Source organism: Borrelia hispanica CRI, assembly GCF_000500065.1.
Classification (GTDB): Bacteria; Spirochaetota; Spirochaetia; order Borreliales; family Borreliaceae; genus Borrelia; species Borrelia hispanica.
Genome location: NZ_AYOU01000163.1, coordinates 173,014 through 288,356, shown reverse-complemented (window position 1 = coordinate 288,356; position 115,343 = coordinate 173,014). Strand labels below are relative to the sequence as shown.

Sequence of the window (115,343 nt, the reverse complement as noted above, 5' to 3'; positions counted from 1 at the left end):
ATAAATTTCAAATCATTTAACAATAAAATTCAAGAATCATTTACATTAATGAAAGAAATTTTAATCAATATAGATTTTCATGACTACAATAGATTAAAAGAAATAGTCTTAGGTCTTAAAAACGACTTTAAATCAATACTCATTCCACAAGGACACATCTTAGCAACAACAAGATCAGAATCAAAATTAAGTCAAAGTAAATATCTACAAGAACTTCAGTTTGGTATTACAGGAAGACAATATTGGCATAAAATAAAAACCGACATAGAATCTTTAAAAGAAATTGCATATAATTTAGAAAACCTTAAAAATAAGATTATTCTTAAAAATAATCTATCATCTTTGCTTATAGGTAATACTAAAGACGTTATTAAAAAATTAGAGACAGAATTCTTTATATTAAAAGAAAATCTAAATGAAAAAATTTACAGCAACAATTTAATTACAATACAACCATCAAGTAATGTATTAAAAGAAATAATGATCATTCCATCAAAGATATCTTTTAATTCTATGAGCTTTGCAAGCTATAGAATAACAGATAAAGATTATCCAACAATAAATTTCTTAACACATATATTAAAAAGCGGAATATTATGGGAAAAAATAAGGGTTACTGGTGGAGCATATGGTGCATTTGCATCTATTACAAATGGAATATTTTCTTTTGCATCATATAGAGATCCAAATTTTATAAAAACATACCAGGCTTTTGAAGCATCATTAGAAGAGTTAGCTAATAACGAAATTAAATATGACGAAATCTATACATATTTAATAGGAGTAATTGGGCTTAATACAAATGTAAAAACAAAATCCACAGAAATACTACAAAGTTATAAAAGAAAAATATTAAATATTAGCGATCATTTAAGACAAAATATAAGAGATAATTATTTTAAAATAACAAACACAGATATAAAAAACATCTCTGAAAAAGTACTATACCAACTAAAACAAAAAAATAGCATCACATCTCTTGTTAGCAATACAATCTATGAAAATGACAAAACAAAGATAGAAACATTTATTGGTAAAAAATATAGGGTAAAAAAAATATATTAAAATATATTAAAAAAACAAAAAATAAAAAAATATTAATTAAGCTTTTTATATTTTTTGTTAAATTTGTCAATTCTACCTGCAGCATCCACAAATTTTTGCTGGCCTGTATAAAAAGGATGTGACTTACTTGAAATCTCAACAGTAATTAATGGATACTCTTTATTATCACTATACTTAATTACTTCTTTTGAAGTTAAAGTTGATCTTGTTAAAAACATGGCACCATTAGCACCATCTTTAAAAACTACTAAATTACTAACAGGATGTATATCTTTTTTCATAAAGCCTCTCTTAATTTAATCAAAGTTTAGTCTAAATTATTAACAAAGTCAATTTTATTAATCTCCATTACTCATAGTTTTTAAAAAAATCTCATTATTTTTACTCTTTTTCATCTTTTCAACTAAAGCTTCAACTCCTTCATAATCATCAACACCACCTAAAATTTTCCTAATAAGCAAAATTTTAGAACGTTCTTCTTCACTTAAAAGTAATTCTTCTTTCCTTGTCCCCGATTTCTTAATATTAATAGCAGGGAAAAGTCTTCTATCTGCCAAACTTCTATCAAGTATTAGCTCCATATTACCAGTACTCTTGAATTCTTCAAAGATAACTTCATCCATCTTACTCCCAGTATCAACTAAAGCTGTAGCTATAATAGTAAGACTACCTCCTTCCTCAATATTTCTAGCAGAACCAAAAAACCTTTTTGGTTTATGTAAAGCATTAGAATCAACACCCCCTGAGAGTATCTTACCAGAAGTTGGCATAGTTTGATTATAAGCTCTAGCAAGCCTTGTAATTGAATCTAAAAGAATCACAACATCTTTTTTATTCTCAACTAATCTTTTTGCCTTTTCAATGACCATCTCTGCAACTTGTACATGTCTACTAGCTTGTTCATCAAAATTAGATGCTATTACCTCACCCTTAACACCACGAATCATATCAGTCACCTCTTCAGGTCTCTCATCAATAAGTAAAATCATTAAAACAATGTCTGGATAATTAGTAGTAATTGCATTAGCTATTTTTTGAAGTAAGGTAGTCTTACCAGCTTTTGGAGGCGACACTATCAAAGCTCTTTGACCCTTTCCAATAGGTGCAAATAAATTAATAAGCCTAGTTGAAATATTACAATTTTCATATTCAAGATCTAATTTTGAACTAGGATATAACGGTGTTAAATTATCAAAAGGTATTCTATTTTGTGCAAATGTAGGATCTTGATCATTAATACTTTTAATCTTAATCATTGCAAAAAATCTTTCACCTTCTCTTGGGGATCTAATTTGTCCATACAAAATATCACCCGTTCTTAAATTAAAAAGCCTAATCTGAGACGGAGAAACATAAACATCATTACCTCCAGATAGATAAGAATTAGATGCTGTACGCAAAAAACCATAACCATCACTTAAAACATCAAGAACACCGGTAAATAAAACATTAATATTATGCTCTGTTAATATTTTAACAAGTAAAAATATCAATTCTGTCTTTTTCATTGTTACCGCAATAGTATGATTAGTACCAAGTCCTTCAACAACTTTTCTAATCTCAGTAATTGGCTTATCATAAAGAGTATCAATGACTATAGAATCCTTACCACCTAAAAAATTAATAATATTGCTTTGTTCAAGAGTCTTAATACTACTCTCCAAATCTGGATCTGATATATCATAATCAAAATCAGAAGAAAGCTCATTAGATTCTCTTAATTTATCAATATTAGAATTTCTAGAAGCACTAGAAACAGATTCTTTTTTAGTAACAACTTTAACTATTTTTTTCTTATTATTATCTTCAATTTTTAATTCTTTAGAAGAATTCAAACGCTTCATTTCATCCTCTAAATCAAATTCCTCACATTTTCTATCCATAATCTCCTCTATGAGATAAATTTTTAAGAAGGGTATTTCTATTTAAAATAACAATTAATCATTAAATGATAAAACATAACATTAATTCACTGCAAAGTATCTTTTAATTGTGAAACTGTAAAAGAAAACAAATCTATGCTCTCATTAGATTTAATCATTTCACATTTACCATCAAAAACTATATCATCATTAATAAATATCTTTTTTGTCTTAACATCACCATATATTTTACAACCACTATTTAAATAAACCTTATTGCTAGCATTAACATTGCCCTTTAAAATTCCCTCAATTATCAATGTATCGCAAATTACTACATCAGTAATAACCTTACTATTTTTACCTATAAAAAGTATTCCTTTTTCTGAAAAAATCTCACCTTCAAAAGAAGAATCAAGATATAAAGCACCCTCAAACTTTAACTTTCCTCTAAAAATTAAACTTGAATCAAGCTTACAATCCCACTTGTAAGAATCCTTAACATTAACAGGCATTAACTATCCTTTAATGCTCCAAACCCGTTCCTTTAAATCTTTTCCTGGACGAAAATAAGCAACATGATGATCATCAACATTCACATATTCACCTGTTTGAGGATTGCGAGCATTCTGGCGACCCTTTCTCTTTCTAAGCTCAAATGTACCAAATGACCTAAACTCTATAACATTATTAACACAAAGACTGTTTTTAAGTTCTTCAAAAAAAGCATCAACTACAAGCCTTATATACTTCTTTTCTAACTTTTCATTATTATTTTTAATGTTTAAAAATATTTGATCAACAATATCTGATTTAGTAACCTTGGATCTCTTTGAACAAGACATAAGCTAGTTCCTTACTGTAATAACAAAATACTCAAATTTGACTTTTTACGTGCGGCTTTATTTATATGTATTATTCGCTTTCTAGCAGCAGTATCTAATTTTTTTGAAACAAATTTAAAAAACTCCAAAGCTTCATCTCTCTTTCCGTCTTTTATAAGTTTTATACAACGCTTCTCTATTGTCTTAAGTTCACTCTTAACACTTACATTTCTCAAATTTCGCTTCAAATTTTGTCGAGCTCGCTTTAATGCTGATGGATTATTGCCCAAATTAAACTCCTTAATGCAGCAAACATGATAATAAATAATATACCAACTAATTATGATATAGTCAATCATACACTAGGAACACTTATTGCAATACTTATCAATATAAGCAAATACTTTTTTCATTGAATAAGACATTCCCTCATCATTAATGTAAACTTTCTTAAAAATACTCTTATAAGGATAGACAAAAGACAAATATCCATCACCAGTTAACTCAGAATTATAAACAAACATCTTATTAAAAAATTCATAATAATATTCTTTTCCAGAAAAAAGCTTTCTCTCATAAATAGAATTTTGCCTAAATTCATAAAAAATCACTAAATTTTTAAGCACCAAAATATCTTTTATTAAAACCTTAATTCCTAAAACCAACACAAGAGAAAACACTATTATACTACCAAAGGAAATATAATAAACACAAATATTAATTAAAACACGAAATAAACACATCAAAATATAAGTACCTGAAACATGATATCTTATTGGCAATTCTTGTATCTTTGTAATAAATAAATCACTTCTTATAAGTTTGAGTTTTTTAAAAAAACTACTCAAATACTCTTTTCTTAAAAAACACATTTTTATCTTTATACCACTATTCAAACCTAAAATTAACATATTATCTAACAATCTTTTTTCAATCCATACGATATCATGAAAATCAAAATTAACTTTAAAATAAAATTTTTTATAAAAAATTTTATTTCCTTTAAAATCAATTTCATAAAAATATCTTAAATAAGAAACCATTACAAAAAAATTTATAAACATTAAAAAAACAATAAAAATACTAAAACTACTCCTATATAACAACATATAATATATAGAAAAGCTTATATTAAGACAAAAAATAAAAAGTAATCTGATTTTATAAAAAAATAATTCATTCATCTTAATTTATTTAAACATTAAATTTAAATAAAATTATATCACCATCTCTTACCAAGTAATCTTTTCCCTCAAGTCTAAGGCGTCCCTTTTCCTTTAAATTATGAACACTTTGAAACTCAATCAAATCATCAAATGAATACACCTCTGCTTTAATAAAACCTCTCTGAAAATCACTATGAATAATACCTGCAGCTTCTGGTGCTCTCATTCCATCCATAAAAGTCCAAGCTCTAACTTCTTGTTCTCCTGCAGTAAAATAAGTTCTTAAACCTAAAGTATAATAAGAAGTACGTATTAAATTATTAAGACCACTCTCTTTGATACCCATAGATTCTAACATTTCTCTTCGCTCGTTTAAGTCTTGAATTTCAGCAAGTTCTGCCTCAATTTTAGCACACAAAATTAAATAACTATTACCCTCACTTAAAGCTATATTTTTAACAACATCAGTATATTTATTACCAGAAAGTGAATCCTCATCAACATTGCAAACATATATAACATTTTTCATAGTCAAAAGATTTAAAGATTTAACAAAATTATAACCAAATTCATCAAATTTAAACTCGACTGCTGGCCTAACATTAATCAAATGTTTTTCAAGATCTCTAAGAAGTGCAACAATTATCTTTGCATTTTCACTAATATTTTTATCAACACTCTTTGCATTTTTTTCATTTCTTAAAATGCTTTTTTGAACCGTTTCAAGATCTGCAAGACATAATTCTGTATTAACTGTATTTATATCCCTTTGGGGATCTATATCCCCATCAACATGAATAATTTCTCTATCTTTAAAGCATCTAACAACATGAACAATAATAGAAACTTCACGAATATTTGCTAAAAATTTATTACCAAGTCCTTCTCCTTTTGAAGCTCCCCTAACAAGGCCCGCAATATCAACAAATTCTATCACAGCAGGAATTATTTTTTTTGAAGATACCAAATTAGCAATTTTCAAAAGCCTCTCATCAGGAACCTCTACTATTCCTATATTAGGATCAATAGTACAAAAAGGATAATTAGCAATCTCTGATTTTGATGCTGTTAAGGATGAAAATAAAGTAGACTTTCCAACATTAGGCAATCCCACTATTCCCACATTAAGTGCCATAAATAAAACTCCATAAAGTAAAATTTAATTAATTAAATATGCAAATTCTCCTCTACCTATTTGTTGATTGAAATTTACTTCGACAGACAAATTATAATATCCATTAGGTTCTTGAGGACCTGGATAATCATATTCAAGCAAATAAGTCCCTGTTTTCTGTTTCATCATTAAATCATAAACTTTTGATACGCCCTCATAAGAAGAAAAAGGAATAATAGCACCACCAGTTTCATTTACTAAATACTGCAACTTAGACTCAATAGGACTATTTCCAAACAATATTAAATAAAATCTAATATCATTATTTTTATAATAGCTTAAAATAGTATCCACAGAATACCTACTAAAAGCAGCATGATTCAAGGATCCATCACTAAAATAAATAACGGCCCTTCTTGCACTCTTTGACATAAGTTCAGAACCGGCAAGTTTAAGACTAACATCTGTCTTTACATCATTTAAATCATAAACACCAAGAGAATTTGTTTTATGAATCATACTTAATAAACTATCAATATTATCTACCAAAGGTAAATTAGTCGCATTTATAAAACTAAACTTTTTATTCTTTCTAGATTTTATAAGAGTATTTACACTCATAATTTGTTCTGACTCGTAATTTTTCATAGAAAAAGACTTATCAAAAACAATTGCAATATTCATATCATTAGAAGTATTAATATCATAAGCAATTTTTGGATTTACAATGTAATATCTCTCATTAGCAACCGCAAAATTTTCACTCTTTAAACCCACAATTGGCAAGCCATTTCTATTGCTAATATTAAGCTCCACATAAATTTTAGAACCTCCTGCCCTAATTACTCTACGAATATCAACATTTAAACTATCATAAACACTAACATCACTTTTATAAATAGCAATATGAGCATTATCAAAATCTGATACAACCATTTGATTATTAACATCAATAATTGAAGATGAAATTTTCGAATCTATCTTATCTGCTTTTAAAAGCTTAACAAAGGTTTTACTTGAAACACTATATTTATAAACGCCATATTTTGAAGATATAATAATACTATTACCTGCAAAATCACTACTAAGACCTTCTATTCCTTCAAAAGAAGTTGCAATAGAATACAAATGATTACCACTAGTATCAAATACTTCAATAGAATTTCTAGGAGCATCAGCAACATAAATATTTCCATTCAAATAAGTAACACCTGTTGGACCTAAAAGCCCTGCATATCCAACCGTTTTCATGCCAAAATTCAAAATAAAACCACCCTTAGCATCAAATTTACTGATCCGCTTATTTCCCCATTCACTAACATAAATATAATCTCTCTCATCAACTGTTATATATTGAGGAGCAAGTAACTCACCATCTTCAGTACCTTTCTTCCCAATTGAACCTTTTTTAATACCAAAAGTCTTATCATATATACCAATCTCATCATTTGAATAAAGTGTCACATATAAAAGCTTATCAAGCTCAATCACATCATAAGGTGACTTTATAGAAGTAATTCCATCCTTAACTAAAACATGAACATTATTATTAGCATCAAAATGTAAAATTTCATTTCCTACAAAATTAACAGCATAATAACCACCATATTGATCGGCCTTTAGAGATGTAATTTGATATCCATTTGGTCGTTTGTAAATGGAATTATCAAGAAGCGCAACTTGAACGAATTTTTCAATATTTTTAAATTCATTATTTAAGGATATACCTCTTCTTTGTTCAATTATAGATATCAACTGCCTAAGATAAGCCGATTTATATCCTTGAGATTGCAAATTTCGCCATTCCATCAAAGCTTCTTCAACATGCCCCAATCTATAATAGACATTTCCTATCCAAAAATGATAATCAAGATTACTTGGATCAAAGCTTAAAACTCTCTTAAAAGACAATAAAGCATCATCATAAAGCCCATTATTATAAGAATTAAGTGCCCATTTAAATTCTTCTTGAGCATCTTTGTTAGTAACAATACCTTGAGCATTTAAAACAAATGCATTTATTAAAAAAATGGCTATATGAAACATTAAAGCTACTTTTTTAATACTGAAACAAGTACTATATAAATTTAATATTTTTACACGAAACATATTGTATATATTATACTATGCAATATTGTATATTAATATCTGTATTATTGAATATATAATATATTTTTATATACAAAAAACAAAACAAAAAAGGAAAAGAATGAAAACAAGATATTTTTCTCTAGCCGCATTTTCTGGATTGCTTACAAGTCTAGCAATCCCAAATGAAATAAATAATATGGGATATTCACACATTGGTTTGATAGCATACATACCACTTTTCATTGCGTTAACTAAAACAAAAGATAAAAAAATCCTTATTACCCTGACAACATTTTATTTTTTAATAGCTAATAGTTTACAAAGTTTTTGGCTTGCATTCTTTTATTCATTCGGTATCATTACTTTTTTAGGAGCAGTACTTGGATATATTCCTTATGCTTTAGTTTTAGGATATTTATTATATTACTCACTCAAAACTTTTAATAATAAAACATTAACCTTAGCTATACTCTTCACATTATACGACTACTCAAAATCAATTGGATTTCCAGCATATCCTTGGGGATTTTCAGCATTTATGGTACATAATTTTAATGATCTAATACAAGTAGCTGATACATTTGGGGTTTTCTTTGTATGTTTTGTAGTCTACTTTTTTAATGCAGGAATTGCAAATTTTTTAACAAATCAAAATAAAACAAATATACTAAGTATGTTATTTTCTATTTTATTAATAAGTACATCTTTTGCTTATGGAAACATAAAAAAAATAGAATTGAATCCAATCTTAAACAAAGAAATAGATACACTCAACATTGCAGCAATTCAAATTAATATTGATTCTTGGTTGCCTGGCAATCGTAAAGAAGGAATTAAGAAATCTATTACAATTACAAAAGAAGCACTAAGAAAACATCCAAATACAGAACTCGTGCTATGGAGTGAAGGAGTTTTAACTTATCCTTTCAATACTTATAAAGATTATGCCTATTATGATCAAGAATTGCTTGAATTATATAATTCAGTAAATGAGCTTATAATAAACAATGAAGCCTACTTTGCAATCGGCTCACCATCAAAAACAGACAAACGATTACTGACACATCAAAATTCTGTTTATGCAATAAATCCCAACCTTGAGATAACTAATATATATTCTAAAATATTTTTGGTTCCATTTTCAGAAAAAATACCATTTTATGAATATAAATTTATAAGACAATTTTTCTATAAAAATTTTGGCCTTTTTGGACAAACTAATGGCAATAGACTTGAAATCTTAAAGCTCAAAAAATTTAATCTAGGTTTTTTAATATGTTATGACGATGCATTTCCGGATCTTGCAAGAAGTTATAAAAAACAAAATGCCAATTTACTACTAAATTTTTCAAATGATTCTTGGTCACATACAAATTCATCAGAATGGCAACATTTCGTAGTGGCAAAATTTAGAAGTATAGAAAACGGAATTAAAACCATTAGAGCTACTAATTCAGGAATAACTGCTATAATAAATGAATATGGCGAGAATGTAAAAAGTTTAGAAACATTTAAAGAAGGATATCTAGTATCAGAAATAAAATTGCCCCCAAGATTCACAACAATCTATGAATACATTGGAGACCTCTTTATATATGTTTTAGCAATAGCAATTGTAATTATGACTCTAAGATATTATTTCACTGAAAAGAGTAGCCATTTATTATCTTGATTTACAAAACATAAAGTTTGAACATCTCTCCAAAATGGAATATTTTTAGTAATATCATTTTTCTTAGATTTAACCTTGACAGTATAAGACGTATCTGTAGTTTTCGTAATATTTAAAGATTTAAGATCATAAAAATCGTCAACCGAAAGATAACCTAAATCATCTCTATTAAAATCACTTGAAGCAAATTCCAAATTGGCAATAAAATCGGCTTTAGGCTCAACTTTACCTAAAACTTTAACATCATCAGCAATAACAGAATCAAGCAAATTTAAATCTTGCAAAAGAAAAGCCCTTACAAATTTATTAAATTGAAATTTAACGGCTTGCTCTTTATGATTTTCTCTTTCTCTACTAGCAACATATTCTATTCTAGGAGCATTTGTAACCTCACTAATTTCAATTTTATTGTGAATTATTCCTGGAATATCATCAAGTTTAACATCATCAAAAGAAAGAAAAGTTGCTTCACCTTCTAACTTCATTTTAGAATCAATATCCTCTACAGCACTTCTCAGATCAACTTCCTCTTTTAGTTTTGGATACATTTCCAAAGCTTTTTTTTGAAAAATTTTCCCCTTTGTCACTTTTCCAACATCAATATACCGTTGTCCAACCTCATAATAAAAAATAGCAAGTTCCTTTTGTCTCTCATCAATTAAGGAATCATTACTTGCAAATAAATTTATAAAAATACAAGAAAAAAATAATAATACCACTTTTTTCATGTTAACCTCCAATGAAATCTAGTCATTCAAAAAAACAAAACCAAACTAATAATTTCAAAAATCATAAACAATTATATTACAAGTTTATCTTTAATAAAAGTAAGTAGATTGCTTTTCTCTCTATCATCAAAAATATCTATTTTATCATAATTAAACATTAATTTGGGAGACAAATCATAATTATCATACCAACTTAAGTATTTATCATTAAGTTTTTCAAGATAATCTTTTGAAATACTCGTCTCACAACTTCTATTTCTTTTCTTAATACGATTCTCAGCCTCAGCAATACTACAATCAAGATATATCATCAATTCAGGTTTTTTAGCATGTTCTAACATATTATCAAGTAAATCAAGATATATCTTATACTCATTATCAGAAATATATCCATTATCATTCAAAAAAGAAGCAAAAACACAATCACTATAAATAGATCTATCGAGTATCCCTTTTCCTTTAGTTTTGAACACACTCTTTATAAGTTTAAATCTTTCATTCAAAAAACTAATTTGCATTGGAAAAGCCCATCTAAATTTATCCTTATAAAACTCATCTAACATAGACAATGTAAATTCATTATTTAACTCACGATAAAAAGGAATTTTAAGATCTAAAGATAAAATATGTCCAAGCGTAGTCTTCCCTACACCTATTAATCCCTCAATTACAATTACCAAATTTGCCTCCAAAATTCACCATCACCAATTAATAGTAATAATGCATAATTGAAACAAATAAAAACATAACTATACATTAATAAAACAGACAATTAATTTTTTTAATAAAAAAATTTAATATAATTAATTTCAAGTTTCTTAAATCATTGACATTAATAATAATAAAAAATAAAATTTCTATAGCATGAAACAATCCTATATATTTCAATGATCAATTCAGAGGAACATTAAATGGATAATCAATCCGAATTAACCAACTTCAATAACAAACTAATATTGCCTAAAACAATAATTAAAATCTTTATCAAAATAACAATTAATAATTATTTAAACACAAAACATAAAAAATATATTACTTTATCTATATCAAATTGCATTAATCTTAAAACAATAAATAATCTCAAAAAGCAATGGTTAATAAACATAAAAATTATATTGAGATCAATCTTAATCATTAAATATAGATATCATATAGTTAAAAGTATTATGAGAGAAAATCAAACGATAATAACAAAACATCATCTCCCCATACAACAACAAAATAGCTTGTTTTCTTATTATTATGTTAGTTACATTACATCAAGCATAATATAAATTATTTAAAAAAGTTAATCTTAAATTAAATTTTATCTACAATAAGGAGGTTAAAGTATGGTTTATACAAGAACTAAAGAATTTATCTCAGAATTTTTAGGAACATTTATTTTACTCTCAATAGGGACAGGTTCTGTAGCTATGACAACATTATTTCCATCAAACCCCACTATAGCTGGAGAAATAATAAATGGTGGATACACAAATATAGTGTTTGGATGGGGTTTAGGTGTAACATTTGGGGTTTACACCGCTGCAAAAATCAGTGGCGCTCATCTAAATCCTGCAATCAGTCTTGGACTGGCAACTATTGGTAAATTTCCAAAATCAAAACTTTGTTACTATATTCCAGCTCAAATACTTGGAGCATTCTCTGGCGCATTAATGACACTTATCGTATTTTATCCCAAATGGATAGAAATAGATCCTAAATTTGAAATCACCCAGGGAATCATGTCAACTTTTCCCGCTATTCCTGGTTTTTGGCCTGGATTTATTGATCAAATATTTGGAACATTTTTATTAATGTTTTTAGTCTTAGTTGTTGGCAAATTTATAAAAGAAGATATTCAAAATCCATTTTTCCCTTTCATCATTGGAGCAATAGTTCTAGCCATTGGAATAAGTTTTGGAGGCATGAATGGTTATGCTATTAACCCAGCAAGAGACTTAGGCCCAAGAATATTATTATTAATAGCTGGATTTAAAAATCATGGTTTTAACGACATTAATGTACTTATAATCCCCATATTGGGACCTATCATTGGTGCTAACATAGGTGCCATAGTTTATAAACTAACATTAAAAGACAAAAAATGATTGTAAATACAAATAATAATATTGACTATCACACAATATCAAAGGAAAAGGAGAAAAATTATTATGAAATATATTTTATCCATAGATCAAGGAACAACTAGCTCAAGAGCAATAATCTTTGACAGAAATGCAAATATAAAAGGATTTGCACAAAAAGATTTTGCACAAATTTATCCTCATCCAAGTTGGGTTGAACACAATCCAAATGAAATATGGAGTTCTCTACTAAAAATAATAGCAGAAGCATTAGCAAATGCACGAACTCATCCCAATGAAATTGCAACAATCGGAATTACAAATCAAAGAGAAACAACTATTATTTGGGATCGCTATACAAGCCAACCAATTTATAATGCAATAGTTTGGCAAGACAGAAGAACAGCAAAAATTTGCGATGAACTTAAAACACAGGGCAAAGACAAAATTTTCTTAGAAAAAACAGGTCTTGTACTAGATCCTTATTTTAGTGGAACAAAAATAAAATGGATACTGGATAACGTTTCACAAGCTAGAGAACGAGCAGAAAAAGGAGAATTATGTTTTGGCACAATAGATACTTGGATAATTTGGAATCTTACCAAAGGCAAAATACATATTACAGATTATTCAAATGCATCAAGAACTTTACTTTTAAATATTAATTCTCTTAATTGGGATGACGATCTATTACAAATCTTAAACATTCCAAAACCAATTTTACCTGAACTTAAACAAAGTTCGGAAATATATGGGAAAATTGACTCTTCCATAATGGGAACAGAAATCAACATTTCAGGAATTGCAGGAGATCAATTTGCAGCAACATTTGGACAATCATGTCTTCAAAAAGGAATGGCAAAAAACACTTATGGCACCGGTTGTTTTACTACAGTTAATATAGGACACAAACCTATAATTAATGAACAAAAAATACTAACATCAATTGCATGGGTAAAAAACAATATAACAACTTATGTTTTTGAGGGAAGTATTTTCATTGGCGGAGCTGTAATTCAATGGCTAAGAGATAATTTAGAACTATTTAAAAAAAGCAGTGATGCAGAAATACTAGCTGCTTCAGTAAATAATAATGGGGGTATTTATTTCGTACCAGCATTTGTAGGCCTTGGAACACCTCATTGGGACCCCTATGCCAGAGGAACAATTATTGGACTTACAAGAAGTTCAACAAAAGAACACATTACAAGAGCCGCTCTTGAAAGCATTGCCTTTCAAAGCTTTGATGTATTAACTGAAATGAAAAACTCAATTAAAGGTTTTGACATTAAAGAATTAAGGGTTGATGGTAAAGCTAGTCAAAATAATTTACTCATGCAATTTCAAGCTGATATTTTACAATGTAATGTTGTAAGACCAAAAATCACAGAAACAACAGCTCTTGGCGCTGCATATTTGGCAGGACTTGCCATAGGATATTGGGAAAACACAGAAGAGATTACAAGTCTTTGGAAATCAGATAAAATATTTGAACCTCTAATGAAACAAAGTAAAAGAGAAGACTTAATTTATAATTGGCACAAAGCCACAAATAGAGCAAAATCTTGGATTGAATAATCAATAATTACTTATAATAACTTTTAAAAGTTAAGTAATATTGATTAAATTATAAATTAAAACATATAGAATTAATATTAAAGAAATGGAATTAATAAATTACAAAAAAATGGAGATGTTAAATTATGAAAAAGATATTTAATTTTCTAAAACCAGCGCCTCACATACAAAGGGTAGAAAAAGAATTAGAAGAATCATTATATAAAAAATTAAGATTACAAATATTTATTTCAATAATTGTTGGATATGCTGGATTCTATTTAACAAGAAAGATTTTTTCATTTGTAATGCCAGAACTTGAAAAAGAAGGTTTAAATAAAAGTCAACTAGGAATCATTTTATCTGGAGTCTCAATTGCATATGGATTTTCTAAATTCATTATGGGAAATGTCTCAGATCGAAGTAATCCTAGATATTTTCTATCACTAGGATTATCCTTAACAGCAGCAATCAGTATTATATTTGGAATATTGCCATGGAGTTCAATTAATACCTCAATTGCTATAGTATTAATGTTCATTTTAATGTTTGCAAATGGATGGATTCAAGGCATGGGATGGCCAGCATGTGGCAGAACAATGGTTCATTGGTGGTCAAAAAAAGAAAGGGGAATAATTGTTGCTACTTGGAATGTATCTCATAATATAGGAGCAGGAATAGCTGGTATAATATCTGCACAAGCTTTATTTTACTTTAATGAATGGCAAGCCGTACTCTATGTACCAGCATTTATAGTAATAATAATTGCAATATTTGTACTAATTACACTAAAAGACACTCCTCAATCCGTAGGATTACCCCCAATTGAAGAATATAAAAACGATTATCCTGACAACCATACAGAAGATGCAGAACAAGAACTTAATGCAAAAGAAATATTTATCAAACATGTACTGAATAATAAGCTACTATGGTATATAGCCATTGCTAATGCATTTGTATATTTTATAAGATATGGAATACTAGATTGGGCACCAACATATCTTGCACAGGTTAGAAACTTTTCTATAAAAAATTCAGGATGGGCATATTCCCTTTATGAATTTTCAGCTATCCCTGGAACACTACTTGCCGGATGGATGTCTGACAAGGTATTTAACGGAAGAAGGTCTGAAACTGGAATAATATTTATGACTGCCACTCTTATTGCAATAATTATATACTGGCAATTACCAGAAAATACTCCAACACTTACAACCGTTTTACTAGCAATAATAGGATTTTTAATCTATGGACCTGTTATGCTTATAGGTCTTCATGCACTTGATCTTGCACCTAAAAAAGCTGCTGGTACTGCTGCAGGATTTACGGGATTATTTGGATATATAGGCGGCTCTGTTACTGCTAGTGCCATTACAGGTTTTGTATTGCAATACTTTAGTTGGGATGTTTACTTTTATTTATTGATGATTTCATGCATATTTGCAATAACATTTATAGCATTAACATTAAAAAAAGAAAAAAATAATGGAAATAAATAATAATAGTTATGTTAACAATGAAAGCTTAAGAAGGAAATATATTATAATATATTCATCAAAATATAAGTTATGAGAGGTTAAATTAATGAAATTCAAATTAATAATGTTTGCAATAAGTACTGTTCTTATCATTTCTTGTACAAAAGAAAATGCAAAAATAAATAAAAAATCAGCATTAATTATAGCTCACAGAGGTGCAAGCGGATATTTACCAGAACATACATTAGAAGCCAAAGCATACGCTCATGCCTTAGGCGCTGATTATATAGAACAAGATATTGTTTTAACAAAAGATGATATCCCTATAGTAATGCACGATCCTGAACTGGACACAACAACAAATGTTGCAAAGCTGTTTCCAGGAAGAGCTAGAGAAAACGGAAAATATTACTCCGTAGATTTCACATTAGCAGAAATCAAATCACTAAGCCTTAGCGAAAGATTTGATCCAGAAACACAACAAACAATATATCCTAATCGTTTTCCTGCAACGGAATATGATTTTAAAATTCCAACTCTAGAAGAAGAAATAAAATTCATACAAGGACTAAACAAAAGCACAGGAAAAAATATTGGTATTTATCCTGAAATCAAAAAACCACTGTGGCATAAACAACAGGGTAAAGACATATCTAAAATAGTAATAGAAATTTTAAATAAATATGGATATAAATCAAAAGAAGATAAAATTTATCTTCAAACATTTGATTTTGACGAAGTAAAAAGAATAAGAGAAGAACTTGGATATCAAGGAAAATTAATAATGCTTATTGGAGAAAATGACTGGGAAGAAGCACCAACAGATTATGAATACATTAAGTCAGAAGAAGGTATGGCTGAAGTTGCAAAATATGCTGATGGAATCGGACCTTGGATACCCCAAATCATAATTAACGGGCAAATCACAGGTCTTACAAGTTTAGCGCATAAATATAACATGCAGGTTCATCCTTACACATTCAGAATTGATGCATTGCCTTCATATGTAACAGATCCAAATGAATTATTAGAATTGCTATTTGTAAAAGCTAAAGTAGATGGTCTATTTACAGACTTTATTGACACATTAATAAAGTTTATGCAATAAAACCATAATTTTAATAAGGAGAATATCTCATTTATGCTAGAACATAAAAAAAAAGTATTAGGGGATATTGATAATCAAGAGTTTGACTTAATAATAATTGGTGGAGGAGCAACAGGCCTTGGCATCAGTGTAGATTCGATTACAAGAGGATACAAAACCCTACTTATAGAAAAAAATGACTATGCAAAAGGCACATCTTCTCGATCAACTAAATTAATACATGGAGGCGTCAGATATTTAGCACAATTTAACTTACCCTTGGTAAAAGAGGCTCTGTATGAACAAGCTTTACTTGAAGTAAATGCCCCTCACTTAGTAAATAAGTGTGCATTTATTACACCCATGTATAATATTTTAAGTATTCCTTATTACTATTTAGGACTCAGTTGGTATCACAACCTTCTTGGCAAACATAAAAAACACAAGTATAAAACAAGATTGTTATCAAAATCAGAAACAATAAAAAAAATACCAAACATTAAAACCAAAGGTCTTAAATGTTCTGTTTTATACTATGATGACTTATTTGATGATGCCAGAATGGCAATTAGCATGCTTAGAACTTTTATTAATAAAGGAGGAAATGCTTTTAATTATACAGAACTTACAAAATTTATCAAAAAAAACGGCAAAATATCTGGTGCTATTATTCGAGACACAATAACTGGCAAACAAATTACTGTTAAGAGTAAATGTATAATAAATGCAACTGGTATCTTTTCAGATAAAATTAGAAAATTAGATGATATTAATGCTCCTAACATCATAAAGCCTTCTCAAGGAACTCATCTGATAATTAAAAAAGAAAAACTAAATACACAATATGCAATGCTAATGCCTAAGACAGATGATAAGAGAATTTTATTCACCGTACCTTGGTATGATATCATTATCTGTGGAAGTACAGATATAGCAATAGATAAAATCGAAGAAGAACCTAAAAGATTAGATAGTGAAATTGAATTTTTATTAAACAACATGAACAATTATTTAAATATTAAAATAAATAGAAATGATATTCTAAGCACATATGCAGGAATTAGACCATTAATAACAGACCCTAAAGGACAACAAAATACCTCTAAAATATCAAGAAATGAGAAAATATTCATATCAAACTCAAATCTCATCACAATTGCCGGGGGCAAATATACTACCTATAGAAAGATGGCTGAAAAAGCTTTAACAAAAGCAATAAACGAAAAATTAATACCTGCAGCAATGCCAATAACAGAAAATTTAAAAATACACGGATATATGAAACGAGAAGAAATCAACAAAATACCAGAACACTTTAGAGTCTATGGAAGTGATTTTCAATATCTAAGTAAAATGAAAGAATTTAAAAATAAAATTCATAAAGAATTACCATTAAATGAAGCTCAAATAATTTTTGCCATTGAATTTGAACAAGCAAAAACCGTTGAAGATGTTTTATCCAGAAGAACAAGATCACTACTCCTCAATGCAAAAGCAACAATCGAAGCTACACCAAAAGTTGCTGAAATTATGATGCATAAACTTGAAAAATCTGAAACTTGGAAAAATGAGCAAATCAAAAACTTTAAAAAAGTAGCAAAAAAATATTTAATCTAATCAAAGGAGGATATAGTCATATCCTCCTTTATTTTTAAATCTATAAATATCATTTCATTATCTTCTAACTTAATATGATAAAAAAATAAAGGATATAAATCCTACAAATATTAATTTAAATATCAAAACAAACTTAAGTCATCTAAATAAATTTACAAGCAATCCTTGAATTTCTTCAAGACTGCTTAGAAGCTTAAATTGAGAAACCTGATTTTGCAAAACAGAATAAGCAAATTTATCAAGCTTTTCATTAATAATTTTAATAATGCGGTATTTAGGTCTCTTAAATTCACCATTACTACCTCCTTTTTGCTCTTTAAGCGAAATAGAATAAGATAAAACAACAGATAAAAATTCACCTATAGTTTTTTTATAAAAAATAACATTCTGACGCGAAGGTTCGCTTAACAACTTTTCGCCAATATCGTTAATTTCAGCTAACATATCTTTAATTAACTCAAAATTAAATTCACCATTTTCAAGAATAATCAAATGTTTATCTTCTTTTACAAGTTCAGATTTAAATATTGCAGAAAAAATATTTGTTTTAGTAGAATTAATCTTCTTCTTAGAAGCCTTATAGTCCTTCAAATCAAGATTCAAAGCACCCGAAACTAAATTATCAATCTTCATCCATCTTTCTCACATCATTAAATAAATATTTATCATTTTCACGAATACAAGTCTCCTTGTTTCGATCTTCGCATTTCATTCCCTTATTAACTTCAATCAAAATATTTTCATCAACTTTATAAGATCCTGTATAAATCAATACATCTTTTTCAGAAAAACTAAGACTTCCTATCCCAATATTCATATATCCATCAATAATTGCACCCTCTTCAACTTCAATTGACCTGCAAGAAATATTACCAATAATGCAACCTGACTGAAAAACTTTAATTTTATTATTAGCATGCACATTACCAAGAACTATCCCAGAAACAACAACCTCATTTGCATTAATATTTGATTTAACTCGCCCTGTATCCCCAATTACAACCCTTTTAGTAGAATTAATAGTACCCAAAAAATCACCATCAACTCGAATAAAATTATTTGAAACCAATTCCCCTTTAAAAAAATCGCCTTTCCCAACAACCGTTTTAACTTCATCACTCAATAAAGAAGATTCAACCTTTCTATCTCTTTTAATAACCAATAAATTTAACATCTATTTAGAAGCCCCCGTAGCCAAATTTAAATACATATCAGGATTTACAACTTGAGATCCTATACGAACCTCATAATGAAGATGTGGACCTGTCGAATATCCTGTTTGCCCCAAAAAACCAATAACTTGACCCTTTCTAACATAAGAACCCTTTGAAATATTTAATCGAGACATATGTGCATAAAGAGTTGAAAGTCCATATTTATGTTTAATTTGGACAAAATTACCATAACCTGTCACTTGATAACTAGCTCTTACAACCTCACCATCAGCAGCTGCAACAATGGCTGTTCCAATTCTAACCCCTGCAATATCTATTCCCTTATGAATATACCACTGTCTAGTAAAAGGCTCAATAGCTGGACCAAAATGCAGAGAAACAATACCATTTCCTTTAATAATAGGCCAAAGCGAAGGAATATCATTCAATAATTTATTTTGAGAATGAAGCAATCTAACTATATTCTTAAGAGGAGAAATTGAACCTTCAATCGTGTTCTTAACATTTTTAAGATCATTTAATTCCTTAAATGAATTGGCTTCTAACATTTGCAAATCAATAAAATCTGCAAGATCTCCATCTAATTTACTCCTATTTAAACCAACATTATTCTCCTTGATTCTTAAAGAAGAACTAAGCTCATCTAAAACTTTAGAAAAATTATTAGAAACAGAATTAATCTCCACAACTGTATTCCTAAAATCCTCAATCTCAGACTCTGCAAGTGCATAATTTTTTTCAGTAGAATTAACAATAGATTTAAGAGTAACATAATTAACAGCAAGAAAAATAAATCCTATAAAAATCACAAAAAAAAATACACAAAACAAAAATAAAGTAAAAAAAGAAATTTTTATATTCTTGACATTCCCTCTAACATGAGGAATAATCATAAAGCTAATATTTTGTTTAAAAAAAGAACAAATATTACTCAAAAATTTAAAAAAAGAACTAAAAATTTTTAAAAAAATCCTATCTATTTTTTTCAAAAATGATAAAATTCTAAAGCTTCTCTTATCTTTCATTACAAACCCTCACCATAACATGAATCAATAAAATTTAAACATAAAAAAACTTATAAGGTTTAACTTAATATTGAACATCAAATGATACCATCAAATTAAAAAATTTACTCTTAATATAATACTCTCTTAATCAAATTATAAATTATTTCTACAAGCGTGACAGAAATATCAAAAATATACATAAATGATTTACTATTATATACAATGAAAACATTATTCTTTGCAACTAGCAATATAAATAAAATAAACGAAGTGAAACAAATCTTAGATATTCCCAAAATAAAAATAGAAATTCCTAAAAATTTTGATATAAAAGAAACAGGAAAAACATTTAAAGAAAATTCACTATTAAAAGCAAAAGCTTTATTTGAAATTTTAGATAAAAAACAACCTGTCTTTAGTGAAGATTCTGGATTATGCATAGAAGCATTAAATATGGAACCTGGTATTTATTCAAAAAGATATGATCAATATAAATTAGGAAAGAAACTGGACAACAATGAAAAAAATCATCTTATTATAGATTTAATGAAAGAACAAAATAATAGAACAGCATATTTTATATGTGTAATCAGTTATATTGCTGTAGATGGAACAATAACTAATTTTGAAGGCATACTTAAAGGAGCAATTACTCTAAATATTGATTATTATCAAAAAAATGGATTTGGATATGATCCAATATTTTTAACTACAAATAATAAAAGACTAAGCGAATTAAATCTTGAAGAGAAAAACAAAATATCTCACAGAGGAATAGCATTTAACAAATTTAAAAAATTTTTAATGCAATTTTTAGATTAAGACCAAAAACCAAATTTTAAAAGCAAGTACAATCTCAAACTTAATTGTAAAATTGTAAGTAAAGATTTAAAATGGTTATTATTCACAATTTATAAAGTTTAAATTTATAAAGCTTTATATGAAACAATGGAGATAATTTAATGATAGAAAGAAGTGAGATCAATGAAAATGACAAATGGGACTTGTCTTCTTTATTTAAAGACAACGAAGAATATAAAACTACTGTTAAACAAATAAGATCAAAACTACAACATTTTAAAAAATACGAAACTTTAGAATTTGACCTAAATACATTTAAAGAAGCAATAAATGATTATTATGAGATTGAAGAAGAAATAGAGAGAACAACATATTACACACACATTCAACTAGAAACCGACGTAAGCAATCAAACTTCAAATGAACTTCGCGCCATGAACATTAATCTAGAAACAGAAGCATCAAATATCACATCATTTTTTATTCCAAAAATTTTAAAAATAGAAACAACAAAAATAAAAGAATGGCTTCAAGACACAGAACTTCAAGATAAAAAAATAGCTGTTGAAAAAATTTTAAGAGAAAAACAACATATCTTAAGCGAAAATGAAGAAAAAATACTTGCCAATTATACATCTCTCTACTCATCATATAGTGATATATTCTCAGCATTAACAAATGCAGACATGGAATTTGGAGACATTAATGGGCAATTATTAAGTAATTCCACTTACAACCTATTTCTTCAAAATGAAAATCAAGAAATACGCAAACAAGCTTTTTTAAAATTCTATCAAGAATATGAAAAACATGAAAATACGCTGGCCAATCTTTTAATTGCTGATATTAATAAAAATAAATTTTTAGCAAAAACAAGAAATTTTCAAGACACTATCTCAATGAAACTTTTTCAAAATAATATCGATAAAACAGTTTATACAAACTTGATAGAAACGGTTAATGAAAATTTATCTGTACTTCATGAATATTATGAATTTAGGAAAAAAATACTTAATCAAGAATATTTAAATCATTATGATGTTTATGTTCCTTTAACAAAAAACATTAAATTTAAGCATTCTTTTCAAGAAGCTTGTGATAAAATTTTAAAATCACTTGAAATATTAGGAAGCGAATATATTGATGTATTAAGAAAAGGGCTTTTAGAAGAACGTTGGGTTGACAAATATGAAAACAAGGGAAAAAGAGCAGGGGCATTTAGCGCAGGATCATATAATGGCAAGCCTTATATATTAATGAACTATAAAGATGAATCTATAAGAGATATGTTCACCTTAGCTCATGAGGCAGGACATTCAATGCACTCATACTTTAGTATCAAACACAATCCATTCCCTCACTATCAATATTCCATTTTTGAAGCAGAAATAGCATCTACAGTAAATGAACAAATCCTTGCAGAATATTTACTTAAAAATGAAAATGACGTTGAAAAAATAAAATATATTAAACTAAATCAAATTGATGATCTACTTGCAACATTTTTTAGACAAACAATGTTTGCAGAATTTGAATATACAATTCATGACATGATTAATAAAAATGAACCAGTAGTAAAAGAAACCATTAAGTCAATTTACTTGAACTTATTAACAAAATATTTTGGTAAAAGTCTTAAGTTTGATCAAAAGAGCTCATTAGAATGTCTTAGAATTCCCCATTTCTACTCTCCATTTTACGTATATCAATATGCAACAGGCATAACAGCTGCTCTTTTAATATATAAAAATATAAAAAATAATAAAAAAGATGCAACGAAGAATTACATCGAATTTTTAAAAACAGGAGGCTCAAAATATCCCCTAGATTCTTTAAAAGTTACCGGTGTTGACTTAAACTTAAAATCAACAATACAAAATACAATTAACATATTTAAAGAACATCTTGATAATGTAAAAAAATTATTTTAGTAAAGGAGTAAGCTTTGATAAAAGTAAATCTTATTTTGGCTTGGTTAGTACATATTTTAACGGCTTCTGGATTAATAGTTGGTTTTTACTCAATAATTGCCATAATAAACACAGATTATAATCTCTTGATAAAACTTACGATTTTGGGACTTTTAATTGATGGAATTGATGGAACACTTGCAAGAAAATTAAAAATCAAAGAAGTAATACCAACAATTAATGGAGAACTCCTTGACAACATCGTAGATTATATAAACTATACATTCATTCCCATAATATTCTTATACTATAGTAATTTTATACAAGAGCAATATAAAATAATAATATGTATTGGAATCTTACTTGCATCAGCATACCAATTTTCACAATTAGATGCAAAAACAAGTGATGATTATTTTAGAGGTTTTCCATCATTATGGAATTTTTTAATAATTTTCAATGTAATCTTTGAAATGAACAAAAATACAAATCTTATAATAACATTATCGTGTATTGCATTGAGTTTTGCACCAATTAAATTCATTTATCCGTCAAAAACAAAAGAACTAAAATATATAACGCTTCCTATAACAATAATAACCTCCTTATTAGTAATACTCATAATATTCATAAAATTACCAGATATATATTTAACAATAGGCAAAACATTGATAATTATTTACTGTTTATATCTCATCTTAGCAAGCATATATTTAACTTGTAAAACAAAACAAAAATAATGAGTCATTTATGTATATAATATTAGAATTTATAGATCTAAATATTGCTTATGCACCAATTGTATTTTTTGGATTACTAATTCTTGCAGGCCTTAACATCCCAATTTCTGAAGATGCAATAGTAATAATGGGTGGCATACTTGCTAGTCGTAAAAACGAATATACAATATTAATATTTCTAGGAATTTTTTGGGGAGCTTATATTGGAGATATAATTTCATTTTATATAGGTAGATTCTTAGCTAATAAATTTCTTAAGCAAAAAACAAAAACAAATAACTTATTAGATAAAATAAATTACTACTATAAACGCTATGGAAGTTTGACTTTACTATTTGGCAGATTTATTCCTTTTGGATTTAGAAATGCAATATTTATATCTGCAGGAATGGGAAACATGCATAGTAGTAACTTTTTTATAATTGACCTTTTTGCAGCAATGATATCAATTACTACCTACTTCACATTAAGTTTTAAAATAGGAGAATCATTTAACACAATATTACCTAAAATAAGATTTATTTTACTAATAATATTTATCATAATAATAATACTGATCTTATTAAGATATATTCTAAAAAAGAAAAAACCTAAAAAAGTTGACAAACTTTTTGAATAGTAAATATAATATGTATGCGCTGTGGTGGTGGAAGTGGTATACACGCTAGCTTGAGGGGCTAGTGGGCGTAAGCCCATGCTGGTTCAAGTCCAGTCCACAGCATCTATTAGGAGCAAATTAAGGGCTACAGAGTTTTAAAATAACAACAAAATTAACAACATAAATGTGCTACGTTAATATTAGCAGAATGTTGCTATGCACTGAGGAATAAATGTCTAAATATGACTTTAAAAAAATAGAAAAAAAATGGCAAAATTACTGGGATAAACACAAAACATATAAAGTAAACGAAGATCCAAATGTTCCTAAAGAAAAAAGAATCTATATTCTTGACATGTTTCCTTATCCTTCAGCTAATGGACTCCATGTCGGACACCCTGAAGGTTATACGGCCACTGACATATTAACAAGATATAAGCTTTTAAATGGATTTAATGTACTTCATCCAATGGGGTTTGACAGTTTTGGATTACCTGCAGAAAATTATGCAATACAAACAGGAAAACATCCTAAAAAAATAACAGAAAAAAATATTGAAAAATTTAAGGAACAAATTAAAGCATTAGGATTTGCATATGATTGGGATCGAGAAATTAAAACTCATGATGTAAATTATTATAAATGGACACAATGGATCTTCCTTCAATTATATAAAAAAGGCTTGGCTTACACAAAAGAAATACCTGTCTGGTATTGTCCTGATCTTGGAACAGTGCTTGCAAACGAAGAAGTAATTCAAACACCCGATGGACCTAGATCAGAACGGGGATTTCATAAAGTAGAAAGAAAACCTTTAAGACAATGGCTACTCAAAATCACAAAATATGCAGAAAGACTTATTAGAGATCTTGAAGAAGTAGATTGGCCTGAATCTGTCAAAGAAATGCAAAAAAATTGGATTGGAAAATCAACAGGAGTTGAAATTGAATTCTTAGTAAAGGAAAGTAAAGAAAAAATAAAGGTATTTACAACAAGACCAGATACAATTTTTGGAGTAACATATTTAGTACTTGCACCAGAACATCCTATGGTAGACAAAATTACGACAGATGAACTTAAACCTATAATATCAAAATATAAAGACAAAGAAATCCTTAAAAGCGATCTTGAGAGGACTTCTCTTGAAAAAGACAAAACAGGGATGTTTACAGGAGCATATGCTATTAACCCAATAACTAAAGAAGAAATACCAATTTGGATAGGAAGTTATATACTTGGCACTTATGGAACTGGAGCTGTAATGAGTGTTCCTGCACATGATGAACGAGATTTTGAATTTGCAAAAAAATATAATTTGCCCATCAAACAAGTGGTCTCTCAAACTGGCACTAATGAAGTATTAATAAAACCACTTACCGAAAATGGTATTTCAATTAATACACCTATGGAATTTAACAATCTCACAACTATCGAAGTAAAAACAAAAGTAATAAAATGGCTTATAGAAAATAAAATGGGCCAAGAAAAAATTAATTATAAACTTAGAGATTGGATTTTCTCAAGACAGCGATACTGGGGAGAACCTATTCCTATTTTGTTTGACGACAACCTAAATGAAATACCATTAAACGATGATGAATTACCATTAACACTTCCAGATATAGAAAATTACAAACCATCTGGCACAGGAGAATCGCCTCTCTCAAAAATTAAAGACTGGGTAAATGTTAAACGTAACGGCAAAATATATAAAAGAGAAACAAACACAATGCCCCAATGGGCAGGCTCATGTTGGTACTATATACGATACCTTGATCCTCATAACGAAAAAGAATTTGCAAATAAAGAAAAAATTAATTATTGGATGCCAGTTGATCTTTATATTGGAGGTGCTGAACATTCAGTACTACACTTATTATACGCAAGATTTTGGCATAAAGTTCTTTATGATTTAGGATATGTTAATACAAAAGAACCTTTTAGAAAACTTATAAATCAAGGAATGATAACATCATTTGCATATCAAGACGAAAATGGTATTTTAATTCCCAATGATGAAGTAGAAAAAAAAGACAATAAATTCTTTTCAAAAAAAAATAATAAAGAATTAAAACAAATAATAGCAAAAATGTCCAAATCACTTAAAAACATAATAAATCCAGATGACATCATTAAAGAATACGGTGCAGATTCAATGAGAATATATGAAATGTTTATGGGACCTTTAACCGATTCAAAACCATGGAATACACAAGGACTCATTGGAATTTTTAGATTTTTAAACAAAATATGGCTTATCAAGAACAAAGAACTTACTAACGAAACACCTCCAAAAGAAATAATATCTGAACTGCATAAAACAATAAAAAAAGTCACAGAAGATATAGAAACTTTAAATTTTAATACCGCAATTTCAACATTAATGATATTCATAAATGAACTTCTAAAACATGAAAAGAATTATTTACAAATATTTAAACCTATAATCATTATCTTATCACCATTTGCACCACATTTAGGAGAAGAATTATGGGAATTTATGGGCGAACAATCCAGTATATTTAAAAATGCAAAATGGCCAAAATACGATTTAAATTCAATTATTGATGATACAAGAGAAGTTGTACTACAGGTTAATGGTAAAATAAAAGACAAGATTATGATAAAAAAAGACACTGATGAGGACACTCTTGAAAAAATTGCTCTTAATAATCAAAAAATTATACAAAATATACACAATAAACAAATAATAAAAATCATTACGGTTAAAGACAAACTTGTAAATATAGTAGCAAAATAACGAGGCAAAAATGGATCTAGCGACTCTAAGTATTAAACATAAAGTTTTCATATTAATAACATTCACACTAATAACAATTGTTTTAGGATTTTTCTTAAAAGATATAAAATTTGACTCCAACATATTAAAACTCATACCAAAAAATGCACAAATTGAACAAACTCTAGATATAGACAAAAGTAGTTCTCTATTATCAACAATAGTAATGTTTAAAGACAAAAAAAATATTTTCAATAAAGAAACTTTTAGAAAAATTAATGAAGTAGCAAATGATATAGTCAATATCTTAAAAGTAACACCCAACTCCGTTACGAGCATATTTACTTACTTCCCACAATTAAAAAAAGATGTATATACAGATGAAGATATAATCAATATAAAAAACAAAATTAATGCAACACCATTTATTAAAAAGCTATTTCTAAATGATGATGAAACTTTAATATACTTTATAATAATATCAACAACAGATACTAAGACAAATTTTAGCCGAAGCTTAAAAAATGAACTTGAAGCAATGGAAGCCACAATTAAAAGACATGAAACTGATACTCTAAAACTTTACTTAACAGGAGATCTTGTAGTAAGAGAAAAAATACTCAATTATATGGCTGATGACTTCAAATTGTTAGGACCATTTGCTGCAATCGTAGTCATTGTATCACTCTATTTTATTGTAAAAAATATACTAGGAGCCATAATTCCCGTACTCATTGCAATATGTGCTTTAATTTGGACTTTTGGAATTAAAAGCCTTTTTATGTCTCCAATTACTGTTCCAGAAACAACAATGATAGTCCTACTGATTTCAATTGGATGTGCTAATGCTGTACATATAATAAATGGAGTATTAAAACAAATTAATAAAAATAAACCCTTAACCGAAACAGCCATCATAACTACAATTCAAACACTAAAAACACCAATAATTTTAACTTCTCTCACAACAGCCTTTGGCTTTTTATCTCTAATCAGTTCGTCTATTCAAGCATATAGAACAATGGGAATTTTTATGTCACTAGGTGTCATCATTGCAATGTTTATGTCTTTATTAGTACTACCTGGAATACTAGTTAAAACACCATTTAAACATAATAACAAAAAAAATACGCATACTTTTCTTGAAAAACTTTCGCTAATAAACCAAATAATTACAAAATGGATACTAAATAACAAATACATTTCATTCATTGTAACCGTAATAATTTTATTAAGCTCAATTATAGGACTTTTTAAAATAGAAATTAATTTCGATGAAAAAGATTATTTTAAAGAAAATACAAGTGTCAAACAAACACTTAACTTCATGCAAAAAGAAATAGGAGGAACATCAGTAATTAAAATTGAAATTAATGGCACCCCAGGTGAATTTAAGAATGAACAAAAAATGAAAAATCTGGATTTAATCACAGATAATATTGATAAATTCAGTTATAAAACACAATCTAATTCAATAAATGGCATTATAAGACTTATGAATTTTAAATTTAAAAAAGAAAATCCCAAAGAATACAGATTACCTGAAAATCAAGCTGTATTAAACAAGTTAATACTATTAATTAGCAGAAGCAATTCCATTAAAAATATGACTAATATGTATATCAATAATGATTGGTCGCAAATATCAATCATTATAAGAACTGATCAAAATTCAACTGAAGAAATTAAACAATTTGCAGACTATGCAAGCAATGTGATTGACAAATATATGCCAGGACATGAATACCACTTTTCAGGAGCTTATGACAAAATACCCATATCACAAACTATGGTAAAAGAACAAATCACAAATATTATTACAACACTTAGTGCAATAGCAATATTGCTCATAATATTCTTTAAATCCATAAAAACTGGGATTATCATTGCAATTCCAGTAGCATGGTCGGTATTTTTAAATTTTGCAGTAATGAAACTTTTTGGAATAACACTAAATCCTGCAACAGCAACAATTGCCTCTGTTAGTATGGGCATAGGTGTAGATTATTCTATTCACTTCTTTAATGCATTTATATTAAACTATCAAATAACTAAAGACTATAAAAATGCTTTACTTGAATCAATACCTAACGTATTTAATGGAATATTTGCAAACTCAATATCAGTAGGAATAGGATTTTTAACACTCATATTTTCAACTTATAAAATAATTGCAACACTTGGAGCAATAATAGCTTTTACTATGTTAACAACATCTATTGCATCATTAACGCTACTTCCATTATTAATTTATATATTTAAACCAACTGTTAAAACAATAAGTACAACAAAAGTGTAAAGATTATAAATAATATATCCCAAAAATATCAAAACACAAAATTAAACTTAAAACTTTATAAAATTAAAATAACAATTTAATTACTTCTTTCATACTATCTACAAGATGAAAATTTATACCATTTTTAATATTAATAGGAATATCATCAAGATCTACTTTATTTGCTTTAGGAATAATAATGTGCTCAACACCATTCCTCTTAGCAGCAATTATTTTGGCTTTCAATCCACCAATAGCCATTACATTACCTGTTAATGATAACTCTCCTGTCATAGCCAAATTGGGTCTTACAGTTTTATTAAGAGCCAGAGATATAAAAGCACTAGCAATAGTAATTCCAGCAGAAGGCCCATCTTTTGGAGTAGCACCTTCTGGAATATGCAAATGTATCATGTATTTTTCAAAAAAGGACTTATGCAATTTAAGTTCATTACTAATACTATTGACATAAGTAAATGCAATATTTGCAGATTCTTTCATAACATCTCCAAGCCTACCTGTCAACTTAATACCAGGGGATTTGGATTCGGTTTTTACAGTCTCAATAATCAAAGTCGAACCACCATAATTGGTCCATGCAAGACCCATCACCATACCTGGAGACATAACTTTATCCAAAAATTTTTCTTTTCTAAATACAGGAATGCCAATATACTCTTCCAAATTTTCCTTTGAAATCTGATATGCTTTTACAGATTTATCTTCAACAAGCTTTCTTGCAATTTTTCTAACAATTTGTTTTAAATATTTCTCAAAATTTCTAAGTCCATTATCCCTAGCATATTCCCTAGCTATCTGAACAAGAGATGAACTTTGAAACTTCAAGGAATCTTTATCAACACCATTTTCCTTTAAGACCTTTGGTATTAAATATTTTCTTGCTATCTCTATTTTCTCATCATCAACATATCCTGAGAGTTGAATTACCTCCATCCTATTTAATAAAGGTGTAGGTATTGTCTCAAGAGAATTGGCTGTTAAAATAAAAAATACATTAGAAATATCAAAAGGCAAATCAAGATAATGATCTCTAAAATTAACATTTTGTTCGGGATCTAAAACTTCAAGAAGAACTGAGAACGGATCTCCATAATGAGACGACGACACTTTATCAATTTCATCTATTAAAAAAACAGGCGAATTTGTTTTTGTAATTCTGAGTCCTTGAATAATTTTTCCAGGCAATGCTCCTACATAAGTTCTTCTATGTCCTTTAATTTCTGATTCATCTCTTATACCACCTACAGAAAATCTAAAAAACTTCGTCTTAAGAACTTCAGCAATAGCTGCTCCTATTGAAGTTTTACCAACTCCAGGTGGACCAACTAAAAGCATAATAGCCCCTTTTTGAGATTTTCTTAACTTAAGGACAGAAATATATTCAATAATTCTATCTTTAACCTCTCTCATACCATAATGAGTTTTATCTAAAATTTTTTCTGCTCTTTGTAAATTAAATTTGTCAAAATCAACTTTAGTATCTCCCCAAGGAAGATTTGTAATAAGTTCAAGATAATTCCTAACCACAATATACTCAGACGAATGTCTCTCAAGAAATGAAAACTTCTCAAGCTCCCTTCCAACCGCATCTAAAGCCTCTCCTTTTAAAGCTAAAGCATCTATTTTAGATTTCATTTTTAAAAATTCACTATTCTTCTCATCTCCAACACCAAGTTCAGTCTTAATAGCTTTAAGTTGTTCCTTTAAAAAGAACTCTTTTTGTTGTTTTTCTAATTTTTCTTGAATACCTTTAGCAATTTTATTTTGAATCTCAATCAAGTTTAATTCTTCATAAAGCAATTCTAAAACCTTTTTAAGCCTATCCTTAACACTTAATGTTTCAAGTACCTCTTGATGAGATTCCTTTGAAGATGCTATCATTCCTGCAACAACATCACACAATCTACCCTTATCTTCAATATTCACCATATTTAACTGAAATTCGGGCATTTTCCTATGTGAGAATATTTCTTTAGTTCTAAGTAAAATACTGCTATAAATTGCTTTTAAATTAACATCATACTTTTTAATTGGAATTTGTTTTAAATAATCAACTTCAATTATTGGAAAATCTTCATTAAGAACAACTTTAACAAATTTAACTCTATCAATAGTGGAAACAAAAATATTATATCCACCATCAGGAAGATTAATTTTTTTTACAATTTTAGCGGTAACACCAACAGAATAAATATCCTTTTGATAATTAATCGTTAATTTACCATCCTTACTATTTCCTGATTTTTCTAAAAATTTATCACGCAAAACAAATAAAGAAATAATTCCATTACCTTTAATAACATAATCAACAGCCTTCATATCAATATCAGAAACTATAACAATTGGAATAAACATACTTGGAAATACAGGATGTGATGGCACAGCAATTAAAGGTACTCTTACAGGTTTATCAAAATGTGGCAAAATGCCTCCAGAGTTCTTTGAACGCTTCTTTTCCTTAGCAACAGTATCTTTTATTTCTTCCATAAAGTATTCAATCTCCCTAGATTTCATTATAACAAAAGAAAATTTTTATGAGAATTCATTTAATAATGAATTTTTTTATTATACAATAATGTATAATGCTGTTTAACAAAATCAATGCTATAATAACAAATCTATATCATAAAAAAAATTATTCATTATTAAACCTATTTCATTCAAAAGGAATCATTCATACAATAATTCATGATTACACCATAGAAAAGTTTAAATTAAATATCAATAACTTAGTAAAAGCCAATTTTGAAATAGTAAGAGAAAACAACTTATGCAAAATAATAGAAGTTAATGATGAAGAATTTATCATTCAAGACTTAACATATGAAAAACTAACAATTATTAAACTATGGATCAAGCTTATTAATTTAAGTTTTGATGAAGGAGAATGTTTCAAACTATTTAACGAAGCTACAGAAATGCTAAATAATTCAAGCTTAGGAAAAGCACAATTAATTGACTTGCAATATAAAATAAGATTTTTAATAATCAAAGGACTTTTATACTTATCAAACTCATGTTTTAAATGTAATAAGCAAATAAAAGAAAATTATTATTACGATACACACATTCATGGTTTTAACTGCATTAAATGTTCCAATAATAAAAATCAGTACATTAATACAGAAAGTTTTAAATACTTAGAAAACACAACTCAAACAAATATGAACACAACTTTAAATGCAAAATTAACTAATAAAACAAAAGAATTTATAACACTTATGATTAAAAACAAACTAAACAGAGAATTTGAGCAAATACTACTCTAAAGAAAGCAAATTGGAACAAGAAATGAAAATTTGGGAAAAAAAAGAACTTGATATTTCACAAGAAAATATCCTTAACATCAAAAAAAAATATAATATCAGTCTTTTTGAAGCAACACTACTACTTAACAGAGAAATCAAAGAAGAAGATTTCTTATTTTTCTTAGAGAATAGTGTCAATTTAATGCACAACCCATTTTTTTTAAAAAACATAAACAAATTCATTTATAGAATAAATGAAGCCATTTTAGAAAAAGAAAACGTATTAATCTTTGGAGACAAAGATGCTGATGGAATCACAGCAACAATAATAATGTATGAAACTCTTAAAGATTTTGGCATTAATGTAACTTATAAAATACCATCTAATGGAGAATTTTATGGGCTTACAAAAGAGGTCATTGATAAGGCATTTAAAGACAAAATAACACTAATAATCACTGTTGATTGTGGAATTTCTAACATTGAAGAAATAAATTATGCAAGATCAAAAAATATAGAAGTAATAATTACAGATCATCACCTTCCAAACAAAGAAATCGACACAGAAAATATTATCATAGATCCTCATTTAAAAGGTGATTTTTCTCCATTTAAAGAAATAGCTGGATGTTATGTAAGTTTCAAAACATGTCTTGCACTATATCTATCTACTACCAATCTTTATAACAAAGACTTAATATTTATGTTTTTAGAAAAATTAGAAAATAATATAAAACTTCATGCAATAGAAATTAACAATTACATTCTAAAAAAACATATAACTCTAGACAATAATAACGATTTACAAATTAATATTAACCAAATAGAAGCATTTTCAGAAAATAAATACATAATTGTATTTAATAAAATTGAACAAGCTCAACTTTTAAATGAATTTTTTAAACAAAGAATAGATATAGAAATAATTGATATTAATGAAAATTTTATAAAAAAATATCCCAAACATGCAAACAAAACACTAAAAGAACTTATGCAAATTACTAAATATTTCAAATATAGAGAAATTAATATTTATGAAAAACTGTATTATATATTCTATAATATAATATTTGAAACAAACAAAAATTTACTGCAAAATTGCCTTAAAAGACTTAAATTTGTTGCAATAGGAACCATAGCTGATAATATGCCAATTATTGATGAAAATCGAATAGCTGTAAAAGAGGGACTTAAAGAAATAGCATTAAGAGAAAATATATCTATAAATTATCTATTAAAAGAAGTCAATATGTTAACAAAACCAATAATCACTTCAACAGATATTGCATTTAAAATTGCACCAATATTAAATTCAACAGGAAGACTTGAAAGAGCAGATATTACAATTCGATTTCTATTAAGTCAAGATACTAATAAAATAGAAAATAAATTTAAGGAAATCAAAAATATAAACACTTTAAGAAAATATAAAGAAGATATATCTTGGAATACGCATAATGAAAATACCATTTTTAAGAATGATAAATTCATAGTATGCTATGACAAAAATACTCCAAAGGGAATTAGTTCTAGAATGGCAACAAGACTCTCATCTTATTATAAAAAGGTTGCTGTCTTTCTTACTAAACAATCAGATATAATTAAAGGATCTATTAGATCAAATAATAAAATAAATTCAAAAGAACTAATTTCAATGATACCAAAACATCTAATAATAAATTCTGGAGGACACAAAGCAGCTGCTGGATTTACATTGTATGAAAATGTACTAAACGAATTTATAAGAGAACTTGAAAATGCTCTTGCAAAGATAGAATATAAAGAATTACAAGAAGATTCAATACTAATTGATGCTATAATACCTCAAGATTTAAGTAAAACAGAACTTATAAAAACAATAGATTTATTTGAACCATATGGACATGATTTTAGAGAATTTATTTTAATGATGGAAAATGTATGCATTCAGGACATCAGAACAATTGATAAAAATGGAACTTCAAAACACATAAGCATGAAAATCATCAATAATATAGATTATTATAAAGCCATTTATTTTAATGGCACTCAAACTATTCAAGAACTTGGCATCAGAGATGGTCAAAATATAGACATAATATTCACAATTAGTGAAGATATTTACAATCAAAATGATAAAATTTTAAAAATTATTGATATCAAAAAGAGAAACAATTAGTGCACAACGTCAAAAAACTTTTACTTGTATTTACCCTTACATCTATATTTATAATAGGATTATTTAAAGTTAATGCAAAAAATAATGATATTACAAAAATATACTATAAAAAAGAGGCCTTCCAAGGAGGCAACATCTATTTTATAAGCAATAAAAACTTTAAAAAATTATCTCTCTTATCAACAAATCAAAAACCCATTTTAAGTGCATTGCCTTTTAAGTGTAATATAAGTAATAGAGACTACTATATAGCTTTAATCGGAATCACACCAATGATCAAAGAAGGAAAAAGAAAAATTCAAATAGAGTTTGAAAATAAACAATACATAAAGGAAATTGAAATCAAAAAATTCATATTCAAAAAAACAACTGTCAAACTTAATAAAAGCAAATCTAAACTTATCAAAAGTCAACAATCACCTAAAGCAAAAAAACAAGCTCTAACATTATGGAATATCATTGGAACTGTAGGTGATACAACAATTTATCATTACGATACGTTTGTCCATCCAATAAAAGATAAATATCAAATAACTAGTCCTTATGGGGATCAAAGAATTTATATGCAAGACAACCAAAAAATATCAAGCCAAAAAATACATAACGGAAAAGATTATGCGCCATTTAAAAAAGAAAAAACACCTATTTTCGCAGCTGGTAGAGGAAAAGTAGTATTTGCAAGAGACAGAGAAATTACTGGGAAAACCGTTATCATTCAACATTTACCAGGAGTATTTACAATTTATCTACACCTATCAAAATTTGGAGTTAAAGAAAATACAATAGTAAATACAGGAGAATATATAGGTAACGTCGGGAATACGGGAATATCAACAGGTCCTCATCTACACTTTGAAATTAGAATTAATGGAATTGCAGTAAATCCAGATTTTTTCTTAGAAGAAATGCTTATTGACAAAAATCAAATAATCAATAACACTAAAAAGATAGAGTAAAAAAAGGGGGTGATTTTTTGGTAACTGTCAATGTTGACAAAAATGAAGGATTAGAAAAAGCACTGAAACGTTTTAAAAGAATGATTGAAAAAGAAGCAATCATCAGAGAATGGAAAAGAAGAGAATATTATGAAAAACCATCTACTATTCGTGTCAAAAAAGAAAAAGCATTCAAAAGAAAACAAGCAAAAAAAGTAAGAAAACTAAAACAAAAAATTGGTAAATAATAAAATCAGGATATTCATGGTGAATGTCCTTTTTTTGCATTGAAACTATTTAAATAAAAACATCCCGTGGTTTTGAACCATTCACAGGACCTATATATCCCATCTCTTCCATCAGTTCAATAATTCGTGCAGCTCTATTATATCCTATTTTTAAACGCCTCTGAAGATAAGATGCAGATGCTTTTTTAGTAGAGCGAACAATTTCAAGAGCTTCTTCAAACATAGGTTCATCTGAAGAATTTATCACCAAAGTATTAGATTCAACAACACTATCAATAAATATTTCATCATCAATATAATTTGGTGTTCCAAATTTTTTAACCTCTTCAACCAACTTATAAACTTCCTTTTCAGTTAAAAAACCACCTTGAATTCGTTGTGGAAAAGGTGTGATAGGACTAACATAAAGCATATCACCTTTTCCTAAAAGTTTTTCAGCACCTGATGTTCCAAGAATTATTCTTGAATCCATAGAACTCGCAACCATAAAAGAAATTCTTGAAGGAAAATTGGCTTTTATTACCCCAGTAATAACATCAACAGATGGTCTTTGAGTAGCAAGAACTAAATGCATTCCAACAGCCCTCGCCATAGCTGCAAGCCTAGAAATCAAATTTTCCAAATCCTTTCTTGCAGAGAGAATTAAATCTGCAAATTCATCAATAATGATTACCAAATAAGGCAAAGGCACTTCATTTAATCCTTCTTCCAGTATTTTCTTATTATAAGAATTAATATCCCTAACAAAAAAATTATCAAGAATAACATACCTTCTCTCCATCTCATCAAGACACCAACGCAAAGCTTCCAAAGCTCTATTTACATTAGTAATAACTGGGGTTAATAAATGAGGAATATTATTAAAAAGTTTAAGCTCAACTACTTTAGGATCTATTAAAACAAGCCTAACATCATCTGGAGATTTTGAAAAAATAATTGAAGCAATAAGCGAATTTACACAAACTGATTTTCCAGCACCAGTAGCACCTGCTATTAAAAGATGGGGAGCAGTCACAAGATCAAAAACAACATTATTTCCACTAATTTCTTTACCAAGTGCAAAAGGCACTTTAAAATCATTTTGAAATTCTTGACTATTTATTATTTCTGATATCAAAATGAATTTTCGTCTCTTATTAGGTATTTCAATCCCAACAGCTTCTTTGCCAGGTATTGGCGCAATAATTCTAACTCTAACTGCTGCAAGACGTAATGCAATATTATCAGATATAGAAGTTATTTTGGAAAGCTTAATGCCTTTATCAGGACGAACAGCATACATCGTAACAACAGGACCTTTAATAATATCAATAAGCTTGGCATTAATATTAAACTCTCTAAAAGTTTCTTGCAAAAGCATCGCTTGTTTTTGAATTTCTCTCTCATATTCAACATCTTCAGTTTCACTCTCAGGCTCTCTCTGAGCAAAAACAGAAATATCTATCGAATAATTTTCATCACTTTTAACTTTAAATAAAGTTTCATTCTCATATTCATCTCTAACAATATTATTTATTATTCCATTATGCCTTATATCACTAGCCCTAATTTTTCCACTAACTACTAACCTACTATCTTCACATTCACTTCTCAAAATTTTATATTGACAATGATTTTCAGTATTTAAATCACATTGAACTTCCTGCAAAGATTCATCTTTTAATAATTTATCATCCGTTACCTCAGATTTAGAAAAAATAGTTTTATCTAAATCAACATCTAAAGATTTATTAGAATTTCGTAAAAACGCCTTAAAAGACCATAAAGCCTGATACTCTTCATCATTAATAATATTATCTTCCTTACTAGAAATACTATCTGAACTTACATTATTCTCACAATCTTTATAAACCTTAATATTTTTCTTAATCTTTAAAGTACTCAAAAAAGGCAAATAAGAAAACATGTTCTCAAACAAAATTTTCAATTTAAATGTTATAAAATGAAAGGTATTTAAAATAAAACTAGCATCTTTAAAAAAGACATAATTTAAATAAACCCAAACAATAAGTTCTAAAATAAAAATAAGACAAACAAATAAATTCCCAACTATAATTCCAAAATTACTTAGAAACCAATTAACAAAATTAGAACCCTCAAAATCAGAATTAATTCTTAACCAAAAGGTTAAAGTAAAAAATAAAATAACCGTATAATTCCAATTAAATATAAATTTTTTGTTAAGCATATTATTGCAATAAACATACCAGTTTACAAGCGGATAAAGTATTAAATAAAACGACAAAAATGAAAAAGTATTAAGGAGCATCTGCCCTATAAGATTAAATACAAAAAATATAAATATATTTCCTATAGGAGTTAATGCCACCAAAAGAGAAAATAGTATAACGGCTAACATAAAAAAGAATAAAAACTGAAAATAACGATAAAAATTCTTCATATTCTACTAACATCAAACAAGCAAATAAGTTAAACTCACAATTGCAACTAAATAAATTGAAAAATAATACAGTTTACTATTCTTAAGCATCTTAACAAACAAACTAATTGAAAATAGCCCAAATACAAAAGCAAAAATTGCTCCCAAATTTATCTCAAAAATATTAAAAATCATATCAGACTTAAATAGGTCATTATACTTTAAAAATAAACTCCCAAAAACAATAGGAATTAAAGATAAAAAAGAGATTTCAAGAGATTTTGTCCTACTAAACCCAAGCAAAGTCGACGCAAAAATCGTAATTCCTGAACGAGAAATACCCGGCATAGCTCCAATCCCCTGCATAATCCCAATTAATAATCCTGAAAAAAAAATATTTTTTTTAGAATTAAAAATTCTAATTCTAAATTCAAGCAAAAATAATAAAATACTTGTCACAATAAAATTAAATAAAACTAACTTAAAAGTAAATAATACCTTGAATTTTTCTATCAAAATTCCAATTAATGCCGTAAAAAATGTGATTATTAATATAAGTAATATCAAGCTTAAATTTGAAGTATCTAATTCTGTCATTTTTGGTTTTCTTAAAATAAATTTTATAAAAACCATTACAAGATCTAATATTCGTCTTCGATAATAAATTATTACAACTAAAACTGTTGCAAAATGCAAATAAATATCAAATACAATTGGAAGATCAATGTTCATAAATTTTTTTAAAAGTAACAAATGCCCTGAACTAGATATAGGCAAAAATTCAGAAATTCCTTGAACAAAACCTAAAATAACAACTCTTAAAATATTTTCCATCTAACTTCACAACCTAAAAACGCTTAGAAAATTTACCCATAATATACTCTATAATAAAATCCATTCCCTTTCTTTCATATAAAGCATCATATAATACAGAATAAACTAATATTTTTTTAATATAATTCCTAGTTTGTCCAAAAGGAATAGCTTCGATAAAAATTTCTTTTGGTAAATGCCCATAATCTTTTTCCCATTTTCTAACATTTCCAATACCACCATTATAAGATGCAAGGGCTTTATACACATCTTCTAACATTTCTATTCTTTTACGTAAATAATGAGTTCCAATAATAACATTATCTTTTGGTTGTTTCAAATCATAAGGATAGTATTTATAATATTTAATTTCTCTAGACACATCAGCTGACGTTGCAGGCATAATTTGCATAAGCCCAATAGCACCAGGTTTAGATACAGCATCTCTTTTAAAACTACTCTCAGCTTTTATTAAAGAAAATACAAGACTCGGCTCAAGTTCCCTTTTCCCTGACCAATATTTAATTAAAGCAGTGTATAAACATGGATAGAGACGCTTATAATCATCTTTATTTAAAGCCGAAAAATCTTGCCTTACAAGGTAATTAATAGCAAGTATGGATTCATAATAATATTCATGTTTCACAAATTCATCGTAAAGATTACGGTAAAAATTAGGAGAAAATCTATAACCATTCTTAAAATCATTGGCAACAAACACACTAACATAAGAATGCAAATTAAATTTTAAAAACCCTTCCAAAAACCTTTCATAATCAGACTGATCATAATTTATATCCAAAGCATTTTCAAAAAAATCATTAATATTTTGATCAAGCAAATACTTACTCATAAACGATGCATAAGATATTTGATCATATTTAATAGCAGAACGCAAAAGCTCTCTATACTCATCTACTGACTGAGATTTAACAAATTTGTGATGTATAAGTCTAGCATTAAGAAAAGCAAGCCTTGCTAAAACAGCATTGTCAATGACATTTTGACCATTATAATATAGTAAATATAAATTATCATAATCTCCAAGTTGCACGGATTCTAAGATATACTCATCTAATACTCTAATAAAACCAAAATTACCCTTATCCTTACTTGTATAAAAATTAGCTATGTTTTTAGAAAAATAATTTCTTGTATTTTTCATAAATATGAAATTTCTAAAAATTTCATTAAGCATTTCTAATCTATAAGGTTCATTTGCAATAGAAGAATCTTCCAAATATTTAAGTATTGTCATAAAACCCACATCTTTCTTTAATTTTAAATTAATGAGCCCCAAATAATAATCTTTATAAACACTATCTAAACTACTAAAAAAAGATAATGCCTTATTAATATAACCTAAACTCACAAAAGCTTTATAAACATCATTTAAAAAAACAAAATTATTATAATACTTCTTAAAACTATCATTTAATATATTAATAGCACCTTTAAAATCACCATTAGCAACCAAAGCTTTAAATTTAACAAGACTTAAAAAACTTGAATTTAAAAGATTATCTTTCCCTTCAAGAACAAAATAATCATGAGCCCTTACATGTAAATATTCTGCCGGCAAATTCTCAAACAATTTTTTGAAATAAATTAATGATGTATTAATATCAGAAATATTAAAATAAAGCACTGCTTTAAATAAAAGATTTTCATTTTCTTGTGCCTGTATGAAATCCATTTTTTCTAGCTTGTTTAAAACTAAAAGGGCTTCATTATTCTTTTTCTGCCAATAAAGACTTTTAAAATATCCCAATATAATTAATTTATTATCATTATATTTGTTATAAAGTTTTCGACCAACAAGTTCTGCCTCATAATATTCCCTTCTAGAATTATAATATTCAAGAAGTTTTACACCAGCAAATTGAGATGCAATATTATTATTACTATTTATTGCTTTGTGCATATATTCCCTAAATTTTTCATCATATCCTATTTTTTTGAAAAGATAAGCAACATACACATAAGAATCTGAATCTATACCAAAATATTTATCAAAATTTTGTCCTACATAGTCAAAATTCCACAACCAATTTAAATGGTTTAAATCAAAATTATTGACATTTTTTTTTAAAATATTGCTACTTAAAGATTCTTTTACAAATGAACAAGATAATAAATTCAATAAAAACAAATAAACAATTTTCTTAAACATTACTTTTTTCACATCTAGTAATTTTTTCTTCTTTATAAAAAGAACAATAAGAAATTGTAAAATTTTTAGGATTTAATATTTTAGAAAAAATCAAAAACAATGAAAAAAATATCAAAAGAAATAAAGAAACAAGACTTAAATAAAGCATAGAAGTTTGAATACGATCTTCTTTTAAATCAAAATCCAATTTAGGCTCTTCAACATCCACAGTAAAATTGTCTTTACCTAAATCCAAAACACCATCATCAAATTCAAAATCATCTAAATTTTTACTAACATCCGCAATAATATCTTCAACACTCAAATCATCAGAATAAGAATTTTGGATAACATAAACATTAAAACTACTAGAATTATCATCTTTATCTTTAACTGATTTTACATCATTATCAGAACTATCAAAAACATCATCCCTCTCATTAACATCAATAGAAAACTTATCCAAATCAGAAACACCTTGATTTACAGAATATTGATCAATGTCATCAAGTACATGTGCAACTTCTGTTTCTTCACTAGGATTATTTTCCACTTTATCCCTTGTAAGGACGAAATCCAAATTTTCTAAATCTAAATTAGACCCAGAATCTAACTCTTTACTTTCTTCACTTAACAATACATGTTCATTAATATCATTAGTTAAATTTAAAGAATCCACTACTAAATCCAAATCATTCTCTTTACTAAGAAGATCTTTATTTAAAGGCAAATCCTTAGAATTAGATAAATCATTAACATCATTTAAATTAAAATCTAAAGACTCATCTTGCTTTTCTTCAACAATACTGTCAAAACTCTCCTTTAGATTTGTATCTTTAAAATCAATAGGCAAATCATCCACTTTACCACTATTTAAAGAATCACCATTAACTTCATTTGACTTAATAGAAAGACTCATTAAACTTAAATCAAACTTGGTTTTATTAGTAATTCCATCACACTCGCCATAAACATAAAGCATCGTAGAATCTATTTTGAAATAAATATTTACATTCAAACTATCTTTCTTAAGATTATCTAAGAAAAAAGATCCAATAATAATGGGATTAGAAAAATTTTCATATTCACTAACATAAAAATCCAATTTTATATTGGTCTCATCTGCAAGCTTACCCAATACCATCTTCTTTACAGAAGTATCATCCAAGCTTAAAACTGAAAAATATTCATTACTAGAAAGCCTTATGCCTAAAAAACCTTTCAAAAATTCCAACCTCTTTGTTCTTTTATAAAAAACAAATTTATATATATAATTAACTATAACAATAATATAATATAATTAATATCATATTCAACTTATGTATATGCTTTTATTTAAAAGAAACCATGTTATATTTAAAGCTATAATTACTGTTTATGTAATATTACTAATATATGATTTTAGGAGAAGTTAAAGTGTTGCCATTATTCATAATACTGTCCTCAACAGCAATATCTGTTTTGGTATTTATACTATTCAGAATTGCAGTATTAAATACAAAAATAAGAACAAAAGGTAAACATCACAAAACATTTCGCAAGACGAAAAAATTGATCTCAAAAGCTATAAATATACTAAAAACAAACCCAAATGAAGTAGGGGCTTTACAAACTTTAAATGATTATTATTACGCTAATAAAGATTTTGAAAATGGACTTAAATACGCCAGAAAATTATGTCAACTTATAGAAGAAAATCCTACAAATAAGAATATCGATTCCTTTAAAGTATTCTTAAGTTATGGGTTTTATAATCTTGAGAGAAATTTTAATTTAGAAGCATTAGGACTTCTTAAAAAAGCATATAGCCTAAAAAAAGACGATGTAGATGCAAATTATTATCTTGGAATAGCATTTCTTAAAAATGCACATTATAAAGAAGCACTTCACTATCTTACAAAGATATATCAATTTGATAAAAGCAACAATGATGTTTTAAAATACATAGGGATGACTCTTTTTTATACGGGGAATTATACTAAAGCTGTAGGAATATTTCACAATATAAAAAAACATATACAAAATGATGTAAATGCTCTACTTGCATATGCTCAATCTCTATCCCAATTAAACCAAGATCAACTTGCACTTGATATTGCAAACAAAATCAAAAGCAAAGATGGGATGATATATGAAGCTCTTTTAATTGAATCTGAAATTAATGCAAAAAATCACAACTTGGTAAAATTAGAAGATAATATTAAAGAAATGATAAAAATCAAACCTGATTTACCCACAAAAATATCCCTTAAACTTTTTTACAAACTAGGAGAACTTTACATAGAACATGAAAATTACAAAAAAGCAACCGAAGCATTTACCCAGGTTGAAAGAATTGACCCACACTATCAAAAAATTGCTGAAAAACTAGAATTTAGTAAAAAACTAAATGAAAACTTAGCACTAAGAATATACCTTAAGAGTCCAAAAGAAAAATTTGATAACCTAGCTAGTGCAATCATCCTTAAGTTATATAAAAATAAATTTCAAGTGAGAGACAAAAAGATAAATGAAATAACATCGCAATTTATAGATATAAACTTTCAACTTTCAAACAACCAATGGGAAGAAAATATACTGGTACGATTTGTAAGAACGGATCAAAAAAATTTTGGAGAACTATTCTTAAAAGATCTAATTTCAAAAACCAAAGAAAATAAAATTAAAGGACTATGTATTGCACCAGCAACATTTTCTGAAAAGGCCAAACAAATTATTGAAGGAAGATTAATTGATCTAATAGAAGGAAAAAAACTCACACAAATACTGAGAACATTGGACATATCAAAATACATATAGATTATCTGAGATATTTCATAGGATTACTCGTTTTACCATCTTTGAAAATAGTAAAATGTAAATGATTTCCCGTACTGTATCCAGTACTTCCCATCCGTCCTATCATTTGTCCTCTAGATACTCTATCCCCAACTCTAACTGCAAAAGAACCTAAATGCGCATAAAGAGTTTGAAAACCATTATTATGAGCAATAACAATATATTTCCCATATCCTCCAACACTAAATCCCGCTGTTACAACAATACCTTCCTTTGTAGCAACAACAGGTGTATTAGCAACATTGGCAATATCAATTCCATTATGAAAACTAATAGTTTTAGTAAAAGGATCAGGACGATAACCATAACCTGATGTAATAATCCCCCGTGTTGGAAACAAAAAGGTCTCACCCAAAGCATTTCTAAGTAAATCTTTAGACATCTTGCCACCCGGAACAAACAACTTCTGACCTAAAGATAAAACTTCATTATCAAGATTATTAGCATCAAGAATATCCACTTTGGGTATCTTATATTTTTTTGCGATTGATGAGAGGGAATCATTTTTCCCAACAGTGTAAAGAATTCCCTTCATATTAGGAACATTAATAATAACATTGGGTTTAATATTTCTTACATCTTTAATATCATTATAAGAAATTAAAGTCTCACTAGTAATATTATACCTAGATGCAATATGAGACAGTGTCTCTCCTGGCTTAATTTTATGTTCAACAACCTTTAAAACAAAAGGCTTCCTTATAGTAGTAGCATTATAATTGTTTGCATCTAAACCAAAGAAATAATTATTAATCTGACTTAAATCTTGATCACTATAATATAAAAAAGTATCAATAAAATAATCTTTGGGAAAACTCAATTTGTTTAAAAAAACATACGAACCATAATACGCAAAAATATTTAAATAAAAGATTAATATTAAGATAAAAACTAAAACATTAATTTTAAAAATAAAATTATAAATGACACTATAAGACAAATTCACATCATAAGTATTAACCATTTTAAACGTAACCTTCTTATAAGAAGATCGACACTTATAATTATTAACACTCATAATCTGCCCAAACAAAGTTATAAACAACAATTTAAATACATAAAAAAATTTTGTAAAAATATTAAAAAAACGAAAACATCTTTTCCGTTTTTTTTTATTAAAATTACGAATATTACCAAAATCTCTCAATTCAAAATCACCCTTAAGTGCCCTATTAAACAAAAAATTTTTATTCCTCTTAAATACATTCTGATCTTTTTTTGGTATAATCATATTATGCCCTATTATATACTATACACTAGAAATTTCAATTCGATAAAAACTCAAATGGAAATTTAAGAAATGTTGCAAATTCACAAACAGGTATTAATGCCCGTTGCATTGGCTTTTATATTATTAATAACAATTATCAAAATGTCACTATCTTTTCATTTAGTTAAAGGTTCTTCAATGTTACCAACAATTTTAGATCAAAATTGGATAATAAATCATAAACTAGCCTATGGTATTAGAATAAAAAATAAAGAAACCTATGTTGTACTATGGAGCAAACCTAAAAAAAATGAAACAGTACTTATCAAGGACCCTATAACAAAAAAAATATCTGTTAAAAAAATTTTTGCAATCCCAGGAGAAAAATTCATAAAATTACAGCAAAATATAATATCTATACATAACCTAAACTTCAATATAAATAAAGAACATCTACAAAAATTAGAAAGCATATACATTCCAAAGGATTATTACTTAGTAATAGGAGATAATAAAAAAGTTTCTCTTGATTCTAGAGAATATGGATTTATAAACATTAACGACATTATTGGTAAGATAATATATCAGTTATAAAATAATTAAATTAATTCCTCAATGCAAAATATTTACAATAATTCAATTTTATCTTCTAATATCTCTTTAGCTTTAATATTTCCTGATGAAATCAGAAAACCTTCCTTTTCATTATTATCAAAAGAAGCACTTGTCATTCTTATTTTAATTGACTTAGAAACATTAATATCTAAATCTCTTGCAGCAATACTTAAAATACCACTCTCATCCAACCTGAAAAGTATCTCTATCTTTGGTACACCTTTTAGAGCATTTTGTATATTACTAAAGAAAAACCTACTTATTGAACAATTCAAGGACGCCTTATTATATTCACCTTGCAACACATGAATTTCAATCTCATCTTGATAATCATTAGTTGTTGTAAATATTTGTCTTTCACAAACTGGTAATAAAGTATTTTTCTTAATCAATGTAAAAAATCCATCATTACAAGTTTCAATTCCAAGAGAATAAGGCGTCACATCTTTAAAATCAATAAGAGTATTATTATTTGCAAGACTAAAAGCATGAATAGCAGCACCAGTTGCAACAACCTCATCTTGATTTAACGAATCTAAAACTTCAATCTCAGGAAAAACTTCTTTCAATCTATCTTTAACCAAAGGAATTCTAGTTGAACCTCCTGAGAGCACTATCTTTAAAATATGTTTAAGATCAACACCTGAATCTGCAATACATTCATTTGTAAGACTAATAGTTTTATCTATAAAATCCCAAATCATCAAATTAAATTCATCTCTTGTAAGTTTATAATTTAAATGATTACCATCAGTAAAAGGCAATACAATATTAACTTCATCCATAGTAGATAAATTTTTTTTAGCATCTTCAATTTTTTCTCTTAATTGTTCAATAAGTACAATATCATCCAAATTGATATCAGGATATTCCTCTTTAAAATTCGCTAAAACATGTTTTTCTACAACTTCATTAAAATCATTCCCACCAAGTCTATTTTCACCTTTAATTGCAAGAACAGTATAAGTATCATTTTGCCTCTCTAAAAGAGTAACATCAAAAGTTCCACCACCAAGGTCATATACAAGAAATAACCCTTCTACTTGTTTTTCAAAAGCATAAGACAAAGCAGCTGCTGTTGGTTCATTAAGTATTGCCCTACATTTTAATCCTGCAATATCTGCAGCCCTAACAACACCTCTTCTTTGAATTTCAGAAAAATAAGCAGGAACTGTTATAACAGCATCGTTTACTGGAGTACCCAAAAATTTTTCAGCATTAATCTTAATATTCAATAACAAATAAGAAGCAATATCTTCAGCCTTATATATATTATCACCAACTTGATAAACAACATCGGTCCCCATATTGACTTTAAAATTATAAAAAGTTTTATCTGGATTTACCAATATTTGATGTTTAGCAGCACTACCAACAATAACACCAAAATCTGTAAAAGAAACAATAGAAGGTGTCATTCTCTCACCTCTATCATTCAATATCACTCTAGAATTAACATCAAAATAAGACACTACAGTATTTGTAGTTCCAAGATCTATTCCTATCCACTTTTCCATCAAATACCCCTATGAATTGAAATAATTAATTCAATTTCACCCAAATCTAATTTTAATTTTTTAGAAATAACTTCTAAAGACATTCCCTGTTCATAGAGTGAAATAACTTGTTGACGAATATTATATCCCTCTTTTATTATATTTTTCTCAATAGTAGGTATCGAATAATCTAAATTACTCTTATAAGAACCACTATCACTTTTAATCCCAAAATTATTATTTACCATTGAAATTGAATGGGCATTAAATCCTAATAATCTTTGATCAAGTATTTCTATTCTCTCATCAACCTCTTTAATAATCCTATTTAAACTTTCAATTTTAATTTCAATAATACTGATATTTCTATCAGTAGCTTGATTAATCTCAATAATAGTTTTATCCACTTCACTCTTAAATTTTTTAAGTATGCTATTAGATTTTATTTTTAAACTAATATATACATGAAAATATATAAAAGTAAATATAATCAAAATGAAACAAAAAACAACAAACATATAGAATGTCCTATACCAAACTATCTCTCAATATCAATATTCTTTCCAAGCTTTGGATCATGTAAATTAATATCATATAACTCAGACGAATTTTTATCATCATGCTTAACTTTTGATATTGTAACAGAATTAAAGTTATCATCTTTAAGTTCATCAATAGGAAATATGATATTAATTTCCGAATCATAATGATAACTTTCTTTCTCATTTAAACTCAAATGTTGATCTTCTCTTATCTTTTTTTTTCTCAAAGTCTCATTTGAAACTTCACTAGCTTTAAAAGCACCTTGTGTAATTATCTTTGTAACTTCAGATGAAATATTAATATCCAAAAGCTCCTCCTATAATTTATAAACTATTTAGATTCAAAAGGAACATAAGCTACCATTTTAATAATACCGTCATCCTCTACAAAAGTAATATTATGATAATCCCTTGGAAGCTCATAATAAGCATCTTTAATATACAACTTAACTCCAGCATAAGCTATGTATTCAACAAAAATTTTGCCAGCAATCTTACTATTTTCAAGTGCTCTTTGTAAACTTTCTTGTTTATCTTTTACCATTTTTATTTCTAAAATTAAAATATCTCTCTCATTAATAAGTTCATTACAACTATCAATTTTTAAAGACTTTTCGGCTTTATCAACAGTAATCTGAATATTTTTCTTTAAAGCAGAAATATCTTTTGTTAAAACCTCAAGACGTTTCTCTATTTTGACAAGATACTCATTAAATTTAGATAATAAAGATTTTATTTCAGGATCACAACCAACACAAACAGAAGTCTCAGCATTACCCTCAGATCCAATAGAATACGCTCTAACTTCCTCTCTTGCATGAATATCAGAACCAACTATTTTAGATTTTTTCCCAATACAGAGTACTTTCTTTGTACAAGAAACAAAAGAATTAACAATTCCCCTTACAACTTCAATATTACCTTCACATCGTACATCAACATTTTCTAAAAATTTAGATTTAATAGATTTCTTAGCATAAATCTCCGAACCACCCTTACCATTAGCTCCACTACGAAGAATAATAGAGCCATCTGTACTCAAATTACATCTACCAACAAGTCCATTAACCTCTATTCCACTCTTAGCCATCACATTATATCCATCCAAAATACTTCCCTTAATTAATACCATACCATTATTCACTATATTACCAGTAGCAGGACCAACATCACCATCAATAACATAAACATCATGTACAGCAATAACACCATTCTCAATAAATATATATCCATCACATCCTGCAAGGATTTTATTTCCTTCCCGTAAAGTATTCTCTCCCAAAACCAAATCCAATTCCCTACCACTCTCTGCCTTTAATACTTTTCCAAAAACAGTATATCCATCAATCCCTCTTGACAAAGGGACAATTTCTGCAAGCTCATCTCCCTTATTAACATTCCTAAATTCATTACCTACAGCACCATATTCAGATGAATACTTACTCTTTACAACAAAATTAACATAAGCATCCCTTCCCTTAACAGAATTAACTCCCTTTGCCATCTCAATTGATTCACCATAAAATGGATAGTCCACAAATTCTTTTATTTTATTGTGAAGCAATGCTTTATCTACTACTCCATATTTTTTAAGAATATTACAAATATCTTTTTCTAAAACTTCAGCACCATTAGGTCCAGGAGTAGTAAATTCAATAGTTACTGACATTGCGTCTTCTGATATATGAACCATCATAGTTACACTCTCTGCAAGTTCAGCCTCAAAATCAGAAACACGTTCATATTCACCACTAGCATTTTCAACTATTGTTCTAACAAAATTCTTATCCAAATTTTTAATATTACTATACGATGCAAATTTATCCATTACATCCTTAAAAGTAACAACATTTCCTCCTCCTTGAGCAGGAGTCACTTTTAAAAATACTCCCTTGGCACTTCTTCTTATAAAAAACTTTCCATCCAAAGAAATACTCTCTTCAGATTCGCCTTGTGAACTTAAAACATCAAGAACTCCAAATTTTGAATAAGAATTTTTATAAGCAACTATTCTCCATTTTTTCTCACCATATCCAAATATCCCACTATTTCCACGTACTAAAATTTCATAATCCAAATCTTTATATGGAACTGAAAGTTCCAAAGAAGCATCATTTAAAGCCTCTTCAAGAGTATCCGCTTCTATTTCTATTAAACGAACCTTATTTTCTCTCTCTAAATATCGTCTTATTTTTTCTCTTAAACCAGCAAAATCACCAATATCAGTCATAGTTATTCCTTTTTATTAATCAAAGTCTTAATAGTATCAGCAACAACTTTGGGATCACTTTTCTTAACATATGAAATCTGTTCTGATAATTTACTCTCAAAATCAACATCATTTTGCCTCTCTCTAACAGCCGTATACTTATTCAATTCTTCCGAAAAATCATAATTACTATTATTAACTTTAGCATTCTTACTTGAAAAATCCTTTATCAAAGAAGAATCTATGTTATTAGGTCCAGCTTGAGAATTATCATCTTTATTAAGAACATCTTTATTACTACTCAAATCATTATCTTTAAAGAGTTCATACAAATACTTGTTATATATAAATTCAATTAAAAGTCCTACAGCAAAAAAAATTACAAATTGAAGAAATGCTCTAAATAATACTGTAAAAAAAGACACTCTAGCAAAAATACTAAGAATCATCGCAAGAATAAATGCAAATAAACTAAATAATAAAACATACTTGCTTTTCTTTCCAAATAACATAATTACCTATTCCATGCCAAAAAATTTAGATATAAAACCTATCACACCTCTTCTTTTTTTATTATCAAGAGTAATCTCCTCAAGAGCAGCAACAATAGAATCAAGACAATAACTAGCTTTACTATTAGGATTCAATAAAATAAAAGGTCTCTGCTTAAAAACAGAATTTTTAATATTTTGATCCTCATAAACATAACCTAAATAATCAATATTCAAATTCAAAAACTGACTCGATATATCAATAACTTTCTTAGCCACTATTTTCCCTTCACTAACATTAGCAACTCTATTTACAACCAGTCTTAAATTCTTTAAATTTTCCATCCTATGAGACAAAACCTTAATGATACCATAAGCATCAGTTATGGAGGTAGGTTCTGGCGTTGTTACAATAACCACATCATCGCTAGAGAATAAAAACGAAATAACCTGTCTTGAAATTCCAGCACTGGTATCTATTATCACTATATCATATTCATAAACTTTTAATAATTCTTTTATAAACTGGTTCATTTCGGTTTCTGATAAGTCCAAAAGTTCTGTTGTTCCAGAAGCACCAGCTAAGAGATCAATATTATATTCTGTCTTAGTAATTACGTCTTTAATACATCGACCTTGCACAATCATATGATAAATATTGTACTTTGGAATCACTCCAAGTAAAATATTAATATTAGCCATACCAATATCTGCATCAAAAATCAAAACTTTTTTACCAAGATGTGCATATTTAAGAGCAAGCCCCACAGCAATATTACTTTTCCCAACACCACCTTTACCACTGGTAACAGAAATAAATCTTGTTTTATTATTTTGTATTTTATCATCAATAACAAAGCTAGACTTATTATTTAATCTCATAATATCACGTAAACTTTGAGCCTGATCTTCCATCATATATTATCCTTAATAATAAGATTTACCTTTTAGCTTTCGAATAAATTCAACATCATCACTTATTCTATATCCATTTATTTTCTTAATGAAGGTAAGCGGTTCTGCAATACTAATATTATGAGGAACAATTTGCCCATCAGTAACATAAGAAACTTCCTTTCTCATTTCATGAATTAAACTTATCAAATTACCAACACATGTTGTCTCATCAAGCTTTGTAAAAATCACAGTCTTATAACTAAAAGGAGAAAACTGATGAAATATTTCTTTTATATCTGATGTTTTTGTCGTAGAACTTACAGCCAAATGAAATTCAGCATCACGACCACAAGCATTAAGAAGTTCTTTCATCTCAGCAAGTTTCATAAAATCCTTAGGACTCTTACCAATTGTATCAATAAGAACAAGATCAAAATCTTTTGAATGTGTAATCTCTTCCTTTAAATCTTTAAAAGATTCAATTGCTTTAACAGGAATTCCCATAATATCACCATATGTCTGAATTTGTTTTTTAGCACCTATTCGATAGTTATCAATAGTAATAATCTTAATATTTAAATTCTTATCATCACTATTAATACCATAAATCGCTGCAAGTTTTGCAATGGTAGTAGTCTTCCCAACACCTGTTGGTCCAACTAAAATAAAAATCCTTTTCTTAAGATTATCAATAAGAGAGCCTGAACATTTAATAGTTTTAGCAATATATATTATCACACTGTCTTTAACTTTATCATAATCATCAAGATCAGATAAACTAAATTCCTTTTTAATAAAATTATTAATATCTCTAATATAACTTTCAGAAAAATCATTACTACGTAAAATATCTTCTATTTTTAAAATAGTTGGATGATTAATTTCTTCCTTTTTATGTGCAAGTTCATTTTTAAGAGATTTAACTTCCTTAATTACATCTTCAATTGAAGAACTCTCTTCTTTTTTAATACTTTGAAGAATCTTACGCTTTTCTTCCTCAACATTTATTTGCTGTTGTCCAATGTCATACCTAACATAACCTGAAACCTCAATCCAATCCCTACTAAATAATCCAAATATTCCTCCATGAGATATTGTCTTATAAGTCATAACTCTAGCATTTTTTCCATATTTTCTCTTAACAGTCTCTATAACCTCATTATAAGTAGGACCTCTTTCTGTAAAATACTGAACCATAATATTACTCTTCAACCTCTACTGTTTTAAGTACATTAACTTTAACATTTTTAGGAACCTCTAGAACAGATATAACAACAACATCTGAAAGCTCTCTACTTGTTAAAACCCTTATTACAGGACGTGCAGATTCACTAGATAATATAATAGGATAATACCCTTGCGATTGAACTTCATTTACAAGCTTAAAGAGTTCATAAAGAAATTTGGATTTTAAACTTGGCTCAAGAGAACTTACAAGATCGTTATTGGCCTCAAATCTCGAATCAATTATCTTCTGTTCAAATTCTGGATTAATTGTTATTACATTAAGTTCTAAATTAGAGTCCAGATATACATTAACTATTTGTCTTCCAATTGCTTGCCTACACTTCTCAATTAAAAAAAATGTATCTTTAGTAACATTTGTAAAATCAGCTATTGTTTCAAAAATTGTAACTAAATTACGTATTGAAACTTGCTCTCGCAAAAGACCTTGTAACACTCTTTGAATCTCTCCAACCGAAAAATCCTTTACAACTTCTTCAACAATAGCTCCATAATCTTTTTTAAAGACATCAAGAATATTTTGAACATCTTGACGTGTTAAAATCTCATAAGAATGTCTCTTAATAAGTTCAGTCATATGCGTCGCAATAATTGAAGGTGGATCAACTACAGTATAGCCCAATTTCTCAGCAATTTCTCTAACATCATCATTCACCCAAAGAGATGGAAGACCAAATGACGGATCTTTTGTAAGATCTCCTTCAAGACCAGAATCCAAACCTACATTTATAACTAAAAACTTACCTAACTTAATCTCTCCATGTCCAATCTCCACTCCTCTAAGTTTAAATGAATATTCATTTGGTTCAAGCCGCATATTGTCTACTATTCTAATTTTAGGAACAACTATTCCAAATTCAAGAGCAATCTCACGACGTATTTTTACAATACGATCAAGAAGTTCCGATGTTTTGGAATCATCAACTATTGGAACAAGATTATATCCAATCTCTAAAGCCAATGGATCTAAAGGCACTACTGGCGTAATTTCCTTATCCGCATAACTTAATATTTGCTCTTCAGCCCTCTGCTTTTCATAAAGTTCTTTATCTCTAGACAAATTAGAGAGCGAATAAGCAAAAAATCCTATCAACAAACCCAAAAGAATCAGTATTAATGTAGGAAATCCTGGAAGAAATGCCAAAAACAACAAAAATCCAGATACAATCCAATAAATTCCTGCATAGGAAGTAAATTGTTCAAAAATTTCCCCTCCAAAACTATTTTTTGATATCGATCTAGTAACAATAAGACCTGTTGCTGTTGAAATCAATAAAGCTGGAAGTTGAGAAACAAGCCCATCTCCAACAGTTAAAGACACATAATTATTAATTGCATCATTAAAATTAAGACCTTGAAGGGTTACTCCTACTATAAGCCCTCCAAGAATATTTATAAGAGTTATTAAAAATCCAACTTTCACATTCCCAGAAACAAACTTGGAAGCACCATCCATAGCACCATAAAAATTCACTTCAGATTGCAAATCATTTTTTTGTCTTGTAGCCTCTTCTTCTGTCAAATTACCAGAACTATAAGCAGAATCAATGGCCATTTGTTTACCAGGAAGAGCATCAAGAGCAAAACGAGCAGCAACCTCAGCAACTCTAGTAGCACCTTTTGTTATAACAATAAACTGAACAGCAATGATAATAAGAAATATTATAAATCCTACAACAAGACCTTGCGTCCCAGAACTTCCAACAACAAATGTTCCAAAAGTCCTTATCATTTGCCCATCAAAATTTATTCCTTTAATCAAAATTAATCTAGTAGAAGAAATATTTAAAACAAGACCAAAAATAGTCATAACAAGTAAAAGTGTTGGAAAAACCGAAAAATCAAGCGGACGCTTAGAATAAAGAACAATAAGAATAATTAAAAGGCTCATCATTAAATTAATCGCAATCAAAGCATCTAAAATAAATGCAGGAAGAGGTAAAATAAAGCCAGCAACAATAAGTATTAAACCAACTGAAACTATTAAATCAGCTTTATTATTAAGCCCCAAATACCCTAATACAGAATTTTTCTCTAAGTCCAATAACTTAACCTCTAATTAAATTTTTTAGCAATAGAATATACCTTCACAAGAATTTTAGAAACAATTTCCCAATATTCCCTTGGAATCTCTTCATTAATATCAACATTAGCATAAAGCTCCCTTGCAAGTGGCTTATTTTCCACTATAGAAACATTGTTTTCTCTTGCAATTTGTTTAATTACAAATGCAATTTCATCTTGCCCCTTTGCAAGTACTTTAGGTGCTAACATAGTATTGCTATCCCATTTAATAGCAACAGCAAAATGCTCTGGATTTGTAATTACCACATCTGCTTGAGGAACTGCTACCCTCAAATTAACATTTAAAATTTCTCGCATTCGCTCCCGCATTCTAGAACGAAGCAGAGGATCTCCTTCCATTTCCTTTCGCTCTTGCTTGATTTCTTCTTTTGTCATTTTCAAATTCTCAATATAACGAGCTCTTTGAAAAAGATAATCTAGTACACTAAGACCCATCAATACCATCACTGAAAAAAAACATATTCTATAAGCAAGACTTAATATTACAGAAATACCGCCTTCAAGGCTATACTCAGGCATTTTTGAAATTTTACCTATATTGCTTTTCAGCATAATATAATATATAAAAGATATTATAGCAATTTTCAATAAACTTTTAAACAAATTAAAAAAGGCATCAACTGAACCAAAAGAATTTTTCATCCATTTTGAAAAATTTGGGTTGATTCTATCCCATTTAGGCGCTATAGGCTTAAGAGTTATGACAAAGCCAACTTGCATAATATTAACTAAAAATCCAACTATAAAAGACACTATAAAAAATATACTTACATATCTAAACATAGGCCTAATATACGCAAAACTTAATGAATAAATACTAATTGACATTACTTCTGGTAACTTACTAGCCTGCCATTTAAAAATATCCATTAATTCTTGAGCAAAATAAGATAACATAAAAAAAAATACAGCAAACAATATAAAAAGAGAAATAGATGAATTAATTTCTATTGATTTTAACACTTGACCTTCTCTTCTTGCTTTTTGTTTTCTTTGCTCAGTAGGAACTTCAGTTCTGCCCTCATCCTCTGATGCAAAAAAATTAAGAGGTATATACCAACTTTTATTTAAAAATTCATCTCTAGTATTCATCTTAAAGTCTCAGAAAATAAATTCAATGCATTACGCATAGATTCTAAGCTAAGTTCAATTACTCTTTTAACAGATATTACAAAACTTGGAAAAGTAATATATAAAATAATTAATCCCAATCCCAAAGAAATCGCAAAACTAATCATTAATAAATTAATTTGAGGAGATGTTTTGGAAATTATACCTAAAATTAAATATAAAAGTAAAAGAACTCCTAATATTGGAAGCGACATTATTAAAGATTTTTCAAAAAGAATAGCAAAAGAATAAAATACTAACTTTATAAATTCATAATTCTTTATATTAACCATGTTCTCAACTCTAACATTTAAGACAGAATCATAAACCCCAATAACTAAAAAACGAAATAAAAAATCATTAGATAAAAACACAATCAAAAAAAGATAAGTAAATATTTGAGATATTACCAAATTATCCTCTTCTGCAAAAACATCAAAAATATTTGCATAAGCAAGTCCCATCTGATTTGAGAAAAAAAAACCAAGTAAATGAAACACATTAAAAATAATACTTACAAAAAAAGCTTGAATAAGTCCTAAAATAGCCTCTCCTAGCAATATTAATACAAATGCTGTCAAATTATTCAAAGGATAAACAACATTTACCTTATCTACAATAATAATGGACAAAATCAATGCAAAGAAAAAATTTAAATAACCCATTTTAATAGTTGAAAAAAAAGGCGAAAATCTTAAAAAAACAAAAATCCTAATAAAAATAGGTAAAACCACAAAAGATTTCAAAATCAAAAAATCTATATTCATAAATTAATCCAGAAATTACATATTTTGTATCTGATTAAAAACTAAAAACGTAAATTGCATAAGCTTCTTTAAAATCCAAGGTCCAAATATCACAAGAACTAAGAGTATTATAATAATTTTGGGAATAAAACTAAGTGTTTGATCTTGAATCGAAGTAACAGCCTGAAAAATTGAAACTAAAAGACCAACTATAAGAGCTGTAATTAACATTGGAGCTGAGAGAATAATAATATTTTCAATAGACATTTTAATCAAATAAATAATTTGTCCAGTTGTCACTTATAGCCTCACATAAAACTTTTAATAAGTCCACTAGTAATCAAAGTCCAACCATCCACCATAACAAAAAGTATAAGCTTAAATGGTAATGATATTATTACGGGTGGCAACATTATCATACCCATTGCCATTAAAACTGCGGCTACAATAATATCTATTATTATAAATGGTAAAAAGATCAAAATGCCCATTTTAAAAGCAACTTTTAGTTCATGTAAAATAAAAGATGCAATAAGAACATGTGTTGGAACTTCACTAAAGTTATTAGGTTTAGAATAATTACTAATACTCATAAATAATCTAATCTCTTCATGCCTACTATTAGACATCTGTTTATACATAAAATTTCTAAGTGGAGCAATTCCTCTATCATAAAATTCATTAAAATTTATTTTAGAATCTCTCAAAGGTAAATATGCATCCTTATATATTATGTTAAAAGTTGGCCACATAGTAAAAAGAGTTAAAAATAAAGCCAATCCCATTATTACCTGATTAGGTGGTGATTGCTGAAGTGATAATGCTCTTCTAATAAAATCCAATACTATTGCTATTCTTAAAAAGGAAGTCATTAAAACCAAAAAAGCCGGAGAAAGCGTTATGATGCTTAATATTAATAAAAGTTGCAAAGGAAAAACTATGCCACCACCAAACGAATTTAAAAAATCAACAAATGGAAAATTCAATCCAGTAGTAGGTTGTAAAGACTTGGTTTGAGAAAATGCAAAATTTACAACTCCAAATAACAACAAAAAACTTAATTTTTTATTCAAATTTAACCTCTAAAACTTTTTTAATCTATCCTGTTTACTTTTCAAAGAAGTCTCAATATCATTTTCCAACTCTGCATATTCATCATGATCATCAATAAATGGTTTATCTTTCTTATTATTGCGTAATATTTTATTAAAAATTGACCTAAATGAATTTATATTACCACGGCTATTAATCTTATTAAGTTGAAATTCTAAATTCTCCAACTCTTCACCTGATGTTATCTCCTTTAGTAAAATAGAAGAACTATTTGATACTAAAAATACATAAACATTGCCTAACACATTAACAATCCTTATAGAATTTTTATTATCTATCTCATAAAAAGCAAGTTCTCTTATTAAAGTCGACACATCATTATTTTTAATTTTTTTATAGCCTAAAATCATTTTCTTAAATAAAAATATAAAAATAACAAAAAAAAGAAAAAATAAAACCAAAGTAAATAAATCTGTAACATTAAAAAGAGATATGCTTTGTATATCCTGATTATCTAAAACAACCTTATTATCATCAAATATTGGCAAATTAACTTCATTTTCTAATTTAGAAGTAATATTTAAATCACTCTCATTATCCTGTGAAAATAAATTTTCTGCAAAAAATACAATAAAAGTGAAAAATAAAACTAACCTACTCATTTTTAATTTTAATTATTTCGGTAATTCTGACACCAAAATTCTCATCAATTACAACAACCTCTCCTTTAGCTACTATTTTTCCATTTACCAAAATATCTACAGGTTCACCAGCAAGTTTATCAAGTGTAATGATCGTCCCTTCAGACATAGCAAGTATATCTTTTATTTTACGTTCAGTCCTACCAAGTTCAACTGTAACTTGCATAGAAACATCCATTAAAAGACCAAAATTACTAGGATCAACACCTTCAGGCAAAGAATCAATCAAATCAGGAAGCTTAACACCCTTTATCTCAGGTTTTTCTTCACTAACATCATTCTTATCATCTACATCCATTATTTACCTCTCTATTAAACTCATTAAAACATCAAAACTCTTTAAGTTATTCAACTTCTTCTGTAAGTTCTTTCAACAAATCAAAATCCTCTACCTCACCAACTTTTCTTGTAATTTGAACTGAAATTTTATTACCAACAAGCCCCATTCTACATTTAAATTTTTCTTTAGTTCCTACTTTTAAAATCAAATCTTTATCTATTGAAGAATTTTCAAGATTAATAACATCCCCTTTCTCTAAAGACAAGATTTCTCTTACCTTTAATTTCACTTCTCCTATCTCAGCCACCAAAGGCATATTTGTATATTCAAGTTTTTCTCTAAGTACATCAAGATTTTCACTAGTAGTTCCCACACCAATTAAGGAATGCCAATATCTTGTTGAAAGTTTAGATACAATAGGTTCTATTGTAATATAAGGCAAACAAAAATTCATAAGTCCTTCAACTTTACCTATCTTAACTTCAAGAGTAACCAAAATAACCATTTCTGTTGGAGGAACTATCTGAGCAAATTGAGGATTAACTTCTATGTGTCCAAACCGAGGCCTTAAATCAACTACTTGAGACCAAGCCTCTCTCATATTAGCAAGAATACGAATAATAACACTTTCCATTACAGATTGTTCTATTTCTGTTAAATCCCTACTCTTATCTTTAATGGTGTCACCATCTCCCCCAAAAAGCCTATCAACTATTGCAAATGCAATAGTTGGGTCAACTTCAAATATAGCAGAACCTTTAAGAGGATCCATATTAATTATTGCTAAGGTAGTAGGATTTGGAATAGATCGAATAAATTCTTCATAAGTCAACTGATCAACTGAAGCTACATGTACATGAACCATTTTTCTCAAAAGAGCTGAGAGTGAAGTTGTAGTATATCTTGCAAATGCCTCATGAAAGCTTGATACTGTTCTTACTTGTTCTTTTGAAAATTTATCTGGTCTTTTAAAATCATACACTTTAACTTTTTGTTTCTTGCCCATAGGGCTAGATATAATATTAGAAAGCGAATCATCTGATGATAAATTATCAGATGAATTAATAGATTCTAAAAGACTATCTATATCATCTTGTGATAATGCTCCCGGATTACCTGCCATTTAAAATTCCTTTTAAAAATCACATATCAAAAATATCAATTTGCGTCAATGCTATCTCTTTTATTTCACCATTTCTAAGGATACTATTAATTCTGGCCTTAATTTCTGCTTTAATCTGACTTTCATTTTTTATCTCTTGGCCTGTTCTTTGACTAAAATATTCTCTTATAATATCTTTTAAGCGCACCTTCTGTCGTCCAAGTTCACTTAAAATATTAACATTATTCTCAGCATAACCTAGTGCAAGTTTTATTACAAAAGTTTTTGGAGGAGTATCTTGCGTAGTTCCCCTAATTTCATCTATGCTTTCATACCATATAAGCATAGGAGGCTTTCCTAAATATTCATTAGAAAAGATTGGAAAATTATTAGGCGCTCCACTTTGACTTACTACCATCTTAGAAACAAAATAAGAAACTATTATCATGATAACAACAGTAAATAGTCCTATTGCTAATATTTGCAAAATCCTTATTATCACATCAGGTAGTAGGCCTATTTTTTTACTATCAGAACCTCCTACATCCATGCTATCATCATCTTTTTCAGACATATTACCCTCCTATAAATTTCTTATTTCATTACTAAAAAATACTATTATTGCTTAATACCTTTAGCAAAACTTAAAGAAGCATCACTAGTAATCAAAATATCTATTCTTCTATTATAAGCTCTACCCTCAGGAGTATCATCAGTAGCAACTGGCCTACTACCTGCAAATCCAGATACCTCAAATTTACTCTCAATACTTTTTATTTTAGAATGATCAGTATAATTTAAAATCTGCTCTAACATGTTTACTGCTCTTGCTGATGAGAGTTCCCAATTACTTTTCCAAATACCATTTATATTAACATCGACATTATCTGTATGTCCTTCAATTTTAAAATTATATCCTTGATTATCTAAAAACCCAATAAAAGAAGCTATCTTTTGTATAACATCTCTATTATCATCAAGTTTCACCTCAGCACTAGCTGAATCAAAAAAAGCATCTGCTAAAAGAGATACAATAACACCTCGTTCATGTTGTCTTACAACAACCTTATTAGACTGGATTTTTTCAACGAATTCGATAATAGATTTATTTTTAGCAGCCTGAGAAGCTTGTTTATTTTTAGCAGTAGAAGGCAAAGACATAAAGCTATTACTTAAATAAGAAAGCTTATCAATATCCAAAGTCTTACCTCCCTTAAAAAATCCAGAACCTGTAAAAGAAGCTGACATTATTTTTAAAACATTTTCCCTCACAATAACATCATTTAACGAAAACATAGTAACAAAAAAAACAAGTAACAGAGTTACCATATCTCCATAAGTCACCATATATTCAGGAGCACCACCCTCTTCACACTTTGAACGTTTCTTTTTGGTTTTAAATATCATTATTCACCCCCAAGAACACCACTACCAAGTTGATTTCTATCTTTAGGAGTTAAAAATGTTACAAGTTTTTGCTCCAAAATTCTAGGATTGTCACCCGCTTGAATTGATAAAATACCTTCAACTATCATGGCCCTGACTGATGCTTCCTCAAGATCTATAGACTCTAATTTAAGTTGAATAGGAGTCAGCATTAAATTTGCCATTATTGTACCATAAAGAGTTGTAATAAGAGCAACGGCCATAGAAGAACCAAGAGCTGATCTGTCTTCTAAATTTCCAAGAAGAGCAATAAGTCCAATAAGTGTACCTATCATCCCAAAAGCAGGAGCAAGTTTTGCCCAAGTTCCAAAAAGATCTGCACCAACTTTATGTCGCTCTTGCATCTGTTCAAGTTCAAGAGAAAGCATAGTTCTAATTATCTCTGGATCAGTACCATCAACAACAAGTCTCATTCCAGATTTAAAAAAAATATCATCAATTTGATCAAGTTCATCATCAAGAGATAAAAGTCCTTCTTTCCTAGCTTTTTCTGAAAGTTCTACTAAAGTTTTTATAATAGGAATTTTACCAAAAGAATTTCTTTTAAAGAAAAATCCTAAATATGTAGGTATTCTCTTAACAATAGGAACTTCTGAAGAAGCCACAAGCGCAGAAAAAGAACCAACAATAGTAATAAACACAGAACTTAAGTCCCAAAAAACTCCTAATCCTGTAGGAGTAAATGCCATAGATATTAAAATAGCACCAAATCCAACTCCCCATCCAATTATACTAGCCAAATTCATAATTCAACTCCCTTATTCTCTTGTGTAATTCTATCTAACAAAGCAATTTCTCTCCTATACATTTTGATTTTATTGACCACATCTGCCACACTTTCTTTGACAACCAATTTCTTACCATTCATAAGTAAAATTGTAGTATCAGGATTAGCTTCAATACTCTCAATATGAGAAGGATTTAAATAATAACTATCTCCATTAAGTTTAGTTACATAAATCATAAACTAAAACAAAAAAATTAACTCTTAAGCCTTACAAGCTCTTGCAATAACTGATCTGAAGTAGTTATAGTCTTAGCATTAGCTTGAAAACCTCTCTGAGTCACTATCATATCTGTAAACTGTTCAGCAAGATCAACATTTGCCATTTCTAAAACTCCTGACCTAATAGTACCGAGTCCTGCAAAACCAGTCTCACCTATTCTAGCTTGGCCTGAATTACTAGTTTCAGTAAAATTGGTATCACCTGCTTTTGCAAGACCCCCAGGATTAACAAATGAAGCAAGAGCAATCTTTCCAATAGTGCGTCTAATGCCATTTGAATAAACTCCTGTAATAACACCATTTTGATCAATTTCATAATTTTCCATATATCCCATACCATACCCATTTTGAACAATAGCTTTTGTAGTACTTGCATCAGCAAATTGAGTAATTGAATCAGCATAATTACCAACAGTTCCAAGTCTAAGGTTAACAGTCTGCTCGCCACCTTCTCCAGCATTAGCATCAATAACACCAAAAGTTATAGGAAACTCAAGCAAATCTCCTGGTTGACCTGCTTGACCATTTAAAGAAAGCAATGCTCCCTCATTATTAAATCCCATTGTAAAATTAGAATTTTCTTCCCCATTAACTAAAACTGTAGCATTCCATGTATTAGGAGTAGCTGCATCCTTTAAAACTCTAAGTTCAACAACATTAGTATTCCCAAAAGAATCATAAATGGTTTTATTGACAACCCAAGTACCACGAGCAACATCTACTTCGTTTGCACCTTCTTGAACTATAGGTAATCTCTTATCAAGATTGCAAGCAAAAGTAATGTATTCAGTAGCTTTAGCACCTTCTTTATCTCCAATAGGAATAATCAAATCCCTAACATCAGAAGATGTGTTTAAAACTTGCTCTCCTCCAACAGATTCTGCCATCCAACCTTGAATTCTCATACCATTTGCTGGATTTACAAGATGTCTATTAGAATCAACATCAAATGCACCTGCTCTTGTATAAAAAGAATTATTACCATCCCTTAATATAAAAAACCCATTACCACTAATTCCCAAATCAGAAGCTTTTTGGGTACTTTGAAATGAACCCTGAGTATGAATAGTATCAACAGCAGCAACAGTCATTCCAAGACCAATCTGCTTTGGATTAACACCTCCACGTCCATCAGTAGGACGAGATGCTCCAGAAATACTTTGAGATATCATGTCTTGAAAATTAACTCTTCCTTTCTTAAAACCAATGGTATTAACATTTGAAATGTTATTACCAACAACATCCATTCTTGTTTGATGGTTCTGCAACCCAGAAACACCAGAATATAAAGATCTCATCATATAATTACTCCTCCAATCCTACTGATAAAACATTATTATAAACATAATATTTTCCATCAACCATAATTTGTGGATTTACTCCTGTCTTTACATTTGTAACTTTACCTTTAATAATTTTTCCATCAACATTTTCAAATTCAACTATTTTCCCTAATAAATTCAAATCTTTATTCACACCAAGAATAGATGATAAATTTTCAAAAGATTTATTCATATTTGTCATCTGTTCAAGTGCCGAAAACTGTGCCATTTGAGAAACAAATTCTTTATCTTTCATTGGCTCTGTAGGATCTTGATATTTAAGCTGAGTAAGAAGTAATTTTAAAAAATCATCCCTGCCCAAATTACTCCCCTTAATATCTCTATCTCTTTTTAATCCAACATTAACCATTTTTCTAGACTGCCCCACATTAACCAAATTGTCAATATTACTAATCGTATCCATCTATCCTCCATTTTAAACAATTAAATTAACATTTTCCTCTAAATCACCAGAAAATTCAACATAATCTTCAATTCTAAAAACCTGACTCTCCTTTAAAGGATGTCGATGACCCTCAACATCATCCTTAAAATTACTACCAGAAGAAAATCCAGAACCACTACCTGCAAGAGAAAGATTTAAACTAGTATTAAAACCATTATCATTTAACATCTTGTTGAGTGAATACATATTTTGTTCAAAAAGAGTCCTAACATTATGATTATCAACTATTATCTTTCCTAATAAATTATTATTAGAATCAAGATTTAAATTAATTCTTATACTACCAAGTTTTTTAGGTTTTAAGATCAACCTAATCTCTCCTGTATCATTCGATTTTAACACAATTTTAGTCTTATTCACAATATTACGATTAACTTTCAAATTCCATTCTGACATCAAATTATCATCAATTTGATTTAAAAAAAATTCTTTTATATTTCTTACACTAGAACCAGACAGATTATCCATAAATTCGCTAGAACTATCAAATGTTTCCTTAATAGCATATTTTCCAACATAACTATCATTATCAACTAATTTAAATCTAGAATTTGTATTCAAAAATTCCTTAACACCACTATTCTTCTTAAAATTTTTCACATCAATGCTAATCAAATTTTTTTCTTTTTCTTTATTCTTTTTTACAATACCCAAATCTCCATATTCCAAATCAGTACAAGTATTGAAAAAATCAGAATTAAAAACCAAATTTAAATCGCCAATTAAAATAGTAAGCTCAGATAAGACCTTCTCAACATTACTTAATATTTCTTTTCTATCAATAAATTCAGAATCAAAGGATAAATTTTCTCTTAAATTTTTCAAACTCTCAAAATCAAATAAACTTCCTGTTTTTTTAAGCAAGGATTTTAAGTCAGACATAAAATCTTTATCTTTAAATTTTTCCAAAATAAAAGAATGATTTAAAGAAAGATTTTTAGAGTTTTTATTTATAAGACCGTTACTCTTTAAAAATTCTAACAATGAACTTCTCAAGTTAAACATACTCTGAATTTCTGAGGAAATAAAATTTGCAAAACCACCCTTTTTATCTTGACTTAATAAACCACCATTTATAAAATTAAAACTTTTATTTAATTTTGATAAATTAGCATCAATAATCTTACTTAAATTACTCATACATTACTCCAATGAACTAACAGACATTTTTCTAATCAACACAGCAGCCTTCTTAGAATCCATAAGAGACAACCAATAAGGCACAATAGATACCCGTCCTTCTTTTTTAGCTATATCTTCTACTTTACGCATATAAGATATAGCAATCTCATCATTAAGTTCTTCAATTCTTTTAACTGCATCTTCTGGTGGCATATTAACCAAATACAAAGCAGCCTGTGCAAAATTCGCATCCTCATCTCTATACTTGTTAACAATATCATCAATTAACTTTTGTTTTAAATCCAAATCTTTCTGTTTTTGATTAAGTTCCGCTTCCAATTTATTTAAATTATCTTCCCTTTTCTTTAATTCCTCTCTCAATTTTTCAACTTGTTGACTCTTAATATAAATGGCCTCTTTTTCTTTTATCATCCTAATCTCATCAAGACTAATATGTGTATAATCAAGTAACTGCTCATCATCTTTAAAAAATAAAGTTCTAATATACTTGGGCAAATAGTCTCTAGTATGATATATACCAAATAAATCTGTTAAAAAAAAAGAAAGTCCTAAGAAAAAAATAACCAAAAATAACCACAAAAAAAATCTAAATAAAAATAACAAATAATTATTCATTATTCTTTCCTAATTTCTTACAAATCTTATAATTAACATATTCGTCTAAAGACAAAATCTCACTTCTTATTTTATCTTTAATTATAGTATTATTTAAAGTTTTTATTAATATGTCAACCTTTTTTTCTTCTTCATATTTTTTAAAATAAACATCATAATATTTATTATACTCTCTTTTAAGCTCCTCAAGCTTTTTTATCTCCTCTTTTTGTTTTAAAGAAATATAATCCAAATAATTTCCTTTCAAAAAAAGGTCTGCACTACTTAAATTAGCAAGTCCTTTAATAATACTTTCTAAAAATTCTTCTATTTTTACAATTTTATCATTAACATTCATCAAATCATTCTCACTAACTTTTCTATTATAGGTCTTAATGGTTAATATTTTTTCAAACTTTTTTTTCTTTAAAATTAAATCAGTCAAGCTAATATTTCTCTCATTTCATTATCCAAATTTTCAAAATCACATTCTTCTTGCATCCCTTGGGATAAAAAATCAACAATTTTTGGATATTTTGCAATAGCTAAATCAACTTCTTTATTAGAACCCTTTACATAAATCCCTGTTTTAATTAAATCCTCATAGCTTTTATAAATTGATAACAAATTCCTAATTTTAGATATCAATTTTTGTTTCTCAAAATTGACTATTCTATGAAGAGATCTTGAGGTTGAATTTAAAATATTTACCGAAGGGTAAATTCCTCTATCAGACAAATCTCTATCTAAAATAATGTGTCCATCCAAAACAGCCTTCATATTATCAGATATAGGTTCACTCAAATCATCACCCTCAACAAGTACAGTATAAAATCCTGTAATACTACCTTTTGCATTAAGTCCTGAACGCTCAAGCAAAATAGGAATTTCCACAAAAACAGACGGAGGATATCCTTTAGTAGCAGGTGGCTCTCCCATCGAAAGACTGATTTCCCTTTTAGCATTTGCAAATCTTGTAATTGAATCAAACAATAACATAACATCCATTCCACGATCTCTAAAATATTCAGCTACTAATGTTGCTGTATAAGCCCCCTTATATCTTGAAATAGGAGACTCATCAGAAGTTGACACAATCAAAACGCTTCTATTAAAACATCCATTTCCAAGCTCATATTTAATAAATTCATTAAGTTCACGACCTCTCTCCCCAATAAATGCAATAACATTAACATCTGCTTTTGAATTCTTAGCAATCATACCAAGCAAAGTAGACTTGCCAACACCAGCACCTGAAAAAATACCTACACGTTGTCCCCGTGCCACTGGCAAAAATCCATCAAGCACTCTAACCCCAGTAACTATTTGCTCAGTAAAAACACCTCTATCTAAAGGATTAATACTACTAAAACTCAATTCTTTGTAATTATTACCAAAAAACGGACCTTTGTTGTCAATAGGCCTCCCTAACGAATCAATTACCCTTCCAAGCAATTCATCACTAAGATTAATTTGAGGCTTTTTATTTAAGGAATAAACTTTATCTCCAACCTCAACTCCATCAAATCCTTCATAAGCCATAAGGCTAACACAAGACCCATTAAAACCTAAAACTTCCGCATATATTTTTTTTCCACAACTCTGCTCAATTAAACATAAATCACCAATACCACATTTTGGGCCCAAACTTTCCAGCAAAAGTCCCTTAATTTTTTTGACCCTACCAATAAGAGATATAGTATGAATATCATCCAATATACTTGAATAACTTTCAAAAAAATTATCCATCAAAATTCCTCAGCCTCTAGAATATAGAAGAAAAATTTTTAAATCTCTCCTCTATCCTATCAAGTTGAGATGAAATTCGCGCATCTATCTCACCAAAATCAGTCTCAATAATACACCCACCCTTTCCTATATTAACGTCCTCAACAATTTCAAGATTTTCTATAAAATCAAATTTAGAAATAAATTCATGTTTTTGATGACTTACAACATCTATATCATCGAAATTTACACGAATAACAATACTAGTTTTACTTTTTATTTTTTTCAAAGCCTCATTTACATTTTCTATAACAACACCTTTTTGAGAATCTACAATTTTTTTAACTACTTTAACTGCTATTTGCATTACAAGATTCATTATGTGCTCACCTGAGGACTCAAGAATTTCCTTTCTTTTTGCAATCAAAGAAGATATGATACCATTCAATTTCCCAAGTATTTTATCAAAATCTTCACGTCCCTTTTGAAACCCATCATCATATCCTTCATTTCTCCCTTTTTCAGTCTCAATTTCAAGTTCTCTCTTTAATTTTGCTTCATGTTCTTTAATTATTCTTTGAATTTCCAAATTAGATTCTCTCTCAATTGCTCCTTTTTTATCTTCAGCCTCTTTTTGTAAACTTTCAGCTTTTTCATTAGCCAAATTCACTATTTCCTGAGCCTGCTCCCTAGCTTTTTCAAGAATTTTAGAACATTCAGCATCCATTTCTGACTTAATAACTTCATGTTCATGTTCAAGTTCTTCTTGTAGTCTTGCCTTTTGACTCATTAAAGTTTCAAGCTCATTACGAAGTTTAACATTACGACTCTCAAAATCAAAAATTTCATTTTCTTTTCTCTTAACTTCTAATGATTTAAAGAGAGGATTTGAAATTTCAACAAACTCTAACTTTACTGCATTTACAATTTCTTTTGATTTATATAAAACCTTAGGCAAATACAACTCCTTTATTAAATAAGCACATCTTCCTCACCACCTCTAGAAATTACTATTTCACCCTGCTCTTCTAATTTTCTAATAAGAGAGACAATTTTTTGTTGAGCTTCCTCAACATCTTTACGTCTAGTAGGACCCAAAAATTCCATATCTTCTTTAAGCATTCCAGCAGCTCTCTTAGACATATTTTTGAAAATTTTTTCTTGCACAGGAATATCAACTGATTTTAAAGCTTTTGCCAATTCCTGACCATCGATTTCTCTTAAAATACGCTGTATTGATCTGTCATCAAGAAGAACAATATCTTCAAATACAAACATTTTCTTCTTAATTTCTTCCGCAAGCTCAGGATCTTCTTCTTCAAGAGATTCAATAATAAATTTTTCTGTTTTACGATCAGCCATATTAATTATTTCAACAACATTATCAACACCACCAGCTGAAGTATAATCTTCTGAAGACAAAGAAGCTAATTTTTTTTCAAGAACTCTCTCAACCTCTCTTACAACTTCAGGAGAAGTTCTATCCATCAATGCTATTCTTCTGGCAACATTAGTTTGAATTTCAGTAGGAAGACTAGAGAGAATAAATGAAGCCTTTTGAGGATCAAGATATGAGAGTATCAAAGCAATTGTTTGTGGATGTTCTTGTTGAATAAAGTTTAAAATATTAGCAGGATCTGCTCTTCTAACAAATTCAAAAGGTCTTGATTGCAAAGCAGAACCTAAATTATTAATAATATCCACTGCCTTTTGAGTACCAAGTGCTTTCTCAAGAAGTTCTCTAGCATAATCTATACCACCCTTTTGAATAAATTCTTGAGCCATCATTAATTCTTTAAATTCTAAGAGAACACTATCTTTAAGCTCAGAAGTCACAACATCAAGTCTTGCTATTTCAAAGGTTAAAGACTCTATTTCTTCTTGAGAGAGATATTTAAATATTTTTGATGAAATATCAGAACCTACTGAAACTAATAAAATAGCAGCCTTTTGTTTTCCTGTTAAAGTAGAAACACCAAATATTTCTTTTTCCTTTTGATCTTCCATATAAACTATTATCCTTTACACATTCTTCAAAATCCATGTCCTAATAAGCTTAGCAACATCTTCGGGCTTCTCTCTAGCTAAAATTTCAGCATTACTTTGAAGTTCATCCTCTTCCCTAAATCCACCAACAACATCATCAACTCCAATATCATCACCATCCATTAATGCCTGTTGACGTCTTAAATGTGCTTGTCTTGCAAATTCTTCTTCTCTAAGACGTCTTCTCCTCTCAAGTTCTCTAGAGATAATGAAAAACACTGTAAATATTAATATCAATAAAGCAATTATTATACTTACAACAAAAACAAGAAATTTAAATTTTTCACTTGCAAAATAATCTTCATCTATTTTTCTAAATTCACTTACTCTATCAAAGACAATATTTCTAACAGTAATTGAATCACCTCTTTCTGGTTTATACTCAAAAGAACTCTGCAAAACATCAGTTATACTCTTTAAAGTCTCATCAGAAATAGGCTTATATTCCCTTTTGCGCATCCCATTTTCCATAACAAAATTTCCAGACTCATCATAAACAAAGTCCCAAATACCATCTATAAAAATTCCAAGCGAAATCCCAGAAACTCTAGCAGGCTCTTTTTCACTTAAAGATTTTTTTTCATTAAGGGCAACATTTTTTATCTCTTTAAATTCATTTGATTTTCCAATAATATCGCTCATATCCCGGTATTCAGGAGGAGTATTACCTTCCTGTCCAGGAGGACCCCATGGACTGTAACCTTGTCCTTCATACTCTCTCTTATGTACTTGAGAAGAAATTAACGTAGAGTCACTCACTTTTCTTGTATTATAAGAAACTTTTGGATCTTGAGGTTCAAGCTCAATAGGAGCATACTCTTTAGATTCTGTAGTTTGCTTTGAAGTATCTAATGTAACATTAACCCTTGCAATCATAAATCTATCACTAGACAAAACCTTACTTAAAGCAAAATCAATTTCATCACGAAGCATAGATTCATATTTTAATTTAAGCTTTCTTTCCTTCTCAGCTAAATCAATCCTATCAACACCATCTAAATTAGAAAAATCATTTAAAATGGTTCCTTTATTATCAACAATAACAATATTATCTGCTTCAAGACCTTCAACAGCATATTGAATTAACTTAACAAGACCTTCTACTTTTTGGCGATTAGTTGCAATATCAGAACCAGGTTTAGGCGTAATTCTAACAGATGCCCTCACAGATTCTTGTGATTCTTTAAAAAGAGCTTTCTCTGGCATAACAAGATTAATACTAACAGCATCAACATCATCAAGAGCAACAATATGTTGCTCAACAGCTCTTGTAATTGATCTTCTAAGATTAATATTTCTCTCAAAATCAGTAATAGTCCATCTATCAATATCAAAAAGAGACCAAGGATCCATATGCATAGGAATAAGCTCTTCTCTTACAAGAATTGCTCTTATTCTCTTAGACATATTTTCATCACTTAAGTAAATTCTTCCATCAGCAGTAATAGTATACTTTGCATTCTCTCTATCCAATCTCTGCACTATTTTATCCAACAAATACTGATCCTTAATAGCAATACCAAAAAGAGCAATACCCTGTTTTCTAGTAGAAAAACTCACCAAAAAAATAAGTGATAAAATTATAAATAAAGCAACAACTCCAAAAGCCACTTTCTGAACCATAGTAGCTTTTTTTAAATTTTTACTTACTGATGCAAAAAACTTAGTAATAAAATTGTTCAAATTGCATAGCTCCTTAACGAATATTGATTACATCTTGATAAGCCTTTATGCTTTTCTCAACAACAGCTTTTGTAATACTTAAATTCATATTAGCTTTAGCCATTGATATTACAACATCATGAATATCAACACTATCTGGATGCAAAATAGCTTGTTGTGATATTTTATGCACATCCAACTGACTATTATTAACATCAGATATCAAATTAAAAAAAAGTTCTCTAAAGGTTCCTATCTGTCTCTCACTCTTAACATTAAAATCAGAAAAACTTTTATCAAAATGCAAAGGATTTTTACGAATTAAATAAACATTACTATCTGTAAAAAAAGAATCTACTTTCATTTTCTACAAACCTCCTTAATTTTGAAGTATTGATAATGCACTCCTAAACATTGATTTACTACTATTAATTACAGCAGAATTTGCTTCATAAGCACGAGAAGCAGAAATCATATCCACCATTTCTTCAACAACATTTACATTAGGAAATTCTACATAACCTTTTAACTCTCCAGATTTTATTGCATCAGGATGAGTTGGATCATATTGTAGCTTTAAAGGAGACTTGTCTTTCTCAATACCAGAAACCCTGACGCCTTGCCCAACTCCATTATCAAGATAATCAGGAACAAAAGGGCCCTTCCAATATGGACTTACAACTCTAGGAGCAAAAATTATTCTCTCTCGTCTATAAGCTCCTCCCTCAGCAGTTCTGGTAGTTTCCACATTTGCAATATTATTTGCAATAACATCGAGTCTTAATCTTTGAGCTGTCAAGCCTGTCGAAGCAGTATTAATACTTAAAAATAATCCCATATACAAATATTCCTTGAGGTTATAACTTATTTTATTACAATATTTACACTTTTAAAATGATGAGCTTGAATATTTGTAAATAATCCATACATCATTTGGTTCTGAACAAGGCTTTTCATTTCAGAATCAATATCAACATTATTGCCATTATTATTGAATGTTGAGAGATAATCAAGCATTCTTTGAGGTTTAACATCTAAATATCCTAATTCTTTAAAACCATCCAAATGTTTATCATTACCTCTAATTAAAGACAAATTATTTGTCTTTTCATGCAAAATTGCTCTCTCAAGCTCAGCCTCAAAAGTAATATTACTTCTCTTAAAATTCGGAGTATCCACATTTGCAATATTATCAGCCACCACACTTTGTCTTAAACCAAGAACATCTAAATACCTATGTGTCAAATCTACTGACCTTTGAAAAATATCCAAACTAATATCCTCATACTACAAATTGTTTTTTACTATATTATATAATAATTTAAGTCTTTTTGTTCGTTAATTTTTATTTTTTCATTAACATAGTCCAAATTTATTTCAATTTTTTTCAACTTACTACCAGGTGCCTCAAAAAAAAGATCGGCAAGGATTTTTTCCATAACTCCATGCAATCTTCGTGCACCAAGATTTTCTCCCTCAAAATTCATATTAAATGTAAGTTCAGCAATCCTATCAACTGCCTCTTCAGTAAATGTTAAGGTTAAATTATAAACTTTAAACATTGCAATGTACTGTTTTATCAAAGAATTTTTAGTATGCTTTAAAATATTTTTAAAATCATCTATACTCAAACTTGTAAGTTCAACTTTAATTGGAAATCTACCTTGAAGCTCTGGTATTAAATCAGATGGCTTTGATAAATTAAATGCACCAGCAGCAATGAACAAAATATGAGAAGTATCAACTATGCCATATCTAGTATTAACCTTAGAACCCTCAACAATTGGTAAAATATCCCTCTGCACACCTTCTCTAGATACATCATTTCCAGTTCTATTTTTAGTAACTATTTTATCTATCTCATCAATAAACACAATGCCCATATTTTCAACCCGTGACTTGGCAATATCTACAATATTTTCATAATCAACTAATTTTTCAAGTTCCTCAGATATAATTATCTCCCTAGCCTTTTTTATTTTCAACTCTCTTCTCTTTTTCCTATCAAAGATATTATTAATAAGACCCCCAATACTCATATCAATCTCTTCTAAATTACCACCTGAAAATATTTCTATAGTAGAAACAGGCATCTTGCCCGACACATAAACATCTATAAGATTCTCATCAAGCTCACCTTTTCTTAACTGTTTTCTAAACTTATCTCTCAATTTATCACGAACTCTCTTCTCCTCATCACTAATATTATCATTCTCAGAATTCTCAGAATTTTTTAAAAGTTTATCAATGATTCTATCCTCAGCACGCTTACTTGCTTCTTCTTTAACAGAATCATACATCTCTTCTCTTACCATATTAACTGCAATACTCATTAGATCACGAATCATAGATTCAACATCACGACCCACATAACCTACCTCAGTATATTTAGTAGCCTCAACTTTAATAAAAGGAGCCTTAATAAACTTTGAAAGTCTTCTTGCAATTTCAGTCTTCCCAACCCCCGTTGACCCAACCATAATAATATTTTTAGGCATAACATCATCTCTTATTTCTTTAGGAAGTTTAGACCTTATATACCTATTAACAAGAGCAATTGAAACCAATTTCTTTGCTTCTGACTGTCCTATTATATACTTATCCAATTCTGCAACAATTTCTCTAGGTACTATACTTTGATCCTCAATTTTATTCATCACCCAATCTCCTCAAGTACAATATTTGAATTTGTATATATACAAACTCTTGCTGCTATCTTTAAAGATTTAAAAGCAATATCAGCAGCACTTAATTTTTTATTTTCCATATAAGCAAGAGCTGCTGAGTATGCATAATTTCCACCACTACCAATTGAAATTACATCCTCCTCAGGCTCAACAACATCTCCAGTACCTGAAATTAATAAAATATTATCAGAATCAGCAACAAGCATCATTGCCTCAAGTTTATGAAGTATTTTATCAGATCTCCAATCTTTTGCAAGATCCACAGCAGCTCTCTTAATATCAATAATTCCATCTTCTCTAGACTTAACCTTTTCTTCAAATTTTTCAAAAAGAGTAATAGCATCAGAAGTCGAACCTGCAAATCCTGCCAAAATTTTCCCATTAACCAACTTTCTTATTTTTACAGCATTAGATTTTAAAACAGTATATCCAAAAGTCACCTGCCCATCCGCTGCTACTACAGTCTTTCCTGCCCTTCTTATTGCAATAACTGTGGTTCCTTTAAAATTCATGATGTCCCCCCCTATTTAGATATTTCATCCAATAATTCACTAATAAGCATACTAGATATATCTCCACCTATACAACAATTACCCATATCATCAATAATTTCAAGCTTATTATACTCAACATTTAAAACCTTATAAAGATCTGGTACTGATTTTATTTCTAAGGCTCCAGAATCATATAAATCTCTAGAACCATCACCAGAATAATCAACATCATAAACATAAACATCAAGACCGACATCAAGCCCAAGTTCAGCAGTAATTAAAGCACCTGACTTTTTTGGTGCACAAGTAACAAAAACAGCATCTGAAAGACCAGCCACTATTCTATTTCTTTTTGCAAAAAAATAATTTTGTATCTTCTCATAAGGCAAAGTCTCAGTAAGAATACCACCACCATTTTCTAAAAGACGAGCAACATATTTTCTATTTTGCTTTGGGTAAATATTATCAATATCTGTAGCAATAACTGCATATGTCCTCTTTTTTTCATTAATTGCACCAATATGAGCCGCAATATCAGCACCTACTGCAAATCCAGATATTATCTCGATATTATTCCTAGCAAGATGAGATGACAACTCCTTAATTTTATTTGCCAAAAAAGTACTAATCTGCCTTGACCCAACAACAGCCCAAGATACAGAATTAGAATCTGGAAGATTACCTTTATAATAAATAACAAATGGAGGATCATAGATTCTCTTCAATTTTAAAGGATAATCTTTAGAACCAAGAACTACAACCTTTGTACCCGTTCTATTAATAATTTTTTGTTGCAACTCTATTAATTTTAGGTCTGGAAGCCTATGAATTTTTTTAAAATCTCTAGATAAATAATTAGAAATATCTCTTAAACTTAACTTACAAAGCTCATTTAAATCAAAGTTATTAAAAATTCTAAGCTTTTCTTTACTCTTTAAAAATTTTAAATTATCAACATAAAGCAATTTGCACATATAAAACTACTTAAAATCATTTATTATTTTACTAACTCCCTCTATTTGTTCTTGAGTTGAAGCCTTACTTTTTGCTTTATTATAAAACAATAAAGCATTATTAAAATCACCAAGAGAATAATAATTTGCGCCTCTTAACATCAAAAATTCAAAATAATTTTCTCCCATAAATTCAAGTTTACCTAAATAACCTTTAGCTTCTAATTGCCTATCAAGATCATAAACATACATAGTAGAGAGAGCAAAAATTGCTTCCTTAAAATCATCTTTAAGAGATATCGACTTTAAAAAAGAATTTTCAGCAAGAATAAAATACTCCTCTATCTTGTCTTTAGTTTGCATTCCCTTAGCTAAATTATAAGAAGAAACACCTATATAAAAATGAGACAAATGATTATCAGGTCCATATTCTAAATTTTTATTAAAATATTCAATAGCAGGCAAATATTGACCAAGCTTAATAAGCTCAAGACCAATTAAGATAAAAAATCTGGCCTTCTTATCAATAGAATTTATTATTTTTAAAACATTTTTTTCTTCTCTATCAATAAACTCTTTATAAACTTCTATTTTTTCTAATGAACCACCACCAGATAATTCTACTTCTCTTATTCTAAGTCCAAGATTTGATTTCTCTTTAGCTCCATCACCACAAGAAACCAATAGTAACAAAAATACCGATACACATTTCTTCATTCAATTGTCGCCATTTTTCTTATTTAAATTTCTAAGAAATGTGGGAACATCAATATCATCTTCAAAATAATTCACATTTTTTGATTTTGCTATAAAATTATCATTGGCTCCATAAGTCACCCCAGAAGCATCTTGACTACCTGACATTAAACTATCAAATTCTTTTGAACTTAAAGTATTATTTTCAACAACTCCAGATAGGTCTTTCTGTTTTTTAGCAGAAAATCCAGTAGCAACAACTGTAACATAAATCTCATCATCCAGATTTGAATTAATTGCATGTCCATATATTACAGTAGCCTCATCATCAACACTAGCAGTAATAATTCCCATAATCTCTTCAAGTTCAAGCAATGAAAAATCTTCACCCCCAGTTATATTCACAAGAAGCCCCTTAGACCCTTCTATTCTAACTTCCTCAAGTAAAGGATTACTAATAGCAGAAGTAGCAGCATCAACTGCTCTATTCTCACCCTTACCATAACCAATACCCATTAAAGCATCGCCTTGCCCTTGCATAATACTCTTAACATCAGCAAAATCAATATTGACTTCTCCATGTTCAATAATAAGACCTGCAATTCCTTGTACACCCATTCTAAGTACATCATCAGCTCTCTTAAATGCATCCTTAATTGTAGTTCGTTTATCAACAACCGTTAAAAGCTTTTGATTTGGAATAATGATCAAAGTATCAACAGATTTTCTTAAATTATTTATTCCTTGTTCAGCAAGTCGCATCTTTTTAGGGCCTTCAAATTTAAAAGGTTTAGTAACAACTCCAACTGTCAAAATCCCAAGCTCCTTAGCAACTTGAGCAATAACAGGAGCAGCACCTGTTCCTGTTCCTCCTCCCATGCCAGCAGTAATAAATACCATATCAGCACCTGCTAAATGATTTTTAATAACATCAATGTCTTCTTCTGCTGCAGCCTGTCCAATTTCTGGCCTACCACCAGCTCCAAGACCTGCTGTAACCTTAGCACCAAGAGCAATCTTAATGGGAGCAATAGACGTTTGAAGAGCCTGAAGATCAGTATTTGCTACAATAAATTCAACATCTCTTACTCCATACTCAATCATACGATTGACAGCATTACTACCACCACCGCCTGCACCAATTACCTTAAGAACCGTAGGATTTGTAGCAGAATCAAACCTTTTTGAATGACTATCAATAATATTATAATCTTTCATTTAAATGCCTCCATGACCGATCAAAACCACTCCTTCAAAAACCAACCTTTCAATTTTGAAGATATTTTACCTTGTCTTTTAGATTTATTATTTCCTTTTTTCAACTTATTAAATTTTTGTTGCTCATGTTTATATAGAACAAGACCAAGAGCTGAAGAAAATTTAGGATCAATATACTCTTCCCCAACCCCATTAATATTCATTGGAAATCCTATTCTTGATGGATACTTAAATATTTCTTCTGTCAAATTAGAAATACCAGGAAACAAAACTCCCCCTCCAGTCAAAACAATACCTCCATTAATCTTATTATAAAGTCCCCTCTTAACTATTTCGGCTTTTATCATCTCAAAGATTTCATTTAATCTCGAACTAATAATTATAGCCAACTCTTTTCGACTCTTTTCTTGGGGTGGTCTAGTTCCAAGATTAGGTATAATGACACTTTCCATTTGAGTCTCAAGAGCAGAAATATGGGCAACTCCAGCTGTTATTTTAATATTCTCAGCAACATCTTCGGGAACTTTCCAAACTTGCGCAATATCAAGAGTCACTCTATTTGCACCTATAGGAATTACTCCTGTATAATAAGGAGAACCATCAACATAAAGAATGATATCGGTTGTACCTTTTCCCATATCAATAAACAAAACTCCCATTTCACGCTCTTCTTTAGATAAGGTAGCATAAGATGAAGCCAAACTTCCAAGAACAACCTCATCAACAGAAAATCCTGCTCTATTTACACATCTAACTAAATTCTGACTTGAAGAACTAGATCCTGTAATAATATGTACTTCACCTTCAAGACGAATTCCCATCATATCTATTGGATTTTTTATATGGGGAATTCCATCAACAATAAACTCTTGAGGAATTACATGTAAAATTTCTCTATCCATTGGAATTACAATTGCCTTAGCAGCCTCAATAACACGTTCAACATCTTCCTCATCAATTTCCCTGGTCTTTGAATTTATTGCCACAACTCCACGAGAATTAGTACCTTCTATGCTACTACCTGACATAGAAACAGAAAGAGTAGCAATATCGCACCCAGAAATAAGCTCAGCAGCCTCAATAGAATTAGATATCGAATCAAGAGCTGCTTCAATATTTATAAGAACTCCTTTTCTAACACCCCTTGAAATGCTAGTGCCTATTCCAATTATTTCCAATTGATTGTTCAAATTTACCTCAGCTACAACAGTACAAATTTTTGAAGTTCCAACATCCAATCCTACTATCAAATCCCTAGACACTAATTTTCTCCTAACAAAATGATATCACCACTTCTTAAATCAACAATATCAAATCCTTCCTTAAGTAAATTAGATATCATGAATACCTTATGCATTACACTTATTAAATCCATATCCATTCTTATCAATATCTTATTATATATATTCTTTATATACAAAATAATCTTGTAATCATAGAAATTCAACTTCAAAAAATTAATTTCTGATATTAAATTATACAAAGTATTTTGATTTATTTTAACATAGTTAAGGTTCTTTATAATAGTTAACATCCGATCCTCTAAAAAATCACCAACTTCACTACCAGTTAAATTCAATCCACTAATTATAGGCAAATCATAAATTAAATCTTTAGATTTCTCTAAAATAACACCATCTGAGGCAATAAAATAATAGACAAAACTACCATTAATATTCTCATAAGCAGTAGCCACAGGAACTCTTCTCTCAATATTAATGCTAATCATATTAGGAAATTTAAGTTTGATCTTCACATTCTTTACTCTTAAATCCTTCATAATATTTTTCTTATAAATACTAATATCAGCATTATAATAATAAGTATTAGGCTTAATGCCTGAAATCCTTAATATATCTTCCTTAGAAATATGAATGTCATCATTGAAACTAATATATCTAATTAAAAAATAAGGAGAAATAAAAATAATAAAAATAATCTCAAGTAATATAAAAGATATTATTACATAAATATAAATAATTAAAATTTTTCTATAAATCTCCATAAACTTAAAACTAAATCACACACTTACTCCAAACTATGTGCCCTCAATATCTCTTGAGACATTTGAAATAAGTCCAGAGAGTGCCATCGTAACAACAATAGAAGAACCACCTGATGAAAAAAATGGCAAATTTATACCTGTAGGGGGCAAAAGTCCAATTGCAATTAAAATATTCATGATACTTTGAAGAAAGATTGAAAGACTTGAAATAAACGCAAGAAAAAATTTAAACTCGGTTTTAGCATGAATGGCAACAAAATATCCAAAATAAAAAAATAAAAAGAACAACATAATAGCAAAAAAAATTCCAAAAAACCCTAATTCTTCTCCAAGTACAGAAAAAATAAAATCAGAATTAGCCTCAGGAAGCCTTCCAAGTTTCATTTCACCCATTCCAAGCCCCTTACCTAAAAGACCACCATTCTTTAATGCATTAAGTGATGATATTATTTGATATCCCTTTCCCAAAGGATCATCATAAGGATTTAAAAATGCAAAAATTCTTGCAACCCTATAAGGCTCAAATAATAAAAACAGCATAGCAATTGGAATAAAAGTAAACAAAATAGCAAAAATATATCCTAATGGCATTCCAGCAATAAATAAAACAATAAAAAAAAGAATAGCAAAATAAATAGCTGTTGAATAATCATTTTGCAAAATTATAAGCAACCAAAAAACACCAAAAATTAACATAGGTTTAAGCCAATAAGAAATATGATTATTTGATTTTAATTTGAATTTACTTAAATAATTTGCAAGATAAATTGTAAAAGAAACCTTAAAGATTTCTGATGGCTGAATACTGATACCTTTAAAAAATATCCATCTTTGTGCTCCAGAAACACTAGGAGAAAAAAAAGTCGCCAAAACTAATGCAAAAGTTATAAACAATATAATAAAAACTGTTTTTTTTAAAAAATCTAAAGGAATCTTATCAAAAATAAAAAACACAATAAAACTTAAAACAAGATACTTAAGACGCATTAAAAATAAAAAATTAGGATCCCCTGTAAGTTCTAAACTTAAAAAAAATGAAGATGTATAAAATACAATAAGACCATAAGAAATAAGTGAAAATAAAACAAGAAAATAACATTTTCTAAGAGAGGTTTTCTCTACAAACATAACTCTCAATCTAAATTTCTTATCTAATCTTAATAGTACTTAAAGCAAGTATAGCAAATATTAAACCTATTATCCAAAATCTAATAACAACCTGCATTTCAGACCACCCAAGCTCTTCAAAATGATGATGAAGTGGCGCCATTTTAAATACCCTTTTTTTGGTTTTTTTATAAACCACAACTTGAATAATTACAGATAAAGTTTCTACAACAAAAACTCCTGCAAGGATTGCAAAAAGAATTTCACTCTTTAAAATTAAAGCTACCATTCCAAGTACTGCACCTATTGAAAGACTACCAGTATCACCCATCATTATTTTAGCAGGATATGCATTAAACCACAAAAATCCAAAACTACCACCAAGCAAAGCCCCAAGAAATATTACAAGTTCTTCACAACCTTTAACATTTGGAATATTTAAATACAATGCAAAATCAACTCTACTTGTAAGATATGCAATTATTATTAAAGCACCTGTTACAACAATACTAAGTCCAATAGCAAGTCCATCAAGCCCATCTGTCAAATTAAAAGAATTAGATGCAGATATTAAAACAAACATCCCAAATGGAATATATAAAATTCCCAAATCTAATTTGAGAGATTTGAAAAAGGGAAAATAAATTATACTAACATGTTCTCCACCAAAATAGTAAAGCATAGCAACTGAAATAAAAGAAAATAATATTTGCCCATAAATTTTAAATCTAGGATTAAGTCCATCCGAATTTTTTCTTTTTATTTTAAGCAAATCATCTGTAAATCCCAAACACGCAAAACTAATCATAACAAAAAGTACAATTAAAAAATAAATATTAAAAAAATGAATCCAAAAAAATAAAGAAACTAAAACACAAAAAAAAATAAGAACACCGCCCATAGTAGGAATTCCCATTTTTTCACTTAAATGGCGTTTTGGTCCATCTTTTCTTAAAATTTGATCCAATTTTAATTTTTTAAGCCTTGAGATAATAAATGGACCAAAAATTAAAGCAAGCAAAAATGCAAAAACAGTAGCATAAGCGGTTCTAAAAGTAATATATTTCAATAATCTAAGTCCTAAAAAACAAAACATAAATCCTCTCTTCCAGCATTAATTTAAAGATAGTCAAGCACTCTCTCAAGTCTATTTGTTCTTGACCCTTTAATCGCAATAAAACACCCTGATTCTAAAGCATTTACAAAACAATCAATAAAACTCTCAAAATTATTAAAATAAAACAAACAACTATTTGAGGGTAGATTGTCAACCCTCTTGACTGCTTGAAATTCTTCACCAATTAAAAAAACTTTATCAAAATTCATCAAAATAACTTCTTCTATAGCTGTTTTATGAACCTCATATGCAAATTTTCCAAGTTCTTTAAAAGATCCAAGAACAATAATTTTTCTATCTTTAATCTCAAGATCTAAAATCATTTCTTTTAAAGCCATAAATGAGCTTAAATTACCATTATAAGAATCATTTAAAACTAAATAATCTTTTATTCTTACAAGTTCTGCTCTACCCTTTTGAAAATCAGCATGCAACAAACCATTACGAATTTCATTTTCACTAAGTCCAAGAAATAAAGCTAAATTAATACAAGATATTGCATTGCAAATATTATGTTTCCCGGGCAATAAAATGGAATAATCACATCCCTTATAAGTAAAATCATAAGAAAATTTATCATTTACAAATGAAAACGATCTAATTTGAAGATTATGAAATTCAAAATACAAGATATTTATATTTGAGTTAACAGATTTGGCTATTTCTTTTAGATATACATAATGAGGACAACTTTCATTTAAAATTAACATTTTAGTATCTTTTGTCATAATTTTACTCTTCTCATAAGCAACAATTTTTAAATCCTCAAAAGCTTGCATATGAGCATAACTAATATTTGTTACAATAACAATTTCAGGATTTAATATCTCAGCAATAATATTCATCTCTCCAACATAACTAATTCCCACTTCAAAAACAGCATACTCCTCATCCCCTTTGGTTCTTAAAATACTCAAAGGTAATCCAATATCTGAATTTAAATTTCCCCAAGTTTTGCAAGTTTTATACCTCTCTGACAATATACTGTAAAGCATCTCTTTCGTTGTAGTCTTTCCATTACTACCTGTAATAGCTATTCTTTTAAAACGTGTTTTTTTAATAAAGTGAGCTGCTAAATTTTGAAGACAAGATACAACATTAGTAGTTAGCAAAAAAATTAAATCTTTATTTTTATTTAAATATTCAATACACAAAAGCTCCCTATCTTTAGAACATACAAAACACTTAACACCAATATCAATTAAATATTTAACAAAAAAAAATCCATCTACCCTATCACCTTTATAAGCAAAATAAAGGCTAATTTCACTATTCTTTACATTTATTTCACGACTATCGAGCGAATAAAATGATACAATTTTTTGCATATTACTAACATCACCAATAAATTTAACATCCTTTAGAGAATCTAAAATATCTTTAATTTTTATATTCACCAAATATCCTCATAGATATTATCGTTTAATAATACTAATATCCTTATTATCTTTTTTTTCTAAACCTAAATAATTTTGACTAAGATCTTCTATTCTATCAATACTTTGAAGCTCATATATTATGGTCAATAATCTAAGATTTTCATCAATAATATCATTTTGTTCATTATTTAACTCATCAAACTCACGTAGCTTTACAACATATCTAAAATTAAAATAAATATTTAAACATACTATAATTGTTAATAACAAAATTAATAAACAATAAAAACCAATTTCAAATCTTTTAATCTTACTCATACAATTTTTTTACAGCTCTCAGCTTAGCACTTCTTGATGCATTATTGTACTGTTTTTCTTTAAAACCTGCGGTTATAGGTTTTTTAGTAAGTATGCAATACTGCTCTTTAGTTAAACCTTTAAGAAATTCCTTTACAATTTTATCTTCCAAAGAATGAAATGTAATAATGGCCAAAACTCCATTTTTTGACAAATTTTCTATCCATAATGGCAAACTTCTCTTTAAACGAGCCAACTCATCATTAACATAAATTCTTAATGCTTGAAAAGTTTTTGTTGCTGGATTTATTTTAAATTTTACATTAGGATACGCTTTACAAATTATTCTCTGGAGTTCTCTTGAAGTTTGAATCTTATTAATTTTTCTATATTCTAAGATAGCCTTAACAATTCTCCTAGAATAATATTCACCACCCAATTCATAAATCAAGTTTTCAAGTTTTTCTTTATCAAAAGTATTAACAATATCATAAGCACTAATACCTCCATCAGCAGGAAAAAGCCTCATATCTAATTTTTCATCTTCAAAAAAAGAAAATCCTCTACCACCAACCCTGTAATGAAACATAGAAATACCAAGATCAGCTAAAATAAAATTAAATCGACAATGTAAAGAATGTTCACAAAAAAAATCATCAAACCAAGTATTAAAATAGGAAATTCTTTCATTAAATTCTACAAGAAATTCTTTTGCTCTATTTAAAACAACATCATCTCTTTCAATTCCAACCACATTAATATTTTGATATTTACTAAGTACAGCTTTTGAATGGCCACCTTCTCCAAGAGTACAATCAACAAAAACAAACCCATCATCTAAATATATAGTTTCTACAAGATTAATAATATCCTCAAGAAGTACAGGAATATGAAAAATATCACCCATTAAGTGTAAACCTGTAAGTTAAACTATTTTCGACATTATAGACATCCCCATATTTGATTTTAATTTCATTATTACCATTAATAAATTCAAGATTATTTATCTTAATACTTCCATTATTTTTCTTTAAATCAAAAACATTCAAATTATAATTTTTATCTCCAGAAACAACGTATGAATTACCATTCAAATATATACTTTGAAAATCAATGCGAAAAACACTGTTATTATTTAAAAATACTTCAAAATAATAAATGCCACTAAGAATTTTTGATTCCTTAGCAACATCTCTTTTTAAAAAATTCAAAACAAGAGTATAATTACCTAACTCTAAATCTAGATCTACATTCTCTTTTAATGAAAATACAATATCATCTTTACTTTTTAAAAAAAGTTCAGACACAAAAAAAGAAGAAATAATATTTAAATTATTGTTACTTTTTATAACAAATAAAGGATTAATTATCTGTCTATTATACTGATCAATCACTACGATATCAAAATTTTTATTATCCATTAAAAAAACTTTATTATCCTTATAAACAAAATCACCAAAAAACTCCAAATTAAAATTTAAGTCTTTGTCAAAAATAATTAAAACACTCTTATCATATTCATTGATCTTATTCTTAGAATATAAGACTTTATAATTATTTGAAAAAATAGAAAAATGAGTATCCAAAGCTCTCAATTTTATGCCAATATTTAAAGTATCATTTTTAATCTCTCCAAAATCATCAATCAAATCAAATTTTTCATCCTTGCCAAATTCTAAAAATGAATATAAATTGGATACACTAAAGAAAAAAAGAAAAGTAATTATCATTGTTCTAAAGTCCTAAATATTTTAAATCACTCTTATCATTAAAATATAAAATTCCTTTATCAAATTCAACATACGACCTTACCTTATCTTTGAAAAAGATATTATCAAACAACCTATAAGAATTTACAGAATAAGTCCTTATATTGATTATACTACTATTTAAATCATAAAAATATATTCTATATGTATTTGATAAAGAATCATAACAAGCTTGCAAAACAGAATTTTCATCATTAATCCTAAAAGTCTTACCACTCTTAATATTAAGTATTAAAAATGAATCGAAAGCCTTAATAAACAAATTATAAAATTTATCTATCTTAAAAAAAGGATTAAAATCTTTGATTTTTAAATCTTTCAAATATAATACCTGATTATATCCATTATCTAAGTTTATAACCTCTAAAGAATAAAGTTCATTCTGTCTTAAAATACATAAATATTTATTATCTAAGCTTAATTTAACACATATAATTGGCAAACCAAGATCTAATAAATCACCATTATAAATAAAATTCCCATGCTTATATACATAAATATTCCCATCAGATGCTCCTAAAACCAAAACACCATTATTATAGTCAACACTTAATATTGAGGTCACAAATTTCAAAGAGAAAATTTGATTCCCATCTTCTCCATAAACTTCTAAAGTCTTATATAAATTATTTAAAGCAAAAATAGCATCACCTTTTGTAAATACAAGATCTTTATATGATAAAGAAAACAAAAATTTATTTGTATTTTTAGAATATATAGAATAATTATTTTGGGATTCACCAAGTACATAATAATGTTCAGAAAAACTAACTAAACGATCATTTATGACATGATAATAATGTTTATTTAAATCTAGATTTAAGATTTGATCTTGCATAAAAACATTATTATTTGAAAATAATTCAACCAAACCATCATATTTTGCAAAATGATTAAATTTATAAGGATCCGAAACGTCAATTGTTGTCCGCAATAAAGAATTAACTAATATGATAAATATCAACAAAAAAATCGACAATAAGACAAATCTAATTTTGATAAATCTCGTTGAACTTTCTCTATAAAAATGCATATTTATTACGTCCTCTCCTCATCCTCAAAATCTATTTATTTTTGCTTAAATCAGACTTAAATTTAACAGACCATACTTCATAAAATTTAGAAAATTTTTCAGCCATCTCCTTTTGAGAAGTAACTGTAGCTAAAATTTTTCCAGCCTGAATATAATTTAAAATCTGCTCCGTCAATCCATAAGCCCCATTTGTTTCATATCTTGATCTTAATAAAAATGCCCCTTCTTCTAAAAGTTCCAAAGATTTAATTAGATGTGATAATTGAGACTTATAAAAAGGACTATCGATAACCAAATTTTTTGCTAAATTTTTAAAATCAATAAAATTTTTAGCCAAGATAATAAACTTCAAATATATATCTTCTAAGAAAAAAATTGACTTGGAATCTCCTTTACTAAAATACATTCCCAAATCAATAAGATATCCCAATTTTTTAATAATTAAAAACCTCTCTTCAGGATTTAATTTAATAACGGATTCACTTGACACAAGATCACTAAGAGATATAAGTAAAGAAGGATTTACAAACAATGAAAAATCAGAAATAAAACTAAAAAGATTTGTTCGAAAATCATAATTAACCTTCAATCGAGGCCTTGTATAAAAATAATTTAAAGATAAAATATAACTTAAAACATTTAAATTCAAATTAATAAAGTTAACGGTTTTATTTGAATCCATCCCAACTTTACCAGATTTTTTTATATTCTTTATTTCATCTAAAGTTTGCAAAATAAGACTATCAATAAACAAAATTTTTTGATAATTTTCATTATGCACTAAATCCATAAATACCTACACTTGCAATAAATTATTACTTTTAAAAGACTACTACATACCCAAAACTAATATTATTAATATTACCATAAAGCTTTTAACAATTTCTAAAACACTCTCATAGGCAAACAACAAAGAAGCCCTCTTTAAGTACATATCCTCCTTTAATACACTTTTTTTACTAAAATATAAAAAGTTTGCAATACTAGTAAGATGAGTGAAAACAAATATATGCATATTTTTAGATAAATTTTTCAAATATTTACCCAAAGTTACACTAGACTTACCCCCTCCATAATCAATCCCATTAACTATTATAAGCTTATCATCATCAATATTTTGAACACTCTGCATAGTCAATATTGTCCTTAAAATCTTCCCTACAGATACAACTCTATACATTATTGATTGCACTTTTAAACCAATATCACTAAAAATCAAAAACTTTAAATCATCTACAACTGACAAATTCATTTTACCTTCAAATACTGATACAAAAAATTTTACATCCCTCATATTAAATTTATGGAAAATTTCAATTACTTCAGATGCAAATTTAAAAGCAACTGTTTTTATAATGTTTAAAATACTAGATAACAATTTTTGCAGACTTTTCAACAAAACATTTAATTTCTGCTCACTAGCTAATTTATATATTGCAAGATTAAGCCACAAATTAATAATTTTATTACACTTATCTAATAACACTATAACATTCTTAAAATTTGATCCATATTTTTTATTAAGAAAAGAAAAAAAAATATAAACGTCTCTCTACTAATTCAAGCTCATTTTTATCACAAGTTTTTCCAAGACAAACCCTATTATAATCTTGACCAATATCCCCAAGTTCATGGTAAAAATTTTTAAAACAATTTTCAAGTTCAAAATAACAAATATTTATTTTTAAGAAATGCTCAGCATCACAAATCACCTTTATTATCCCTCTTAAACAACAAGCATTATCATCCAAGTTCAAAACATTCCTTAAACTTAAGATTAAAAAACTCTATCTCTCCAATTATTTTTTTATATTTATCTATATTATCACCATACAATTTTTGTTTAAAAATAAAATTTCAAATAACATATTAAAAATCAAACTTAATACGGAAATAAAAATTGACTCGTCATTGACATAATGATTACTCAAAATGACATTAAAAAAATCAAATATTATTATTCGCTTAAAAATAATCAAATCTTTTACCAAAATTCCCTTAAAATAAATAACGTCTAAGCTCATCATTTGCTTTAAATTTAGCAACTAAAACACCTCTACATTCTTCATTAGCAATTATATTATGCTAAATTTTGTAACCAAATAAATAATAAAATAAAGACAACAATATACCCTTGATATTATCAAATTCAACCTTAAATACAAATAATCCCACATTTAGCCTAATATAAAACTTTCTAATTAAAATAAAATTTTTTATAAAAAGTTCAATCAACATATGACACCTAAAAATAAATTATGATAAAAGTAATATTTATAATAATTTATTTTTCAGTCTTCTAACAAAAGTATCCGTACAAAAAGATGCAAAACGTAAACTTTTATTATCAAGTTTTAGCTCAAAAACAATATCAACCCCAAATGTACCAATATTAACACCATCAACAAAAATTGATGCAGAATTTAATGCATACCCTTTTTGAAACGAAAGTGAAAGTTTACTTTTACTTGAAAAAATAAAAGAACGATTATAAACAGAATGCGGTGAAATGGGTGTCAAAATAAAAGCCTTAAGATCCGATTCTAAAATAGCTCCTCCCGCTGAAAAAGAATACCCGGTTGATCCTGTTGGAGTTGCAAATATTATTCCATCGCTCTTATACGAAAGAAAATCTTCTGAATTAACTTTAAGATTTACATAAATCAATTTATTTAGAATACTAGAACGAATAATTACATCATTTAAAGCATATTTAGTAAATAAATTATTTCCATCTTCATAAGCACTAATACAAAGTAAATATTTTTTATGAATCACTAAAGAATTATTAAAAAACTTATCTATCACATCTTTAAAGTCTCTAGGCTTTATGTCTGCCAAAAATCCTACTTTACCCAAATTAATTGAAATAATAGGAATATCAATATCATTTTTTAAAAGCAAACTACTGGCCAATAAAACAGTACCGTCTCCACCCAAAGTTATTGCAAAAATTAAATTATCTTTATCTGATATATCACATAAAGATTTATTCATTCCTGCAAATAAACTTAAAACACCATACTTAAACTCCAAATATCTTTGTATCTCACAAGCAAGAACTTCAGCATCTAAATTTGAATAATTGACGTAAATTAAAACTTTACTACTCATTATTCTCCTTATATGGAATCTTTTCAAACTCACTCTTATCAAATATTCGTTCAATATCAATTAAAATTAAATATTCACTCTCAAAATTTTCTTCTTCCTCAATCTTAACAACACCAGATATATACTTTTTATCTAAAGTTTGTAAAGTTGCAGGGGGCTCTTGTATTTTTGAAACATCAAAACTAATAACCTTTAACACTTTATCTACAAATATTCCTAAAAGTTTATTTTGAATATTTACTATTAAATAACCTACTAAAAGTTTATCTTCTTCTGTTGCATAAACAGAAGAAATATTAAATCTAATATTTAAATTTATCAAAGGAATAACATTTCCCCTAAGATTATAAATACCCGTAATATAATCAGGAACATTAGGTATTGCATAAACACCTTCTAAGGGTACTTTAATTACCTCTCTAATATGCTCTATTGAAACCCCATAACTTTCTTTACCGATTTTAAAACATGCAACTTGTAAATGAGATTTTTTTTCCATAATTTTATCCTTCATAAACATACCTTAACAAACCTAAACAACAAACAATCTAAACATCACTCTATAATTTATCAAAATCTTTAGCTAAAAAATAAATTTCAAAGGAATTTTTACGAACAGCTTTAGGTCTAACTTTTTTAACAACGCTAAAACAACTCTTAAGTTTATAAAAAATCTGTTCTTCCTCACCTCCTTGAAAAACCTTAAGTAACAAATTACCACCTCTCATCAAACTTTCACAAGCTAATTCAAATATCCTGATATTTAGATTAAAAGAATTACTAGTATCAACTAATCTATTACCAGTAGTACTAGGAGCTGCATCGCTTACAATCACACTATAAGGTGCAAAAGTTTTGATTTTTTGATAAATCTCATCAAGATATATATTGCCCTTAATAAAATAAAAATTACTATTAAAATTAAGATTTACATCATTAAGGTCAACCGCAACAAGCACTCCATTCTTCAGATTAGCATAAGCATATTGAGAAAAACTACCAGGAGATGCTCCAATATCTAATATATTACCAGAAGAGAACAAAGAAAATTTTTTGTCAATTTCAATCAATTTATAAACAGATCTAGCAAGATACCCTTCATTTTTAGCTCTTTGGGAATATTCATCAAAAACATTATACATATAATTCTCTTAAACACACTCAATCATCATACTTTTTATTATAATTATAATTATGCAAAATAAATCATTTTTAGATAAAATCGAACAAAATATCAATAATATATTTTCAAAAGATTACTTTCTAAACTTATTTACAGACAAAAACCTAAAACTAACACTTAACATACAAGAAAATACAATAAATGCAATTCAAGCACCAGCTATTGAAATAATAAACAGAGGTGGAAAAAGAATAAGACCAATGCTAATGATTTTATTGGCACATGCACTAGGATATAATAACTCAAATACTGACAATCTATATAAACTTAGTATGTTACTTGAATTACCTCATTCTGGAAGTCTTATTATCGACGATATAGAAGATGGTGCTCTTAAGAGACGTGGCAAGCCTTCTATTCATTTAATTTATGGATTAGACAACAGCATTAATACAGCAAATCTCATTTACTTTCTACCCGCTAAACTAATACAAACTTCAAATTTAAAGACAAGTCAAAAATTACTTATTTATGAAAATTTTTTCACAACCCTATCAAATCTTCATTTAGGACAAGGAATTGATATTACATTACATAATGGAACATATATTCCAAGTATTGAAGAATATATATCTTTAGTTGAACATAAGACAAGCTCTCTTTTTGGAATGGCTGGATTTTTGGCAGGAATACTTACTAACAATGAAAATAAAGCAAAAAATCTTTACAATACATTTCTAAATATTGGAACATGTTTCCAAATGATAGATGACATTAAAAATATCAAGGACGGAGTTAAGGGAAAAGATTTTGGAGATGATTTAATTGAAGGGAAAAAAAGTTTACCTATAATATATTTTTTAAGAGAAAAAAAATTTGATAATAAAATTATTCATGAACTAACAAAAATTAAAAATCAACCTATAGATAAAGTAAAAGAAAAAATATTACAATTCAGTAATATGATCAACTCATCAAATGCGATCCAAAATTCTTCAATTCTTGCAATGTCATATCTTAATAAATTTATAGAAGAATTAAATTCATACAAATTGACTAATAAATACACAGATATGATAATAAAGCTTGTAACAAAAATAAAAGAGGATAATCTATGAAAAAATGCACAATAATATTAATTTGGTTCAATATCATTACTACTACTATTCATGCAACAATTTCTACAAAAGATGTCAGTATAAATAAAATAGAAGAACTTTATACAAAATCGATATTACTTAAAGACTTTAAAAAATATAACCAATCCAAAGCATTATTAATGCAAATCATCAATCAAGATCCAAAACAAGTTGATGCATATTTACTACTCTCAGAATTAGAATATCTAATGAACAACTGGTTAAAAGCAATAAACCAAACAAAGAATTATTTACATATAATTGATTTTCAAGATACAAAAAATTATCTTGACATATCATGGGCATATTTTCTTATTGGAGAACTGGGAAACTCAATGGATTATATAATGCAATTTATTCAAGATAATAAGGAACTATTAAACAGTAATATATACGTATTAATTGACACTATTTTAAAAAAAGGATTTTACCATTTAATGCAAGATGAAGATTTAATGTTTAATATAATAATGAATACTATTTTTCAAATAGAAACACATGATGATACCATATTTACAATCTTTTTAAATAATTTGGATGTCATTAAACAAATTCCTTTTTATGAATTTAATAAAACTAAAATCAAAGATTTGGAATTACAGATTAAAACTTTAAAAAATCTTAAAAATGAAAATAATAACCTTTAAAATAATTTAGTTTTTCTAAAAAGAGCAGCAAATACATTAATCAATATAGCCACATAAAAAGGCAAAGAAAGTGCAAAATAAGAATTAACATAATCTTGAAGATTAAAAAATTTGTATTCAATAAACACCATCAAAAATGAACTTGGAAACACAAGCCAGGGATTTGCAAATGCAATATACAATATACAAATAGCAAGCCAACCATTATTTAAGCCCAAATCATAAGAATAAACATTAAAATTTATAGCAAGCAATGAACCTGCAACACTTGCTGATATTACAGAAACAAAAATAGCAAAAGACTTAAAACAACTACTAGTTTGTTCACCTAATATATTTTCATAATCATTTGAACGAATAAATTCAAATACTACCCTAACTTTTGAATAATTTATTACATAAATGCTAAAACTTAAAAAAGCGAAAAAAAATATAACAAAAAAAATAATGGCAATATTATTGGAAATATTCAAACTAAATCCCGGAATAAAATTGAAATTGGCTCTCATTAAAATTCTAACCAAGAAATGACACAATATATTAATTCCTATACCCGCTATAAAAATATTATAACCATATATTGCAATAAAAGATAAAAAACAACCAAAAATCAAACTAATACAAATTGTCATAATAACTGAAAAAAATATTCCATATCCCCAATATATAAAAAGAGAAGTCAAAAAAACAGACAAAAAAGAAATTCCCTCTATAGATATATTTAGAAGTCCTACTCTCTCAGTATAAAGAATACCAAGAGCTAAATATGCAAATATTATAGAATGCAAAAAAATACTAAACACCTATTTTTTACCCGTATTAATAAGAAACAATGAAATGAAAATAGAAATGGCCTGATATAAACCAATAAATTCATATTTAAATGAATAATTTATTTTAAGATAATTATTAAATTCATTCAGCATTGCAAAAAACAAACTAAAACATAATACATAAATATAATTAAACCCCGAAACCACAGCAACAACAAAACCATTCCAACCAAGTCCAGAAGTTAAACTTAAAAACAAATAATTCTTAAAAAAAATTACAAATATCGCACCTACAAGACCATTTAAAAAAGCACTGGTAAATACTGTACAAAACTTATATTTAAATTCATTAATACTAAAAAATTTACTTAATGTTTTTCGATCATTCAATATTTCAAGTTTTAATCCCAAAATAGTTCTCTTATGAATAAACACATAACATCCCCAAATTAACAGACTAAATACAAGCAAATACGGCAAAACAACATCACGAGCAAATATTTTATTAATACTTTTAGTCTGAGTGAAAAGTTCATTTGAACTTAAAAGCTTTGATATAAATCCATCTACCAACCTTTGATTTCCATAAGACATCAAAAGACCAGTAAGCATACCATTTACTCCACAAAAAAATGTTAATAAAAAAGGAACTATACCTATAAGTCCAACTAATAATGAACTTAAAAACATTATTAATATAAAATTAAAGTATGTAAGCCCACAAAAATTACAAAACACATAAGACAAAAACGCTCCAAAATACACTTGACCTTCATCACCAAGAGTTAAACTATTACTCTTAGCACAAGTTGAAATTCCTGTTGCAACTAATAATAACAAAATAAAATTCCATAAAATTACTTTTATGTAAGAAAAACTAAAAAACCCATTAAAAAAATAACTAATGCATAATGCACTAAGAGAAAACATAAATAAAATATATTCTTTTCTAAATGTCTTCATACAAATAACATTTCCTTTAAGGTTGCCTTATCGACATATTCTCTTTTTAATCTCAACACAACCTCCCCTGTTTTTATTGCCAAAATATCATCAGATAAAAGCAACAATTCATCTAAATTAGGAGTAATCAAAAGTACGGGCTTCTCATTAGAAAAATTACGAATAAAATTAGACGTTTCAATATATGCCCTATAATCTAGGTTGCTAAGAGGTGAAAAACAAATTAAAAAGCTTTTTGTAATATATTTTTCTCTAAAGAGAGCAAGCTTTTTTAAAGTTCCACCAGAGAATGACAAAGATTTAGAATAAAAAATCTTTAATATCTTACTATCACAATATTCCATATCATTTTTAAAAAATTTTTTAAGTTTATTAATGGTAGATTTTTTAATAAAAATTTCATTTTCAAAACTCATTATTTTAGCTAAAAAACTATCCAATATAGTAATATTATCAGAAAACAAATTACCAATTCCTAAAGGCAAAAAACCTGCCTTAAGCTCATTAAAATCAATATTTTCATATCGATGTCCATTCATTTTAATACATCCTACAAATGGTATTTTTCCTAAGAACAACTTTTCCCACGTCTTTATTGCTGCTTCTTCTGCAACAATACCCAAAATACCTCTCTTTTTTAAAGAAAAATTAATATCATATTTCCAAAAATCTTCAAAAAATAAACTAAATTTTATAAATTCTTCATTTTGTTCACCACGTCTAGAATTTACAGCAATAAATTTACCGGAAGGTATTTCAAGTTTATTAAGTATAATCTCTTTATTTATTGTTCTAAAACATTTTCCTTCTTGTAAAATAATAAATTCATCACTAAATTTTATGGCATCGCTAATTTCTCTATGTGTAATAAAAAGCGAAGTAATACCTACCCTTTTAAGGTCTTGAAGTAATTTAATAAATTCTTTTGCCTCTTTTTGAGAAAAATAGGCAACACTCTCATCAAAAATAATAATCTTTGCATTTTTTTTAAGGGAAGACATAATAAGCAAAAAATATATTTCTTTAATATTTAAATCTTGTATCCTTGTTTCTAAATCAAAAATAATATTATAAAATTGTCTAAGCCATTTATAATATCTATAAGTTGCAGATCTATTCATTGGCATAAAAAACTTAGAATCAAACCAATAAATACTAAGATATTCCCAAACTTTTAAATTCATATCAAGCTTTGGAATCTGTGATACAACATAAATACCATTACTCTTTGCTATATCCACATTCCAATTTTTTTGTTTAATATTATTAACAAAAACCTCACCACTATCAAAACGAACAAGCCCAGCTATAATTTTTGATAAGGTACTCTTACCTTCTCCATTTCTCCCAATAACAGTTAAAATTTTCGATTCCTCAATTCTTAAATTAACACTATTTAAAATAGGTCTCTCAATATCTGGAAAAGATTTTACTATATTTTTAAACTCTACCATAAATTATTCTAAATCTATTTTGATTTCAGTATCATTCATCTCTCTCATTTTTTCCTCAAGCTTTTCCTTAAGCTCCAAACCTATACTCTCTAGATAAAATTTATTTAACAAATTAAATGAAACCCCCTTATCTTTAAAACCAAGCACTCTATAAGTTCCATACTGAATCTCACCCTTAATAGCTTTATTTAAAACCTCTTCTAAGAATAATCTTTGATTTGTAATACCCGATCCAATAATATTCTCTTTATTATCCAAATAATCCTCACCATCAAAAAGAACAACAAAAACACCATGTTTACGAGCTGCTGATAGAACACCTTTAATAGCTGCCCCTACAATCGGAAGAATGACAGATACCTTTGAGTCCAAAATTAAAGATTCGGTCAAAACTTTAACTCTATTACTGTCATGCCAATTTCCTAAAGTCCTAAAAAAAACCTCTGAATCTAAAACCTCTTTAATACCATTTTTAAAATAAGGAAAAATATAATTATTCATAACAGGATACTCTTGTCCAGCAATCAAAGCAACATTCTGATTTGCTAAATTTGAATCTTTTAAAAACAAACCAACATAATAACCCAATAAATAAGCTTCTTCGGCAACATTATAAGAGAGAGAATACACTTGGGGATTAGTATTTTTAACTAAAGAATCAAAAAGCAAAAATTTAGTATAAGGATAATTCCTGGAAACTTGATCTATAATTCCTTGCATCACATTATTTGTTGTTATTAAAAAATCATAATTTTTGGAATTTAATAATTTTTCAAGTAATTCTATCCATTCATGCTGATTAAATCCAGATTCAAATAATTCAATATCAATATCACTTCTACTATTTTGAAATTCAATTAAAAAATCATACATTGCCTTATAAGAAGGCGAGCCAGTAATACTGCCAGGAATAAACAAAGCAATTTTTTTATTAGATGAAAATTTAAGCTCTCTAGCTTTAAAAAAATTAATATAAACAAATAAAAACAAACAAATTAACGAAATAACAATCCAAAAAATTCTAAAAAAAAAAGATCTACTCACAAATACAAAACACCTTTTTCTCATAAAATACAACTAATTTTGACACTATGAGAACAAAACGGCACAAAATCAAAAACCCTAACACCTACCAATATACCAATTACTTTCATAAAAAGTTTCTTTGTAAAAAGATATCATAAAATCCGCTATTACGTCCAATTTTAAGCAAAATTTACTTAAAACATCAATTTCAAAAAAACAAAAAAATCAAAAATAATTAAAGAAAAATTCAATTTTATAAACTCTCAAAAAACAAATTTTTAAAATTAAAATATCTACCTCAAACATTTACTATTCAAACTCATTATAAAATACTTTCCTAAAAAAGTATTTATCTTTCAATAAAATAAAAACTATATTTATAGTTTCTAAATTATAACAAATTTCACTGCTAATTCATTAGTTTAACAAAAGCATTTCTTAAGATCAAAACTCTCTAGGTGTTAATAAATAAAATTCATTAACACTTAAATTACTAGGAAGATCACCATTTGTACGAACTAAATACATTTTAAAGGAATGAATTGTTTTAAAAAATTTTTTTGCCAAAGATGACCTATTTTGTTTATAATTTTCAAAAAATTTTAAAACAGATCCATAAATAATCACTTTATCAAGCATATCAGAAGTATGATTAACAATATCCTCTATAAAAAAGAAAACATTAGCTAAATAAATAAAATTATTAAAAAGAATACCTATTCTTCCTCTTAAATAATTAACATCATTTATCATATCAACCCTATTTCCTAGAGTATAATTTTTATCCTCTAAACTCCACTTAGAATATATAATGTTAAATTTAGCATCTCTTACTAAATAATCATATACAAAATCAAACCTAAAGCTATCCTCAACATACTTTGAAAACACATAAGCTGAATGCTTATTATTGAGAGAAATAAAGTTCTTGCGAGACATTTCTTTTAAGTTTTGAATCACATTTTGTGGAACAGTATCACTGGTTTTATATAAAAAAGAATTATTATCCCAAAGTAAAATACTAGTGTTTGCCGAAATCCAATATGTATCCTTATTATAATGATTAAGAATACCATCAAACACACTAACAAAATAATTATTAAAATATTCACAATTTACATAAAATTTAGCTGGAGCATCTGTTTTAAAAAAATAATTATTAATATCTACAGAAAATGAAGAACCATGAACAATTTTATAAATTGTCACATCTAAACTTCCCTTAAATAAATATATTTTTGCATCTTGCATATCTTTAAGAGAAGAATAACAAATAAGACTATAAGTATTGGGATATAAAGTCAAATCTGATTCAATACCATTAATCCCATATAAGCTTATTTTAAGTTTAGAATTACTGCCTACATCAATAAAATCATATTCAAAAATTTCATCTCCTAAGTTTAATTTAACAGAAACAGCATTTCGTATCACATTAATTTGTCCTTCCATTTCCTTAATAGATGCTACTTGAGAAAATAATATTACTTGAGATAACAAAAATAAAAGGATAATAATATATAATTTCAAAACCCAATTTTCCTTTTCAATCAAATATTACAATGTTAATTATATCTTTTTTAAAGAGATTTATTAACTTTAATAAAAACGAAAAATACGTTATACTTTATTAACACAGCATAAAAAATAATATTTTATGTTAAGCCTATTCTTTTCAAGAATCTAAGGCGTGAGAAAAGTTGCACAATGTGTAGCCAATTTTATGTCAAAAGGATGTACTTATGATTAAAAAATCAAAGTTTTTATTTTTAATATTATCTATGCTTACTCTTGTTCTAATTTCATGCCAGACTGCACCTCAAGAAGAAAGATGTGGAGAACCCGTGATTTTTAAGGCAGATTAAAGGCAAGAATTAAAATATTGATGGAATAAAAATAGAATGTAATATGAAACAATAAAATTGTATAATATCAAATTGTGTAATAATATACTACTTAGAGGCTTTATAAGAAGTGGTATCTAAAAAGTAAAGTTCTTAATTTATGTAATCAATATCACATAAGAAGGATGTATTTATGATAAAAAAAAGCAAGTTATTATTTTTAATGTTATTTGTTTTTGCTATTTCCCTAATTTCATGCAATAGCACACCAGAGGATCAACAAAATGACAACTCCAAAATCGCAATTAAAGAAACTGGAGATATAAAAAGAGACATTGAAGAAATGAAAAATGGAGTCATCAGAGAAAGGGGTAATCTCTTTTATTCTAAAGAATTCAATGAAGCTGAAAAGCTCGAAAAAGAAATGAATAATAAATTTTCAAAAGGAATAATTCAAGAAGGCAATGAACTTGCCATAAAAGTACTAGAACGATATAGAAATATCGTAAGAGACACAATAGAAAAAAAAGAAAAAATAAATTATTTAAAAGAAAATATTGAAAAATATTTAAATGACGCCGAAGTTAATGAAGCATACATATGGATCCCATTAGAAATCGATGAAGTAAACAATTTATATTTCGAGGCAACAAGAAAATACAAAATATATGATATCGAAAGTGCTCTTGGAATGTACAGCAAAGCATTTACTAAAGCACAACAAACGGCTAAAAAGGCAAAGGAAGCAAGAGCTCTTAAAGAAACAGAAGAAAGAATGTACAAACAATTAAAAGCACTAGAAGCTGCTTCTAATCTTCCTATTTATAGCAACAATAAGCTTATCAAGCCATCACCATGGAATGGAAGAAGCTTAATTCAAGATAAAGGTGAAAGAGTAAATCTATTGAATTTACAAGATAACACTTATTTACTTGGCCAAATAGACGCAATAGTACTCCCTTATGAAGAAAAAGTAGAAGAGGTAAAAAATACAGAAGCAAATAAATTCAAAACACTTCAACTCATTGAAAAAGCCAGACAACTATGGGAACAAGGACTTGAAGCTAAAAATCTCAATAATCTGAGGCTAGCAAACGAATTATTTCTAGATTCTGCAAGATACTTAAAAGCTTATCAAAGTCATTCAAGTAAAGAACTATACATAATCAAAGTTGGAAATACATTATGGGGAATTTCTAAAAAATTATATCATGACCCTTATTTATGGCCAAAAATTTGGTTTGCTAACAGACAAAAAATTCAAAATCCAGATCTAATACTTGAAAATTGGAAAATAATAATTCCTTCTAAATAAAATATAAAGAAGAAAACAAACATAAACTTGTTTTCTTCTTTTATATCTAATAAAATTAAATTAAGTATTTTCTATAGAACAAGAGTATAACGAATGAACAAATTAATGCTACCATTAACTATTTTATTAATTTCCTGCTATACAATAGCTCATCTAGATAAACAACTTACAGAAAAAACTTCTCATAGAATTTATTTAAAAGAAGCTCAAAAAGCAAAAAATATTAATGATTATCAAACTGCTTTAAAAATATATGAAAAAATGATTAAAAATTACCAAGAAAATAAAGAAATTGTTGCTACCGGAAAGTATGAAATTGCATTCATATATTATATTAATAATAAAAAAGAAACTGCAAAAAAGCTCTTTGAAGAATTAATACAATCTAACATTGAAACACCTAAGTGGGTTATACCACTATCTCAAAAAATATTACAAAAGATCAAAACCCAATAAAAAAAACAAAACAAATTAAAACTAATAAAACTTACTATTTAAGTAATATACCATAAATTGTAATATCCTTCTCCTTAGCTGCTCTAATAACATCGTCATAAACTATAGGACCTCGAGGATACTCATGGGGAGGAGCATTACCAAGTACAATAATAAATCTATTATCTGATTTCCAATCAAATTGAGTAACAGCAGCATTAACCCCTTCAAATACCGCTTCAGGATAATCTCCTCCACCCCCAACATTAATACTTTCAAGCACGTTATGTAAATATTCTTTACTATTAAAATCAAAAGATCGTGTTAAAAAATCTTCAAGATAGTCCTTATAAAACACAAAACCTATTCTATAAGACTTAAACTGATTCAACTGAGGTTCCACCATATCAAGAAGGTGTTCTCGTAAAATTTCAATATGATTCTTCATACTATCAGTAACATCAATAACAAAAACTAGATCTAAATCAACAAGTGGATCTTCTGATTTTTCTAAAATATCTTTTATCTTATCAACAATATCAAGTCCTTTATTTGCAGTAACAACATCATCAGCAAATCTAGAAAATCCCTCTTCTAAAACACTATTTTCAACTATATTTTCTCGTTGCGTATCTCCAAAAAACAATTCATAAGCATTATCTTTATATCGACCTAAATAATCATTATATTTTTTTTCAAAAGTTCTAATTGAAAACCAAAAAGGTTCCTTATTCCTTTTTAAAATTTCTAAATCGATATCTCCACTTCTTGTTGAAAAATTTGGAAATCCATACCTCAATTTCTTAGGTATTAAAATATGAAAAGCTTCTCCAAATCTTTTATTTTGTACAGGAGTAGAAGATGTTAAAGATAAAAGACTTCTATTTTGAATAACTCGACCATTTAAAATTCTAATTTCATCACCATTAACCGTATTATATTCTAAGGTTCTAAATGAATAAGTAGAAGCATCTTTATTTTTATCTGGAATTTCAAAAGATTCGGTTAAAATAACTGATTTAATATTTGGTTTTTTTCTAATAAAAAGATGAAATCCATCATCATGAGCTTCAACATAAACATCATCAATATTAATACTCAAGTGATCATGCGATTCAGAAAATAAATTAAATACAATAAACAAGAAAATAATAAAGCAAGCTTTTCTCATATAAACCCTTACACATTAATCGGACAATTCTACAATGTCCTTAAGCTGATAAATTAAAAATCTAAAGATTATCAGCTAAATTATCATAAAATAAAATCTTTAAACCTGTAAAATCATTCTTAAATACGCTTCTAAGATTTAAACTAGCAAGATCCCTTTTAACGTTTTTCATCATATCATCATCACGATTTAAGAGATCAAATATTCTAGAAGATTCTGTTAAATTTGCAATTCCTGAATCAAAGAGATCATGATCTATAATAACACCAGACTTAACCTTATTACCAAGAGATGCTATTATCTCAACAACTCCAAGATTATTATAAACTTCAATTTCTCTTAGCAACAAAGCTTTATGGTGATCATTTCCTTTAGGTCTCAAACTTAAAATACTGGATTTCTCTGATGCCAAATTTTGCAATACTCTTAAGTAATAACTCCTAGAAGCCTCAAAATCACCCATTTTATAAAGAACAGATGCAATTGAATTTAAAACCTTATTACTATTTGCAAATCCAGACATATTTTCAACTTTAAATAAAGAAGTTAATGCATCCTTATAATTATTTTCCTTATAACTAAGTAATGCTAATTTATAGTAAACATCTGGTGAATTAACTCCTTCATTTATTGCCATTTTATAAGAAGATATGGCTGATTGAAAACCATTTAAAGTTCTAAATATATCTCCTTGCTTTTCATAAATTAAAGCAAGCTCTCTAGAACCTTTAATAAGGCCATTTCTTTTATAAAAATCATATTCATTTAAAGCCAAACTGACAATATTACTTGCTTTAAGCGTATCATTTCCCTTATCATAAATATCTGATAAAATTCTATAAGCAATAATCTTTTCACCAGCATTATTAATTGAATCTTCTTGTCTAAAGCCGTTTATAGCCGTTAATAAATATCCTTCTGACTTTTTCAAATCTCCCATATAATAAAAATACCTACCACTTTCAAATAATGCCTTATTATAATCAGGATTTTTTAATAAAATCCTCCTAAGAATATATTCAATCTCAGAATTAAGATTAACATCATTTAAAATATCAGAAACACTCTTACCACTATTTATTTTAAAATTAGAAAACTCTTTATTAAGTAAATTCATTTGAGCATTTAAATATTTTAAATTTCTAGAAAGAGCATTTATTCGCTTATTATAAACTGTAAATTCTACATATTTATCTATCAATTTTTTAACATACTTAGTATAAACTACCTCATCAATATCTAATTCCTGATTTGTTTTAATAAAAGCATTTACATTGTCAGCCTCTCTCTCAGCACCAGCTTCAATATAAGCATCAAAAAGCTTAAATAAAACTTCCTTTCGATGTCCATATTTTGAGAGTAAAATAGTATAATCATTGATACTATTTTTATAATACATAGAATCCACTTGAGCCCACTGAAAATAATTCTCACCCTTAGCCATTAATGCTTCATAATCATAAATATCGTAAGATATAACCTCATCCAAAATCGAATTAGCATCAGAATATTCACCAAGCCTCATCTTCATAAAAGCATAAGATATATACCCATCTTTATCAAAAATTTTTCGTCTCCTCTTAGAAGCACCCTCAGAAAACGGATCAACAGTAAACAACTCTTCATATTTTTCCTCAGCACTATCAAAATCATTTATACTCTCAAAAGCCTTAGCATAAGTTAAAAACCACTTTCTATTAGGACGCATATAATATGCATCCTTAAAAGTAGCTTTAGCAAGTTCTCTTTTATTCTCATATATATATGAAATTCCTTCTTTATATTTTTTATCAGATGCAATATAAAAAAACATAATATCGACTAAAAAATAAAACGACAAAAAGGTTAATACAATAAAAAAAGACGCAATTTTCAATACTGGAGTTAAGGCTTTAGAAAGTCTATAACTAAATTGCTTCTCCAGCTTGCTAAATTCTTCTGCCTTATAATACATAATGGGCAATTTAACAGATCTACCAATAATATCGCCAACAAATTTAGCAATAAAATTGAGCCCTTTTTTATTTTGCTCAACAAGATCAACTAATGCCTCAATTTTATATCTAGAAACATTTTCTAACATTAAAGCTTCGGCAATAGCAATTCTCAAATTTCTAGGATAAGAATCTAAATGTTTAAAAAATAAAGAATAATTAACTTTAAAATTAGAATCCTCAATAATTTTGTTCGCTTTATCCTCTAAAGATTGAAAATCACCTGTAAGATTAGACCAATCTTTCTCTTCTTTAGTACTAGGATCTAAAGAGTCATCATTAGAAGCAAACTTATTAGAAAAAATTTCATCATCTGCTTCCTTGATTTTACTAATCATATACTCAAGATCAAAATCATCATTATTATAATCTTGAGATTCCTGAGTAGAATTATCATCATTCTCAAAAGGATTTTCAAAATCAGAAGAATCTGCATTTAAATCATTCTCTACATTTGAATTTTGAACATTATCATCATCAACACCATTACCAGAATTATTTAAATTTAAATTAATAGCATCATCTAAACCTACAGAATTATCATCAAGAACTTTATCTAAAGTTTCCTCAAAATGTGAACCTAAAACATCAAAATCCTCATTTAAATTATCAAATTCAGGATCAATTTCCACATTTTCAGCATTTTTTAAAATATTAATATCATTATCACTAGCTTCGCTCTTTTGTCCTTCCTCATTATCAAGAACACCAAGAATAGCATCCAAATCTGGCCCTTCATCATGTTCTTCATCAAAATCAACAACTTCTTCTTGTCCTTCCCAAGGAAGAATAGACTCACCATCCTTTGGAGGTTCAATATCCATTTTAATGCCAAAACTATCTTTTCTAGCTTTCTCATCAGCAATATTATCTATTATTTCCTTCTTAAACTTATTTATTTTATCTATATCAGGCATATTACAATAAAATCCTAAATTAAATCATTATATATTTTAGCTCCATCCTTATGAAGAATCTCAAAACGTTTTTCTAAATCATCAGCAATCTTAGAACCTAAAATTTCTTTTGTTGGCTCTAAACCTTCTTTTTTCAATTTTTCTAAAATCAAAGTTTTATATTCAACTATATCCAACACTTCGGTTGTATTATATACAAGAACATCTTCTCTAAAAATATCACACGACATATCACCATTTGATGAAACTTCAAGAATATTGCCATTAATACCAACCATTATGAAATAATCAAAAATTTTAAAATAATTTGAAATTTCTGAAATTATCTTTTTAGTCTCAGGTTTACCTTTTCTATATCTTGTAGCTGTTGGGAAAATAAGAATTATATAACCACTATTCTTTTTGTCTGCAACATATCTCATAGAATTAGCATTAAAAACTCGTCTCTCCCTCATAGTTTCATTATCAACATCAACAAATGCATGTGGAGGATAAATGAATATTACATTATAGCCCAAACTTAAACTTTTAATTAACAAATTATCTTTAAAAAGTTTTACACCAGCTATAGGAACAACATATTCTGAAATTTCCTTACAATTCATTTTCTCAAGCAAAAATTGAAAACAAGGAAAATCGAAATTACTATAATGTTCCATTAATATAATTGAAGACTTACCAGATTTGGACTTTTCATAAAGTTTTAAAATATTCTGAATACCAACAATAGTAGAATTACTCTTAAGTAATCTCTCTATCATCGTATCAACCAACTTTCTACTAACAGAATCAGCCTCATGATACGAACTATTTAAACAATTTATATTTTCAACATCTTTAAACCTACTAAAGAATTCGTTCTCAATACCTTTAAAATACTTATTAAAACTTTTATTCCGTGTAAACATCAAACTTCATCCTTTAAAGTTTTTGAAAAACAACATACTAGAAATCCAAAAATACTCAAATGTAATATACAATATGCATCAATAATTTTATATAAATTATACTTTATTTATTTAGCAAATTAAAGTAAAATCCATTCAAGTATATTAAACAAGAATAATTCATAAAAAAAATACAAAATATTTATAAAGGAGAATAAATTATGAAATACAAAGTCATGATTCTTTTATCTTTCTTAACTATATGGCTAACTTCTTGTTCCAATGATGAACATAAAGAAAAGATAATATTTAGAACAACAGCTGAATCCGAACCTGATTCACTAGATCCTCAACTTGCTACCTCAGCTCAATCATACAGAATAATCGTAAACATATTTTCAGGATTAACAACAAAAAATACACAAACTGGAGGATATAAACCAGGACTAGTTAAATCTTGGGATATATCTGAAGATGGAGTTGTATATACAATGTACCTAAGAGAAAATATATTCTGGAGTGATGGAGTACCTATTACTGCTGAGGGAATTCGAAGATCTTATCTTAGAGTATTAAATAAAAAAACAGGTTCACAATATGTTGATATTGTTAAATCAACAATAAAAAATGCACAAGATTATTTTGATGGTAAAATATCAGAATCTGAACTTGGTATTAAAACTATAAATGATTCAACATTAGAAATAACATTAATTAGTCCAAAACCTTATTTTCTTGATATGTTAACGCACCAAACATTTATACCAGTACCAATTCACATTATTGAAAAATACGGACAAAACTGGACAAACCCTGAAAACATAGTAGTAAGTGGTGCATATAACTTAAAAGAAAGAAAACCAAATGAAAAAATAGTTCTTGAAAAAAATAACAAATATTATAACTTTGCAAATGTCGAAATAGACGAAGTAATATTTTATCAAGCGCAAGGAAACACTGCTTATAATATGTATATAAACGATGAACTTGATTTCTTAACAGCAATAACACCAGAATACCTAGATGAAGCTAGAATAAGAAACGATTATTACTCTCACCCTGCAAATACCTTAACCTATATGGCATTCAACACAACTATCACACCACTTAATAATGCAAAAGTTAGAGAAGCTTTAACACTTGCTATTGACAGAGAAGCTCTAAACAAAATGTCTCTAAAAGGTCAATCACAACCAACGAGAAATATTACCCCATCATTTGAAAACTATGCTTATGGTAAACAATTAAAATTGTTTGATCCAGAAAGAGCAAAACAATTATTAGCCGAAGCTGGCTATCCTAACGGTTCAGGTTTCCCTACTCTTAAATACAAAACTTCACAAAAAAACATAATGAAAATAACTGCAGAATTTTTACAAGAGCAATTCAAAAAAGTATTAAACATTAATGTTGAGATTGAAATTGAAGAATGGACCACATTTTTAGGTAGCAGAAGAACAGGCAATTATCAAATATCACATATGGGATGGACGGGAGATTATGTAGATCCATTAACATTCCTTGATCTATTTACAACAGAAAATTACAACTTTGGAGCATACGGTTATTCAAATAAACAATATGATAATTTAATAAAACAATCGAATTTTATCTTAAATCCTACAGAAAGACAAGAAATCTTACGCAAAGCTGAGGAAATAATCATAGAAAAAGATTTTCCTGCAGCTCCACTTTCAATACCAAAATCATATGCTCTCTTTAGACATGATAAATGGATTGGATGGATTCCTAATATTGCAGAAGTTTATCTTTATGAAGATATAAAACAACAAAAAGAAAATACATAAAATATAAAATGCAATACAAAAATTAATAAACATAAACATTAACAATTATTCTAATATAAACCACTTTTATAAATGAATTATATGAGTGGTTTTTTTTAAAAAAAATTAAAAAGTATTTTAAATATAATAAAAGTCTTTAATTAAGAAATCTTTTTAACATAAATTACTAAAGTAAATTTTATTCTCAATCAAAAATACATATAACGTTGCAAATTCAATAAAAAATTATAAAAAAATCATCTAAAATTTTTAATTATTTCAGCTAAAATAGAATTAAAGTTAATAAAGGTAATTAAGTTAAATAAGGAGATAAAAATGCAAATCAAAAAAATAACATTCATTATATTTTTTTTAATAACTATCCTATCCTGTAGTAAGGAAAGCAACAAAGAAAATGTATCATTTAAAATCGCTATAGGAGGAGAACCTAAATCAATAGATCCTCAATTATCTGAAGACAAAATGGGTTCTACTATAATTGCACAAATGTTCAATGGCATCTTAATCGGTGACCCAAAAACTGGCGGATACAAACCAGGGCTAGCTGAATCTTGGGATATATCTCAAGATGGCACTGTATATACATTTCATTTAAGAAAAAATCTTGTTTGGAGTGATGGAGTCCCTATTACTGCTGAGGGTATTCGAAAATCTTACCTTAGAATATTAAATAAAGAAACAGCATCAAATTATGTTGCACTTGTTAAATCAACAATTAAAAATGGAGAAGATTATTTTGATGGCAGAATATCAGAATCTGAACTTGGTATTAAAGCTATAGACGACCTAACACTAGAAATATCTATTACCGATCCAAAATCTTATTTTCTAGATATGTTAGTACACCAATCTTTTATACCAGTACCAGTGCATGTTATTGAAAAACATGGAAATAAATGGACAGATCCTGAAAATATGGTAGTAAGTGGCGCATATAAACTAAATGCAAGAACACCGAATGAAAAAATATCACTTACAAAAAATGACTACTACTTTAATGCTCAAAATATTGAAGTACAAGAACTGATATTTTACACAATAAATGACGCATCAACTGCCTATAGAATGTATGAAAATAACGAAATCGATGCTGTCTTTGCAATAATTCCATCTGACCTAATAAAAGAAATAGAATTAAGAAATGATTATTATTCATCACCTATTAACGGTATTTATTACTACTCATTTAACACACACATCAAACCTCTTGACAATGTAAAAATCAGAGAAGCTTTAACCCTTGCTATTGACAGACAAACATTGACATCAAAAATTATAAAAAATGGGGCTATTCCAACAAGAAATGTAAGTCCAAAATTCAATAATTATTCCTATAAAAAATCATTAGAACTATTTAACCCACAAAAAGCAAAACAATTAATGAGTGAAGCTGGTTATCCTGACGGAAAAGATTTTCCTACATTAAAAATCAAATATAACACAAATGAAAACCACAAAAAAATTGCTGAATTTATTCAAAACCAATGGTTGAAAATTTTGAAGATCAATATTGAACTCACAAATGAAGAATGGGCATCATTTCTAAACAACAAACAAAAAGGTAATTATGAAATAGCAAGATCTGGTTGGATAGGCGATTACTCAGACCCATCAACATTTTTAACTTTATTTCAAAAGGGACTTTCAAATTTTTCATCATATAATTATTTTAACGAAGAATATGAAAATTTAATGAAACAATCTAATCTCGAACAAGATCCTATTAAAAGACAAGATATATTAAGAGAAGCCGAATCAATAATTATAGAAAAAGATTTCCCCATAGCTCCAATATACATATATGCAGGAAATTATTTATTTAGAAACGACAAATGGACTGGCTGGGAGCCTAACATTTCAGAAAGATTCGACTTTTCTATACTTAAACTCATCAAATAGAAAAAACAGACATCTAAATAAAACATTTTTGTTAGATGTCTGTACATTGAAAATTTAAAAAAATCAAGGTTACATATTTATACAAAAAAATTTACCTATAAAACTAAAACACAAAATTCAAATATAATACTGATAGATAAAATTAACTACTCATGCAACATACTACCTTAATTAAAGCAATATAATATTAATATAACAAAGACCAACAACAATAAAAACATTAAGTTTATTTCAAATCAAAAATATCAATATTTACAAATCAATTAAAATAAATTAAATTTTTTTGAATAATATCTCATCTTCTATGTTACAATGGTTCATTATATAACGCATACAAATCTTTATCTTTCTATCATAGTAAGGAGCAATTATGTTAAGGTTTAGTATACAAAAATTACTAGAAACATTACCAACTTTAATAATAATAATTTTTTTATGTTTTTTGATAATGAGACTTGCTCCTGGAAATCCATTCGATTCTGAAAAACCAATTGACCCTCAGGTAAAAGAAAAACTAATGCAAAAATATCATCTTGATAAGCCTTTTTATATGCAAGCTTATTACTATATTAAAAACATATTAAAAGGGGACTTTGGTCCATCAATAGCAAAAAAAGACTTAAGTGTAAATCAATATATAAAATTAGGGTTTCCTAAGTCATTTACAATTGGAATAATCAGTCTAATAATATCTCTTACACTCGGAATTGTACTGGGCTCACTAGCAGCAATAAACAAAAACACACACATCGATTACATAATAAGAATGGCTGCTATATTTGGAATTTCCGTACCCACATTTGTAACCGGTCCTATTTTACAATATATTCTATCTGTCAAATTAAAATTATTCTATACTTCTGGATGGATTTCAGAAAGAGGTGGCCTTGCAAATTTAATTATGCCAATATTAACAATGAGTTTGCCATGGATAGCTATTTTTACACGCATAATTAGAGGTTCTATGCTAGAAATTTTAAATAGTGATTTTGTACGAACAGCAAAAGCTAAAGGACTAAGCTTTAATGTAATAATTAGAAAGCATGTACTTATAGGAGCTATACTTCCAATTGTAAGCTATATAGGACCTGCATTTGCTGGTATAATTTCTGGCAGTATGGTTATCGAACAAATATTCAGAATTGCTGGAATGGGTATGTTTACAGTAGAAGCATCTCTAAACAGAGATTATCCATTACTAATGGGTTCACTATTAGTATACTCAGCAATATTGCTCATCTCCATTTTGGCATCTGATATTATATACAAAAAACTTGATCCAAGAATATAGGAGACCAAATCAAATGAGCAATATAAAACAAAATACATGTGTAAACATTGATACTCAAACAGCAAACAAAAGAGCATGGTTAAGATTTAAAGAAAATAAACTTGCGTATGTTAGTATATTTGTCATTGGATTTTACATGGCAATTGCAATACTTCAGCCAATATTACCAATATATAAATATTATACTCAAATTGTAGAACATGTTGATTTGCCTCCATCTTTTAGATATGCAGGAGAACTTTGGTACAAAAAAGAACTTGATTTTATCAAAAGATTAGCAAAAAAGGAAAATAGAGAAATCAATGAAGAAGAAAAAGAAAAACTTGAAGATATAAAAAGAAAGATAGAAACTGAAATTCAAATTATTGATGGAAAAGAAACCAAAATACACAAAAGAATATATGTACTAGGAACAGATAATCTTGGACGAGACTTGCTTTCACGAATAATACAAGGAAGTCAAATATCGATATCTATAGGATTTATTGGAGCATTAATATCAATGCTCATAGGAAGCATAATAGGAGCAACAGCAGGTTTCTTTGGAGGCATTATCGATAGAATTATAACTAAAATAACGGAAGTTCTCTATTCTTTACCTAATCTACTTGTAATAATAACTTTAATGACGATTATGGAAAGAAATGTCATCGGCTTATTTATTGCAATCAGTATAATATCATGGTTAACAATTTCTAGAATTGTAAGGGGACAAGTAAAAACACTCTCGCAATCTGAATTCATAGAAGCCGCCAGGACATTGGGTGCAACAAATAGAAGAATGATATTCAAACATTTAATACCCAATAGCTTTGGAATGATAGTGATTATTACAACAATGAATGTTCCCTCATTCATTATACTTGAATCATTTCTATCATTTCTAGGACTTGGAATATCAGCACCAATGACTAGTTGGGGAGAATTAATTAAAAATGGAATTCCTACATTTATTGAATATCCATGGAAAATTTTCATACCAGCATCAATCATGACAATTTTCCTATTATTTATGAACTTCTTAGGCGACGGATTACGAGATGCATTTGATCCAAAAGATAACCTCTAAGGAGATATAAATGAACGAAAACTATATGCTAGAAATCAAAAATTTAACAATTGAATTTCAATTGAAACACACAACAATATATCCTGTAAATAACATAAATTTAAAAATGAAAAAAGGAGAAATTAGAGCTATTGTCGGAGAATCTGGCAGTGGAAAATCTGTCACAAGCATGGCAATATTAAAACTATTACCCGAATCTACAACGATATATAAAACTGGAGAAATAATATTCGAAAATCAAGATTTACTGAAACTCAAAGAAAAAGAACTTCAAAGCATAAGAGGTAATAAAATAGCAATGATATTTCAAGATCCAATGACGTCTCTAAATCCATATCTAAAAATATCCACACAAATTGAAGAGACAATTATGCTACACCAAAAATTAAATAAAAAGCAAGCAAAACAAAAAGCAATAGAAATGTTGAAAACAGTTGGTGTTATAAACGCAGAAGAGAGAATAAAACACTATCCACATCAATTCTCAGGAGGAATGAGACAAAGAGTGATGATTGCAATGGCATTAAGCTGTCATCCATCATTATTAATTGCAGATGAACCTACAACAGCTCTTGATGTCACAATTCAAGAACAAATACTATTACTAATTAAAAATCTCTCTAGAAAATTTAATACCTCCACCATATTAATAACACATGATTTAGGAGTAGTAGCAGAAATATGCGATACTGTCTCTGTAATGTACCAAGGAAAGTTCGTGGAAGAAGGAACGGTACAAGAAATATTTAAAAATCCTAAACATCCATACACAATTGGACTTTTAAAATCAATACTAACTCTTGATAAAAATCCAAATGAAAAACTTTATTCAATTAAAGATTATCCTATTGAAACTATTACAAATAACACCGAGGGTATTTAAATGGCAAATGAAAAAGATATAATTCTTAAAGTAGAAAATTTGGTACAAACATTCACAAGCGGAGAAAACTTTTTGTTTTGGAAAAATAAACGTAAAGTAAACGCTGTAAACGGCATTAGTTTTGAAGTTGAGCGTAATAAAACACTAGGACTTGTTGGCGAATCTGGATGTGGCAAATCAACAACATTAAGAACAATAATGCAACTCTACACACCAACATCTGGAAGAATATATTTTAATGGTAGAGACATAACAAAACTATCAAAAAAAGAACTTTTAAAGACAAAAAAAGACATGCAAATGGTATTTCAAGATCCACATACATCCCTAAATCCAAGAATGACAATAAGAGAAATAATAGCAGAACCACTTGTGATATACAATGAAAACAAAATTCTTCCAAGAACAAAACAAGAAATAGAACAAAGGGTAAATGAATTAATGGATATTACTGGTCTCTCAAAAAGTATGTTATCTAGATATCCACATGAATTTTCAGGGGGACAGAGACAAAGAATAGGTATAGCAAGAGCACTAGCACTGAATCCTAAACTCTTATTATTAGATGAAGCTGTATCTGCATTAGATGTGTCAATCAGAGCACAAATTTTAAACTTACTTAAAGATTTACAAAAAGAATTAAGTCTATCTTATCTCTTCATTTCACATGACTTAGCAGTAGTAAAATACATGAGCGATAAAATTGCCGTAATGTATCAGGGTATAATTTTAGAAATTGCACCTAGAGAACTTTTATTTTCAAATCCTAAGCATCCATACACAAAAACATTAATAGCATCTATTCCAGAAATTGATCCAGAAAAAATAAAAAATAAAACTATTAAGCTGGATGAACCATCTTTAACTAATATACGAAATACATATTCACCAACAGAAAATGAAACTCTTGAAGAAGTAGAGAAAGATCATTTCGTATCTAAATATCTTTTTGATGAGATGAATAATTTACTTAATAAAAACTAAAATAGTAAAACATATTTTAATTTAAACATTTAGTTATCAAAATAAGAGACTTCAAAATCTACCTTATTCTCAACATTTTCAACTGAATACAAATTAATTCTATTTACATTATTTTTATCTATAACTTTATTTCCAGAATCTACAAAATAATAATAAATCCTACCCTTAGGAAGATCTTTAAGCTTAATAGTATATACACCCTTACGTGATTCTTGCTCAACCAATCTATTTAAAAATGGATTAAAATTATTAAAATTACCAGCTATTGTAACAATATGTCCAGGTTGTCCTATATAAAAAAGTTCAACTTCCCTACCATCAGACGAATCAATTGGATTTCTCAAAGAAACATAACCATAATCCACACCTATATCAATTATAGAAAACGGAATTAGATCCTTATTAAAAACTACATTTTTATTATATTCATCATTTGTCCAGATACCATCCACAATAAGCCTATATTTGATTCTACCAATTCCATGAGGAAGATTAATTTTTACGAAAAAAAGCCCATATTTATTTTTTTTAAACAAATATTTTTTTGCATAATCATCAAACTCAAAAGCAGCAAAAATCTTTCGAATACCCTTATTGGGAGGATAAAACATAATAACTCTCTTAGAATCAACAATAGGTGATAAATTATTTTCTCTGGTTGAAACTTCTAAAAATTCATTTAAAGATAAATCAAAATTTTCAATTATATAACTTGTTGCTAAAACATTAATAACATGACAGAAAAAAAATATAGAACAAAATAACCATCGCAAAGCTTTTTCCATAATTGAATTATAAAACTTGCCAAACAATTCTTTTATAAAAATACTACACATTTATTTTATTTGTTATTATACTAAAAACATATACTAAAGTAAATATATAAATATTAACCAACAAGGAGTGTAAAAATGGGCTTTCATATTTATGAAATAAAAGCTAGGCAAATAATTGATTCTAGAGGCAATCCAACTGTTGAAGCAGACGTAATACTTGAAGATGGTACTCTAGGTAGAGCAGCTGTTCCATCAGGTGCATCAACAGGAATCAATGAAGCTGTTGAATTAAGAGATGGTGATAAATCCGTTTATATGGGAAAAGGAGTACTTAAAGCAGTTGAAAATATAATAAATATAATCTCTCCCGAACTTGAAGGAATGAGTGCTTTAAATCAAGTTGAAATTGATAGAAAAATGCTTGAACTTGATGGAACTCCTAACAAATCAAAACTTGGGGCTAATGCTATTCTTGCAGTCTCAATGGCTACAGCAAGAGCAGCAGCTGAACACCTTGGACTTAAAGTTTATCAATACCTTGGTACATATAAAGCCAACATTTTACCTACACCAATGTGCAATATCATAAACGGAGGTGCTCACTCTGACAATTCTGTTGATTTTCAAGAATTTATGATCATGCCAATTGGAGCAAAAACATTTAGTGATGCAATAAGAATGTCTGCTGAAGTTTTTCATACACTTAAGAGTATTTTAAGCAAAAAAGGTTATGCAACATCTGTGGGAGATGAAGGGGGATTTGCACCAAATTTAAAATCAAACGAAGAAGCTTGTGAAGTTATTATGGAAGCCATACAAAGTGCAGGATATACACCTGGAACAGATATTGCAATTGCTCTTGATCCAGCAACATCTGAATTATATGATCCAAAAACAAAAAAATATGTATTTAAATGGTCAACAAAAGAAGAATTAACATCTCAAGAAATGGTTGAATATTGGGCAAAATGGATAGAAAAATATCCTATTATATCAATTGAAGATGGAATGGCTGAAGAAGACTGGGATGGATGGAAAAAACTTACAGATAAAATTGGAAATAAAATTCAACTTGTAGGAGATGATTTATTTGTAACAAATACATCATTCCTAAAAAAAGGAATTGAAATGAAAGTTGCAAATGCAATCTTAATTAAAGTAAATCAAATTGGAACATTAACTGAAACTTTTGAAGCTGTAGAAATGGCAAAAAAGGCAGGTTACACTGCAATAGTATCACATAGATCAGGAGAAACAGAAGATACAACAATTGCTGATCTTGTTGTTGCACTTGGAACAGGACAAATCAAAACAGGTTCTCTATCCAGAACAGATAGAATTGCCAAATACAATCAATTATTAAGAATAGAAGAAGAATTGGGCAGTATTGCTGAATATCATGGAAAAGACGTATTTTATTCCATTAATAAATAAGAATAAATAATTAAAGCCCTCTTAAAAGGGCTTATTTTTATACAAACAAAATAATATAAAAATAAATATCTA

110 protein-coding genes and 1 tRNA gene (2 of these 111 only partly in view) are annotated in these 115,343 nt (G+C 27.9%); 31 read left to right on the top strand and 80 right to left on the bottom strand.

Annotated features, from left to right (window positions below; genetic code table 11):
- A protein-coding gene (locus U880_RS0108305) for an insulinase family protein (RefSeq protein WP_024655569.1) crosses the window boundary here: on the top strand, positions 1–1,065 show its 3' portion. It extends 1,854 nt beyond the left edge of the window; only the last 1,065 of its 2,919 coding nucleotides appear in the window; the start codon falls outside the window, past its left edge; its stop codon occupies positions 1,063–1,065.
- 32 nt (positions 1,066–1,097) lie between these two features.
- Here the strand turns inward: U880_RS0108305 and U880_RS0108300 are convergent, their stop codons facing one another.
- The 8 genes from U880_RS0108300 to U880_RS0108265 all read right to left on the bottom strand — a co-directional run bounded on the left by U880_RS0108300 (position 1,098) and on the right by U880_RS0108265 (position 8,077).
- The gene (locus U880_RS0108300; protein WP_024655568.1) at positions 1,098–1,346 is read right to left on the bottom strand and encodes a type B 50S ribosomal protein L31; all 249 of its coding nucleotides are present in this window, start codon (positions 1,344–1,346) and stop codon (positions 1,098–1,100) included.
- Positions 1,347–1,403: 57 nt separating this feature from the next.
- Positions 1,404–2,948: a transcription termination factor Rho gene (gene rho, locus U880_RS0108295; protein WP_024655567.1), complete on the bottom strand. Its 1,545-nt coding sequence runs from the start codon at positions 2,946–2,948 to the stop codon at positions 1,404–1,406.
- Positions 2,949–3,034: 86 nt separating this feature from the next.
- Entirely contained in the window at positions 3,035–3,442 is a 408-nt protein-coding gene (locus tag U880_RS0108290; RefSeq protein WP_014696112.1) for a bactofilin family protein, read from the bottom strand.
- A gap of 3 nt (positions 3,443–3,445) precedes the next feature.
- Positions 3,446–3,772: an HU family DNA-binding protein gene (locus U880_RS0108285; protein ID WP_012537997.1), complete on the bottom strand. Its 327-nt coding sequence runs from the start codon at positions 3,770–3,772 to the stop codon at positions 3,446–3,448.
- Between the two features lie 11 nt (positions 3,773–3,783).
- The gene (rpsT, locus tag U880_RS0108280; RefSeq protein ID WP_024655566.1) at positions 3,784–4,041 is read right to left on the bottom strand and encodes a 30S ribosomal protein S20; all 258 of its coding nucleotides are present in this window, start codon (positions 4,039–4,041) and stop codon (positions 3,784–3,786) included.
- Positions 4,042–4,113: 72 nt separating this feature from the next.
- Positions 4,114–4,815: a hypothetical protein gene (locus U880_RS0108275; protein WP_235048049.1), complete on the bottom strand. Its 702-nt coding sequence runs from the start codon at positions 4,813–4,815 to the stop codon at positions 4,114–4,116.
- A 130-nt stretch (positions 4,816–4,945) separates the two neighbouring features.
- Positions 4,946–6,052 (bottom strand): redox-regulated ATPase YchF, encoded by a 1,107-nt coding sequence (gene ychF / locus U880_RS0108270; RefSeq protein WP_024655564.1) that lies wholly within the window; start codon positions 6,050–6,052, stop codon positions 4,946–4,948.
- 24 nt (positions 6,053–6,076) lie between these two features.
- Positions 6,077–8,077, bottom strand: a complete 2,001-nt coding sequence (locus tag U880_RS0108265) for a tetratricopeptide repeat protein (protein WP_200862219.1) — start codon at positions 8,075–8,077, stop codon at positions 6,077–6,079.
- A 163-nt stretch (positions 8,078–8,240) separates the two neighbouring features.
- Between U880_RS0108265 and lnt the strand changes: the two genes are divergently transcribed.
- Positions 8,241–9,794 (top strand): apolipoprotein N-acyltransferase, encoded by a 1,554-nt coding sequence (lnt, locus tag U880_RS0108260; RefSeq protein WP_024655562.1) that lies wholly within the window; start codon positions 8,241–8,243, stop codon positions 9,792–9,794.
- Here the strand turns inward: lnt and U880_RS0108255 are convergent.
- Both U880_RS0108255 and U880_RS0108250 read right to left on the bottom strand, forming a co-directional pair.
- Entirely contained in the window at positions 9,758–10,522 is a 765-nt protein-coding gene (locus U880_RS0108255; RefSeq protein WP_024655561.1) for a hypothetical protein, read from the bottom strand. The genes lnt and U880_RS0108255 overlap by 37 nt on opposite strands.
- A gap of 71 nt (positions 10,523–10,593) precedes the next feature.
- The gene (locus U880_RS0108250; RefSeq protein ID WP_024655560.1) at positions 10,594–11,202 is read right to left on the bottom strand and encodes a deoxynucleoside kinase; all 609 of its coding nucleotides are present in this window, start codon (positions 11,200–11,202) and stop codon (positions 10,594–10,596) included.
- 651 nt (positions 11,203–11,853) lie between these two features.
- On the opposite strand from U880_RS0108250, the gene U880_RS0108240 reads away from it, so the two are divergent.
- The 5 genes from U880_RS0108240 (at position 11,854) to U880_RS0108220 (ending at position 18,333) form a co-directional block, all read left to right on the top strand.
- Positions 11,854–12,615 (top strand): MIP/aquaporin family protein, encoded by a 762-nt coding sequence (locus U880_RS0108240; protein WP_024655558.1) that lies wholly within the window; start codon positions 11,854–11,856, stop codon positions 12,613–12,615.
- Between the two features lie 63 nt (positions 12,616–12,678).
- A complete protein-coding gene (gene glpK, locus U880_RS0108235) occupies positions 12,679–14,169 on the top strand; it encodes a glycerol kinase GlpK (RefSeq protein WP_024655557.1) in 1,491 nt (496 codons plus the stop codon).
- 125 nt (positions 14,170–14,294) lie between these two features.
- Positions 14,295–15,650, top strand: coding sequence for a glycerol-3-phosphate transporter (gene glpT / locus U880_RS0108230; protein ID WP_038359661.1), 1,356 nt, complete (start codon positions 14,295–14,297; stop codon positions 15,648–15,650).
- A gap of 85 nt (positions 15,651–15,735) precedes the next feature.
- Entirely contained in the window at positions 15,736–16,737 is a 1,002-nt protein-coding gene (glpQ, locus tag U880_RS0108225) for a glycerophosphodiester phosphodiesterase (RefSeq protein WP_024655555.1), read from the top strand.
- A 33-nt stretch (positions 16,738–16,770) separates the two neighbouring features.
- Positions 16,771–18,333, top strand: a complete 1,563-nt coding sequence (locus tag U880_RS0108220; RefSeq protein ID WP_024655554.1) for a glycerol-3-phosphate dehydrogenase/oxidase — start codon at positions 16,771–16,773, stop codon at positions 18,331–18,333.
- Between the two features lie 138 nt (positions 18,334–18,471).
- Here U880_RS0108220 and U880_RS0108215 read toward each other — a convergent pair whose 3' ends face one another.
- The 3 genes from U880_RS0108215 to U880_RS0108205 are packed head-to-tail and all read right to left on the bottom strand — an operon-like array spanning position 18,472 to position 20,533.
- Positions 18,472–18,966: a YaaR family protein gene (locus U880_RS0108215; RefSeq protein ID WP_024655553.1), complete on the bottom strand. Its 495-nt coding sequence runs from the start codon at positions 18,964–18,966 to the stop codon at positions 18,472–18,474.
- Positions 18,956–19,507 carry a bactofilin family protein gene (locus tag U880_RS0108210; protein ID WP_024655552.1) on the bottom strand — a complete coding sequence of 184 codons (552 nt, stop codon included), beginning with the start codon at positions 19,505–19,507 and terminating at the stop codon, positions 18,956–18,958. Before U880_RS0108210 ends, U880_RS0108215 begins: the two co-directional genes overlap by 11 nt.
- Positions 19,508–20,533, bottom strand: coding sequence for a M23 family metallopeptidase (locus U880_RS0108205; RefSeq protein ID WP_024655551.1), 1,026 nt, complete (start codon positions 20,531–20,533; stop codon positions 19,508–19,510). It lies immediately after the preceding gene.
- 204 nt (positions 20,534–20,737) lie between these two features.
- On the opposite strand from U880_RS0108205, the gene rdgB reads away from it, so the two are divergent.
- The 7 genes from rdgB (at position 20,738) to U880_RS0108170 (ending at position 29,603) form a co-directional block, all read left to right on the top strand.
- Positions 20,738–21,337: an RdgB/HAM1 family non-canonical purine NTP pyrophosphatase gene (gene rdgB / locus U880_RS0108200; RefSeq protein ID WP_024655550.1), complete on the top strand. Its 600-nt coding sequence runs from the start codon at positions 20,738–20,740 to the stop codon at positions 21,335–21,337.
- A 140-nt stretch (positions 21,338–21,477) separates the two neighbouring features.
- A complete protein-coding gene (pepF, locus tag U880_RS0108195) occupies positions 21,478–23,247 on the top strand; it encodes an oligoendopeptidase F (RefSeq protein WP_024655549.1) in 1,770 nt (589 codons plus the stop codon).
- A gap of 14 nt (positions 23,248–23,261) precedes the next feature.
- Positions 23,262–23,966 (top strand): phosphatidylcholine synthase, encoded by a 705-nt coding sequence (pcsA, locus tag U880_RS0108190; protein ID WP_024655548.1) that lies wholly within the window; start codon positions 23,262–23,264, stop codon positions 23,964–23,966.
- 10 nt (positions 23,967–23,976) lie between these two features.
- Positions 23,977–24,585 carry a DedA family protein gene (locus U880_RS0108185; RefSeq protein WP_024655547.1) on the top strand — a complete coding sequence of 203 codons (609 nt, stop codon included), beginning with the start codon at positions 23,977–23,979 and terminating at the stop codon, positions 24,583–24,585.
- 18 nt (positions 24,586–24,603) lie between these two features.
- A tRNA-Leu gene (locus tag U880_RS0108180) sits at positions 24,604–24,687 on the top strand.
- Between the two features lie 109 nt (positions 24,688–24,796).
- The gene (gene leuS / locus U880_RS0108175) at positions 24,797–27,325 is read left to right on the top strand and encodes a leucine--tRNA ligase (protein ID WP_024655546.1); all 2,529 of its coding nucleotides are present in this window, start codon (positions 24,797–24,799) and stop codon (positions 27,323–27,325) included.
- Positions 27,326–27,335: 10 nt separating this feature from the next.
- Positions 27,336–29,603, top strand: a complete 2,268-nt coding sequence (locus U880_RS0108170) for an efflux RND transporter permease subunit (RefSeq protein WP_024655545.1) — start codon at positions 27,336–27,338, stop codon at positions 29,601–29,603.
- A gap of 63 nt (positions 29,604–29,666) precedes the next feature.
- On the opposite strand, the gene lon is transcribed toward U880_RS0108170, so the two are convergent.
- Positions 29,667–32,117, bottom strand: coding sequence for an endopeptidase La (lon, locus tag U880_RS0108165; protein ID WP_200862216.1), 2,451 nt, complete (start codon positions 32,115–32,117; stop codon positions 29,667–29,669).
- A 68-nt stretch (positions 32,118–32,185) separates the two neighbouring features.
- Here lon and U880_RS0108160 point away from each other — a divergent pair, with 68 nt between their 5' ends.
- From U880_RS0108160 to rpsU, 4 genes are read left to right on the top strand one after another with little or no spacing between them, the layout of a single operon-like run.
- Entirely contained in the window at positions 32,186–32,872 is a 687-nt protein-coding gene (locus tag U880_RS0108160) for a DNA repair protein RecO C-terminal domain-containing protein (protein WP_024655543.1), read from the top strand.
- Between the two features lie 22 nt (positions 32,873–32,894).
- Positions 32,895–35,009, top strand: a complete 2,115-nt coding sequence (gene recJ / locus U880_RS0108155) for a single-stranded-DNA-specific exonuclease RecJ (RefSeq protein WP_024655542.1) — start codon at positions 32,895–32,897, stop codon at positions 35,007–35,009.
- A complete protein-coding gene (locus U880_RS0108150) occupies positions 35,009–35,965 on the top strand; it encodes a M23 family metallopeptidase (RefSeq protein ID WP_024655541.1) in 957 nt (318 codons plus the stop codon). The genes recJ and U880_RS0108150 overlap by 1 nt, the downstream gene beginning before the upstream one ends.
- Before the next feature lie 17 nt (positions 35,966–35,982).
- Positions 35,983–36,192 (top strand): 30S ribosomal protein S21, encoded by a 210-nt coding sequence (rpsU, locus tag U880_RS0108145; RefSeq protein WP_012422030.1) that lies wholly within the window; start codon positions 35,983–35,985, stop codon positions 36,190–36,192.
- Between the two features lie 49 nt (positions 36,193–36,241).
- Here rpsU and U880_RS0108140 read toward each other — a convergent pair whose 3' ends face one another.
- From U880_RS0108140 to U880_RS0108125, 4 genes are read right to left on the bottom strand one after another with little or no spacing between them, the layout of a single operon-like run.
- Complete coding sequence (locus U880_RS0108140) at positions 36,242–38,593, bottom strand: DNA translocase FtsK (RefSeq protein WP_024655540.1); 2,352 nt, start codon at positions 38,591–38,593, stop codon at positions 36,242–36,244.
- Positions 38,594–38,605: 12 nt separating this feature from the next.
- On the bottom strand, positions 38,606–39,406 hold the full coding sequence (locus U880_RS0108135) for an undecaprenyl-diphosphate phosphatase (RefSeq protein ID WP_024655539.1): 801 nt from the start codon (positions 39,404–39,406) through the stop codon (positions 38,606–38,608).
- A 13-nt stretch (positions 39,407–39,419) separates the two neighbouring features.
- Positions 39,420–41,558: a flagellar assembly lytic transglycosylase gene (locus U880_RS0108130; protein WP_051373910.1), complete on the bottom strand. Its 2,139-nt coding sequence runs from the start codon at positions 41,556–41,558 to the stop codon at positions 39,420–39,422.
- Positions 41,551–42,762 carry a hypothetical protein gene (locus tag U880_RS0108125; RefSeq protein WP_235048048.1) on the bottom strand — a complete coding sequence of 404 codons (1,212 nt, stop codon included), beginning with the start codon at positions 42,760–42,762 and terminating at the stop codon, positions 41,551–41,553. Before U880_RS0108125 ends, U880_RS0108130 begins: the two co-directional genes overlap by 8 nt.
- A gap of 170 nt (positions 42,763–42,932) precedes the next feature.
- Between U880_RS0108125 and U880_RS0108120 the strand changes: the two genes are divergently transcribed.
- Positions 42,933–44,336 carry a tetratricopeptide repeat protein gene (locus U880_RS0108120; RefSeq protein ID WP_084543248.1) on the top strand — a complete coding sequence of 468 codons (1,404 nt, stop codon included), beginning with the start codon at positions 42,933–42,935 and terminating at the stop codon, positions 44,334–44,336.
- Between the two features lies 1 nt (position 44,337).
- On the opposite strand, the gene U880_RS0108115 is transcribed toward U880_RS0108120, so the two are convergent.
- A complete protein-coding gene (locus U880_RS0108115; protein WP_024655535.1) occupies positions 44,338–45,606 on the bottom strand; it encodes a peptidoglycan DD-metalloendopeptidase family protein in 1,269 nt (422 codons plus the stop codon).
- A gap of 69 nt (positions 45,607–45,675) precedes the next feature.
- On the opposite strand from U880_RS0108115, the gene lepB reads away from it, so the two are divergent.
- Positions 45,676–46,179 carry a signal peptidase I gene (gene lepB, locus U880_RS0108110; protein ID WP_024655534.1) on the top strand — a complete coding sequence of 168 codons (504 nt, stop codon included), beginning with the start codon at positions 45,676–45,678 and terminating at the stop codon, positions 46,177–46,179.
- A gap of 32 nt (positions 46,180–46,211) precedes the next feature.
- On the opposite strand, the gene U880_RS0108105 is transcribed toward lepB, so the two are convergent.
- From U880_RS0108105 to U880_RS0107860, 51 genes are all read right to left on the bottom strand, one after another.
- Positions 46,212–47,717 (bottom strand): Hsp70 family protein, encoded by a 1,506-nt coding sequence (locus U880_RS0108105; protein ID WP_024655533.1) that lies wholly within the window; start codon positions 47,715–47,717, stop codon positions 46,212–46,214.
- Entirely contained in the window at positions 47,717–48,214 is a 498-nt protein-coding gene (locus U880_RS0108100; protein ID WP_024655532.1) for a DUF6115 domain-containing protein, read from the bottom strand. Before U880_RS0108100 ends, U880_RS0108105 begins: the two co-directional genes overlap by 1 nt.
- 20 nt (positions 48,215–48,234) lie before the next feature.
- Positions 48,235–48,546 carry a hypothetical protein gene (locus tag U880_RS0108095; RefSeq protein WP_024655531.1) on the bottom strand — a complete coding sequence of 104 codons (312 nt, stop codon included), beginning with the start codon at positions 48,544–48,546 and terminating at the stop codon, positions 48,235–48,237.
- A 23-nt stretch (positions 48,547–48,569) separates the two neighbouring features.
- Complete coding sequence (locus U880_RS0108090; protein ID WP_024655530.1) at positions 48,570–50,468, bottom strand: FapA family protein; 1,899 nt, start codon at positions 50,466–50,468, stop codon at positions 48,570–48,572.
- A 2-nt stretch (positions 50,469–50,470) separates the two neighbouring features.
- Positions 50,471–50,959, bottom strand: coding sequence for a hypothetical protein (locus U880_RS0108085; RefSeq protein ID WP_024655529.1), 489 nt, complete (start codon positions 50,957–50,959; stop codon positions 50,471–50,473).
- A gap of 6 nt (positions 50,960–50,965) precedes the next feature.
- A complete protein-coding gene (locus tag U880_RS0108080; RefSeq protein ID WP_024655528.1) occupies positions 50,966–51,853 on the bottom strand; it encodes a MinD/ParA family protein in 888 nt (295 codons plus the stop codon).
- Positions 51,854–51,865: 12 nt separating this feature from the next.
- On the bottom strand, positions 51,866–53,032 hold the full coding sequence (flhF, locus tag U880_RS0108075; RefSeq protein WP_024655527.1) for a flagellar biosynthesis protein FlhF: 1,167 nt from the start codon (positions 53,030–53,032) through the stop codon (positions 51,866–51,868).
- A gap of 4 nt (positions 53,033–53,036) precedes the next feature.
- Complete coding sequence (gene flhA, locus U880_RS0108070) at positions 53,037–55,124, bottom strand: flagellar biosynthesis protein FlhA (RefSeq protein WP_024655526.1); 2,088 nt, start codon at positions 55,122–55,124, stop codon at positions 53,037–53,039.
- Between the two features lie 11 nt (positions 55,125–55,135).
- Positions 55,136–56,257: a flagellar biosynthesis protein FlhB gene (flhB, locus tag U880_RS0108065; RefSeq protein WP_024655525.1), complete on the bottom strand. Its 1,122-nt coding sequence runs from the start codon at positions 56,255–56,257 to the stop codon at positions 55,136–55,138.
- On the bottom strand, positions 56,254–57,042 hold the full coding sequence (gene fliR, locus U880_RS0108060; RefSeq protein ID WP_024655524.1) for a flagellar biosynthetic protein FliR: 789 nt from the start codon (positions 57,040–57,042) through the stop codon (positions 56,254–56,256). Before fliR ends, flhB begins: the two co-directional genes overlap by 4 nt.
- A gap of 15 nt (positions 57,043–57,057) precedes the next feature.
- A complete protein-coding gene (fliQ, locus tag U880_RS0108055; protein ID WP_024655523.1) occupies positions 57,058–57,321 on the bottom strand; it encodes a flagellar biosynthesis protein FliQ in 264 nt (87 codons plus the stop codon).
- Positions 57,322–57,329: 8 nt separating this feature from the next.
- On the bottom strand, positions 57,330–58,094 hold the full coding sequence (fliP, locus tag U880_RS0108050) for a flagellar type III secretion system pore protein FliP (protein WP_024655522.1): 765 nt from the start codon (positions 58,092–58,094) through the stop codon (positions 57,330–57,332).
- 9 nt (positions 58,095–58,103) lie between these two features.
- Positions 58,104–58,736 carry a flagella biosynthesis regulatory protein FliZ gene (locus tag U880_RS0108045; protein ID WP_024655521.1) on the bottom strand — a complete coding sequence of 211 codons (633 nt, stop codon included), beginning with the start codon at positions 58,734–58,736 and terminating at the stop codon, positions 58,104–58,106.
- A complete protein-coding gene (fliN, locus tag U880_RS0108040) occupies positions 58,729–59,073 on the bottom strand; it encodes a flagellar motor switch protein FliN (protein ID WP_014696160.1) in 345 nt (114 codons plus the stop codon). Before fliN ends, U880_RS0108045 begins: the two co-directional genes overlap by 8 nt.
- Before the next feature lie 46 nt (positions 59,074–59,119).
- On the bottom strand, positions 59,120–60,178 hold the full coding sequence (fliM, locus tag U880_RS0108035; protein WP_024655520.1) for a flagellar motor switch protein FliM: 1,059 nt from the start codon (positions 60,176–60,178) through the stop codon (positions 59,120–59,122).
- Positions 60,179–60,197: 19 nt separating this feature from the next.
- The gene (gene fliL, locus U880_RS0108030) at positions 60,198–60,731 is read right to left on the bottom strand and encodes a flagellar basal body-associated protein FliL (protein WP_024655519.1); all 534 of its coding nucleotides are present in this window, start codon (positions 60,729–60,731) and stop codon (positions 60,198–60,200) included.
- 44 nt (positions 60,732–60,775) lie between these two features.
- Positions 60,776–61,564, bottom strand: a complete 789-nt coding sequence (motB, locus tag U880_RS0108025; RefSeq protein WP_024655518.1) for a flagellar motor protein MotB — start codon at positions 61,562–61,564, stop codon at positions 60,776–60,778.
- A complete protein-coding gene (locus tag U880_RS0108020; RefSeq protein ID WP_024655517.1) occupies positions 61,564–62,349 on the bottom strand; it encodes a motility protein A in 786 nt (261 codons plus the stop codon). Before U880_RS0108020 ends, motB begins: the two co-directional genes overlap by 1 nt.
- Complete coding sequence (locus U880_RS0108015; protein WP_014696162.1) at positions 62,346–62,567, bottom strand: flagellar FlbD family protein; 222 nt, start codon at positions 62,565–62,567, stop codon at positions 62,346–62,348. Before U880_RS0108015 ends, U880_RS0108020 begins: the two co-directional genes overlap by 4 nt.
- 17 nt (positions 62,568–62,584) lie before the next feature.
- Complete coding sequence (gene flgE / locus U880_RS0108010) at positions 62,585–63,910, bottom strand: flagellar hook protein FlgE (protein WP_024655516.1); 1,326 nt, start codon at positions 63,908–63,910, stop codon at positions 62,585–62,587.
- Between the two features lie 4 nt (positions 63,911–63,914).
- Positions 63,915–64,355 carry a flagellar hook assembly protein FlgD gene (gene flgD / locus U880_RS0108005; protein WP_024655515.1) on the bottom strand — a complete coding sequence of 147 codons (441 nt, stop codon included), beginning with the start codon at positions 64,353–64,355 and terminating at the stop codon, positions 63,915–63,917.
- 12 nt (positions 64,356–64,367) lie between these two features.
- Complete coding sequence (locus tag U880_RS0108000; protein WP_024655514.1) at positions 64,368–65,537, bottom strand: flagellar hook-length control protein FliK; 1,170 nt, start codon at positions 65,535–65,537, stop codon at positions 64,368–64,370.
- A gap of 3 nt (positions 65,538–65,540) precedes the next feature.
- The gene (locus tag U880_RS0107995; RefSeq protein ID WP_024655513.1) at positions 65,541–66,155 is read right to left on the bottom strand and encodes a periplasmic-type flagellar collar protein FlbB; all 615 of its coding nucleotides are present in this window, start codon (positions 66,153–66,155) and stop codon (positions 65,541–65,543) included.
- A complete protein-coding gene (locus U880_RS0107990) occupies positions 66,148–66,579 on the bottom strand; it encodes a hypothetical protein (protein WP_024655512.1) in 432 nt (143 codons plus the stop codon). Before U880_RS0107990 ends, U880_RS0107995 begins: the two co-directional genes overlap by 8 nt.
- The gene (locus tag U880_RS0107985) at positions 66,576–67,883 is read right to left on the bottom strand and encodes a FliI/YscN family ATPase (RefSeq protein WP_024655511.1); all 1,308 of its coding nucleotides are present in this window, start codon (positions 67,881–67,883) and stop codon (positions 66,576–66,578) included. Before U880_RS0107985 ends, U880_RS0107990 begins: the two co-directional genes overlap by 4 nt.
- 16 nt (positions 67,884–67,899) lie before the next feature.
- Positions 67,900–68,820, bottom strand: coding sequence for a flagellar assembly protein FliH (gene fliH, locus U880_RS0107980; protein ID WP_024655510.1), 921 nt, complete (start codon positions 68,818–68,820; stop codon positions 67,900–67,902).
- A gap of 14 nt (positions 68,821–68,834) precedes the next feature.
- The gene (fliG, locus tag U880_RS0107975; RefSeq protein WP_024655509.1) at positions 68,835–69,869 is read right to left on the bottom strand and encodes a flagellar motor switch protein FliG; all 1,035 of its coding nucleotides are present in this window, start codon (positions 69,867–69,869) and stop codon (positions 68,835–68,837) included.
- 15 nt (positions 69,870–69,884) lie between these two features.
- A complete protein-coding gene (fliF, locus tag U880_RS0107970) occupies positions 69,885–71,591 on the bottom strand; it encodes a flagellar basal-body MS-ring/collar protein FliF (RefSeq protein WP_024655508.1) in 1,707 nt (568 codons plus the stop codon).
- Positions 71,592–71,604: 13 nt separating this feature from the next.
- Positions 71,605–71,934, bottom strand: a complete 330-nt coding sequence (gene fliE / locus U880_RS0107965; RefSeq protein ID WP_024655507.1) for a flagellar hook-basal body complex protein FliE — start codon at positions 71,932–71,934, stop codon at positions 71,605–71,607.
- A 15-nt stretch (positions 71,935–71,949) separates the two neighbouring features.
- Positions 71,950–72,408, bottom strand: a complete 459-nt coding sequence (gene flgC / locus U880_RS0107960) for a flagellar basal body rod protein FlgC (protein ID WP_024655506.1) — start codon at positions 72,406–72,408, stop codon at positions 71,950–71,952.
- 26 nt (positions 72,409–72,434) lie between these two features.
- Positions 72,435–72,842: a flagellar basal body rod protein FlgB gene (flgB, locus tag U880_RS0107955; protein ID WP_024655505.1), complete on the bottom strand. Its 408-nt coding sequence runs from the start codon at positions 72,840–72,842 to the stop codon at positions 72,435–72,437.
- 32 nt (positions 72,843–72,874) lie between these two features.
- Entirely contained in the window at positions 72,875–74,227 is a 1,353-nt protein-coding gene (hslU, locus tag U880_RS0107950) for an HslU--HslV peptidase ATPase subunit (protein ID WP_024655504.1), read from the bottom strand.
- Positions 74,227–74,769 (bottom strand): ATP-dependent protease subunit HslV, encoded by a 543-nt coding sequence (gene hslV / locus U880_RS0107945; RefSeq protein WP_024655503.1) that lies wholly within the window; start codon positions 74,767–74,769, stop codon positions 74,227–74,229. Before hslV ends, hslU begins: the two co-directional genes overlap by 1 nt.
- A gap of 11 nt (positions 74,770–74,780) precedes the next feature.
- Entirely contained in the window at positions 74,781–75,725 is a 945-nt protein-coding gene (dprA, locus tag U880_RS0107940) for a DNA-processing protein DprA (protein ID WP_024655502.1), read from the bottom strand.
- Positions 75,726–75,731: 6 nt separating this feature from the next.
- Positions 75,732–76,421 (bottom strand): tetratricopeptide repeat protein, encoded by a 690-nt coding sequence (locus U880_RS0107935; protein WP_024655501.1) that lies wholly within the window; start codon positions 76,419–76,421, stop codon positions 75,732–75,734.
- Complete coding sequence (gene ftsZ, locus U880_RS0107930; protein WP_012538065.1) at positions 76,422–77,618, bottom strand: cell division protein FtsZ; 1,197 nt, start codon at positions 77,616–77,618, stop codon at positions 76,422–76,424. It abuts the gene before it with no gap.
- A gap of 20 nt (positions 77,619–77,638) precedes the next feature.
- Positions 77,639–78,880, bottom strand: a complete 1,242-nt coding sequence (gene ftsA, locus U880_RS0107925; RefSeq protein WP_024655500.1) for a cell division protein FtsA — start codon at positions 78,878–78,880, stop codon at positions 77,639–77,641.
- Entirely contained in the window at positions 78,880–79,623 is a 744-nt protein-coding gene (locus tag U880_RS0107920; protein ID WP_024655499.1) for a cell division protein FtsQ/DivIB, read from the bottom strand. Before U880_RS0107920 ends, ftsA begins: the two co-directional genes overlap by 1 nt.
- Positions 79,624–79,656: 33 nt before the next feature.
- Positions 79,657–80,751: a putative lipid II flippase FtsW gene (gene ftsW / locus U880_RS0107915; protein WP_024655498.1), complete on the bottom strand. Its 1,095-nt coding sequence runs from the start codon at positions 80,749–80,751 to the stop codon at positions 79,657–79,659.
- Positions 80,752–80,770: 19 nt separating this feature from the next.
- Positions 80,771–81,826 (bottom strand): phospho-N-acetylmuramoyl-pentapeptide-transferase, encoded by a 1,056-nt coding sequence (gene mraY, locus U880_RS0107910; RefSeq protein ID WP_024655497.1) that lies wholly within the window; start codon positions 81,824–81,826, stop codon positions 80,771–80,773.
- 23 nt (positions 81,827–81,849) lie between these two features.
- A complete protein-coding gene (murF, locus tag U880_RS0107905) occupies positions 81,850–83,244 on the bottom strand; it encodes a UDP-N-acetylmuramoyl-tripeptide--D-alanyl-D-alanine ligase (RefSeq protein ID WP_024655496.1) in 1,395 nt (464 codons plus the stop codon).
- An 18-nt stretch (positions 83,245–83,262) separates the two neighbouring features.
- A complete protein-coding gene (locus U880_RS0107900) occupies positions 83,263–83,544 on the bottom strand; it encodes a hypothetical protein (protein WP_024655495.1) in 282 nt (93 codons plus the stop codon).
- Complete coding sequence (gene rsmH / locus U880_RS0107895; protein ID WP_024655494.1) at positions 83,537–84,430, bottom strand: 16S rRNA (cytosine(1402)-N(4))-methyltransferase RsmH; 894 nt, start codon at positions 84,428–84,430, stop codon at positions 83,537–83,539. The genes U880_RS0107900 and rsmH overlap by 8 nt, the downstream gene beginning before the upstream one ends.
- Positions 84,423–85,253, bottom strand: a complete 831-nt coding sequence (locus U880_RS0107890) for a hypothetical protein (protein WP_024655493.1) — start codon at positions 85,251–85,253, stop codon at positions 84,423–84,425. Before U880_RS0107890 ends, rsmH begins: the two co-directional genes overlap by 8 nt.
- Positions 85,254–85,257: 4 nt before the next feature.
- Positions 85,258–86,325 (bottom strand): hypothetical protein, encoded by a 1,068-nt coding sequence (locus U880_RS0107885; protein WP_024655492.1) that lies wholly within the window; start codon positions 86,323–86,325, stop codon positions 85,258–85,260.
- A gap of 31 nt (positions 86,326–86,356) precedes the next feature.
- On the bottom strand, positions 86,357–87,115 hold the full coding sequence (locus tag U880_RS0107880; RefSeq protein WP_024655491.1) for a hypothetical protein: 759 nt from the start codon (positions 87,113–87,115) through the stop codon (positions 86,357–86,359).
- A 42-nt stretch (positions 87,116–87,157) separates the two neighbouring features.
- Positions 87,158–87,811: a P-loop NTPase family protein gene (locus tag U880_RS11910; RefSeq protein WP_235048046.1), complete on the bottom strand. Its 654-nt coding sequence runs from the start codon at positions 87,809–87,811 to the stop codon at positions 87,158–87,160.
- Between the two features lie 34 nt (positions 87,812–87,845).
- Positions 87,846–88,082, bottom strand: a complete 237-nt coding sequence (locus tag U880_RS11905; RefSeq protein WP_235048045.1) for a hypothetical protein — start codon at positions 88,080–88,082, stop codon at positions 87,846–87,848.
- 517 nt (positions 88,083–88,599) lie between these two features.
- On the bottom strand, positions 88,600–89,439 hold the full coding sequence (locus U880_RS0107870; RefSeq protein WP_024655490.1) for an NAD(+)/NADH kinase: 840 nt from the start codon (positions 89,437–89,439) through the stop codon (positions 88,600–88,602).
- Entirely contained in the window at positions 89,432–89,959 is a 528-nt protein-coding gene (locus U880_RS0107865) for a chemotaxis protein CheW (protein WP_024655489.1), read from the bottom strand. The genes U880_RS0107870 and U880_RS0107865 overlap by 8 nt, the downstream gene beginning before the upstream one ends.
- Positions 89,960–89,999: 40 nt before the next feature.
- The gene (locus tag U880_RS0107860) at positions 90,000–90,581 is read right to left on the bottom strand and encodes an SAM-dependent methyltransferase (protein ID WP_024655488.1); all 582 of its coding nucleotides are present in this window, start codon (positions 90,579–90,581) and stop codon (positions 90,000–90,002) included.
- Between the two features lie 52 nt (positions 90,582–90,633).
- Between U880_RS0107860 and U880_RS0107855 the strand changes: the two genes are divergently transcribed.
- Together U880_RS0107855 and U880_RS0107850 are read left to right on the top strand one after the other, a co-directional pair.
- Positions 90,634–91,680 (top strand): polyprenyl synthetase family protein, encoded by a 1,047-nt coding sequence (locus U880_RS0107855; RefSeq protein WP_024655487.1) that lies wholly within the window; start codon positions 90,634–90,636, stop codon positions 91,678–91,680.
- Complete coding sequence (locus tag U880_RS0107850; protein WP_024655486.1) at positions 91,677–92,348, top strand: hypothetical protein; 672 nt, start codon at positions 91,677–91,679, stop codon at positions 92,346–92,348. Before U880_RS0107855 ends, U880_RS0107850 begins: the two co-directional genes overlap by 4 nt.
- Here the strand turns inward: U880_RS0107850 and U880_RS0107845 are convergent.
- The 5 genes from U880_RS0107845 to U880_RS0107825 form a co-directional block, all read right to left on the bottom strand.
- A complete protein-coding gene (locus U880_RS0107845; protein WP_024655485.1) occupies positions 92,345–93,151 on the bottom strand; it encodes a membrane protein in 807 nt (268 codons plus the stop codon). The genes U880_RS0107850 and U880_RS0107845 overlap by 4 nt on opposite strands.
- Positions 93,152–94,084 (bottom strand): ABC transporter permease, encoded by a 933-nt coding sequence (locus U880_RS0107840; RefSeq protein WP_024655484.1) that lies wholly within the window; start codon positions 94,082–94,084, stop codon positions 93,152–93,154.
- Complete coding sequence (locus U880_RS0107835; RefSeq protein ID WP_024655483.1) at positions 94,081–95,538, bottom strand: ATP-binding cassette domain-containing protein; 1,458 nt, start codon at positions 95,536–95,538, stop codon at positions 94,081–94,083. The genes U880_RS0107840 and U880_RS0107835 overlap by 4 nt, the downstream gene beginning before the upstream one ends.
- A gap of 3 nt (positions 95,539–95,541) precedes the next feature.
- Positions 95,542–96,582, bottom strand: a complete 1,041-nt coding sequence (locus tag U880_RS0107830) for a BMP family ABC transporter substrate-binding protein (protein ID WP_024655482.1) — start codon at positions 96,580–96,582, stop codon at positions 95,542–95,544.
- Between the two features lie 426 nt (positions 96,583–97,008).
- The gene (locus U880_RS0107825; protein ID WP_024655481.1) at positions 97,009–98,064 is read right to left on the bottom strand and encodes a hypothetical protein; all 1,056 of its coding nucleotides are present in this window, start codon (positions 98,062–98,064) and stop codon (positions 97,009–97,011) included.
- A 537-nt stretch (positions 98,065–98,601) separates the two neighbouring features.
- Between U880_RS0107825 and U880_RS0107815 the strand changes: the two genes are divergently transcribed.
- Together U880_RS0107815 and U880_RS0107810 are read left to right on the top strand one after the other, a co-directional pair.
- The gene (locus tag U880_RS0107815) at positions 98,602–99,723 is read left to right on the top strand and encodes a LysM peptidoglycan-binding domain-containing protein (RefSeq protein WP_024655480.1); all 1,122 of its coding nucleotides are present in this window, start codon (positions 98,602–98,604) and stop codon (positions 99,721–99,723) included.
- A gap of 93 nt (positions 99,724–99,816) precedes the next feature.
- Positions 99,817–100,179 carry an outer membrane protein assembly factor BamD gene (locus U880_RS0107810; protein WP_024655479.1) on the top strand — a complete coding sequence of 121 codons (363 nt, stop codon included), beginning with the start codon at positions 99,817–99,819 and terminating at the stop codon, positions 100,177–100,179.
- Positions 100,180–100,213: 34 nt separating this feature from the next.
- On the opposite strand, the gene U880_RS0107805 is transcribed toward U880_RS0107810, so the two are convergent.
- The 3 genes from U880_RS0107805 to U880_RS0107795 form a co-directional block, all read right to left on the bottom strand.
- Positions 100,214–101,329: a VWA domain-containing protein gene (locus tag U880_RS0107805; RefSeq protein ID WP_024655478.1), complete on the bottom strand. Its 1,116-nt coding sequence runs from the start codon at positions 101,327–101,329 to the stop codon at positions 100,214–100,216.
- Between the two features lie 61 nt (positions 101,330–101,390).
- A complete protein-coding gene (gene flcA / locus U880_RS0107800; RefSeq protein ID WP_024655477.1) occupies positions 101,391–104,240 on the bottom strand; it encodes a periplasmic flagellar collar protein FlcA in 2,850 nt (949 codons plus the stop codon).
- 14 nt (positions 104,241–104,254) lie between these two features.
- Positions 104,255–105,148: a 1-acyl-sn-glycerol-3-phosphate acyltransferase gene (locus tag U880_RS0107795; protein ID WP_024655476.1), complete on the bottom strand. Its 894-nt coding sequence runs from the start codon at positions 105,146–105,148 to the stop codon at positions 104,255–104,257.
- 200 nt (positions 105,149–105,348) lie between these two features.
- Here U880_RS0107795 and U880_RS0107790 point away from each other — a divergent pair, with 200 nt between their 5' ends.
- From U880_RS0107790 to U880_RS0107765, 6 genes are all read left to right on the top strand, one after another.
- A complete protein-coding gene (locus tag U880_RS0107790) occupies positions 105,349–106,935 on the top strand; it encodes a peptide ABC transporter substrate-binding protein (RefSeq protein ID WP_024655475.1) in 1,587 nt (528 codons plus the stop codon).
- 315 nt (positions 106,936–107,250) lie between these two features.
- On the top strand, positions 107,251–108,834 hold the full coding sequence (locus U880_RS0107785; RefSeq protein ID WP_024655474.1) for a peptide ABC transporter substrate-binding protein: 1,584 nt from the start codon (positions 107,251–107,253) through the stop codon (positions 108,832–108,834).
- Between the two features lie 370 nt (positions 108,835–109,204).
- Positions 109,205–110,125 (top strand): ABC transporter permease, encoded by a 921-nt coding sequence (locus U880_RS0107780; protein ID WP_024655473.1) that lies wholly within the window; start codon positions 109,205–109,207, stop codon positions 110,123–110,125.
- A gap of 13 nt (positions 110,126–110,138) precedes the next feature.
- Positions 110,139–111,194 (top strand): ABC transporter permease, encoded by a 1,056-nt coding sequence (locus tag U880_RS0107775; RefSeq protein WP_024655472.1) that lies wholly within the window; start codon positions 110,139–110,141, stop codon positions 111,192–111,194.
- Between the two features lie 10 nt (positions 111,195–111,204).
- On the top strand, positions 111,205–112,077 hold the full coding sequence (locus tag U880_RS0107770; protein WP_024655471.1) for an ABC transporter ATP-binding protein: 873 nt from the start codon (positions 111,205–111,207) through the stop codon (positions 112,075–112,077).
- Positions 112,078–113,061, top strand: coding sequence for an ABC transporter ATP-binding protein (locus U880_RS0107765; RefSeq protein ID WP_024655470.1), 984 nt, complete (start codon positions 112,078–112,080; stop codon positions 113,059–113,061).
- 29 nt (positions 113,062–113,090) lie between these two features.
- On the opposite strand, the gene U880_RS0107760 is transcribed toward U880_RS0107765, so the two are convergent.
- A complete protein-coding gene (locus tag U880_RS0107760; RefSeq protein WP_038359677.1) occupies positions 113,091–113,846 on the bottom strand; it encodes a hypothetical protein in 756 nt (251 codons plus the stop codon).
- A 126-nt stretch (positions 113,847–113,972) separates the two neighbouring features.
- On the opposite strand from U880_RS0107760, the gene eno reads away from it, so the two are divergent.
- Positions 113,973–115,271, top strand: coding sequence for a phosphopyruvate hydratase (gene eno, locus U880_RS0107755; protein ID WP_024655468.1), 1,299 nt, complete (start codon positions 113,973–113,975; stop codon positions 115,269–115,271).
- A 69-nt stretch (positions 115,272–115,340) separates the two neighbouring features.
- On the opposite strand, the gene rpsI is transcribed toward eno, so the two are convergent.
- Positions 115,341–115,343, bottom strand: partial view of a 30S ribosomal protein S9 gene (gene rpsI / locus U880_RS0107750; protein ID WP_024655467.1) — the 3' end only. The gene runs 408 nt beyond the window's last position; only the last 3 of its 411 coding nucleotides appear in the window; its start codon lies beyond the right edge, outside the window; the stop codon is at positions 115,341–115,343.

Coding starts and splice junctions, on each gene's coding strand:
- U880_RS0108300 (WP_024655568.1), bottom strand. CDS start 1,346: ATGAAAAAAGATATACATCCTGTTAGTAATTTAGTAGTTTTTAAAGAT.
- rho (WP_024655567.1), bottom strand. CDS start 2,948: ATGGATAGAAAATGTGAGGAATTTGATTTAGAGGATGAAATGAAGCGT.
- U880_RS0108290 (WP_014696112.1), bottom strand. CDS start 3,442: ATGCCTGTTAATGTTAAGGATTCTTACAAGTGGGATTGTAAGCTTGAT.
- U880_RS0108285 (WP_012537997.1), bottom strand. CDS start 3,772: ATGTCTTGTTCAAAGAGATCCAAGGTTACTAAATCAGATATTGTTGAT.
- U880_RS0108275 (WP_235048049.1), bottom strand. CDS start 4,815: ATGTTTATAAATTTTTTTGTAATGGTTTCTTATTTAAGATATTTTTAT.
- ychF (WP_024655564.1), bottom strand. CDS start 6,052: ATGGCACTTAATGTGGGAATAGTGGGATTGCCTAATGTTGGAAAGTCT.
- U880_RS0108265 (WP_200862219.1), bottom strand. CDS start 8,077: ATGTTTCATATAGCCATTTTTTTAATAAATGCATTTGTTTTAAATGCT.
- lnt (WP_024655562.1), top strand. CDS start 8,241: ATGAAAACAAGATATTTTTCTCTAGCCGCATTTTCTGGATTGCTTACA.
- U880_RS0108255 (WP_024655561.1), bottom strand. CDS start 10,522: ATGAAAAAAGTGGTATTATTATTTTTTTCTTGTATTTTTATAAATTTA.
- U880_RS0108240 (WP_024655558.1), top strand. CDS start 11,854: ATGGTTTATACAAGAACTAAAGAATTTATCTCAGAATTTTTAGGAACA.
- glpK (WP_024655557.1), top strand. CDS start 12,679: ATGAAATATATTTTATCCATAGATCAAGGAACAACTAGCTCAAGAGCA.
- glpT (WP_038359661.1), top strand. CDS start 14,295: ATGAAAAAGATATTTAATTTTCTAAAACCAGCGCCTCACATACAAAGG.
- glpQ (WP_024655555.1), top strand. CDS start 15,736: ATGAAATTCAAATTAATAATGTTTGCAATAAGTACTGTTCTTATCATT.
- U880_RS0108220 (WP_024655554.1), top strand. CDS start 16,771: ATGCTAGAACATAAAAAAAAAGTATTAGGGGATATTGATAATCAAGAG.
- U880_RS0108215 (WP_024655553.1), bottom strand. CDS start 18,966: ATGAAGATTGATAATTTAGTTTCGGGTGCTTTGAATCTTGATTTGAAG.
- U880_RS0108210 (WP_024655552.1), bottom strand. CDS start 19,507: ATGTTAAATTTATTGGTTATTAAAAGAGATAGAAAGGTTGAATCTTCT.
- U880_RS0108205 (WP_024655551.1), bottom strand. CDS start 20,533: ATGAAAGATAAGAGAAGCTTTAGAATTTTATCATTTTTGAAAAAAATA.
- rdgB (WP_024655550.1), top strand. CDS start 20,738: ATGAAAACATTATTCTTTGCAACTAGCAATATAAATAAAATAAACGAA.
- pepF (WP_024655549.1), top strand. CDS start 21,478: ATGATAGAAAGAAGTGAGATCAATGAAAATGACAAATGGGACTTGTCT.
- U880_RS0108185 (WP_024655547.1), top strand. CDS start 23,977: ATGTATATAATATTAGAATTTATAGATCTAAATATTGCTTATGCACCA.
- leuS (WP_024655546.1), top strand. CDS start 24,797: ATGTCTAAATATGACTTTAAAAAAATAGAAAAAAAATGGCAAAATTAC.
- U880_RS0108170 (WP_024655545.1), top strand. CDS start 27,336: ATGGATCTAGCGACTCTAAGTATTAAACATAAAGTTTTCATATTAATA.
- lon (WP_200862216.1), bottom strand. CDS start 32,117: ATGAAATCTAGGGAGATTGAATACTTTATGGAAGAAATAAAAGATACT.
- U880_RS0108160 (WP_024655543.1), top strand. CDS start 32,186: ATGCTGTTTAACAAAATCAATGCTATAATAACAAATCTATATCATAAA.
- recJ (WP_024655542.1), top strand. CDS start 32,895: ATGAAAATTTGGGAAAAAAAAGAACTTGATATTTCACAAGAAAATATC.
- U880_RS0108140 (WP_024655540.1), bottom strand. CDS start 38,593: ATGAAGAATTTTTATCGTTATTTTCAGTTTTTATTCTTTTTTATGTTA.
- U880_RS0108135 (WP_024655539.1), bottom strand. CDS start 39,406: ATGGAAAATATTTTAAGAGTTGTTATTTTAGGTTTTGTTCAAGGAATT.
- U880_RS0108130 (WP_051373910.1), bottom strand. CDS start 41,558: ATGTTTAAGAAAATTGTTTATTTGTTTTTATTGAATTTATTATCTTGT.
- U880_RS0108120 (WP_084543248.1), top strand. CDS start 42,933: ATGATTTTAGGAGAAGTTAAAGTGTTGCCATTATTCATAATACTGTCC.
- U880_RS0108115 (WP_024655535.1), bottom strand. CDS start 45,606: ATGATTATACCAAAAAAAGATCAGAATGTATTTAAGAGGAATAAAAAT.
- lepB (WP_024655534.1), top strand. CDS start 45,676: ATGTTGCAAATTCACAAACAGGTATTAATGCCCGTTGCATTGGCTTTT.
- U880_RS0108105 (WP_024655533.1), bottom strand. CDS start 47,717: ATGGAAAAGTGGATAGGAATAGATCTTGGAACTACAAATACTGTAGTG.
- U880_RS0108100 (WP_024655532.1), bottom strand. CDS start 48,214: ATGTTTGTTGTTTTTTGTTTCATTTTGATTATATTTACTTTTATATAT.
- U880_RS0108090 (WP_024655530.1), bottom strand. CDS start 50,468: ATGACTGATATTGGTGATTTTGCTGGTTTAAGAGAAAAAATAAGACGA.
- U880_RS0108085 (WP_024655529.1), bottom strand. CDS start 50,959: ATGTTATTTGGAAAGAAAAGCAAGTATGTTTTATTATTTAGTTTATTT.
- U880_RS0108080 (WP_024655528.1), bottom strand. CDS start 51,853: ATGGAAGATCAGGCTCAAAGTTTACGTGATATTATGAGATTAAATAAT.
- flhF (WP_024655527.1), bottom strand. CDS start 53,032: ATGGTTCAGTATTTTACAGAAAGAGGTCCTACTTATAATGAGGTTATA.
- flhB (WP_024655525.1), bottom strand. CDS start 56,257: ATGAATACTAGAGATGAATTTTTAAATAAAAGTTGGTATATACCTCTT.
- fliR (WP_024655524.1), bottom strand. CDS start 57,042: ATGAATATAGATTTTTTGATTTTGAAATCTTTTGTGGTTTTACCTATT.
- U880_RS0108045 (WP_024655521.1), bottom strand. CDS start 58,736: ATGAGTAGGTTAGTTTTATTTTTCACTTTTATTGTATTTTTTGCAGAA.
- fliN (WP_014696160.1), bottom strand. CDS start 59,073: ATGGATGTAGATGATAAGAATGATGTTAGTGAAGAAAAACCTGAGATA.
- fliM (WP_024655520.1), bottom strand. CDS start 60,178: ATGGCAGGTAATCCGGGAGCATTATCACAAGATGATATAGATAGTCTT.
- fliL (WP_024655519.1), bottom strand. CDS start 60,731: ATGTCTGAAAAAGATGATGATAGCATGGATGTAGGAGGTTCTGATAGT.
- motB (WP_024655518.1), bottom strand. CDS start 61,564: ATGATATTTAAAACCAAAAAGAAACGTTCAAAGTGTGAAGAGGGTGGT.
- U880_RS0108020 (WP_024655517.1), bottom strand. CDS start 62,349: ATGAATTTGGCTAGTATAATTGGATGGGGAGTTGGATTTGGTGCTATT.
- U880_RS0108015 (WP_014696162.1), bottom strand. CDS start 62,567: ATGATTTATGTAACTAAACTTAATGGAGATAGTTATTATTTAAATCCT.
- flgE (WP_024655516.1), bottom strand. CDS start 63,910: ATGATGAGATCTTTATATTCTGGTGTTTCTGGGTTGCAGAACCATCAA.
- flgD (WP_024655515.1), bottom strand. CDS start 64,355: ATGGATACGATTAGTAATATTGACAATTTGGTTAATGTGGGGCAGTCT.
- U880_RS0108000 (WP_024655514.1), bottom strand. CDS start 65,537: ATGAGTAATTTAAGTAAGATTATTGATGCTAATTTATCAAAATTAAAT.
- U880_RS0107995 (WP_024655513.1), bottom strand. CDS start 66,155: ATGAATAATTATTTGTTATTTTTATTTAGATTTTTTTTGTGGTTATTT.
- U880_RS0107985 (WP_024655511.1), bottom strand. CDS start 67,883: ATGGATAATTTTTTTGAAAGTTATTCAAGTATATTGGATGATATTCAT.
- fliG (WP_024655509.1), bottom strand. CDS start 69,869: ATGGAAGATCAAAAGGAAAAAGAAATATTTGGTGTTTCTACTTTAACA.
- fliE (WP_024655507.1), bottom strand. CDS start 71,934: ATGAAAGTAGATTCTTTTTTTACAGATAGTAATGTTTATTTAATTCGT.
- flgC (WP_024655506.1), bottom strand. CDS start 72,408: ATGGGATTATTTTTAAGTATTAATACTGCTTCGACAGGCTTGACAGCT.
- hslU (WP_024655504.1), bottom strand. CDS start 74,227: ATGAATAAAATTGAGGATCAAAGTATAGTACCTAGAGAAATTGTTGCA.
- hslV (WP_024655503.1), bottom strand. CDS start 74,769: ATGAATTTTAAAGGAACCACAGTTATTGCAATAAGAAGGGCAGGAAAG.
- dprA (WP_024655502.1), bottom strand. CDS start 75,725: ATGTGCAAATTGCTTTATGTTGATAATTTAAAATTTTTAAAGAGTAAA.
- U880_RS0107935 (WP_024655501.1), bottom strand. CDS start 76,421: ATGAAGAAATGTGTATCGGTATTTTTGTTACTATTGGTTTCTTGTGGT.
- ftsZ (WP_012538065.1), bottom strand. CDS start 77,618: ATGAAAGATTATAATATTATTGATAGTCATTCAAAAAGGTTTGATTCT.
- U880_RS0107920 (WP_024655499.1), bottom strand. CDS start 79,623: ATGGAGATTTATAGAAAAATTTTAATTATTTATATTTATGTAATAATA.
- ftsW (WP_024655498.1), bottom strand. CDS start 80,751: ATGTTTGTAGAGAAAACCTCTCTTAGAAAATGTTATTTTCTTGTTTTA.
- mraY (WP_024655497.1), bottom strand. CDS start 81,826: ATGTTTTGTTTTTTAGGACTTAGATTATTGAAATATATTACTTTTAGA.
- U880_RS0107900 (WP_024655495.1), bottom strand. CDS start 83,544: ATGAGTAAGATTAAAAGATTTGAAATTGGTTTTTATTGTTTATTAATT.
- rsmH (WP_024655494.1), bottom strand. CDS start 84,430: ATGGGTGATATTTTTCATATTCCTGTACTTCTTGAGGATATTATTAAT.
- U880_RS0107890 (WP_024655493.1), bottom strand. CDS start 85,253: ATGATAATTACTTTTCTTTTTTTCTTTAGTGTATCCAATTTATATTCA.
- U880_RS0107885 (WP_024655492.1), bottom strand. CDS start 86,325: ATGCATTTTTATAGAGAAAGTTCAACGAGATTTATCAAAATTAGATTT.
- U880_RS0107880 (WP_024655491.1), bottom strand. CDS start 87,115: ATGGATTTAGTGCATAATGAAAATTATCAAAAAATTTTGTTTATTGAT.
- U880_RS0107870 (WP_024655490.1), bottom strand. CDS start 89,439: ATGAGTAGTAAAGTTTTAATTTACGTCAATTATTCAAATTTAGATGCT.
- U880_RS0107865 (WP_024655489.1), bottom strand. CDS start 89,959: ATGTTTATGAAGGATAAAATTATGGAAAAAAAATCTCATTTACAAGTT.
- U880_RS0107860 (WP_024655488.1), bottom strand. CDS start 90,581: ATGTATAATGTTTTTGATGAATATTCCCAAAGAGCTAAAAATGAAGGG.
- U880_RS0107855 (WP_024655487.1), top strand. CDS start 90,634: ATGCAAAATAAATCATTTTTAGATAAAATCGAACAAAATATCAATAAT.
- U880_RS0107850 (WP_024655486.1), top strand. CDS start 91,677: ATGAAAAAATGCACAATAATATTAATTTGGTTCAATATCATTACTACT.
- U880_RS0107840 (WP_024655484.1), bottom strand. CDS start 94,084: ATGAAGACATTTAGAAAAGAATATATTTTATTTATGTTTTCTCTTAGT.
- U880_RS0107835 (WP_024655483.1), bottom strand. CDS start 95,538: ATGGTAGAGTTTAAAAATATAGTAAAATCTTTTCCAGATATTGAGAGA.
- U880_RS0107815 (WP_024655480.1), top strand. CDS start 98,602: ATGATAAAAAAAAGCAAGTTATTATTTTTAATGTTATTTGTTTTTGCT.
- U880_RS0107810 (WP_024655479.1), top strand. CDS start 99,817: ATGAACAAATTAATGCTACCATTAACTATTTTATTAATTTCCTGCTAT.
- U880_RS0107805 (WP_024655478.1), bottom strand. CDS start 101,329: ATGAGAAAAGCTTGCTTTATTATTTTCTTGTTTATTGTATTTAATTTA.
- flcA (WP_024655477.1), bottom strand. CDS start 104,240: ATGCCTGATATAGATAAAATAAATAAGTTTAAGAAGGAAATAATAGAT.
- U880_RS0107795 (WP_024655476.1), bottom strand. CDS start 105,148: ATGTTTACACGGAATAAAAGTTTTAATAAGTATTTTAAAGGTATTGAG.
- U880_RS0107790 (WP_024655475.1), top strand. CDS start 105,349: ATGAAATACAAAGTCATGATTCTTTTATCTTTCTTAACTATATGGCTA.
- U880_RS0107785 (WP_024655474.1), top strand. CDS start 107,251: ATGCAAATCAAAAAAATAACATTCATTATATTTTTTTTAATAACTATC.
- U880_RS0107780 (WP_024655473.1), top strand. CDS start 109,205: ATGTTAAGGTTTAGTATACAAAAATTACTAGAAACATTACCAACTTTA.
- U880_RS0107775 (WP_024655472.1), top strand. CDS start 110,139: ATGAGCAATATAAAACAAAATACATGTGTAAACATTGATACTCAAACA.
- U880_RS0107770 (WP_024655471.1), top strand. CDS start 111,205: ATGAACGAAAACTATATGCTAGAAATCAAAAATTTAACAATTGAATTT.
- U880_RS0107765 (WP_024655470.1), top strand. CDS start 112,078: ATGGCAAATGAAAAAGATATAATTCTTAAAGTAGAAAATTTGGTACAA.
- U880_RS0107760 (WP_038359677.1), bottom strand. CDS start 113,846: ATGGAAAAAGCTTTGCGATGGTTATTTTGTTCTATATTTTTTTTCTGT.
- eno (WP_024655468.1), top strand. CDS start 113,973: ATGGGCTTTCATATTTATGAAATAAAAGCTAGGCAAATAATTGATTCT.